110 protein-coding genes (1 of these 110 cut by a window edge) are annotated in these 112,048 nt (G+C 69.4%); 51 read left to right on the top strand and 59 right to left on the bottom strand.

The genetic code is table 11. The annotated features are described in order from the left end of the window. The 5 genes from OL599_RS08340 to OL599_RS08320 all read right to left on the bottom strand — a co-directional run. Nucleotides 1–329 carry the start of an amino acid ABC transporter permease gene (locus OL599_RS08340; protein WP_264713233.1) on the bottom strand. 334 nt of this gene lie to the left of the window's left edge, so the window shows 329 of its 663 coding nt (coding positions 1–329); the start codon lies at nt 327–329; the stop codon falls past the left edge of the window. A gap of 46 nt (nt 330–375) precedes the next feature. Further along, nucleotides 376–1,191: a transporter substrate-binding domain-containing protein gene (locus OL599_RS08335; RefSeq protein WP_264713232.1), complete on the bottom strand. Its 816-nt coding sequence runs from the start codon at nt 1,189–1,191 to the stop codon at nt 376–378. Between the two features lie 119 nt (nt 1,192–1,310). Beyond that, on the bottom strand, nt 1,311–2,270 hold the full coding sequence (locus OL599_RS08330) for a ribose-phosphate diphosphokinase (RefSeq protein WP_264713231.1): 960 nt from the start codon (nt 2,268–2,270) through the stop codon (nt 1,311–1,313). 9 nt (nt 2,271–2,279) lie between these two features. Beyond that, nucleotides 2,280–3,683: a phosphotransferase gene (locus OL599_RS08325; protein WP_264713230.1), complete on the bottom strand. Its 1,404-nt coding sequence runs from the start codon at nt 3,681–3,683 to the stop codon at nt 2,280–2,282. After that, nucleotides 3,680–5,026 carry a nicotinate phosphoribosyltransferase gene (locus OL599_RS08320; protein ID WP_264713229.1) on the bottom strand — a complete coding sequence of 449 codons (1,347 nt, stop codon included), beginning with the start codon at nt 5,024–5,026 and terminating at the stop codon, nt 3,680–3,682. The genes OL599_RS08325 and OL599_RS08320 overlap by 4 nt, the downstream gene beginning before the upstream one ends. 118 nt (nt 5,027–5,144) lie before the next feature. Between OL599_RS08320 and polX the strand changes: the two genes are divergently transcribed. After that, entirely contained in the window at nt 5,145–6,878 is a 1,734-nt protein-coding gene (gene polX / locus OL599_RS08315; protein WP_264713228.1) for a DNA polymerase/3'-5' exonuclease PolX, read from the top strand. Between the two features lie 63 nt (nt 6,879–6,941). Further along, nucleotides 6,942–7,493, top strand: coding sequence for an HPF/RaiA family ribosome-associated protein (locus OL599_RS08310; RefSeq protein ID WP_264713227.1), 552 nt, complete (start codon nt 6,942–6,944; stop codon nt 7,491–7,493). 28 nt (nt 7,494–7,521) lie between these two features. Here the strand turns inward: OL599_RS08310 and OL599_RS08305 are convergent, their stop codons facing one another. Together OL599_RS08305 and OL599_RS08300 are read right to left on the bottom strand one after the other, a co-directional pair. Beyond that, on the bottom strand, nt 7,522–7,962 hold the full coding sequence (locus OL599_RS08305; RefSeq protein WP_264713226.1) for a DUF2267 domain-containing protein: 441 nt from the start codon (nt 7,960–7,962) through the stop codon (nt 7,522–7,524). Further along, nucleotides 7,959–8,588: an HhH-GDP family DNA glycosylase gene (locus tag OL599_RS08300; protein WP_264713225.1), complete on the bottom strand. Its 630-nt coding sequence runs from the start codon at nt 8,586–8,588 to the stop codon at nt 7,959–7,961. The genes OL599_RS08305 and OL599_RS08300 overlap by 4 nt, the downstream gene beginning before the upstream one ends. Before the next feature lie 172 nt (nt 8,589–8,760). On the opposite strand from OL599_RS08300, the gene OL599_RS08295 reads away from it, so the two are divergent. After that, nucleotides 8,761–9,870 (top strand): CapA family protein, encoded by a 1,110-nt coding sequence (locus OL599_RS08295; RefSeq protein WP_264713224.1) that lies wholly within the window; start codon nt 8,761–8,763, stop codon nt 9,868–9,870. A gap of 2 nt (nt 9,871–9,872) precedes the next feature. Continuing rightward, on the top strand, nt 9,873–10,328 hold the full coding sequence (locus OL599_RS08290) for a YbhB/YbcL family Raf kinase inhibitor-like protein (RefSeq protein WP_264713223.1): 456 nt from the start codon (nt 9,873–9,875) through the stop codon (nt 10,326–10,328). A gap of 23 nt (nt 10,329–10,351) precedes the next feature. On the opposite strand, the gene OL599_RS08285 is transcribed toward OL599_RS08290, so the two are convergent. Further along, the gene (locus OL599_RS08285; protein ID WP_264713222.1) at nt 10,352–11,371 is read right to left on the bottom strand and encodes a ribonuclease Z; all 1,020 of its coding nucleotides are present in this window, start codon (nt 11,369–11,371) and stop codon (nt 10,352–10,354) included. Between the two features lie 309 nt (nt 11,372–11,680). Between OL599_RS08285 and OL599_RS08280 the strand changes: the two genes are divergently transcribed. Together OL599_RS08280 and OL599_RS08275 are read left to right on the top strand one after the other, a co-directional pair. Beyond that, nucleotides 11,681–12,562: an ABC transporter substrate-binding protein gene (locus tag OL599_RS08280; protein WP_264713221.1), complete on the top strand. Its 882-nt coding sequence runs from the start codon at nt 11,681–11,683 to the stop codon at nt 12,560–12,562. A gap of 120 nt (nt 12,563–12,682) precedes the next feature. Next, nucleotides 12,683–13,303 (top strand): amino acid ABC transporter permease, encoded by a 621-nt coding sequence (locus OL599_RS08275; protein WP_264713220.1) that lies wholly within the window; start codon nt 12,683–12,685, stop codon nt 13,301–13,303. Between the two features lie 6 nt (nt 13,304–13,309). Here the strand turns inward: OL599_RS08275 and OL599_RS08270 are convergent, their stop codons facing one another. The 7 genes from OL599_RS08270 to OL599_RS08240 are packed head-to-tail and all read right to left on the bottom strand — an operon-like array spanning nt 13,310 to nt 20,482. Beyond that, the gene (locus OL599_RS08270; RefSeq protein ID WP_264713219.1) at nt 13,310–14,479 is read right to left on the bottom strand and encodes a mandelate racemase/muconate lactonizing enzyme family protein; all 1,170 of its coding nucleotides are present in this window, start codon (nt 14,477–14,479) and stop codon (nt 13,310–13,312) included. Between the two features lie 51 nt (nt 14,480–14,530). Beyond that, nucleotides 14,531–15,481: an ABC transporter ATP-binding protein gene (locus OL599_RS08265; protein ID WP_264713218.1), complete on the bottom strand. Its 951-nt coding sequence runs from the start codon at nt 15,479–15,481 to the stop codon at nt 14,531–14,533. Next, nucleotides 15,478–16,431, bottom strand: coding sequence for an ABC transporter ATP-binding protein (locus tag OL599_RS08260; protein ID WP_264713217.1), 954 nt, complete (start codon nt 16,429–16,431; stop codon nt 15,478–15,480). Before OL599_RS08260 ends, OL599_RS08265 begins: the two co-directional genes overlap by 4 nt. Further along, the gene (locus OL599_RS08255; RefSeq protein WP_264713216.1) at nt 16,431–17,219 is read right to left on the bottom strand and encodes an SDR family NAD(P)-dependent oxidoreductase; all 789 of its coding nucleotides are present in this window, start codon (nt 17,217–17,219) and stop codon (nt 16,431–16,433) included. Before OL599_RS08255 ends, OL599_RS08260 begins: the two co-directional genes overlap by 1 nt. Nucleotides 17,220–17,230: 11 nt before the next feature. Then, the gene (locus OL599_RS08250; RefSeq protein WP_264713215.1) at nt 17,231–18,064 is read right to left on the bottom strand and encodes an ABC transporter permease; all 834 of its coding nucleotides are present in this window, start codon (nt 18,062–18,064) and stop codon (nt 17,231–17,233) included. Next, complete coding sequence (locus OL599_RS08245; protein ID WP_264713214.1) at nt 18,061–18,981, bottom strand: ABC transporter permease; 921 nt, start codon at nt 18,979–18,981, stop codon at nt 18,061–18,063. Before OL599_RS08245 ends, OL599_RS08250 begins: the two co-directional genes overlap by 4 nt. A 19-nt stretch (nt 18,982–19,000) precedes the next feature. Continuing rightward, on the bottom strand, nt 19,001–20,482 hold the full coding sequence (locus tag OL599_RS08240) for an ABC transporter substrate-binding protein (protein WP_264713213.1): 1,482 nt from the start codon (nt 20,480–20,482) through the stop codon (nt 19,001–19,003). 167 nt (nt 20,483–20,649) lie between these two features. Here OL599_RS08240 and OL599_RS08235 point away from each other — a divergent pair, with 167 nt between their 5' ends. From OL599_RS08235 to OL599_RS08210, 6 genes are all read left to right on the top strand, one after another. Next, complete coding sequence (locus OL599_RS08235) at nt 20,650–21,567, top strand: ABC transporter permease (protein WP_264713212.1); 918 nt, start codon at nt 20,650–20,652, stop codon at nt 21,565–21,567. After that, entirely contained in the window at nt 21,564–22,406 is an 843-nt protein-coding gene (locus OL599_RS08230) for an ABC transporter permease (protein WP_264713211.1), read from the top strand. Before OL599_RS08235 ends, OL599_RS08230 begins: the two co-directional genes overlap by 4 nt. Continuing rightward, nucleotides 22,403–23,386 carry an ABC transporter ATP-binding protein gene (locus OL599_RS08225; RefSeq protein WP_264713210.1) on the top strand — a complete coding sequence of 328 codons (984 nt, stop codon included), beginning with the start codon at nt 22,403–22,405 and terminating at the stop codon, nt 23,384–23,386. The genes OL599_RS08230 and OL599_RS08225 overlap by 4 nt, the downstream gene beginning before the upstream one ends. After that, nucleotides 23,383–24,333, top strand: a complete 951-nt coding sequence (locus OL599_RS08220; protein WP_264713209.1) for an ABC transporter ATP-binding protein — start codon at nt 23,383–23,385, stop codon at nt 24,331–24,333. Before OL599_RS08225 ends, OL599_RS08220 begins: the two co-directional genes overlap by 4 nt. Nucleotides 24,334–24,494: 161 nt before the next feature. Continuing rightward, a complete protein-coding gene (locus OL599_RS08215; protein WP_264713208.1) occupies nt 24,495–25,022 on the top strand; it encodes a hypothetical protein in 528 nt (175 codons plus the stop codon). A gap of 26 nt (nt 25,023–25,048) precedes the next feature. Then, a complete protein-coding gene (locus tag OL599_RS08210; protein ID WP_264713207.1) occupies nt 25,049–25,447 on the top strand; it encodes a c-type cytochrome in 399 nt (132 codons plus the stop codon). 8 nt (nt 25,448–25,455) lie between these two features. Here OL599_RS08210 and OL599_RS08205 read toward each other — a convergent pair whose 3' ends face one another. Together OL599_RS08205 and OL599_RS08200 are read right to left on the bottom strand one after the other, a co-directional pair. Beyond that, nucleotides 25,456–25,839 carry a hypothetical protein gene (locus OL599_RS08205; RefSeq protein WP_264713206.1) on the bottom strand — a complete coding sequence of 128 codons (384 nt, stop codon included), beginning with the start codon at nt 25,837–25,839 and terminating at the stop codon, nt 25,456–25,458. A 1-nt stretch (nt 25,840) separates the two neighbouring features. Beyond that, the gene (locus tag OL599_RS08200; RefSeq protein ID WP_264713205.1) at nt 25,841–26,365 is read right to left on the bottom strand and encodes a hypothetical protein; all 525 of its coding nucleotides are present in this window, start codon (nt 26,363–26,365) and stop codon (nt 25,841–25,843) included. A gap of 493 nt (nt 26,366–26,858) precedes the next feature. On the opposite strand from OL599_RS08200, the gene OL599_RS08195 reads away from it, so the two are divergent. Further along, nucleotides 26,859–27,236, top strand: a complete 378-nt coding sequence (locus OL599_RS08195) for a c-type cytochrome (RefSeq protein ID WP_264713204.1) — start codon at nt 26,859–26,861, stop codon at nt 27,234–27,236. Between the two features lie 15 nt (nt 27,237–27,251). Here the strand turns inward: OL599_RS08195 and OL599_RS08190 are convergent, their stop codons facing one another. Next, nucleotides 27,252–28,640 (bottom strand): hypothetical protein, encoded by a 1,389-nt coding sequence (locus tag OL599_RS08190; protein ID WP_264713203.1) that lies wholly within the window; start codon nt 28,638–28,640, stop codon nt 27,252–27,254. A 248-nt stretch (nt 28,641–28,888) separates the two neighbouring features. Here OL599_RS08190 and OL599_RS08185 point away from each other — a divergent pair, with 248 nt between their 5' ends. The 4 genes from OL599_RS08185 to OL599_RS08170 all read left to right on the top strand — a co-directional run bounded on the left by OL599_RS08185 (nt 28,889) and on the right by OL599_RS08170 (nt 32,998). Next, entirely contained in the window at nt 28,889–29,707 is an 819-nt protein-coding gene (locus tag OL599_RS08185; RefSeq protein ID WP_264713202.1) for a divergent polysaccharide deacetylase family protein, read from the top strand. 107 nt (nt 29,708–29,814) lie between these two features. Further along, nucleotides 29,815–31,341: an ABC transporter substrate-binding protein gene (locus OL599_RS08180; RefSeq protein WP_264713201.1), complete on the top strand. Its 1,527-nt coding sequence runs from the start codon at nt 29,815–29,817 to the stop codon at nt 31,339–31,341. A gap of 193 nt (nt 31,342–31,534) precedes the next feature. Further along, the gene (locus OL599_RS08175) at nt 31,535–32,038 is read left to right on the top strand and encodes a hypothetical protein (protein WP_264713200.1); all 504 of its coding nucleotides are present in this window, start codon (nt 31,535–31,537) and stop codon (nt 32,036–32,038) included. An 87-nt stretch (nt 32,039–32,125) separates the two neighbouring features. Beyond that, on the top strand, nt 32,126–32,998 hold the full coding sequence (locus OL599_RS08170) for a fumarylacetoacetate hydrolase family protein (RefSeq protein ID WP_264713199.1): 873 nt from the start codon (nt 32,126–32,128) through the stop codon (nt 32,996–32,998). Between the two features lie 12 nt (nt 32,999–33,010). Here the strand turns inward: OL599_RS08170 and OL599_RS08165 are convergent, their stop codons facing one another. The 7 genes from OL599_RS08165 to OL599_RS08135 form a co-directional block, all read right to left on the bottom strand. Further along, the gene (locus OL599_RS08165; RefSeq protein WP_264713198.1) at nt 33,011–33,970 is read right to left on the bottom strand and encodes an EAL domain-containing protein; all 960 of its coding nucleotides are present in this window, start codon (nt 33,968–33,970) and stop codon (nt 33,011–33,013) included. Between the two features lies 1 nt (nt 33,971). Next, the gene (locus tag OL599_RS08160; protein WP_264713197.1) at nt 33,972–34,832 is read right to left on the bottom strand and encodes a sensor histidine kinase; all 861 of its coding nucleotides are present in this window, start codon (nt 34,830–34,832) and stop codon (nt 33,972–33,974) included. 309 nt (nt 34,833–35,141) lie between these two features. Beyond that, nucleotides 35,142–36,026 (bottom strand): hemolysin family protein, encoded by an 885-nt coding sequence (locus OL599_RS08155; RefSeq protein ID WP_264713196.1) that lies wholly within the window; start codon nt 36,024–36,026, stop codon nt 35,142–35,144. Next, nucleotides 36,023–36,493: an rRNA maturation RNase YbeY gene (gene ybeY, locus OL599_RS08150; RefSeq protein ID WP_264713195.1), complete on the bottom strand. Its 471-nt coding sequence runs from the start codon at nt 36,491–36,493 to the stop codon at nt 36,023–36,025. The genes OL599_RS08155 and ybeY overlap by 4 nt, the downstream gene beginning before the upstream one ends. Further along, nucleotides 36,494–37,558 carry a PhoH family protein gene (locus OL599_RS08145; RefSeq protein ID WP_408886925.1) on the bottom strand — a complete coding sequence of 355 codons (1,065 nt, stop codon included), beginning with the start codon at nt 37,556–37,558 and terminating at the stop codon, nt 36,494–36,496. Between the two features lie 5 nt (nt 37,559–37,563). Further along, complete coding sequence (miaB, locus tag OL599_RS08140; protein ID WP_264713194.1) at nt 37,564–38,970, bottom strand: tRNA (N6-isopentenyl adenosine(37)-C2)-methylthiotransferase MiaB; 1,407 nt, start codon at nt 38,968–38,970, stop codon at nt 37,564–37,566. 207 nt (nt 38,971–39,177) lie between these two features. Then, nucleotides 39,178–40,149, bottom strand: coding sequence for a lysophospholipid acyltransferase family protein (locus tag OL599_RS08135; RefSeq protein ID WP_264713193.1), 972 nt, complete (start codon nt 40,147–40,149; stop codon nt 39,178–39,180). 140 nt (nt 40,150–40,289) lie between these two features. Between OL599_RS08135 and OL599_RS08130 the strand changes: the two genes are divergently transcribed. The 10 genes from OL599_RS08130 to OL599_RS08085 all read left to right on the top strand — a co-directional run bounded on the left by OL599_RS08130 (nt 40,290) and on the right by OL599_RS08085 (nt 52,694). Then, nucleotides 40,290–42,155 (top strand): autotransporter assembly complex protein TamA, encoded by a 1,866-nt coding sequence (locus OL599_RS08130; protein WP_264713192.1) that lies wholly within the window; start codon nt 40,290–40,292, stop codon nt 42,153–42,155. A 13-nt stretch (nt 42,156–42,168) separates the two neighbouring features. Then, nucleotides 42,169–46,011: a translocation/assembly module TamB domain-containing protein gene (locus OL599_RS08125; RefSeq protein ID WP_264713191.1), complete on the top strand. Its 3,843-nt coding sequence runs from the start codon at nt 42,169–42,171 to the stop codon at nt 46,009–46,011. A gap of 73 nt (nt 46,012–46,084) precedes the next feature. Then, complete coding sequence (locus OL599_RS08120; RefSeq protein WP_264713190.1) at nt 46,085–47,296, top strand: acyl-CoA dehydrogenase family protein; 1,212 nt, start codon at nt 46,085–46,087, stop codon at nt 47,294–47,296. A gap of 3 nt (nt 47,297–47,299) precedes the next feature. Then, nucleotides 47,300–48,298, top strand: a complete 999-nt coding sequence (locus OL599_RS08115) for a phosphotransferase family protein (protein ID WP_264713189.1) — start codon at nt 47,300–47,302, stop codon at nt 48,296–48,298. Continuing rightward, a complete protein-coding gene (locus OL599_RS08110) occupies nt 48,295–48,663 on the top strand; it encodes a DUF6285 domain-containing protein (RefSeq protein WP_264713188.1) in 369 nt (122 codons plus the stop codon). The genes OL599_RS08115 and OL599_RS08110 overlap by 4 nt, the downstream gene beginning before the upstream one ends. A 380-nt stretch (nt 48,664–49,043) precedes the next feature. Continuing rightward, nucleotides 49,044–49,517, top strand: a complete 474-nt coding sequence (locus OL599_RS08105) for a hypothetical protein (RefSeq protein WP_264713187.1) — start codon at nt 49,044–49,046, stop codon at nt 49,515–49,517. Continuing rightward, a complete protein-coding gene (locus OL599_RS08100) occupies nt 49,517–50,548 on the top strand; it encodes a serine/threonine-protein kinase (protein WP_264713186.1) in 1,032 nt (343 codons plus the stop codon). The genes OL599_RS08105 and OL599_RS08100 overlap by 1 nt, the downstream gene beginning before the upstream one ends. A 605-nt stretch (nt 50,549–51,153) precedes the next feature. Next, nucleotides 51,154–51,510, top strand: coding sequence for an NIPSNAP family protein (locus tag OL599_RS08095; RefSeq protein ID WP_264713185.1), 357 nt, complete (start codon nt 51,154–51,156; stop codon nt 51,508–51,510). 119 nt (nt 51,511–51,629) lie between these two features. Then, nucleotides 51,630–52,055, top strand: a complete 426-nt coding sequence (locus OL599_RS08090; RefSeq protein ID WP_264713184.1) for a cupin domain-containing protein — start codon at nt 51,630–51,632, stop codon at nt 52,053–52,055. Between the two features lie 90 nt (nt 52,056–52,145). Beyond that, nucleotides 52,146–52,694 (top strand): VOC family protein, encoded by a 549-nt coding sequence (locus OL599_RS08085; protein ID WP_264713183.1) that lies wholly within the window; start codon nt 52,146–52,148, stop codon nt 52,692–52,694. Between the two features lie 42 nt (nt 52,695–52,736). Here the strand turns inward: OL599_RS08085 and OL599_RS08080 are convergent, their stop codons facing one another. After that, a complete protein-coding gene (locus OL599_RS08080; protein WP_264713182.1) occupies nt 52,737–53,183 on the bottom strand; it encodes a MarR family winged helix-turn-helix transcriptional regulator in 447 nt (148 codons plus the stop codon). Nucleotides 53,184–53,279: 96 nt separating this feature from the next. On the opposite strand from OL599_RS08080, the gene OL599_RS08075 reads away from it, so the two are divergent. The 3 genes from OL599_RS08075 to OL599_RS08065 are packed head-to-tail and all read left to right on the top strand — an operon-like array spanning nt 53,280 to nt 55,456. Then, nucleotides 53,280–54,050: a VOC family protein gene (locus OL599_RS08075; protein ID WP_264713181.1), complete on the top strand. Its 771-nt coding sequence runs from the start codon at nt 53,280–53,282 to the stop codon at nt 54,048–54,050. Between the two features lie 20 nt (nt 54,051–54,070). After that, nucleotides 54,071–55,153: a WD40/YVTN/BNR-like repeat-containing protein gene (locus OL599_RS08070; RefSeq protein ID WP_264713180.1), complete on the top strand. Its 1,083-nt coding sequence runs from the start codon at nt 54,071–54,073 to the stop codon at nt 55,151–55,153. Between the two features lie 6 nt (nt 55,154–55,159). Continuing rightward, nucleotides 55,160–55,456, top strand: a complete 297-nt coding sequence (locus OL599_RS08065; protein WP_264713179.1) for a MoaD/ThiS family protein — start codon at nt 55,160–55,162, stop codon at nt 55,454–55,456. Between the two features lie 36 nt (nt 55,457–55,492). On the opposite strand, the gene OL599_RS08060 is transcribed toward OL599_RS08065, so the two are convergent. Further along, nucleotides 55,493–55,966, bottom strand: a complete 474-nt coding sequence (locus OL599_RS08060) for a VOC family protein (protein ID WP_264713178.1) — start codon at nt 55,964–55,966, stop codon at nt 55,493–55,495. A gap of 101 nt (nt 55,967–56,067) precedes the next feature. Between OL599_RS08060 and OL599_RS08055 the strand changes: the two genes are divergently transcribed. Continuing rightward, entirely contained in the window at nt 56,068–57,705 is a 1,638-nt protein-coding gene (locus OL599_RS08055) for an acyl-CoA synthetase (protein WP_264713177.1), read from the top strand. A 12-nt stretch (nt 57,706–57,717) separates the two neighbouring features. On the opposite strand, the gene OL599_RS08050 is transcribed toward OL599_RS08055, so the two are convergent. The 3 genes from OL599_RS08050 to OL599_RS08040 are packed head-to-tail and all read right to left on the bottom strand — an operon-like array spanning nt 57,718 to nt 60,153. Next, entirely contained in the window at nt 57,718–58,101 is a 384-nt protein-coding gene (locus OL599_RS08050) for a response regulator (protein WP_264713176.1), read from the bottom strand. After that, nucleotides 58,101–59,753, bottom strand: coding sequence for a copper resistance D family protein (locus OL599_RS08045; protein WP_264713175.1), 1,653 nt, complete (start codon nt 59,751–59,753; stop codon nt 58,101–58,103). The genes OL599_RS08050 and OL599_RS08045 overlap by 1 nt, the downstream gene beginning before the upstream one ends. Before the next feature lies 1 nt (nt 59,754). Next, nucleotides 59,755–60,153: a copper resistance CopC family protein gene (locus tag OL599_RS08040; RefSeq protein ID WP_264713174.1), complete on the bottom strand. Its 399-nt coding sequence runs from the start codon at nt 60,151–60,153 to the stop codon at nt 59,755–59,757. A gap of 132 nt (nt 60,154–60,285) precedes the next feature. Between OL599_RS08040 and OL599_RS08035 the strand changes: the two genes are divergently transcribed. The 6 genes from OL599_RS08035 to sigJ all read left to right on the top strand — a co-directional run bounded on the left by OL599_RS08035 (nt 60,286) and on the right by sigJ (nt 63,955). Next, on the top strand, nt 60,286–60,726 hold the full coding sequence (locus OL599_RS08035; protein ID WP_264713173.1) for an acyl-CoA thioesterase: 441 nt from the start codon (nt 60,286–60,288) through the stop codon (nt 60,724–60,726). A gap of 28 nt (nt 60,727–60,754) precedes the next feature. Further along, on the top strand, nt 60,755–61,537 hold the full coding sequence (locus tag OL599_RS08030) for an SDR family oxidoreductase (RefSeq protein ID WP_264713172.1): 783 nt from the start codon (nt 60,755–60,757) through the stop codon (nt 61,535–61,537). A gap of 59 nt (nt 61,538–61,596) precedes the next feature. Then, nucleotides 61,597–61,737 (top strand): hypothetical protein, encoded by a 141-nt coding sequence (locus tag OL599_RS08025; RefSeq protein ID WP_264713171.1) that lies wholly within the window; start codon nt 61,597–61,599, stop codon nt 61,735–61,737. Nucleotides 61,738–62,078: 341 nt separating this feature from the next. Then, a complete protein-coding gene (locus OL599_RS08020) occupies nt 62,079–62,561 on the top strand; it encodes a cupin domain-containing protein (protein ID WP_264713170.1) in 483 nt (160 codons plus the stop codon). A 15-nt stretch (nt 62,562–62,576) separates the two neighbouring features. Then, nucleotides 62,577–63,035, top strand: a complete 459-nt coding sequence (locus OL599_RS08015; RefSeq protein WP_264713169.1) for a carboxymuconolactone decarboxylase family protein — start codon at nt 62,577–62,579, stop codon at nt 63,033–63,035. Continuing rightward, on the top strand, nt 63,035–63,955 hold the full coding sequence (gene sigJ / locus OL599_RS08010) for an RNA polymerase sigma factor SigJ (RefSeq protein ID WP_264713168.1): 921 nt from the start codon (nt 63,035–63,037) through the stop codon (nt 63,953–63,955). Before OL599_RS08015 ends, sigJ begins: the two co-directional genes overlap by 1 nt. Before the next feature lie 162 nt (nt 63,956–64,117). Here sigJ and dps read toward each other — a convergent pair whose 3' ends face one another. Continuing rightward, nucleotides 64,118–64,684 (bottom strand): DNA protection during starvation protein, encoded by a 567-nt coding sequence (gene dps / locus OL599_RS08005; protein ID WP_264713167.1) that lies wholly within the window; start codon nt 64,682–64,684, stop codon nt 64,118–64,120. A gap of 241 nt (nt 64,685–64,925) precedes the next feature. On the opposite strand from dps, the gene OL599_RS08000 reads away from it, so the two are divergent. Further along, nucleotides 64,926–65,897 carry a hydrogen peroxide-inducible genes activator gene (locus OL599_RS08000; protein WP_264713166.1) on the top strand — a complete coding sequence of 324 codons (972 nt, stop codon included), beginning with the start codon at nt 64,926–64,928 and terminating at the stop codon, nt 65,895–65,897. Here OL599_RS08000 and OL599_RS07995 read toward each other — a convergent pair. Beyond that, on the bottom strand, nt 65,839–67,425 hold the full coding sequence (locus OL599_RS07995; RefSeq protein WP_264713165.1) for a bifunctional metallophosphatase/5'-nucleotidase: 1,587 nt from the start codon (nt 67,423–67,425) through the stop codon (nt 65,839–65,841). The two genes, OL599_RS08000 and OL599_RS07995, sit on opposite strands and share 59 nt — an antisense overlap. A 171-nt stretch (nt 67,426–67,596) precedes the next feature. Here OL599_RS07995 and OL599_RS07990 point away from each other — a divergent pair, with 171 nt between their 5' ends. Continuing rightward, nucleotides 67,597–68,160: a NifU family protein gene (locus tag OL599_RS07990; RefSeq protein WP_264713164.1), complete on the top strand. Its 564-nt coding sequence runs from the start codon at nt 67,597–67,599 to the stop codon at nt 68,158–68,160. A 138-nt stretch (nt 68,161–68,298) separates the two neighbouring features. Next, nucleotides 68,299–68,901: a malonic semialdehyde reductase gene (locus tag OL599_RS07985; protein WP_264713163.1), complete on the top strand. Its 603-nt coding sequence runs from the start codon at nt 68,299–68,301 to the stop codon at nt 68,899–68,901. Nucleotides 68,902–68,948: 47 nt separating this feature from the next. Here OL599_RS07985 and OL599_RS07980 read toward each other — a convergent pair whose 3' ends face one another. From OL599_RS07980 to OL599_RS07960, 5 genes are all read right to left on the bottom strand, one after another. Then, nucleotides 68,949–70,514: an ABC transporter substrate-binding protein gene (locus OL599_RS07980; RefSeq protein ID WP_264713162.1), complete on the bottom strand. Its 1,566-nt coding sequence runs from the start codon at nt 70,512–70,514 to the stop codon at nt 68,949–68,951. Between the two features lie 17 nt (nt 70,515–70,531). Continuing rightward, nucleotides 70,532–71,338 (bottom strand): MBL fold metallo-hydrolase, encoded by an 807-nt coding sequence (locus tag OL599_RS07975; RefSeq protein ID WP_264713161.1) that lies wholly within the window; start codon nt 71,336–71,338, stop codon nt 70,532–70,534. A 4-nt stretch (nt 71,339–71,342) separates the two neighbouring features. Then, complete coding sequence (locus OL599_RS07970; protein WP_264713160.1) at nt 71,343–72,686, bottom strand: C69 family dipeptidase; 1,344 nt, start codon at nt 72,684–72,686, stop codon at nt 71,343–71,345. A 73-nt stretch (nt 72,687–72,759) separates the two neighbouring features. Then, complete coding sequence (locus tag OL599_RS07965) at nt 72,760–74,598, bottom strand: transglycosylase domain-containing protein (protein WP_264713159.1); 1,839 nt, start codon at nt 74,596–74,598, stop codon at nt 72,760–72,762. 25 nt (nt 74,599–74,623) lie between these two features. After that, nucleotides 74,624–75,853 carry a UbiH/UbiF/VisC/COQ6 family ubiquinone biosynthesis hydroxylase gene (locus OL599_RS07960; protein ID WP_264713158.1) on the bottom strand — a complete coding sequence of 410 codons (1,230 nt, stop codon included), beginning with the start codon at nt 75,851–75,853 and terminating at the stop codon, nt 74,624–74,626. A gap of 174 nt (nt 75,854–76,027) precedes the next feature. Between OL599_RS07960 and OL599_RS07955 the strand changes: the two genes are divergently transcribed. Both OL599_RS07955 and OL599_RS07950 read left to right on the top strand, forming a co-directional pair. Next, the gene (locus tag OL599_RS07955) at nt 76,028–76,366 is read left to right on the top strand and encodes a P-II family nitrogen regulator (RefSeq protein ID WP_264713157.1); all 339 of its coding nucleotides are present in this window, start codon (nt 76,028–76,030) and stop codon (nt 76,364–76,366) included. 26 nt (nt 76,367–76,392) lie between these two features. Next, nucleotides 76,393–77,730, top strand: a complete 1,338-nt coding sequence (locus tag OL599_RS07950; protein ID WP_283949601.1) for an ammonium transporter — start codon at nt 76,393–76,395, stop codon at nt 77,728–77,730. Nucleotides 77,731–77,782: 52 nt separating this feature from the next. Here the strand turns inward: OL599_RS07950 and yddG are convergent, their stop codons facing one another. The 6 genes from yddG to pcaH all read right to left on the bottom strand — a co-directional run bounded on the left by yddG (nt 77,783) and on the right by pcaH (nt 82,980). Next, entirely contained in the window at nt 77,783–78,619 is an 837-nt protein-coding gene (gene yddG, locus OL599_RS26025; protein WP_264713156.1) for an aromatic amino acid exporter YddG, read from the bottom strand. An 18-nt stretch (nt 78,620–78,637) separates the two neighbouring features. Further along, nucleotides 78,638–79,360: an acetoacetyl-CoA reductase gene (gene phbB, locus OL599_RS07940; protein WP_264713155.1), complete on the bottom strand. Its 723-nt coding sequence runs from the start codon at nt 79,358–79,360 to the stop codon at nt 78,638–78,640. A 120-nt stretch (nt 79,361–79,480) separates the two neighbouring features. Continuing rightward, nucleotides 79,481–80,842, bottom strand: a complete 1,362-nt coding sequence (locus OL599_RS07935) for an NAD(P)/FAD-dependent oxidoreductase (RefSeq protein ID WP_264713154.1) — start codon at nt 80,840–80,842, stop codon at nt 79,481–79,483. Between the two features lie 50 nt (nt 80,843–80,892). Beyond that, nucleotides 80,893–81,726, bottom strand: coding sequence for a BKACE family enzyme (locus OL599_RS07930; RefSeq protein ID WP_264713153.1), 834 nt, complete (start codon nt 81,724–81,726; stop codon nt 80,893–80,895). A 2-nt stretch (nt 81,727–81,728) separates the two neighbouring features. Then, nucleotides 81,729–82,250 carry a protocatechuate 3,4-dioxygenase subunit alpha gene (pcaG, locus tag OL599_RS07925; RefSeq protein WP_264713152.1) on the bottom strand — a complete coding sequence of 174 codons (522 nt, stop codon included), beginning with the start codon at nt 82,248–82,250 and terminating at the stop codon, nt 81,729–81,731. Between the two features lie 4 nt (nt 82,251–82,254). After that, entirely contained in the window at nt 82,255–82,980 is a 726-nt protein-coding gene (gene pcaH / locus OL599_RS07920; RefSeq protein WP_264713151.1) for a protocatechuate 3,4-dioxygenase subunit beta, read from the bottom strand. Between the two features lie 193 nt (nt 82,981–83,173). Between pcaH and OL599_RS07915 the strand changes: the two genes are divergently transcribed. Next, on the top strand, nt 83,174–84,052 hold the full coding sequence (locus tag OL599_RS07915) for a shikimate dehydrogenase (RefSeq protein ID WP_264713150.1): 879 nt from the start codon (nt 83,174–83,176) through the stop codon (nt 84,050–84,052). A 27-nt stretch (nt 84,053–84,079) separates the two neighbouring features. Here OL599_RS07915 and OL599_RS07910 read toward each other — a convergent pair whose 3' ends face one another. From OL599_RS07910 to OL599_RS07855, 12 genes are all read right to left on the bottom strand, one after another. Then, complete coding sequence (locus tag OL599_RS07910; RefSeq protein WP_264713149.1) at nt 84,080–84,805, bottom strand: TetR family transcriptional regulator; 726 nt, start codon at nt 84,803–84,805, stop codon at nt 84,080–84,082. A 96-nt stretch (nt 84,806–84,901) separates the two neighbouring features. Next, the gene (locus OL599_RS07905) at nt 84,902–85,687 is read right to left on the bottom strand and encodes an anti-sigma factor family protein (RefSeq protein WP_264713148.1); all 786 of its coding nucleotides are present in this window, start codon (nt 85,685–85,687) and stop codon (nt 84,902–84,904) included. Next, the gene (locus OL599_RS07900; protein WP_264713147.1) at nt 85,684–86,208 is read right to left on the bottom strand and encodes a sigma-70 family RNA polymerase sigma factor; all 525 of its coding nucleotides are present in this window, start codon (nt 86,206–86,208) and stop codon (nt 85,684–85,686) included. The genes OL599_RS07905 and OL599_RS07900 overlap by 4 nt, the downstream gene beginning before the upstream one ends. A 46-nt stretch (nt 86,209–86,254) precedes the next feature. Next, entirely contained in the window at nt 86,255–86,584 is a 330-nt protein-coding gene (locus tag OL599_RS07895; RefSeq protein ID WP_264713146.1) for a cupredoxin domain-containing protein, read from the bottom strand. 11 nt (nt 86,585–86,595) lie between these two features. Next, entirely contained in the window at nt 86,596–87,540 is a 945-nt protein-coding gene (locus OL599_RS07890) for a metallophosphoesterase family protein (protein ID WP_264713145.1), read from the bottom strand. Nucleotides 87,541–87,638: 98 nt separating this feature from the next. Then, entirely contained in the window at nt 87,639–88,208 is a 570-nt protein-coding gene (locus OL599_RS07885; RefSeq protein ID WP_264713144.1) for a DUF899 domain-containing protein, read from the bottom strand. 188 nt (nt 88,209–88,396) lie between these two features. Next, complete coding sequence (locus tag OL599_RS07880) at nt 88,397–89,104, bottom strand: DUF899 domain-containing protein (protein WP_264713143.1); 708 nt, start codon at nt 89,102–89,104, stop codon at nt 88,397–88,399. A gap of 32 nt (nt 89,105–89,136) precedes the next feature. After that, nucleotides 89,137–89,577, bottom strand: coding sequence for an ArsR/SmtB family transcription factor (locus tag OL599_RS07875; RefSeq protein WP_264713142.1), 441 nt, complete (start codon nt 89,575–89,577; stop codon nt 89,137–89,139). A gap of 96 nt (nt 89,578–89,673) precedes the next feature. Next, nucleotides 89,674–90,396: an ABC transporter ATP-binding protein gene (locus OL599_RS07870; protein WP_264713141.1), complete on the bottom strand. Its 723-nt coding sequence runs from the start codon at nt 90,394–90,396 to the stop codon at nt 89,674–89,676. Beyond that, a complete protein-coding gene (locus OL599_RS07865) occupies nt 90,393–92,150 on the bottom strand; it encodes a branched-chain amino acid ABC transporter ATP-binding protein/permease (RefSeq protein ID WP_264713140.1) in 1,758 nt (585 codons plus the stop codon). The genes OL599_RS07870 and OL599_RS07865 overlap by 4 nt, the downstream gene beginning before the upstream one ends. Then, nucleotides 92,147–93,184 carry a branched-chain amino acid ABC transporter permease gene (locus OL599_RS07860; protein WP_264713139.1) on the bottom strand — a complete coding sequence of 346 codons (1,038 nt, stop codon included), beginning with the start codon at nt 93,182–93,184 and terminating at the stop codon, nt 92,147–92,149. Before OL599_RS07860 ends, OL599_RS07865 begins: the two co-directional genes overlap by 4 nt. Before the next feature lie 34 nt (nt 93,185–93,218). Next, the gene (locus OL599_RS07855) at nt 93,219–94,376 is read right to left on the bottom strand and encodes an ABC transporter substrate-binding protein (RefSeq protein WP_264713138.1); all 1,158 of its coding nucleotides are present in this window, start codon (nt 94,374–94,376) and stop codon (nt 93,219–93,221) included. Between the two features lie 135 nt (nt 94,377–94,511). Here OL599_RS07855 and OL599_RS07850 point away from each other — a divergent pair, with 135 nt between their 5' ends. From OL599_RS07850 to pobA, 6 genes are all read left to right on the top strand, one after another. Beyond that, the gene (locus OL599_RS07850; protein WP_264713137.1) at nt 94,512–96,161 is read left to right on the top strand and encodes a thiamine pyrophosphate-dependent enzyme; all 1,650 of its coding nucleotides are present in this window, start codon (nt 94,512–94,514) and stop codon (nt 96,159–96,161) included. Between the two features lie 13 nt (nt 96,162–96,174). Continuing rightward, nucleotides 96,175–96,558 carry a RidA family protein gene (locus OL599_RS07845; protein WP_264713136.1) on the top strand — a complete coding sequence of 128 codons (384 nt, stop codon included), beginning with the start codon at nt 96,175–96,177 and terminating at the stop codon, nt 96,556–96,558. A 158-nt stretch (nt 96,559–96,716) separates the two neighbouring features. Next, the gene (locus OL599_RS07840) at nt 96,717–97,274 is read left to right on the top strand and encodes a TRAP transporter small permease (RefSeq protein WP_264713135.1); all 558 of its coding nucleotides are present in this window, start codon (nt 96,717–96,719) and stop codon (nt 97,272–97,274) included. A gap of 3 nt (nt 97,275–97,277) precedes the next feature. Further along, nucleotides 97,278–98,558 carry a TRAP transporter large permease gene (locus OL599_RS07835; protein WP_264713134.1) on the top strand — a complete coding sequence of 427 codons (1,281 nt, stop codon included), beginning with the start codon at nt 97,278–97,280 and terminating at the stop codon, nt 98,556–98,558. A gap of 15 nt (nt 98,559–98,573) precedes the next feature. Continuing rightward, entirely contained in the window at nt 98,574–99,377 is an 804-nt protein-coding gene (hpaH, locus tag OL599_RS07830) for a 2-oxo-hept-4-ene-1,7-dioate hydratase (RefSeq protein ID WP_264713133.1), read from the top strand. Between the two features lie 274 nt (nt 99,378–99,651). Next, a complete protein-coding gene (gene pobA, locus OL599_RS07825; protein WP_264713132.1) occupies nt 99,652–100,827 on the top strand; it encodes a 4-hydroxybenzoate 3-monooxygenase in 1,176 nt (391 codons plus the stop codon). A 30-nt stretch (nt 100,828–100,857) separates the two neighbouring features. On the opposite strand, the gene OL599_RS07820 is transcribed toward pobA, so the two are convergent. Then, a complete protein-coding gene (locus OL599_RS07820) occupies nt 100,858–101,982 on the bottom strand; it encodes a 5-methyltetrahydropteroyltriglutamate--homocysteine S-methyltransferase (RefSeq protein ID WP_264713131.1) in 1,125 nt (374 codons plus the stop codon). A gap of 114 nt (nt 101,983–102,096) precedes the next feature. On the opposite strand from OL599_RS07820, the gene OL599_RS07815 reads away from it, so the two are divergent. Together OL599_RS07815 and OL599_RS07810 are read left to right on the top strand one after the other, a co-directional pair. After that, complete coding sequence (locus OL599_RS07815; RefSeq protein WP_264713130.1) at nt 102,097–104,682, top strand: MMPL family transporter; 2,586 nt, start codon at nt 102,097–102,099, stop codon at nt 104,680–104,682. A 35-nt stretch (nt 104,683–104,717) separates the two neighbouring features. Beyond that, the gene (locus tag OL599_RS07810; RefSeq protein ID WP_264713129.1) at nt 104,718–107,174 is read left to right on the top strand and encodes a beta-galactosidase; all 2,457 of its coding nucleotides are present in this window, start codon (nt 104,718–104,720) and stop codon (nt 107,172–107,174) included. Nucleotides 107,175–107,180: 6 nt separating this feature from the next. Here OL599_RS07810 and OL599_RS07805 read toward each other — a convergent pair whose 3' ends face one another. From OL599_RS07805 to mutS, 3 genes are all read right to left on the bottom strand, one after another. Next, on the bottom strand, nt 107,181–107,594 hold the full coding sequence (locus OL599_RS07805) for a hypothetical protein (RefSeq protein WP_264713128.1): 414 nt from the start codon (nt 107,592–107,594) through the stop codon (nt 107,181–107,183). 122 nt (nt 107,595–107,716) lie between these two features. Then, nucleotides 107,717–110,572, bottom strand: coding sequence for a [protein-PII] uridylyltransferase (locus tag OL599_RS07800; protein WP_264713127.1), 2,856 nt, complete (start codon nt 110,570–110,572; stop codon nt 107,717–107,719). Continuing rightward, a partial coding sequence (mutS, locus tag OL599_RS07795; RefSeq protein WP_264713126.1) for a DNA mismatch repair protein MutS occupies nt 110,572–112,048 on the bottom strand: 1,477 nt, incomplete at its 5' end. The genes mutS and OL599_RS07800, both read right to left, overlap by 1 nt.

Raw genomic sequence — 112,048 nt, 5'->3', positions numbered from 1 at the left:
GCGCGGATGATCTCCGAGCCATAGGCGGCGGCATTGGTCGTCAACGCCAGGATCGTCGCCCAGAAATTGGACAGATGCAGCCCGCTCTGCGCCAGGCCGAAATAGTAGACATACAGCAGCACCAGCAACGGGATGTTGCGGAACAGCTCGACATAGGCGCGCGCAAGCAGGGCAGCGACGCGGCTGCCCGACATCCGCGCCTTGGCGATCGGAAGCGCCAGCAGCGTGCTCGCGCCCAGCGCGATCAGCGTGATCTCAAGCGTGACCAGGATCGAGGACGGCAATTGGCCGAAATAGCCCAGGATCGCGTGCAGGTTGAACTGGTACAATACGGCCCACCCCGCTGCGCGATCCCGCCGGCGACAGTCCGCCCCGTCAGAGCGGCGGCATGTCGTAGCCGAAATACTTCCTGAACAGCCGCGCATCCTCGCCGGAGCCGATCAGCTGGCGCACGAAGGTATCGACGATGCGCAGCCAGTCCCCGTCGCCCGCCGGCAGGCCGATGCTGATCTCCTCATAGGACCAGTTGCCCGGCAGGTTGCGGAAACCGGCGCCTTCCTGCGACAGGAACGCCGCGTCCTGCAGGCTATCGAGGATCTGTGCGTCCACCTGGCCGGACTTGAGCGCCAGGAACGCATCGGTGACCGTGTTGACCTTGACCACCGTGGCGTTCGGCGTGACCCTGGCGGCGATGTCCTCGGCAGTGCCGCCGCGCGGCAGGCCGATCTTTATGTTCGCTTTGTTCGCCTGCTCCACGTTCTGCAGCGGCGAGTCCTTCTTCACCATGTAGTTGCTGCCGACGATGAGGTACGGCCGGGTGAAGGCGATCGCGGTGGAACGCTCGAGGGTCGCGGTGAAGTTCGCGATCGACACATCCGCCTTGCCCGTCTGCAATGCCGTGATGCGGCCAGGCGAGTCGACCACGATCCACTCCGGCTTGACCTTCAGCGCTGCGGCGAGCTGCTGGCCGATCTCGATGTCGTAGCCTTCGGGTGTGCCGTCGGGTTTGACGGAGCTATAGGGAGGATTGCCTGCGACGGTTGCCATCCGGATGGTGCCGCGCTTCTGGATATCGGCCAGGATCCTGCTCTGCTGGGTCTGGGCGCCGGCGGGCGACGGCGCCAGCCCGGCCCCGGCGGCCGCGGCCGCCAGCGCCATGCATCCAGTGATCACCGTTCGGCGATGGGTCATCAGACGACTCCTTGTGTTGCGAAGTCTCCGATCGGCTGGGCGCGCCTGCGGACAAACCATGTCAGACATTGCATTCCCGGCGCAAGCGTATCGTTGCAGCCGGTGCGGCGCCTGGTCGCTCAGCCGGCGTCGTGGCAGGCAGCAATCGTCCGGGCAATCATGTCGCTTGTGTCGACCACTTCAAGCTGGTGCGCCGCCGCCTCCGCGGGAACGCGAAACGGCGGCACCGTGTCGGTCACCACGATGCCGTCGAGTCCCGCCGCGAACAGCTCCGGGGCGCCGTCGATGAACAATCCATGCGCCGCGGCGGCGAATACGCGTGTCGCACCCGCTGCCCGGCATGCCTTGGCCGCGCGGACCAGCGTGCCGCCGGTGCTGATCAGGTCATCCACGATCACCGCCACCTTGCCCCGCACGTCACCGGCCAGTAGCTCGCCGCTCACCACGCCGCTGCTGCGGAATTTCTCCATGTAGGCACTGCCGACCTCCCGCGCGGTCAGTTGCCCGAGCGCCTGGCGGAACTGCTCGGCCCGCTTGGCGCCGCCGGCATCGGGCGAGACGGCTACGACCTGCGCCGGCCCGAGCAGCGGCGCGAAATGCCGCGCCAGCAGCGGCGCGCTCTCGATATGCCGGGTCGGACAGCGGAACGCGTTCTCGAAGGCGGCGACATTGTGAACTTCCATGACGATCACCCGGTCGATCCGCGCCGCTTCGAACATCGCCGCCACATAGCGGGTGATGATCGGATCGTTCGGCTTGGTCCGCCGGTCCTTGCGCGCGTAGCACAGATACGGGACGACGGCGGTCACATGCTCCGCACCCGAATCCTTCAGTGAGCCGCAGAAGAACAACAGGCGGCAGAGCTTGTCGTTGCCGCTCTGCTGGTCGTCGCCGTGCAGAGAGTGCAGCACGAATGCGTGGTGGCCGCGCACATCGTGCAGGGCGCGCGCCTTGTGCTCGCCATCCTCGAATTCGCGCTCCTCGTGCGCGGCGAGCGGAATCTCCAGCCGGCGGGCGACGCGTTCGGCAAGTTCGCGGCTGCCTTGCAGGCCGAAGAACGAGAGGGGACTGCGATCCATCTGTCTCTCCTACGAAGGCCACTCCAGGGCGGCGAACAAGGGTGCCGCGCGCGTGGCAGCGGCGAGGGCGCCGCGGCTTGCGTCCAGCACGTGCCATCGCGCCTGATCCAGGCGGGCTGGCGGCGTGGTGCACCAGAATCCGATCGACGCCGCCGCCAGGCGCGCCATGGCGGCGGCGGCCGCGCACCGCTCGCCATGCTCACGCAATTCACCTTCGACGAGCACCGAGCACCCCGCGGCCAGGACGGCGGCGGCCGCGTCCCACACCGCGTCGCCATCGCCGGCCAGGTGCAGCAACCGCGCCCCAGGCGCCGGCCGCGGCAGCGCCGCCAGCAGCGGCGCCAGTTCCGCCCGCGCGGCTGCGTCGCCTCCGAGCACCGCAAGCACCGGCCGCCGCGGCGCCAGGAAATCGAGGCCGGCATCGATATGCCGCCGCGCTAGGGCAAGCACCGCCGCCGCCCGATCCGCACTGGCCTGCCGCCTTGCGCTGCCCGCCAGGGCATAACTCCGCGTCGCCGCCCGCAGCGCCAGGAACAGTGGCAAGGCGCGCAACCCCTCTGTCTCCGGGGCGATGTCCGCATAGGCGTTGAACACGGCATTGCCGAGATCGCCGCGCCCGCGCAGCTCAAGGTCCATCAGCAGGAACGCAAGGTCGTGCAGCACGTCGATGCAGCCGATCTCGTCGCTGAACTCGATGCAGTCGAACAGCGTGGGGCGTCCGGCATGCAGGCAGATATTGGCGAGTCGCAGATCGCCATGGCAGCGGCGCACTTTCCCCTCTGCTCGCCGCCGCTCCAGCAGGTCCGCCAGGGTGTCGAGCCTGGCCGCCGAGTGGCTTCCCAGCGCGCCGACCGCGGCCCCGTCCAGCACCTCGGCGACGCGCGCCAACTCGCGTTCGTTTTCCGCGATCACCCGGCGGACGGCATCGCGGCCGCCGAAGCCGGGCGTGACCTGTGCGGCCAGGTGGAACCGCGCCACCTCCCTGCCGAGCGCCTCCATCAACACGCGCGTCAGCCGGCCGCCGTCGAGCATGTGGTCGAACAGGTCCGCCTGCTCGAAGCGCTGCATCACGACGACATGATCGAGCGCGGGACCGGCGCCGTCGAAAACCAGGTCGCCGCCGGTGCCGCGCGTGATCGATCGCACGCCGAGATACAGCGCGGGCGCGGTGCGCCGGTTCAGCACCAGTTCCGCCGCACACGCGGCCGCGCGCAATTCGCGCGTGGTGTAATCGAGCGAGGCATAGCGGATCGCCCGCTTCAGCTTGTAGGCCCGGTCGCCGACCAGGAACACGATCGAGCAATGCGTCTCGATCCGCTGCACGCCGGCATGCCCAGGCCCGTAGCTCGCCGCGCGCGACAGAAAGGCGATGACCTCCCCCTGCTCCTCGGCGGCGAGGGCGCGCGGTGTCACGGCACGGAGTCCGGCTGCGCCGCCAGGTCCATCCGGGCCACGAGGTCGCGAATTCCCTGGCTGATCGCCACCGGAACCGCGCCCGGCCCGAGCCGGCGCAAGACATCAGGCAAGCGCGTCAGCGCGGTTGCGGCACAAGCCCGGGCCTGCTCCAGCGTCGGCAGGCCGGCCACCCGCCTGCCGGCCCGCATGGCCGGCTGCAGCAGCGCCTCGCCATCCATCAGCTCGCCCGCGAGGGCGATGACATCGCCGGCGATCGTCCCGTCCGCAGCGTAGCGCCGGTAGACCTGCTTGCGGCCCGGCCAGGTGGCCTTGCCCTCGCTCTTCTTGCGCCGCGGACGCCCGGCATATTCCTGCAGCTTGTACGCGCAGTCGAGCGCCGGCGCGTCGGCCGACGTGGTCAGGCTGGTGCCGACGCCGAAGCCGTCGATCGGCGCGCCGTCAATGACCAGGCGTTGCAGGACGCCCTCGTCGAGCCCGCCGCTGGCGAAGATGCGGATGCCGTTCTGGCCCGCCGCGTCCAGGATGGCGCGGACACGCCGTGCGTGCGCGGCAAGGTCGCCGCTGTCCAGCCGCACCGCCGTTACGTGAATGCCCTCGGCCGCGAGGCGCGGCGCCAGCCGGGCCACGATCGCCGCGGCGCGCTCGGTGTCGTAGGTGTCGATCAGCAGCGTCAGCGCCTTGGGGCGCACCCGGGCGAAGCGTTCGAACGCCGTCGCTTCGTCGTCATGGGCCTGGATGAAGGAATGCGCCATCGTGCCGCTGACGGGAATGCCGAAATCGCGATGCGCGAGCACGGTCGCCGTGGCGGAAAACCCCGCAAGATAGCTGGCCCGCGCGGCAAGCAGCCCCGCCTCCGCGCCATGCGCCCGGCGCAGCCCGAAATCCACCAGCTGGCGGCCGGGTGCCGCCAGCACCATCCGCGCCGCCTTGGAGGCGATCACGGTCTGGAAATGCATGAGGTTGATCAGTCGCGTCTCGATCAGCTGCGCCTCCGGCAGCGGTGCGGTGACGCGCAGGATCGGCTCGTCGCCGAAGAACACCGTTCCCTCCGGCATCGCGTCGACATCGCCGGTGAAGCGCAGCGCCGCGAGGCCGTCGAGGAAGCCGGGCGAGAACATTCCGGACGCGCGCAGCCAGCCGATCTCCTCGTCCATGAACCGCATGGTCTCGAGGAAGCCGACGAGCTGCTCCAGCCCCGCGGCCATCAGGAAGCCGCGCGTGGGCGGCAACTTGCGGACAAACAGTTCGAAGCTCGCCGTCCCGGCCATGCCGTGCGCGGCATAGGCTTCGAGCATGGCAAGCTCATAGAGGTCGGTCAGCAACAGACTCTGCTCAAGCATCGGGACCACGATGCGCTGCCTGCGCGGGCGTTTCGTTGATATTGATCAACCCCGCCCCAATCGCGGATCTTGACGTAGATCAACGCGACCGCAATCCCCTTGGCACAGGCTGCACCGCATGCCGGTCGTCAATGCCGATATCGCGAGCGAGCTCGACAAGGTCGCCGATCTGCTGGAGATCGAGGGCGCCAACCCGTTCCGGGTGCGCGCCTACCGGCAGGCGGCGCGGCTCGTCGGCAGCCTGCCGCGCAGCGTCGCGGAGATGGTGGCGGCGGGCGACGATCTCGACGCCCTGCCCGGCATCGGCCAGGATCTCGCCGGCAAGATCGCCCTCATCGCCACCGGCAAGCATCTTCCGCTGCTCGACGAACTCGAACGCGAGGTGCCGCCCGGGATCACCGCCCTGCTCGCGCTGCCCGGCCTCGGCCCGAAGCGGGTGCATGCGCTGCACGAGGCGCTGGGGATCGACAGCATCGACAAGCTGGCCGCCGCCGCCAAGTCCGGGCAGCTGCACACGGTTGCGGGATTCGGCCCCGGCATCGAAGCCCGGCTCGTCCGGGCGCTCGCGGAAGGCGCGGGACAGGCGCAGCGGGTGAAGCTTGCGACGGCCGAACAGGTGGCCGAACCGCTGCTCCGCCATCTGCGCGGCGCGGACGGCGTGCTCCAGGTCGAGATCGCCGGCAGCTATCGCCGTCGGCGCGAGACGGTGGGCGATCTCGACATCGTGGCGTCCGCCGAACCGGGCAAGCCGGTCATGGACCGCTTCGCCGGCTACGAGGATGTCGCCGAGGTGACGGAGCGCGGCACCACCCGTTCCACCATCGTGCTGCGCAACGGCCTGCAGGTCGATCTGCGCGTGGTCGCGCCGGAGAGCTTCGGTGCCGCGCTGCTGTATTTCACCGGATCGAAGGCACACAACATCGCGCTGCGCCAGATCGCCATGGCGCGAAACCTGAAGCTCAACGAATACGGGCTGTTCAGCGGGGCGAAGCGCCTGGCCGGCGCGACCGAGCAGGACCTCTACGAGCGCCTGGGCCTCACCATGGTGCCGCCGGAGCTACGGGAGGACCAGGGCGAGATCGACGCGTCCCGGCAGAAGCGGCTGCCGCATCTGGTGACGCTGGACGACATCCGCGGCGACCTGCACATGCACACCACCGCGAGCGACGGCCACGACAGCATCCTCGCCATGGCGCGGGCGGCGCAGGCACTGGGCCGCGCCTACATCGCCATCACCGACCACAGCAAGCACGTCGCCGTGACGCATGGCCTCGATGCGGCCCGCCTCGCGCGGCAGATCGACGAGATCGACCGCCTCAACGCCGGCCTCAAGGATTTCACCGTGTTGAAGGCGATCGAGGTCGACATCCTCGAGGACGGGTCGCTCGATCTGCCGGATCGCATTCTGCGGCGGCTCGATCTCGTGGTCGGCGCCGTCCATTCCGCGTTCGACCTGCCGCGCGGACAGCAGACGGCGCGGCTGCTGAAGGCGATGGACAATCCCTTGCTGAACATCCTGGCACATCCCACGGGGCGGCTGATCAATGCCCGCCCCGGCTATGCCGTGGACATCGAGGCGGTCATGCGCGGCGCGCGCGAACGCGGCTGCCATCTGGAATTGAACGCACAGCCGGATCGCCTGGACCTGAACGACACGAGCTGCCGGCTGGCCAAGGAACTCGGCCTCAAGGTGGCGATCTCCACGGATGCGCACGCGACGACCCAGCTCGGCCATATGCGCTTCGGCATCGACCAGGCACGGCGCGGCTGGCTCGAACCCGGCGACGTGCTGAACGCCGCGTCCCTGGCCGACCTGCGCCGCATGCTGCGCCGGGACGTCCCGGCGGTTTGATCGAGGTCAAGGCCGCTGCCCTTGCAGGCGCGCTACACTTCATTTCCGCTCTGGGAGGCCGACATGCAGGAGCCGCTTCGGATCGCCTTTCGCAACATGGAGGCGCCGGCCGCCATCGAGGAAGAAATCCGCGACCATGTCGCCGAGCTTGAGACATTCTTCGATCGCATCACGAACTGCAGCGTGGTGGTGGAGGCGCGCCACCATCACCATCGCCAGGGCAGGCTGTTCCATGTCAGCATCCGCCTGACCGTCCCTGAACGTGAAATCTTCGTGCAGCGCGATCCGGCGGAAGATCACGCGCACGAGGATCTGCACGTGACGATCCGCGACGCTTTCGCCGCGGCCCGGCGCCAGCTTCAGGATCACGCCCGCGAAAAGCGTGGCGACGTGAAAGTGCACGAAGCCCCCGCCATCGGGCGGATCGTTCGCCTGTTCCCCGAACGCGGCTATGGCTTCCTCGCCACCGATACGGGCGACGAGGTCTATGTCCACCGCAACGCCGTGCTCGGCCGCGGCTTCGACGCGCTGCGCGTCGGCGACCGGGTGCGCTATGTCGTCAAGGAGGGCGAAGGCGAGCAGGGGCCGCAGGCAAGCACCGTGGTCCCGCTATAGGAGCATCCTGCCGCCTGGCAGTGCGCAGTCAGATGGCTTCGCCGGGGGCCGGCCACAATTCCCGGATGCGCTCGGGCAATGCCCGCTTCACCTTGTCCGCCTGCTCGAGCGTGACATGCTTGCCGACAACGGCGAAGACGCTGCGCGTGGCCTGCCGCACATTCAGCGGCCGGATGCCACCGAGATTGACGGCGACGCAGGCCAGGAATTCGTCCACCGTATGCGACCGCTCCGGCATGTGCCCCGGCCGGAACTGGTCGTAGTAGGTTCCGCGCACCAGAAGCGGCAACTGCGCACCCAGATGGGCGGCGAGTTCCAGCGGCAGGCGATCGCGCAACGCCCTCAGCACCGCGCCCAGCACATGCCAGGCCACGCTTCTGTCGGGCCCGACCGTGTCCATCACCTCGTCCAGCCAGATATGCGTCGTCTGCAGGGTCTTGTCGAATGCGTCGAGACCTGTGCTGCTCATTGCGATCCTCCAGGAATTGCGTGTCTCACCCAACGCCTATGCCGCACGAGGCCGGCTTCCAGCCGGGCGAAGTCAAGGCTCTTCCGGTCATATTTGCCGAGGTCGATCCCTAGTCGCCGCGCCAGCGCCTGCACGGGGGGCGACGGTGCGGGATCGGCTTTCGCCCAATAAGGGCGCAGTTCACGGAGAAAGATATTCACAGTGACTGGTCCAACGCCATGGAAGGCCAGAAGCCTTCCCTCCAGGTCGCGAGCGTCGCGCGCCGCTGCGTGCAACCTTGAAAGCCGACCGCCATAAAGCTCCAGCAGCATCTCGCACGCACGCAGTATCTTCCTGGATTTGCTTTCGTCGTAGCGCACATACCCGCCCTCGCGCATGACCGGGTTCACCAGATAATCCCAGCCGGCCGCGATGATCGCCTGCGGGCTCGTGAGGCCGTGGCGCACGAACGAGCGGTAGGTGTTGCGCGCGATCGTCTCGGAAATCCGCTGGCCGAACAGCAGGCTGGCAAGGAACCAGCAGAACAGGTCCTGCTCCCGGCCACGCGCGAGATCGAGCCCGAGTTCCTCGGAGTAGAGCTGCGCGTGCGCCAACTGGTCCAGTTCCGGCACGGCGCGTGTCGCCATGGATCGTGCCTTCGCCTCATGCGAGGCTGGCCATATAACATCCCGTGGCGCTCGATGATGATCGCGGCCTTGTGATCCTGCGCGGCGCCCGACAGCGCCCCCTGCGACGCATGATCCGCCGCAGGAGAGCCGCGATGCAGGCCGACATGCACCTCGTTCCCGCCGTGCGGACATGACGGAGGTCCGGCTGTTCCTTTGCGGCGACGTGATGCTCGGGCGGGGCATCGACCAGATCCTGCCGCATGCCAACCCGCCGGATCTCTATGAGCCGCATGTCCGTTCGGCCACCACCTATCTGAGCCTGGCGGAGGCCGCGAACGGCCCGATTCCGCGCCATGCCGGCCCGGCCTATGTCTGGGGCGACGCGCTGGCGGTGCTGCGCGCCGCGGCGCCGGACGCAAGGATCGTCAACCTTGAAACCGCCATCACCGCCAGCAGCCAGCCCTGGCCCAAAGGCATCAACTACAGGATGCATCCCGACAATGTCGGCTGCCTGACCGCGGCACGGATCGACTGCTGCATGCTGGCGAACAATCACGTGCTGGACTGGGGCGAAGCGGGCCTGCTGGACACCCTGTCCACGTTGCGGCGCGCCGGCATTGCCCGTGCCGGAGCAGGCCGCAACGCGGCCGAAGCCGCCGCGCCCGCCGTGCTGCCGCTCGCCGGCGGCGCGCGCGTGCTGGTCTTCGGCTACGCTTCGTCCACAAGCGGTGTTCCACAGGACTGGGCCGCCGGCGCCGGCACGCCCGGGGTCGATCTGCTGCCCGATCTGTCGGCCCGAACCGCGACGCGCATCGCCGAAGCGGCACAGGCGCAGCGGCAGGCGCGTGACCTGCTGATCGCCTCGGTACACTGGGGCGGCAACTGGGGCCACGACATCCCCGCGCCGCAGCGCACCTTTGCCCATGCCCTCGTGGATGGCGGGTTCGACGTTGTGCACGGCCATTCGTCGCACCATGCCAAAGGCATCGAGGCCTACCGGCAGAAGCTGGTGCTGTACGGCTGTGGCGACTTCATCAACGACTACGAGGGCATTTCGGGCTACGAGGAATTCCGCGCCGATCTCGTCGTGATCTATCTGCCGCGCCTCGATGGCGAGACCGGCCGGCTGCTGTCACTGGAGATGGTGCCGATGCAGATCCGCCGCTTCCGCTTGAACCGCCCGTCGGCCCAGGACGCCAAATGGCTGCATGATGTGCTCGCACGGGAAAGCGCCAGACTGGGCACCGTGATCGCCCTGCACGCCGATGACAGCTTCAGCATCATGAAAGGAGGGCTGTGAGCATGCGCCTGACCAGCACCGACCTTGCCCCCAACGCCCGGATCCCCACGCGCTTCACCTGCGACGGCGCCGATGTCTCGCCGCCGCTGGCCTGGTCGGACCCACCCGCGGCCACGAGAAGCTTCGCGCTGGTCTGTGCCGACCCCGATGCGCCCGGCGGCGTCTGGTACCACTGGGCGATCTATGACATTCCGCCGACCACGCTTGCCCTGCACGAGCACTGGCCGCCGGCAGGCGCCTCGCCGCCCCAGGCGACCAACGACTTCCGCCACCCCGGCTATGGCGGACCCTGTCCGCCGTCCGGGCATCGCCCGCATCACTATGAATTCCGACTGTACGCGCTGGACGTCGACCGGCTGGGCCTGAAGCCGCACCCGCATTGCCGCGATGTCGAAGCTGCGGCCCGCTCACACGCCATCGCCACGGCAGAGCTCATCGCCACATACGGGCGCAACTGAACCGCGCCGCCGCTGCCCGTGCGTCAGGCGGTGGGTCCGAGGCCCTGGAAGGCGCGTTGCGCTTCCTCCGACAGCACGTCGCCACGCTCGGCATAGCGGGTGGAGAAATGGCAGGGCGCCAGCCGCTTCACCTGCGCGTGACGGGCGATCAGGCCGGCGCGATGCGCGGTCAGATGGTTCTTGCGCATGGCATGCGCCGCATCCGCCAGGAGGAACGTGCATTCGATGAACAGCACGTCGGCGCGCCAGGCCAGGCGCTCGATCCGCGCCACATTCGCCACGTGATCGCGCGCATCCACCACATACGCGATCTTCTGGCCGGCGACGACCGTGGCAAGTGCGCGCAACGCGCCAAGCGGCAGCGTGACCGGCGTGACACCTTCGTCGCTCCGCCGCAGCGCACGGATGGGGGTGTCGTCCGGCGCGTCCTGCAGGAGGGCGCGCTTGAGCGCCCCGAGCCACGGCCCGACCTCCAGGCCGAGTTCATCGAGCCGGGTTTTCCAGATGTTCACATGCGCCCGCTCTTCCAGCGCGAAGCCCAGGCACGGGGTGGCATGATCGAGCACCGCGCAACGCACCTGCAACGCGCCGCATGACGCCAGCACGTCGCCTTCAATCCTGGCCTCCGGCATGGGTTCGCGCCGGAATGCGTGCCGGGACTGGAAGCGTGCGCTCCATACGATGCCGCCGTCGTGCACCTCGCTCACGTCGAAAATCAGGTTCCCGTCGTAGTTTCCGATCACGTTCCACGTGTAGGCGTGCAGCTTATGTTCGATCCGGTCGATGAAGTCGGCAGGGCCGTACATCGCGACCGTCTTCTCGCGCCCGAGCAGCACGCGCAGCAGGCGGTCGAACCCGGCAAAGTGGTCCATGTGCGCGTGGCTGACGAAGGCATGGCTCACCCGCAGCAGCTTGCGCGGCGACAGCGGCGAAAGGTCACCGAGGTCGAACAGCATCGCCCGGCGCTCGAACATGATCTCGGCGTACAGCGACGGATCGCCGAATGGGCCGTTCACCAGATGGCAATGGACGATCGGTCGCATGCGGCGGCTCTGCCCGGCGGTTGAACAGGGTCCCGCTTGCTACGCCCTGCGGGACGCCGGCGCCATACCGATCCGGGTCGGCGGCCAGGGCACGTGTTCGCTTGCGGGAACGCCGCATCCCGGCGATGCTGTTCCAGCTGGGCGGCCGTCGTGCCGTGGCAACCGCCGAACGCCGCCCTCGCCGCCCTGCTGTCGCTCCGGCCGCGTCAATGCCTCTCCTGGCGTCCGACACAGGTATCCGGGCTTTGCCGCCGCCGGCCGGTCCGCGCGTGCAACGCACGCAGACGACACAACGATCAGGAGAGGGACATGACAAGATATGACAAAGCCGCATGGCGATTCCCAGGCGCGATCGCCACGGTCGTCCTGCTGGCGGTCGCACTCGCCGGCGGCCCGGCCCAGGCGCAGGCCCGGAAATCCATGATGGACCAGGTGCTCGACCGCAAGGAACTGCGCGTCGGCGTCGAGCTGAAATATCCCCCGATCATGTATCGCGACGCCAGCGGTAACCCGCAGGGCTTCGAGGTCGAGCTGGCGCGCACGATGTGCAAGACGCTCAACGTGACCTGCAATTTCGTCGACGTCGAGTTCCCGGCGCTGATCCCGGCGCTGCAATCGGGCAAGATCGACATCATCGTGGCCCAGATGGCGCTGACGCCGGCCCGTGCCATGGTCGTCGATTTCTGCAAGCCGTTCGAGGCGACCGGCGACGTGGTGATCGTGTCTCCGAAATCGCCGCTCGCTGAAACCACGACGGCGAAGGACGTGGTCGACGCCCTCAACAAGCCCGACGTGAAGATCGCGGTGCAGCTCAGCACGGTCGAATCCCAGCTGCGCAGTGCGGTGTTCGCGAAGACGACGCCCGTGGACGTGAGCGGTCCGCTGGACGCCTTCCTGCAAGTGATCTCGGGGCGGGCCGACGCCACGCTTTCCGATGACGTGAGCGCGTTGAAATACGCGCAGGAGCATCCGGGGTCGATCAAGGTGCTGCTGGACGGTCGGCACCAGCCCTATCTGCGCAACTTCCCGTCCGGCGGCGGCGTGCTGCGCGGCAACGGCGATTTCTGCCGCTGGGTCGACGTCCAGGTGCAGGACTGGATCAATTCCGGCGCCTACCAGGCCGCCTATCTGAAAGAGGTGGGCTGGCCGCCGCCACTTGCGGAACTGCAGCTGCTTCGCGGCGGCTACTGAGCGGCGCTGCGCCGGCGGAGCCGTTCCGCCGGCGCGGCAGATCGTCATCAGTCGTAACGGGGGTGCGGATTGGACGGGGCATACACTTTCCGATGGAGCACCCTGATTCCGTATATCCCGATGTTCGGCGAAGGGTTGCTCGTCACCTTCGAGATCTCGGTCGTCGCGCAACTGGTCGGCATCGTCATCGGGCTGATCGCGGGCCTGGCGCGGCTGTCGCAACGCCGCGTCGTGCAATCCGTCGCCGTGGCATATATCGATTTCTTCCGCGGCGTTCCGCTGCTGGTCACGCTGGTGTGGATCTATTACGGCGTCGCGCTGCTGTTCGGGATCAACATATCCGCCTTCGTCGCCGGCGTGTCCGGGCTCGGCATCACGCTGGGCGCCTATCTGGCGGAGGTGTTCAGGGCCGGCGTGCAGGCGATCCCGCGCGGCCAGACGGAGGCGGCATACTCGCTCGGGCTCAACCGCCGCCAGACGATGTGGTGCGTGGTCCTGCCGCAAGCTCTGCGGATCGTGTTCCCGCCGCTGGCGAACAGCTTCATCGGCATGCTGAAGGACTCGTCGCTGGTGGCCATCCTGTCGGTGACGGACCTGATGCGCGTCGGCATGATCGTGGCCGCCGACACGTTCCGGGCGTTCGAGGCCTACACATTCGTGGCCGTGATCTACTACGTCGTCACCTTCATCACGGCACGCGCGGTGACACGGATCGAGAAGCTGTACGTGATCCCGCGCTGACGTCCGCTACGCCACCCGGTACCGGACCAAGGCGTCTTCGTTCAGCTCGGCGCCCAGGCCTGGCTTCCCGGGCTTGTGGATCAGGCCGTCCACGAAATCGAAGTCGTCCACCGCCAGCTCCCGCCGCAACGTCTCCGTGCACAACTCGGGCGGCAGGTATTCGATGAATTTGCAATGAGGGGTGTTGAAGGCCAGGTGCGCCGTTGCCGTGACGGACACGCCCGTCTTCCAGCAATGCGGCACGATCAGCCGGTCGCGCGCCGCAGCCATGTCGCAGACGGCCTTGGCCTCGCCGAACCCGCCGACGCGGCCGATATCGGGCTGGGCCACGTCGATCCTGCCGCGGTCCAGCAGGTCCTCGAATTCCCATCGCGTCGCCTGCCACTCGCCGGCGGCGATGCGCATCGGCGCCTCGTCATGCAGCCTGGCATATTCGTCGAGGCGGTCGATCCAGATTGGCGTCTCCAGGAAGAAGATGTCGAACGCCGCCCAGTCGCGCACCGTCCGCAGCGCCGTCGCCGCATCGGGCCACATGTACTGCACGTCGATCATCAGTGCGATGTCAGGACCGAGCGTCTTTCGCACCGCCTCGACGACGCGCGTGTGCTTGTCAGCCTCCTCGTGCATGCCGTCATGGGCGTAGGGGCCGCTCATGCTCACCTCCGCCTTCACGGCGCGGAAGCCAAGCTGCTTCGCGCGCTCCGCCCATTCGCACAGCGAATCCCGATACGCCTCCCATTGCCGCCCCGCCGGCTGCAGGGAGGCATAGGGAACCACGAAGTCCTGCCGCGCGCCGCCGAGCAGCTCGAAGATCGGCTTGCCCTCGGACTTGCCGCGAATGTCCCACAACGCCATGTCGATGGCGCCAAGGGCATGGATCACCGCGCCGCGCCGCCCGTTCATGCAGGTGCCGACATAGATGCGCTGCCACAGTTCCTCGATGCGCAGCGGATCCGCGCCAATCAGCAACTCGCGCATGCCCAACCCCATCGTGTGGGTGCCCGGAGCCTCGACGCAGGCCTTGGCGATCCAGGGATTCACATCGGACTCGCCGATGCCGGCGATGCCCTCGTCGGTGCGCACGATGACGATGAAGCTGTCCTGCGCGGAGGACGTGCTGCCGGTGCTCATGTTGGGCGCGAGCAGCACGTAGCACTCGACATCAACGATCTTCATGGGCGTTGTCCTCCGATGCAGAGGATGGAGGCGGTCCGTTCGTCCCCGGCCCTACTCCGCCAGGTGGCAAGCCACCATCGACTCGCCCACCTTGCGCCATTCCGGCACTTTCTGCCGGCAGATGTCCACTGCCATCGGGCAGCGCGTATGGAACCGGCATCCCGCCGGCGGCGCCGCCGGGCTCGGAATCTCGCCGCTCAGCGGCACGCGCGGCTTGGCGCGCTGCACGGCCGGATCGGGCTCCGGCACCGCGGCCAGCAGCGCGCGCGTATAGGGATGGCGCGGCGCGGCATAAAGCGCCTCGCGCGGCGCCAGCTCCGCGAGACAGCCGAGATACATCACCGCCACCCGGTCGCAGACATGCCTGACCACCGCGAGGTCGTGGGAGACGAACAGGCTGGACATGCCAAGCCGCGCCTGCAGCTCCACCAGCAGGTTCAGGATCTGCGCCCGTACCGACACATCCAGCGCCGAAACCGGCTCGTCACACACCAGCAGCGCCGGGCGCAGGGCCAGCGCGCGGGCAATGACGATGCGCTGCCGCTGACCGCCGCTGAACTGGTGCGGATAACGCCCGGCGTGATCCGGCCGCAACCCGACCTCCTCCAGCAGCGCCGCCACGCGATCGCGCAAGGCGGCGCCCCGGGCGACGCCGCGCACCAGCAGCGGCTCGCCGACAGCGGCGCCCACGGTCATGCGCGGATTGAGCGAGGTCACGGGGTCCTGGAACACCATCTGCACCCGCGCCCGCACAGCGCGCAACGTGCGGCGATTGGCGCCGGCGAGCTCGGTGCCCAATACGCGCACGCTGCCGCGCGTGGGTGCCAGCAACCCCACCACGGTGTTGGAGACGGTGGACTTGCCGCAACCGGATTCGCCGACCAGGCCCAGCGTCTCGCCCGGCGCGATATGGAACGACACACCGTCAACCGCACGGATCGGCGCGCCCCCGCGGCCGGGGAAATGCACGGCCAGATCGGTGATTTCCAGGACAGCGCTCATCGCACGCGCTCGGCATGGAAGCAGGCGGACAGCCTGCCATCGCCCACGCTGCGCAGCGGCGGCGTGGCTTCGGCGCAATGCGCATCGGCCAGCGGACAACGCCCGGCGAAGCGGCAGCCGGGGCCGAACTCCGCGGGCGTAGGCACCCGTCCCTCGATCACCGCCAGCTTCGATTTCGGCACATCCGACAGCCGCGGGATCGAGGCCAGCAGCAGCGCGGTATAGGGATGGCGCGGCGCCGCGAAGATCGCCTCGGTCGGCCCGGTCTCCGCGATACGCCCGGCATACATCACCGCCACGCGGTCGGCGATGTCGGCCACCACCCCCATGTCGTGCGTGATCAGCACCACCGCGGTCTGCCGCTCGGTGGCAAGGCGGCGCAGCAGGTCCAGGATCTGCGCCTGGATGGTCACGTCCAGCGCCGTCGTCGGCTCGTCGGCCAGCAGCACCGCGGGGCCAGAGATCAGCGCCGTCGCGATCATCACCCGCTGGCACATGCCTCCGGACAGCTCGAACGGATACTGGTCGATGCGCCGGTCCGGATCGGAGATGCCGACATCCTCCAGCATCTTGCGCACCTGCGGACGCGCCTGCGCCACGGAAAGGCGCAACGCTTCGGCCACCTGCGTCCCCACAGTGGCCAGCGGATCCAGCGCCGCCTGCGGTTCCTGGAAGATCATCGACAGCCGCCGCCCGCGCAGCTCCCGCATGCGGCGTTCCGGCAAGGCGGAGATCTCCTCCGCCCCCAGACGCACGCGGCCGCTCACCTGGCGGATGGCGGCGGGCAGCAGGCGCATCACCGCCTGCGCCGTCAGCGACTTGCCGCACCCGGACTCGCCCACCAGCGCCAGCACCTCGCCGGGGGCGACCGAGAAGCCCACGCCATCGACGACCTGCGCCGGACCGATGGCCAGCGACAGGTCCTCGACGACAAGCGCAGGCTGCGTCATCAGCTTTTGGCGGGCGCCGGCTGGTACGTGCCGATGGAGTTGCCGCCGTCGACGCTGATCATGGTGCCGGTGACGAACGCCGCCGCCTTCGAGCACAGATACAGCACCATGGCCGGCGTGTCGCCCGGCCCGCTGGTGCGCCCCATCGGAATGCGCGCGATCATGCGCTCCACATAGTCTTCCGGCAGCAGCGAGAAATCGCTGCCCGGCGCGAAGCCCGGCTCCACCACGTTCACGCGGATGCGGTGCGGCGCCAGTTCCAGCGCCTGGCCCTTGGACAGCCGCTCCAGCGCCGTCTTGGACATGCAGTACGTCACCGACCCCGTCGGCATCTGCCGCGCCGCGCCCGAGCCGATATTCACGAACGCACCCTGCACGTTGCGCGCGATCATCAGCCTGGCCATCTCCTTGGTCACGATGAACGGCGCACGCACGTTCACGTCCATGATGCGGTCGAACTCGGCCTCGTCCAGGTTCAGCAGGATGCCCGTGCGCGGGTACACGCCGGCATTGTTGATGACGATATCCGGCGCCTCCCATTCCCCCGCCACCGTCAGGGCAAGGTCGCGGATCGAGCTGGCATCGGTCAGGTCGGTGCCGTGCAGCAGCGTGGTCGCCGGGTCCAGGCCCAGGCGGGCCGCCACGTCATCGAGCTTGTCGCGCCGCAGGTCGGACAGGCACAGCACCGCGCCTTCCCGCGCGAACGCGGCCGCGATCCAGCCGCCATAGATGCCGGCCGCCCCCGTCACCACGACGCGCTTGCCCTTGAACTCGCCTTCATAGTTCATGTTCTGCTCCGTTATCGGCTTTGCGAACGGGGGTCCACGCGGTCGCGCAGCCAGTCCCCGAACAGGTTCACGCACAGCACCAGCACGAACAGGCACGCGCCGGGAAACACCGTCAGCCACCAGGCCCGCGCCACGTATTGCCGCCCGGCACTCATGATCGAGCCCCAGGACGGAAATGGCGGCTGGATGCCCAGGCCGAGGAAGGACAGCCCCGCCTCGAACAGGATCATCAGGCCGAACTCGGTGGTCGCCACCACCATCAGCGGCCCGGCGATGTTCGGCAGCACGTGGCGCAACAGGATGCGCAGCGCCGAGCTGCCGGCCATTTCGGCCGCGCGGATATAAGGCAGGTTCGCCACCTGCAGCGTCTGCGCATAGGCCACGCGGGTATAGCGCGGCCAGCGCGTGAGCCCGAGCACCAGCACCAGGTTGAGGAATCCCGGCCCCAGCACCGCCACCGTCAGCACCGCCAGCAAGATCGCGGGAATGGACAGCATGGTGTCCACCAGCCGCATGATCAGGATCGCCGGCCAACCCCGGAACCACCCGGCGAGCAGGCCCAGCAGCGTGCCGACAAGCAGCGATACCGACACCGACAGCGCCGCCACCGCCAGCGACGCCCGCGCCCCGTACAACACGCGCGACAACAGGTCCCGGCCTAGGTCATCGGTCCCCAGCAGGAACGTCCCGGCCGCGAGCGTGGTGCCCGGCGGCCGCAGCCGCAACAGCAGCGACTGCCGCAACGGATCGAACGGCGCCAGGATCGGCGCCGCCACCGCCGCCACCACGAAGGCAGCGAGCAGCGCCAGCAACAGGGCGACGCCCGGCGTGATGCGGCCGCTCACGCGCCCATCCGTATCCGCGGATCGATCGCGGCATAGGCCAGATCCGCCAGCAGGTTCGTGCCGACATAAACGACCGAGACGAACAGCACCACCGTCTGCACGACCAGGAAGTCCCGCGCCGCGATCGACTGGATCGCCAGCTGGCCGATGCCCGGCCAGGCGAACACCGTCTCCACGATCACCGCGCCCGCCAGCAGGTTGCCCACTTCCAGCGCCGTCACGGTCACCACGGGAATGGCGGCGTTGCGCAGCACGTGCCGCCCCACCGCCGCCGCCAGCGACAGCCCGCGCGCCCGCGCCGCCGCCACGTAGTCACGCGACAGCTCATCCAGCACGGCGATCCGGGTCATGCGCGCGAAGGTGGACATGGTCAGCGCGCCCAGCGCCACCGACGGCATCACCAGTGAGCCCAGGCTGTCGGCCCCCGAGGTCGGCAGCCAGCCCAGGTTCACCCCGAACAACAGGATCAGCAGGATGCCCGACCAGAAAGTGGGCAGGCTCTGCCCGGTCAGCACGAAGGCCGCCAGCGCGCGCTCCAGCACGCTGCCGCGCCACACCGCCATGGCGATGCCGGCGGGAATGCCGATGCCCAGCGCCACCACCAGCGAACCGGCGGCGAGCGCCATCGTATAGGGAATGCGCTCGCCCACGATCCCCGCCACCGGCGCCCGCTGCACCAGCGATTCCCCCAGATCCAGCCGCGCGAGATCCGCCAGGTACGCCCCGTACTGCACCACCAGCGGCCGGTCGAAGCCGAGCTGGTGGCGAAGCGCGGCGATCTGCTCGGCGGTGGCGCCCTCGGGCACCAGCAGCAGCGTCGGGTCGCCGGACAGGCGCATGACGAAGAACACCATCGTCAGCACCCCGAAGGTGGCGACGATCGCCTGCCCGACCCGCCCGGCGATGTGGCGCAGCATCAGCGCCCGCCGCGTCGGCTCAGGGCTGCCACTTCATGTCCATCACGAAGAAGGCCTCGTTCGCGGTCGGCGCCCATTTCAGCTCGCGCCGTGCGGCATAGATCGCCACGTCCTGGAACAGCCCGATCCCCGGCACCTCATCGCGCAGGATCTCGAAGGCGCGCCGGTAATGCTCCAGCCGCTTGCCGGGATCGAGGATCGTGCGGGCGGCGTCCACCTCGGCATCGAAGGCGGGATTGGCGAATTTCGACCAGATGCTGCCGCTGCGGAACAGCGGGAAAATGACCCCGTCCGCGTCCTGGCAGGCGCAGGACCAGCGCCCCTGCGACAGGCTGCCGGCCTCCTCCGGCGTGCCCTGGCGGCGGCGCAGATAGGTCGGCTGGTCCATCGTCACGATGTCCACCTTCAGCCCCACCTCGCCCAGCATCTGCTGCACCGCCTCGTTCAGCCGCCGGTCATAGGCGGGCGAGGTCAGGAACTGCAGCGTGGCGCCCTCGGCCCCGGCTTCCTTGATCAGCGCGCGCGCCTTCGCAGGGTCGTGCGGCCAGCCCTTCACATCCGGCACATAGCCGAAATTCGCCGGTGTCAGCACGATGTTCACCGGTTTGGCGTAGCCCTGCTGCAGGGCCGTGATGATGGTGTCGCGGTCCACCGCCATGGCGATCGCCTGGCGCACCCGCTTGTCCTTGGTGGGCCCGGCCTGGGCATTGACGAACATGTAGGCGATGCGCTCGGTCGGCACCGTCAGCAGCTGCAGGGCGCGCTCGCTCTTCAGCGCCTCGGCGTCGTCGGGCGAAAGCCCGCGGGTGATGTCCGCCCGCCCGGTGCGCAGATCGGCGATGCGGGTGGAGGCATCGGGCACGGCGCGGAAGGTCACGGAGCGGAACGCCGGCTTGCCGCGCCAATAGGCGTCGTTGGCATCGAGCACGGTCTGCACGCCACGCTGCCACGCGCGCAGCCGGAATGGGCCGCTGCCGACCACCTCCTGGTTGAAGCGCTGGTCGCCCAGCTTCTCCACGACGGCCTTCGGCACGATCGACAGCTTGACCAGCTGCGCCATCAGCGCCGGGTACGGCGTCTTGGTATGCAGCGTCACCTGCGCCGGACCGGTGACCTCGGCCGACACGATCTGGTCGAACTGCGACAGCTGCGGGCTGCGGAACGCCGGGTTGATGATGCGCTGCACGCTGAACACCACGTCCTCCGGCGTCAGCCGGCTGCCGTCGTGGAAGGTGATGTCGGTGCGCAGGTCGAACACGATGGTGCGGTCGTCGGCGTAGCGCCAGGCGGTGGCCACCTGTGGTGCGATCTTCCCGGTGGCGTCGCGGGTGACGAGGTTGTCGAAGATGTTGCGATACACCGTGTAACTGTCGGTATCCCACTGCAGATGCGGGTCCATGGTGGCCACGTCGCCGGGCAGGTCCACCACCAATCCGTCCTTCTGGGCGAATGCCGGTGTGGCCAGCATCAGGCCCAGGAACAGCAAGCCAAGCGCGCGCATCATCATGCCCCCTCGATTCAGGGCCGGGATGTTGGGGCAGGCGGCGCCGCGACGCAATTCGCTTTGATCGAAAGGGGCCGTGACGGCGCAGCCAGACAACCACGGATCAAACGCCGCCTGCGTGATCTCTTGCCCGCCCGTCCATTGCGGCCTTAGGCTCGACGGGAATGGTCACCTTCCTCGCCCGTCGCGCGCTGCTGGCCCTGCTCGTCACGCTGACCGTGCTGACGATCAGCTTCGCCCTGACCCGCCTGTCGGGCGACCTTGCCGTGTCCATCGCCGGGCCGCAGGCCACCGCGCAGGACGTGGAGATCATCCGCAAGGCCTATGGCCTCGACCGCCCGCTGCTCGCACAGTTCTTCGACTGGGTGGGCTCGGCGGCATCCGGCGATCTCGGCCGCTCCTATCTGTATCACGAGCCGGCGGCGAAGCTCATCCGCGAGCGCCTGCCGGTCACCCTCACCCTCGGCCTGACCGGGCTGTGCATCGCGCTTCTCACCGCCATCCCGCTGGGCATCCTGGCGGCGATGCGCGAAGGCTCGCTGCTCGACCGCGCGATCATGCTGATCGCCGTGATCGGACAGGCCATGCCAAGCTTCTGGCTCGGCCTGCTGCTGATCATCTGGGTCGGGCTGAAGCTGCAGCTGCTGCCGATCTCCGGCGTCGATACCTGGGACGGCTACATCCTGCCCGGAATCGTGCTGGCGTTCTCGGCCATCCCCGCGCTGATGCGGCTCACCCGCAGCGGCATGGTCGACGCGCTGGCCTCCGACTACATCCGCACCGCCCGCGCCAAGGGCCTCAGCCGTGCCTCGATCGTGCTCAAGCACGCGCTGCGCAACGCGGCAATGCCCGTCGTCGCGGTCGCCGCCGTGCAGCTCGGCTTCATGCTCAGCGGCTCGATCGTCATCGAATCGGTCTTCTCCCTGCACGGCGTGGGCTATCTGGGCTGGGAGTCGATCAGCAAGAACGACTTCCCGGTGGTCCAGGCCGTCGTGCTGTTCCTGGCCATCGTCTATATCTGCCTCACCCTGCTGGCCGACCTGCTGAACGCCGTTCTCGACCCTCGGCTGCGTGCCGCATGAGCGGCTTTCCGCCGCTGCGCAGGATCGCCGCCGGCCTCGGCGCGGTCATCGTCCTGGGCGTCGCCTTTGCCGCGATATTCGCCCCGTTGCTGGTTCCGCATGACCCGTTCCTGCAGGACCTCAATCAGCGCATGGTCCCGCCCTCCTGGATGGAGGGCGGGATGCCCGCGCACCTGTTCGGCACCGACCAGCTCGGCCGCGACTATCTCTCGCGCCTGATCTACGGCGCGCGCATCTCCATGCTGATCGGGGTGATGACGGTCATCACCTCCGGCCTCATCGGCATCACGCTCGGCGTGCTGGGCGGCTTCTTCGGCGGTCGGGTGGACGACGTGGTGATGTTCGCCATCACCTGCCGCCTGTCGATCCCGCTGATCCTGGTGGCGCTGTCCGTGGTCTCGCTGATCGGCAGCTCGCTGACCGTGGTGGTGTTCACGCTCGGCCTGCTGCTGTGGGACCGCTTCGCCGTGGTCGCGCGCACCACCACCATGCAGGTGCGCACGCTCGACTATGTCAGCGCCGCCTGGGCCGCCGGCTGCTCGCGCAGCTACATCCTGCTGCGCGAGGTGCTGCCCAACATCGTCCACCATCTCATCGTCGTTGCCACGCTGGAAATGGCGCTCGCCATCCTGCTGGAGGCAGCGCTCTCCTTCCTCGGCCTGGGCGTGCCGCCGCCGCTGCCAAGCTGGGGCCTGATGATCAGCGAAGCCAAGGACTACATGTTCTTCAGCCCCTGGGTGATCATGGTCCCCGGCATCGCCCTGTTCGTTCTGGTGCTCGGCATCAACTTCCTCGGCGACGGGTTGCGCGACCTGCTCGGCGCGACGCGCGACGCATGAGCGAAACGCTGCTGGACGTGCAGGGCCTGCGCGTGCGCTTCGGTGGCGGCACCGAGGCCGTGCGCGGCGTCTCGCTCGCCGTGGACCGCGGCGAAACGCATTGCCTGGTCGGCGAGTCCGGTTGCGGCAAGTCGGTCTCCGCCCTGGCGGTGATGACCCTGCTGGCCCGCGGCGCCACCCGCAGCGCCGAGCGCATGGCATTCGCCGGCACCGACCTGTTGGGCCTGGACGAACGCGGCATGGCGAAGCTGCGCGGCAACCGGATGGCGATGATCTTCCAGGAGCCGATGACCAGTCTGAACCCCGCCTACACCGTCGGCTCGCAGATGGCCGAGGTGATGCGGCGCCACCGCGGCGCCAGCCGGCGCGCGGCGCTGGACCGCGCGGCGGCGCTGCTGGGCCGGGTCGGCATCACCGCGCCGGGCATGCGCCTCGCCCAGTATCCGCACCAGCTCTCCGGCGGGCTGCGCCAGCGCGTCATGATCGCCATGGCGCTGATGTGCGACCCCGAGCTGCTGATCGCCGACGAACCCACCACGGCGCTCGACGTCACCGTGCAGGCACAGATCCTGCGCCTGCTGCTGGAACTGCAGCGCGAGCTGGGCCTGGCGATCCTGCTGATCACCCACGACCTCGGCATCGTCGCGCGCATGGCCCACCGCGTCAGCGTCATGTATGCGGGCCAGGTGGTCGAGAGCGCGCCGGCCGCCGATCTGTTCGCCGCCCCCACGCATCCCTACACGCGTGGCCTGCTGGACTGCGTGCCGGCGCCCGGCAAGGTCGCGCGCGGCGCCCAGCTCGGCAGCATCCCCGGCACCGTGCCGCGCATTCCCCTGGGCTTCACCGGCTGCGCCTTCCGCGACCGCTGCGCCCAGGCCATGCCGGAATGCTCCGGCGACATCCCCGCCCAGACGCGCATTCCCGGCCACCGCTATCTGTGCCGGCTGCCGGCCGGCTGGCCGCGGGACGCCGCGGCATGACCGCCGCCCCCGCCATCGAGGCGCGCGACGTCGCCAAGATCTTCCGCCAGGGCACCGGCATGTTCTCGGCCGCCCGCCACGTGCGCGCGGTGGACGGCGTGTCCTTCGCCGTTCCCGCCGGCGGCTGCTTCGGCATCGTCGGCGAATCCGGCTGCGGCAAGTCCACGCTGGCCCGCCTCATCCTGGGGCTGTACCCCGCCACCTCCGGCGACATCCTGGTCGACGGCCGCCGCCTCGCGGACATGGGCCGGCGGGAGCGGGCGCGGCTGATCCAGCCGGTGTTCCAGGACCCGTTCTCCTCCCTCAATCCGCGCCGACGCATCCGCGACATCGTCGGCCTGCCGCTCGCCGCCCAGGGCGTCGGCGGCGCCGAGATCACCAGCCGCGTCGCCGCGATGCTCGAACGCGTCGGGCTGTCGGCCGAGATGGCCGGGCGCCTGCCCGCCCAGCTCTCCGGCGGCCAACGCCAGCGCGTCGCCATCGCCCGCGCGCTGATCCTGCGGCCGCGCATCGTCGTGTGCGACGAGCCGACCTCGGCGTTGGACGTGTCGGTGCAGGCGCAGATCCTCAACCTGCTGGCCGAGCTGCGCCGCGACCTCGGCCTCACCCTGCTGTTCATCAGCCACAACCTCGCGGTGGTCGAGCATATCTGCGACGAGGTGGCGGTGATGTATCTCGGCCGCGTCGTCGAGCACGCGGAAACCGACGCGCTGTTCCGCGCCCCCGCGCATCCCTACACGCGCGCGCTGCTTGCCTCGGTGCTGACGCCAGAGCCCGGCCGCGGCATTCCCGATGTCGGCCTGGGCGATACCTATCCCGATCCCGCCAACATCCCGCCGGGCTGCCGCTTCCATCCGCGCTGCCCGATCGCCGTCGATGCCTGCCGCACCCAGGTTCCGCAGCCGCGCGTGCTGTCCGGCCGGACGGTGGAGTGCCTGCTGGCCTGACCGGCCATGGCCGCACCAAGGCCAAAGGCGGACCAGCCACCGCTCCAATGAAACGCGGTTGACACAATTCGAGATAAAGCGCGAGATAATCGCGGTGGGATTGACGACATCTGCCCGGAGGGAGATCGATGCGTCCAACCTTGCCGGCGGCCGCTGCACTGGTGGCCTTCACCGTCGCGGCCTGGGTTTGTCCATCTGGCATCGCCCTGGCCCAGGCGCCGCAGCCCTCGGCGTCAGCGCACGAGATTCCGCAGTCGCTGCGCGTTGAGCACGAAGAAACCCTGCAGCGCCTCTCCGCCCTCGCCCGGCGCCGGGGACCGGTCGGCGACGCGGCGCGCAAGGCACTCGTTCTGTTCAAGCGTCACATCGCCCGCGAGGAGGAATATATCCTGCCGCCGCTGACGTTGTTGCCGGTGCTGGCGGATGGCAAGGTGACGCCGGACATGAAATGGGCGTTGGCCATGACCGATCGGGTCAAGGCCGAACGCGAGCAGATCTTCCAGGAGCACACGCAGCTGACGGATGCGCTCAACGCCATCGTCACCGCTGCGCAACGCGCGCACGACAACGACGCCGTCGAATTCGCCCGCGCGGCCGCTGCCGATTCACTCAACGATATCGAGCTGCTGGAGCCGATGGTGGTGGTGATCGGCGACTATTTGCACAGCAAGCTGCCGGCCGGCCAATAGCCGCGTGCCCAGCAGGAGTTCGAAGCATGCATGAGCGTCCTTCGCGTGCCACGCTCACTTGGCTGACGACCGCGGTCAGCGCCACATTGTTGCTGGCCGTGATCGATCCCGCGGCCGCCGCAGACCCCGCGGCCGGCCGAAGCGTCTTCCAGTCGCAATGCAGCATCTGTCACGCCGTCCAGGCGGGGCGGAACATGACCGGCCCGACCCTGTTCGGGATCGTCGGCCGCAAGACCGGGACGGTGCCCGGTTACACCTACTCGGAAGGCAACAAGAACGCCAATGCCACGTGGGACCAGGCCACGCTGGACAAGTATCTCACCGCGCCACGGGCGGCGATGCCCGGTACGAAAATGACATACGGCGGCTTGAAGGACGACACCAAGCGCGCCGACCTGATCGCGTATCTCGCAACGCTGCACTGACACCAGGGCTATTTGCCCTGCAGCAGGTCCATGAACGGCGGAAAGGTCAGCAGCAGCCCGGCGATCAGCATCGCAAAAGCGGCGACATTGACGAGAACGAGACTGACGCTGCGCCCCGCCCAGCTCCTGGCGAGCCAGTACCAGGCCACGAGCCAGACAAACACGGCCGTCGAGGTGACACCTGACAGCGGCCCGGTCGCACTCCAGAAATTGAAGGCACGCAGGATCGCCGGCGAGGCGTCGCCGGCGAACGCGAAGATGCCGAGCGCCAGCGAGCCGATACCGGCCGCCAATATTGCTGCCGCGCCAGGGCCGTTCGGCAACACGTCAGGCTGAGCGGTGCCGAATGCGTCCCCTGCACCGGCAGGGATGTCGGATTGCTGCGTGCTCATGTCACTTGCCCCGCAGAAGTACGATGTCGGCGCCGCCGCGCACCGGCGCATACTTGTTGAGGAACGCGCCGAAAGCGCCCGCCACTCCGGTGGCGATGAAGGCGACAACCGTGAACGCCAGTACGGCACTGCGCAACTGCCGGGATCGGGCAAGCTGGGGGCCGTATTTGATGAAGACATAGGCCACCATGGTCATCGCGATCGGTGCGAACCACGCGACATGTTCCTTCCACTCCATTCCCAGATCGTGCCAGCCGGCGGTCAACGGGTTCGAGAGCAGAAGCCGCTGCGGGTAGCCTGCGAGGTCAGTGGTGCCAGGGGGCGGAACGGCACGATACCACGGATAGACGACATAGGACCCCGAGATCACGGTCAGCCACGCGAGCGCGGCCATGCTCACCAGATAGAAGCGGAACATCCCGCTATCTCGCGAACCGGGCTGCCAGCGCGCGCCGGTGACAGTGGTCGCATAGATCACGCCGATGGCGCCGGAGAATGCGAGCATGAACAGCGCACCGAAGCCCATGCCATGCACCACGGTCATGAGGTCACGGAATGTTATTTCCACTGCGTCGCTCTCCCTGGGGTTGCCGCCGCCACGTCGTCACTGACGCGTAACATGCGGCCGGAAGGGGAAAATGAAATCGGCCCGAAGTATTGGCACGATCGCGGCCACGGTGCGACGTTTCATTTATTTGAGGCGGCGGAGCCCCCCTGAGAACACCGCGCGGCACGCCGGCTTCGTCGCGTATGTCCGGGCGGTGAAATAGCCCCGGCTCATTCTCCGCGCCCTGCGGGAATTTTGGCGGCCCTGGCGCGTCCGTTGTGGTGGTTCGGGTGCGCCCGGGTTCATGGGCCTTCACACGAACCGAACGTCATTCTTCGCGGCGCCCATGCAGGCGCGTCGCGCTGTTGGAACGCTGTGGCCCGCCACCGCGCGATGCGTGGCGTGCTGTCCGAATGTCGCGCCGGCGCCTGCGATTCCGCCCAGCGGCGCCGGGTCCGGGAGAACATGAACGATGTTTCGGCTGTTTATCGGTGCCATCGCCTGTGTTGCCACCTGCCAGCTTCTGACGCTCCCTGCGCATGCACAGAATGCCGAAGCCGGCCGCCGGGTCTTCACGCAGATCTGCAGCAACTGTCACGAAGTGGCACCCGGCAGGAACCGCATCGGCCCATCGCTGTTCGGCGTCGTAGGCCGCAAGACCGGCACGCTGACGGACTTCCGTTACTCGGACGCGAACCGGCGGGCCAACATCGTATGGGACCAGGCAACGCTCGATCGCTACCTCGCGAACCCGCGCGGCATCATTCCCGGCACCGCCATGACCTATAACGGATTGAAGGACGACCCGAAGCGCCATGACCTGATCGCCTATCTCGCGACACTGCACTGATGCCAGCGGCGCCGCTCAGAACGCCAGCCAGGCAAAGGCATATAGCGTGTTGTTCCCCGCGGCGTTCCGCCCGAAGCCATCGTAGTTGTTGCCGGCGCCGTTGAACTGCGTATAGACGATGTACTGCAGCCCAAGCTTGAGGTTCGCCAGCGGCGACTTCCACGAGTCCGCTTTTCCGAACGGAACCCAGTCCGCCTCGAAGATGAACGAGTTACTGTTCGGCTTGCTGTTGTTGCTGCCGGTCAGCTCGCCCGGCGAAAACAGAACCGGATTGGCCGGACCCCACGTCTTCTGCCAGCCGGCGGTGAAGCCGTAGGTGTTCTGGAACCAGTAGGACGCGTTCAGGCGGATCTGGTTCAGGCTGTAATGGTTGCCGAAATCCGTGCCGTTCGCCGCGTTTGCAGACGAACTCGACCCTGTCAGGTCCTGGTTTTCGTGCGTGTAGATGCCTTGCACCGTCACGATATGGGTGCCGGTGCCGAGATACTCGTAGCTGGCGTCGAACGCGTAATCCCTGTAGTGGTCGCGACCGAACGATCCGTCGGTTATGCGGCCCGCTGTGGCGGGATTGACGTTGGACTGAAGATACAGTGCACCGACATGCGCGGATTGCTGGCTCCAGTTCCATTCATAGGCCGCGCGGATATACGGCATCATTCCCTGAGAGCTTCCCACGGTGAAGAAATTGCCTGTCCTCGCCAGCAGGTATGGGCTCATCGTGTTGTAGGCGCCGATCTCCAAATAGAGCTTCTTGTCGTACCAGCCATAGACCGAGTACCCCAACGTACTTCCGGCGAACGCCCCGGCCAGCACCGGCTGCGCCGCGGGCGTCGGGGCAAGGCCGGAGGCGATATACGGAAATCCCCAGGCAAAGGTCGTGTTGTAGGGGTCCTGAACCGTCGGCGTGTTGTTGAGCGATATGCCCACCCGCAGCTCGCGGTCGCCGAGGTCGAAGGTCGTCGTGTACGGCCGCAGGTCGGTGTTATCCAGGTGCGACGCGTTCGGGATGTTGGAATACGTGAACTGGACAAATCCGCCGGCGAAGTCCGTGACCCGGCCAGCCACGAAGCCGCTGATTTGATCGAGGGCGAAGTTGCCGTTCGATCCGTAATGATGCGTCCTCTGGTCCGGCGGAACCCCTTCCTGCGTATTCGTGTAGGAGCCGAAGATCATCGCCGACAACGGGATCTGCGACCGCACGCCGGAACCGCCCGACTGCGTGTAGCCGCCGATCTTGAAGGCGCGGCCAAGCGGGGTGAGCTGCGGCCCGTATCCGCCGATATGGCAGGCCGTGCAGGGTTGCCCGGTCTGCGCCGCAAAGGAGGGAATTGCTTGCGCGGAACGTTCTGATGCCAACAGAACAACCACAGCCAGGAACGCGATGGTCCACCCAGTGCCACGCATGAGGTCACCTCTCGCTGACGTTGCGACATTAGCGTCATCGACACCGCCCGTCGTTGATCTACCTCAATAACGATGGCTCGAAATGCGATGATCGGCCTCCCAGGGCCGCGGCCGCCGGTCATCGGCATCACGACCATGTGATGGCAGCCGCCCGGAACGTGGTGGCCTGCGGAACCCCCTTGTATTGCTCACGATTTTCGGCCAACCAGGGGCGCTGACGAACTCGTTCCCTCCGGTGAAGAAGGCCAATGGTCATCAACCGCCGCGTCGTCCTCACCGGTGCCCTGAGCCTGCCGCTGGCGGCGCGCCCGGCCCGGTCCGCCATCCTCCCGCGCTGGCAGCGCTTCGCCGTCACCGCCGGCGATCCCGCCGGCCGCCCGGTCATCTCCATCGTCATCGACGACATGGGCGTGATCCATCCCGGCACCCGCCGCGCCGTGGCGCTGCCCGCCCCGCTCACCCTGTCCTGGTTCCCGTTCGCCCGGAACCTGCCGGACCAGGTGGGCACGGCCACCGAGCGCGGCCACGAGGCGCTGCTCCACATGCCCATGCAGGCCTCCGGCACCTCCATCGCCTGGACCGGTCCGGACCCGCTGCGCATCGACCTGCCCGCCGAGGAGAACCTGCGGCGCCTGCTGACGGCGATCGACTCCGTGCCCGACACGGTCGGCCTGAACAATCACATGGGCAGCGTCGCCACGCGCGACCCGGCGCTGATGGCCCTGGTGGCGCGCGAGACGCGCAAGCGCGACATGCTGTTCCTCGACAGCCTCACGATCACCCACAGCGTGGGCTACCAGCAGGCCGCGCTCGCCGGCGTGCCCGCTGCCTCCCGCGATGTGTTCATCGACAACGCCGCCGACACGGCGCAGATCCTCGCCCAGCTCGAACGCACCGAGCAGATCGCCCGCCGCCAGGGCCATGTCATCGCCATCGGCCATCCCCGCCCGCACACGCTCGACGCACTGGAAGCATGGCTCCCCGGCCTTGCGGCAAAGGGGTTCATGCTGTGGCCGCTGTCGGCCACCGTGGCGTGGCGCAACGAGATCGCCTTTCCGGCCGGCTGAGCCCGCCCCGCACCGCCGGGCTCTCGCGGCCTGGTTACGCGTCGTTGCTTGCTCGTTCCGCCGCCGGCTCCTAGCTTTATGCCCTGGGAACCGAGGGGGAACGTGCGATGCGTGGGACGAGATGGCTGGCTGGATGCCTGCTGGCGGCTGCGGTCGCCGTGCTGCCGGGAACGCCGGCGCATGCGCAGAAAGCGGCGGACACCCTGCGGGTCACCTGGCGTGACGGCATCCCGGACCTGAACCCCTACTACAACTCGCTGCGCATCGGCCTCATCGTCGCGCATCAGGCCTGGGACGGGCTGGTCTACCGCGACCCCGACAGCTTCACCATCAAGCCGCTGCTGGCGACCTCGTGGAAATACATCGACGACACCACGCTGGAGTTCGAGCTACGGCGCGGGGTGAAGTTCCATGACGGCAGCCCGTTCAGCGCCGACGACGTGGTCTACACCATCAATACCATCCTGACCGACAAGAAGGTGGCGGTCCCCAGCAACTACGCCTGGATCGCCGGGGCCGAGAAGATCGACGACTACAAGGTGCGGGTGAAGCTGAAGCGCATCTTCCCGGCGGCGCTGGAATACCTGTCCATGGTGGTGCCGATCTGGCCCAAGGCCTATCGCGAGCGCGTCGGCGAGGAAGCCTATTCCAAGGCCCCGGTCGGCGCCGGGCCCTACCGGATCACCAAGGTGGACGGGGTGAGCCAGATCGATTTCGAGCGGTTCGCCGACTATTACCCCGACAGCCCCAAGGGCAAGCCGGCGATCAACAAGCTCGTGATCCGCAGCGTCACCGATTCCAGCGGCGAGCTGAATGCGCTGCTGGGCAACAAGGCCGACTGGATCTGGAACTTCCCGGCCGACAATTTCGACAACATCAACCGCGTGCCCACCCTGCAGGCCCTGCGCGCCGAGAGCATGCGGGTCGGCTACCTGTCGATCGACGCCGCCGGGCGCACCGGGGCCGGAAACCCGCTGACCAACGTGAAGGTCCGCCAGGCGATCTACCACGCCATCGACCGGGTCGCGATCGCCAAGAACCTGGTGCAGGGCGGATCGCGCGTGCCGGACGCGCCGTGCTACCCGACCCAGTTCGGCTGCGACGCCGCCGCCGCCATGCGCTACGACTACAACCCCGCCAAGGCGAAGGCGCTGCTGGCCGAAGCCGGCTACCCCGAGGGCTTCGAGACCGAGCTGGTGACCTACATCCTGCCGCAATGGGGCGGCGCGGTGCAGAACTACCTCAAGGCGGTGGGCATCAACGCGCGCATCAGCCAGTTGCAGGCGTCGGCGGCCCTGCAGCGGTCGCTCGAAGGCAAGAACCCGCTGTATCTGGCCAGCTGGGGCAGCTATTCCATCAACGACGTCTCGGCGATCCTGCCGTTCTTCTTCACCGGCGGCGGCGACGACTATGTCCGCGACCCCGAGCTGAAGGCGCTGGTCGAGAAGGGCGGTGCCACCACCGACCCGGACGAGCGGCGCAAGTTCTACAGCGCCGCGATCAAGCGGATCACCGAGAACGCCTACTGGCTGCCGCTGCACACCTATGTCACGACCTACGGCATCTCGCGGCAACTGAACTTCAAGCCGTACCCGGACGAGCTGCCGCGCTTCTACCTCAGCTCCTGGAAGTAGCCGGCGGCAGATGCCCCGGAGCCCGCGCACGATCACGCGGGCTCCGAGCCCTTCCAGGAAAGTGAAGCCGGCCCCGGCCCCGAAGCCCCGCTTTGCGGCGCGCTGAGGCGTAATCTCCCGCCGGCGGCGAACCAACGCCGCCAGGTCGGGAGGGAACGTCATGCGTATCATCCTTGCCACGACGTGCGCCGTGATGAGTCTGACGGGAATGGTCTGCGCGCAGCAGCCGCCCGCTGCCCCCATGTCGGACCAGGACTACATGAAGCGGGTAATGATGGCGGCGCCGCCGCAGGTGGTCGAGCAGGCGACGGTTGTCCGCATGAAGGACGGCGCCATGCAGACGATGAAGCAGGGAACCAACGAATGGACCTGCATGGAAGCGAACGGCGTGCCGATGTGCCTGGACCCGAACGCGATGGACTGGGCGCATGCCTGGCAGAGCCATGGGCCCGCAACGGAGAAGACCGGGTTCATCTACATGCTGGCGGGCGACACCGGCGCGAGCAACACGGACCCCTATGCGACCGAGAAGAAGGCCGACAATCACTGGATCGAGACCGGCTCGCACGTGATGATCGTGGGCGCCGCCGCGAAGACGATGCCCGGCTATCCGAAGACCGCCGACCCGGATCCCACGAAGCCCTACGTAATGTGGCCGGGCACGCCGTATGAGCACCTGATGATCCCCGTGAAGTAGCGGCCGACCCGCGCGGGGGTTGCCTGGGCGAGCAGATCGGGCAGAATTCATCGGATACGCGCTCGTCACGTACCGGGAGACTGCCTGATGTTCTCGCTCGTCACCGTCCGCCAGGACGGCCTGCCCGTGGGCTGCCTGGAACGTGACGGGCAGATCTACCGTCTTGCCGATCTCGGCGCGCCGGGCGACGTGGCCGCGCTGTTCGCGGACTGGCCGCGCTGGTCGGCACATCTGGCACAGGCGCGCCTGGCCGCCGCGCCGCTGCCGGCCGGGCTGCCGGTGCTGGCGCCGCTACAGTATCCCGGCAAGATTTTGTGCGCCGGCGCCAACTACTACGACCACTGCGCGGAAATGGGCGTCACCGACCTGCGCAAGGAGGCGCAGCGCCTGTTCTTCTTCTTCAAGCCGCCACGCAACGCAGTGGTCGGCCCGGGCGCCACCGTGCGCAAGCCGATCGGCACCCAGGCGATGGACTGGGAGATCGAGCTCGCTGCCGTGATCGGCACCCGCGCGCGCAACGTCAGCGTGGCCGACGCGCTCGCGCATGTCGCCGCCTACACCGTGGCGATCGACTTTTCCGCCCGCGACTTCAACCGTGCGCCGGAGACCTTCTACAAGCTCGACTGGGTGGCCGGGAAAGCGCACGACACCTGCTGCCCCATGGGCCCGCGCCTGGTGCCGGCCGCGGCGATCGGCGACCCGCAGGATCTCGGCCTGACGCTCTCGGTGAACGGGGTGACGAAACAGGACGCGCGCAGCTCGGGCATGATCTTCTCGGTCGCCGAGCAGATCGCGACCGCCTCGCGCATCATGACGCTGGACCCCGGCGACGTGATCCTGACAGGCACGCCCGCGGGCGTCGGCGCGCCGAAGCAGACCTTCCTGTCGGTGGGCGACACCGTCGCGGCCAGCATCGAGAAGATCGGCACGCTGTCCGTGGTGATCCAGCCCGAGGGCTGAACCCCGCCGCGCTCAGTCCAGGGGCTCGTCCGCAGCCGCAGACGGCGCCGGCGGCGCCTCGATCCGGGCGAGCAGGTCGGCGGCCGGCATCGGCCGGCCGACGAGATACCCCTGCGCCTCATCGCAGTGCCATTCCGTGAGCTGGCCGAGAACGGCCTCGGTCTCGATCCCCTCGGCGACGACACGCAGGCCCAGCTCGTGCGCCAGCCCGATCAGCCAGCGGACGATGACGCCGCTGGCGTGGTCGGCGTCGATGCCGCTGACCAGCGAGCGGTCGATCTTGATGACGTCGGCCGGAATGTCCTTCAAATAGCCGAGATTGCTGAAGCCCGCGCCGAAATCGTCGATGGCGACGCTGATGCCGATGCGGCGGATCTGGTTGAGCTGCTGGCGCGTGCGCCGGTCGTCGCCGATCAGCGCCCCTTCCGTGAACTCCAGCTCCAGCGATTCGGCGCCCAGGCTATGGGCGCGCAGCAACTCCACGAGGCGGCCGACGAAATAGCCCACGGTCAGGTTGGTGGGCGAGACATTGGCGGAAATCCGCACGGGATGGCCATCGGCCGCAAGCCGGGCCGCGAAGGTCATGGCGCTGTCCAGCACCCAGTCGGTAAGCTGGCCGATCAGCGGATCACGCTCCACCACCGGGATGAACTGGCCGGGGTTCATCGGCCCGAGCACGGGGTGGCGCCAACGCAGCAACGCCTCGGCGGCGATGCAACGCCCGGTTCGCAGGTCGATCCGCGGCTGATAGACGAGGCTGAGCTGGTCGGCGGCCTTCAGCGCCCGCCGCAGATCGTCGCACAGGGCGGTGGGCGAAAGCTCTTGCGGCGGCACATCGGACAATGTGGGCACGACCACTTGTTGCGACCGGGGCGAAAGATAGCGCTGCACCGTCCGGACGGCCACAAGACCGTTGCGGTCGTCCGGCGCCGCCGGGAACAAGTCCGTGCCATCGGCATCGCCTTCCTGCATGTCAGGCCGCGGTGGCGGTGATGGCCCGCAAGCGAGCCGGCGTCGGCCGCGAGGCATGCTGATGGTCGATCGGCGCCTCCAGCACCCGGGCGCGGGGGAACGCCAGGCTGATATAGGTGCCCGCCTCCTCGGCTGCCGCCGTCTCCACGCCGCCGCCATGCGCCTCCATCAGCGCCCGGACCAAAGTGAGCCGCAGGCCGATCCCCCGGCTGTCATGGGTCGGGACCGGCCCGGCAGCGGCGGCCGGCGGCCGCGGCGCACGGAACCCGTCCTCGATCACCACGGCAACCCCGTCGGTCGTCGGGCGGAGGCTGATGTCGATGCTGTCGTCATGGCCGGTATTGCGCACGGCCACCGTCAGCGCCCGCCGCAGCACGTGCCGCAGCGCGCGGCGATCGGCGCTCAGCCGCGTGGCCCGCACATCGGGCGCGATGCGCCATTGCCGCCGACCCGGCCCGATCCCGGTGCCGACATTCGTCACCGCCTCGTCGATGGCGACGCCGAGATGGATCTCCTCGTCGTGCAGCACGCGGGTGGAACCGGCCTGCATGGTGTACTCGTGCAGGTCGTCCGCCATCTCGAACACGTCGGTGGCGGCCGTCGCGATGCCCGCGGCGTGCGGCAGGCCGTTTGCCGCCAGATGACCGGCATTGCCATGCAGCGTCATGCCGATGGAACGCAGGTCGTGCGCGGCGATGCGCATCCGCCGCAGCGCGGCCTGCTCGGCCTCCTGCGCCCCCGGCAGCGGCGCGTCGCCGGCCTGCAGGTCCCGCCGCAGGCGCCTGTTCTGCACCGCCAGCAGCACGCCGATGATCAGGCTGGCCGCCAGGTTCAGCAGGGTCGCGGACGCGGCAATGCTCACGGGCCATTCCCGGCGTCACGCAGCCAGCCATCACGACCGGTCGGCGACGCGGAAAGGGGGTCGGACCACCGGCTTGCTACTGACATCCGTCTCGGCTCGGTTTCAAAGGACAAAGACCATCCTGCGCGCCGAAGTTTCAGTTTTTTGTTAAGAAAACCGGCCCGCCAAGATCTTTGCGCTTACTTGACGAAGAATTACTGCCGGGCATGGCACCGTACGCATTAAAGCAACGTCGCGAAATCGCAATAAAGAAGCCGGTAGTTCCTTTCAGTTTCTTGCCCCCGCCCTGCCGTCACCCCGAATCCGGCTCTATTCGGCAGCCGCCTGCTGCGCCGGCGTCCGGCGCACGCGCAACCGGCGGATACGCCTTGCATCGGCGTCGAGCACCCGGAACTCGATGCCCGACGGATGCCCGATCACCTCGCCGCGCGCCGGCACCCGTCCAGCCAGCGTGAACACAAGCCCGCCGACCGTGTCGATGTCGGCGTCGCGTTCGGCCTCGGACAGGATCGGGCCCATCCGCGCCTCGAACGCCTCGACCGGCAGGCGACCATCGATGTCCAGCGAGCCGTCGCCGCGCTCGGTGACCATCGGGCCCGGCACCTCGTCATGCTCGTCGGCGATGTCGCCGGTGATGGTCTCCACCAGATCCTCGATCGTCACCAGGCCGTCGATGCCGCCATACTCGTCCACCACCAGCGCCAGATGCATGCGCGCCTGGCGCATCTGCAGCAGCAGATCGAGCACCGGGATCTGCGGGGCGACGAACAGCGGCCGGCGCAGGATGGCCTCGAGCTTGAACTCTTCGGGCCGGCCGACATAGGCGAACACGTCCTTCAGATGGACCATGCCGACGATGTCGTCGAGCTGCTCGCGGAACACCGGCAGGCGCGAATGGCCCTCGCGCCGGAACTGCGCCACCGCCTCGTCCAGCGTCGCGTCCACGCGCATGGCCACGATATCCGCGCGCGGCACCATCACGTCGTCGGCGGTGGTGCCGCGCAGCCGCAGGACATTGGCGATCAGCGCGCGTTCCTGGCGGTCCAGCTCGGGCGCCTGGCCGGGGATAGGGGTCGCATCGGCGGCCTCCTGCACCAGTTCGGCGATGGAATCGCGCACGCTGTGCTCGATGCTGCGACGCCACAGCCGGCCGCGCAGCCGGGTCAGCAGGCCGGCACGGGTCACGCCGCTCATCCCCGCTTCCACGGGTTGGGCAGGCCCAGCCGGCCGAGGATGCGCGCCTCCGCCATCTCCATCCGCCGCGCCTCGCCGGCATGGTGGTGGTCGTGGCCCTGCAAATGCAGTGCGCCGTGCACCACCAGATGCGCGAGGTGATGGGCGGGCCGGCGCCCGGCCTCCTGCGCCTCGCGCCGGACGGTGGCCAGGGCGAGCACGATCTCGCCGGGCAGGCCCGCGGCGGCGGGATCGAAGGTCAGCACGTTGGTGGGCTTGTTGCGGTCGCGGTGGCGCGCATTCAGCCGCTTCACCGCGGTGTCGGACGACAGCACCACCGTGACCGGTCCGCCGCTGCTGCCCTGGGCCGCGGAAGCGGCCCGGCTGACCACCAATTCGGGATTACGCACCACGCGGCGCCATGCCGGATCGGCGACGATGACCTGGACCCCCGCCGCGGCGGGGCCCCTACTGATGCCGGGATCCATCTACGTGCCAGACGCCTCCGGGCCACGGCCCTCGCGGGCGCGGCGGGCGCTGGTCTCCTGCTCGGCGGCGGCGCGCTGCTCGTAGGCGTCGACGATGCGCGCCACCAGCGGATGGCGCACCACATCGCGCTTGTCGAACCGGCACACGCCGATCCCGGGCACGCCCTCCAGCGTGTCCAGCGCGTCGCGCACGCCGGAACGGGTGCCGGCGGGCAGGTCGATCTGCGACAGGTCGCCGGTGATCACCATGCGCGTCCCCTCGCCCATGCGGGTCAGGAACATCTTCATCTGCACCGCGGTCGTGTTCTGCGCCTCGTCGAGGATGACGAACGAATGCGCCAGCGTACGGCCGCGCATGAACGCCAGCGGCGCGACCTCGATCTCGCCGGTGCCCATGCGGCGCACCACCTGCTCGCCCGGCATCATGTCGTGCAGCGCGTCATACAGCGGGCGCAGATAGGGATCGACCTTGTCCTTCAGGTCGCCGGGCAGGAAGCCCAGGCGCTCGCCGGCCTCCACCGCCGGGCGCGAGAGCACGATCCGGTCCACCCGGCCGGCCTGCAGCATGGCCACGGCCTGGGCAACGGCGAGATAGGTCTTGCCGGTGCCGGCGGGGCCGATGCCGAACACCATCTCGTTGCGGCTCAGCATGTCCATGTAAGTGGCCTGGCCCGGGCTGCGCGGGCCGACCGCGCCGCGGCGGGTGCGGATCGCCGGCAGGTCGGACAGCGGCAGGCGGGGATCGTCGATCTCGCTGAGCCGGATCGCGGCGTCGACGTCGCTCGTGCTCACGCCCTCGCCGCGCTCCAGCCGCCGGTACAGCCCGGTCAGCGCCGACTGCGCGGCCTCGACTCGCGCCGGGTCGCCGGCGATGGCCATCCGGTTGCCCCGGCACGACACGCGCACGCCCAGCCCCTGTTCGATCCGAACCAGATGGCGGTCGTGATCGCCCAGCAGCAGGGACAGCAGCGCGTTGTCCGGGAAATGCAGGGTCGCGGCCTTGCCGGCCGGAGCGGCGGAAGCAGTGCGGTCAGCCGGAGAAGCGACCCCGGGGGCCGCTGCGATGTGGGTCAAGCGCAGGCTCTCTCCTGGTTGAGGGTTCCACTCAATGAATTGGTGTGGGCACTGGCAATCGTCACCTGGACTTCGGTGCCGATCAGCTCCGCGGGGCCGGTGACGTGTACCGGCTGCAGCCAGGGCGAGCGACCCGCGATCTGGCCGGGATGGCGGCCGGGGCCGGTGAACAGCACCGGGATGGTCAGGCCGGCGCAGGCGGCGTTGAACGCGGCCTGCTGCTCGCGCAGCAACGCCTGCAGCGCCTGCAACCGGCGATCCTTCTCCGCTTCCGGCACCTGGTTCGGCGCGCCGGCGGCCGGCGTGCCTGGGCGCGGCGAATACTTGAAGCTGAACGCCTGGGCGAAGCCGATGTCGCGGATCAGCTGCATCGTCGCCTCGAAATCCGCCTCGGTCTCGCCGGGATGGCCGACGATGAAGTCCGACGACAGGGCGATGTCCGGGCGGGCGGCGCGCAGCTGGCCGATGATCTCCCGGTACGCGTCGGCGGTGTGGCGCCGGTTCATCGCCGCCAGCATGCGGTCCGAGCCCGACTGCACCGGCAGATGCAGGAACGGCATCAGCGCCGGCACCTCGGCATGCGCCGCGATCAGCTCATCATCCATGTCGCGCGGGTGCGAGGTGGTGTAGCGGATGCGCGACAGCCCAGGGATCTCGGCCAGCCAGCGAACCAGCCGGCCCAGCGTCGCCGGCTGCCCGTCCGGGCCGGCGCCGTGCCAGGCGTTCACGTTCTGGCCGAGCAGCGTGATCTCGCGCGCACCCTGCGCCACCAGCCGGCGCGCCTCGGCCAGCACCGCGGCGGCGGGCCGGCTCGCCTCGGCGCCGCGGGTATAGGGCACCACGCAGAAGCTGCAGAACTTGTCGCAGCCCTCCTGGATGGTCAGGAACGCGGTAAGTCCCTGCGGGGCGGCGGCATCGGGCAGGTGATCGAACTTGTCCTCGGCCGGGAAGTCGGTCTCGATCACCGCGCCGGCGGCGCGGCTGGCGCGCGCCACCATCTCCGGCAGGCGGTGATAGGTCTGCGGCCCCAGCACGATGTCCACATAAGGGGCGCGGGCCAGGATCTCCGCGCCCTCGGCCTGGGCGACGCAGCCGGCCACGGCCAGGATCATGCGCCCGCCCGCGGCCTCGCGCGCCTGCTTCAGCAGCCGCAGCCGCCCAAGCTCGGAGAACACCTTCTCCGCCGCGCGGTCGCGGATATGGCAGGTATTGAGGATGACCATGTCGGCGCCCTCGGGCACCGGGGTCGGCGCATAGCCCAGCGGCGCCAGCACGTCGGCCATCCGGCCGCTGTCGTACACGTTCATCTGGCAGCCCCAGGTGATCACGTGCAGCTGCCTGGTCGGGGGCTGGCGGGTCACGGCGCTGGTCTGTGCGGGCTGTTCGCCGGCGGACCGGGTCATCGGCAAGGCTCCACTCCATCCCGCCGGACCAATCCGGCCGGAAAGAGGGGAGAAATCGTCGTCCGCTGCTGGCAGGTCAAGCGCAAGGGCGCGTAACAGCCTCCTTCATACCGGTGGAGTGTCGCAGCAAGCGCGGTGGGCGTGTCAAGCACCGCCGGCATTGCGCCGCAAAATCGTTACCAGATCGCGGGTCATGCCACCCCCGAATCACGCATAGGCCGGCGCCGTCTCGGGCGCGGCCGCACCCCCGGCCGCCACCGTGATCGGGCTCGCCGGCCGGTTCTGGCGCATCGTCGACGCCCCGTCCGCCACCGCCGTGAAGGTCGCCTGCGCCAGCGCCTTGCGGCTGGGGAACGCCGCCGGGTCCAGCGGCGTGTGCAGCAGCACGGTGGCGCGCAGCCCGCGATGCTGCGCCAGCCGCCAGAAATGCGAGCCGATGTCCATGTCGCCGTACCACGCGAACAGCGGGCGGCTGGCCCGGCCCGTGGGCAGCCCTGCCAGCCGGTCATAGACCACCGACACCGGCTGCACGAGCGGCGGCTTGCCGTCCGCGGTCGCCGGCAGCTCGGCCACCGACAGGAAGGCGGAGCGGAACGGCAGCACCCGCGACCCGTCCGAGGTGGTGCCCTCGGGGAACAGGATCAGGTTGTCGCCGCCGGCCAGCCGGGCGCGCATCTCGTCGCGCTCGCGCCCCGTGCTGGTACGGGCGCGGCGGACATAGACGGTGCGGCCCAGCTTCGCGATGGTGCCGATCAGCGGCCAGCGCGCCACCTCCTCCTTGGCGATGAAGCAGGCATCGAGCCGGCCGCCCAGCACCAGGATATCGAGCCAGGAGGAGTGGTTGGAGACGAACACGACTGGCCTTCCATCCGCCGTCCGGTGCGCCGGCGCGCCGATCACGCGCACGCGCATCCCGATCAGCCAGCACATCACCGCCCAGTAGCTGCGCGCGAAGACCACCTTGGCGCGGCCCGGCAGGGCGATCAGCACCGCCTGCAGCGGCACGGCGATAATGGTCCAGAGCAGCACGGCAATGCCGCGGCGGAATACGCGCAGCCGCCGCAGCACATGGCCGCGCGACGGGACGATGGCGCCCCAGGAGCCGTCGTCGCCGCCCTGCTGCGTGTTGCGCAGCAAGGGAATCCGCTTTGGCGTCAGCCGGCTGGGTGCTGCTTGCATGTCGCCCGTCGCATACTCCCGGCCGCGATGGCGGACAATGACCCGGCGATGATCTTTGCTTGAAGCCTTTGTTGCAGCCTGGTTCCGGACTCCCGCCGCGTTTGCGTCGCGCCGCGCCGGCAGGCACCTTGCCCGCCACCTTGATCGCGCTCCCGACCTCTCTGGCCCGGTTCCGGCGCGGGTTGATCCGGCTTCTGCTGGCGCTCGTGCCGATGCTCACCGTGGCGCCGCAGCGTGGCGGCGCGGCGGATCCGCTCGCCTACACCGTCACCATCGCCCCCACCGGGGAAGCGGAGATGGACACGGCCCTGGGCGACGCCGCCACCCTGGTCGCGCTGCGCGAGAGCGCGCCGGTGGGTGCCTTCGCCCTGCTCTCCCGCGCCCGCGGCGACGCCGGGCGCCTTGCCACCGTGCTGCACAGCTTCGGCTACTACCAGGGCCGCGTCGCCATCACGATCGCCGGCCGGCCGCTCGACGACCCCGGGCTGGCCGACGCGCTGGAGGCCATGCCCGACAAGGCCGAGGTGCCGGTCGCCGTCGCGATCACGCCGGGCAAGCTGTTCCACCTGCGCCGGATCGCGCTCACCGGCGACGTGCCGCCGGGGATGCGCGGCAGCCTCGGCTTGGCGGAGGGCGCCCCGGCCCGCGCCGCCGACGTGCTGGCGGCGCGCGACCGCCTGCTCGCCGCCTTGCGCGCCGACAGCTACGCGCTTGCAACCGCCGATCCGCCGCAGGCGACGCTGGACGAGGCCACGGGCAGCCTGGATGTCGTCTTCCCCGTGCAGGCCGGGCCGCGCGTCGATCTCGGCGACATCAGCATCTCCGGACTGCAGCGGCTGAACGAATCCTATGTCCGCCGCCGTCTGCCGCTGCAGCCGGGCGAACGCTACGACCCCGCGCGCATCGAGGCGGCCCGGCAGGAGCTGGCCGACACCCCCGCCCTTGCGGCGGTGCGCATCGACACGGCAGGCAGCCTCGACGCCCAGGGCCGGCTGCCGGTGCGCGTGGACGTGACCGAGCGGAAGCTGCGCGCCGTGAACCTGTCCGCCGCCTGGTCCACCGACCAGGGCGGCCGCCTGTCCGCGTCCTGGACCCATCGCAACCTGTTCGGCAACGCCGAGCAGCTCACGCTGAGCGCCGAGACCACCGGCCTGGGCGGCACGGCCACCCGTCAGCCCGGCTACAACCTGGGGGCGCTGCTCACCATTCCCGACTGGCAGCGGCGCGACCAGTCGCTGACCTTCCGGATGCTGGGGGTGAACGAATACCTCCAGGCCTATGACCGCACCGCGGCCATCGGCGGCGTCGCCGTGCAGCGCAAGCTGTCGCGCGAGCTGACCGCGAGCCTGGGCGTCACCGGCGAACTCGCGCGCATCAAGCAGGAGGGGCTGACCAACGACTACAAGCTGCTGGAACTGCCGGCCGGGCTGACGTGGGACAGCACACGCAATCCGTTCGATCCCACCGGCGGCGTGAAGGCCAGCGTCGCGCTGACCCCCATCGCCAGCTTCGGCCCGACGGGGACCACGGCCTTCGTGATCGCGCAGGCCTCGGCCTCGACCTATATCGACTTCGGCAGCAAGGGACGCACCGTGCTGGCGCTGCGCGCGCTGGTGGGCGGAATGGAGGGCGCGTCGGTGGAAGACGTGCCGCCGGACCAGCGCTTCTACGCCGGCGGCGGCGGCACCGTGCGTGGCTACCGGTTCCAATCCGTGGGGCCGAAATTCCCCAGCGGTCGCCCCACCGGCGGCACCAGCATCGATACCGGCACGATCGAACTGCGCCAGCGCTTCGGCGAGAGCTGGGGCGCGGTGGCATTCGTTGATGCCGGGCAGGTCGGCACCACCGGCGTGCCGTTCAGCGGCAACATCGCGGTGGGGGCGGGGGTGGGCGCGCGCTACTATACCTCCATCGGGCCGATCCGGCTGGACGTGGCGGTGCCCGTCGTGCGCGGCCCGAAAACCGACACGCTGCAGGTCTATATCGGCATCGGCCAGGCCTTCTGATGCGGGCATTCTGATGCGTGTTTTCGCCGTGATCCTGGCGCTGCTGGCGGCGCTGGTGTTCGGTCTGCCGAACACCGATGCCGGCCGGCGGCTGATCGAGCGCGAGGCAGCGTCCGCCACCGGCGGGCAGGTGGTGCTGCTCGGCCTGTCCGGGCGGTTCCCGGACCGGCTCCGGCTGGAGCGGCTGGAGCTGCGCGATGCCGCGGGCCTTTGGCTCGAAATCGACGCCACCGAACTCGACTGGTCGCCGCTGCGCCTGCTGGCGCGCGAGCTGCGCATCGACCGGCTCGCCGCCGCGCGGGTGGCGATAACGCGGCTGCCCTCCGCGTCAGGCGGCGGCGGGGGCGGCAGCGCCGAATTGCCGGTGTCCGTCGTGGTCTCCGCGCTGCAGGTCCGGCGGCTGGAGCTGGGGGCCGCGCTCGCCGGGGTGCCGGCGGCGCTGGGCTTGGAGGGCAGCGGCCGGATGCCCGATGCCGCCACCGGCGAGGGCACGCTGACGCTGACCCGGCTCGACGGCGAGGGCCGCTACCACCTGGAAGGCCGGGTCGATGCCGCGGCGCTGCAGCTTCGGCTGGCGGCGCAGGAGCCGGCGCAGGGCCTGGCGGCGCGGCTCGCAAGCCTGCCCGACCTGGGCGCGCTCGACGTGACCGTCGAGGCCGCCGGCCCGTGGTCGGGCGTCACCGCGCGGCTGTCGGTCGCGGCCGGCCCGCTGCGGGCCACCGCCGACGGCCAGGTCGACCTCACCGGTCGAACGGCAACGCTCGATCTCTCCGCCCAGGCCCCTGCCATGACCCCACGGCCGGACCTGTCCTGGCATAGCGTGGACCTGCGGGCGCATGTCTCCGGCCCTTTCGCCAGCCCCAAGGCCGCCGGCACCCTGCGCATCGACGCGCTGCAAGCCGCCGGTGCCGCGCTGCGGCAGGTCACCGCCCACCTGTCCGGCGATTCCGGCCACGTCGCGCTGCAGGCGACGCTCGACGGGTTGGCGCTGCCCGGGCCCCGGCCCGACCTGTTCGCGCCGGCGCCCGTGCAACTCCGCGCCGACGCCGACCTCACGGCCGCCGGGCGCCCGGTCCGGCTGGACCTGTCGCACCCCGTGCTTGGCATCACCGGCACCGTCACGACTGAGGCCAACCCGACCGCCGATCTGTCTTTGACCCTGCCGCAGCTCGCCGCCCTGGTGCCTCAGCTGCAAGGCCACGCCGCCCTGCAGGTGAAGGCCGCGCTGCAAGGCGACACCACGCGCCTCGATCTGACCGGACGCCTGGGACTGACCGGTGGCATGGCGCCGGTACCGGCGCTGCTGGGGCCGGACGCGGCGCTGGCGCTGTCCGCCAGCCTGCGCGGCGCCGACATCACGCTGACCCGGCTGCGGCTGGACGGGAAGGCGCTGACCGTCGCCGCCGCCGGCACCATGGCCGGCGGCGTCATCGATCTGGCGCCGGAGGTGACGCTGACCGACGCCACGGCGCTGGACCCGGTGCTGAGCGGCACTTTGCAGGCCAAGGGCCGCGTCCACGGCACGCCCGAAGACCTCTCCGCCGAAACCACGCTGACCGGTGCGCTTGCCACCCAGGGCTTCCCGTCCGCCCCGGTCAACGCCGCGCTGCAGCTGCGCGGCCTGCCTGCGGCACCCACCGGCCACGTCACCGCGGACGCCACCCTCGACGGCGCCAAACTCACGCTGGCGGCCGTCCTCGACCGCAGCGCCGACGGCACGCTGAAGCTGGCCATCGACCGCGCCGACTGGAAAAGCGCCCATGCCGAGGGCACGCTGACCCTGCCGCCCGGCGCCGTCCTGCCGCATGGGCGGATCGTCGCGCGCATGACGAAGCTGCAGGATCTGCAGAAGCTGCTGGGCCGCCCCATCGCCGGCGCCTTCTCCGCTACCGCCGAGCTGGACGAGGCCGGGCGGGCGCGCCTGCTCGCCGAAGCCAGTGGCATCGGCCCCGCCGACACGTTGAAGCTGGAGGCCGACGGCAAGCAGGATGCGCTGGCGCTGCGGCTGGCCGCATCCGGCGCCGGCGTCCAGGCCAGCGTCGCGGGCACGCTGGACGCGCCCGGCCGCAAGCTGGCGCTGTCGGCGTTGCAGGCGACGTGGCAGGGCGAACGCGTGGCACTGCTGGCCCCGGCCCGCATCGCCTTCGCCGACGGCGTCACTGTGGACCGGTTGCGCCTCGGCCTCCGCCAGGCAGTGCTCGACATCGCCGGGCGCGTCACGCCGGCCCTGGACGCGACGGCCTCCCTGCGCAACCTGCCCGCCGACCTCGCCGCCGTGCTGGTCCCCGGCCTGCAGGCCGACGGCAGCGTGAACGCCGACGCCCGCCTGACCGGCCCGCTCGCCCGTCCCGCCGGCACCGTGACCCTCTCCGCCACCGGCCTGCGCCTGCGCGACGGCCTCGCCGCCAGCTTCCCGCCCGCAACCCTCTCCGCCACCGCCACCCTGGCCGGCGCCGCCGCGCGCCTCGACGCCCAGGCGACCCTCGGCACCGCCCGCGCCAGCCTGTCCGGCACCGCGCCGCTCGACCCCGCCGGCGCGCTGAACCTGCAGGCGCGCGGCAATCTGGACCTCGCGCTGCTCGACCCCGTGCTGGCCGTGGAAGGCCGGCGCGCCCGAGGCCGGATCGCGCTGGACGGCACCGTCACCGGCACCATCACGGCGCCGCAACCGGACGGCACGCTGCGCCTCTCCGGCGGCGACTTCCAGGACGTCACCCAGGGCGCGCGCCTGCGCGACATCGAGGCCGTGCTGCGCGCCGGGGCCGACACCGTCCGTATCGAACGCCTCACCGCCAAGGCCGGCAACGGCACCATCTCCGCCACCGGCAGCGTGGGCCTGTCCGCGCCCATGCCGGTCGATCTGCGCCTGACTGCCCGCGACGCCACGCCGCTCGCCTCCGACCGCCTCACCGCCGTGGTCGACGCCGACCTGTCGCTGGGCGGCGCAATGCTGGGCCAGATGACCGCCGCCGGCGACATCCACATCCAGCGCGCCGACATCCGCGTCCCCGAGCGCCTGCCCACGAGCGTCGCCGTTCTCGACGTGCGCCTCCCCGGCCAACGCCCGCCGCCGGAACCCGGCCCTGGCATCACCGACCGTATCGGCCTGGACCTGACGGTGGATGCCCCGAGCCGCGTGTTCGTGCGCGGCCGCGGCCTGGATGCGGAACTGGCGGGCAAGGTGCATGTCGGCGGCACCGCGGCGGCGCCGCGCATGGATGGCGGGCTGACCCTGCGCCGCGGCCAGTTCAACCTCGTCGGGCAGACGCTGACCTTCACGTCCGGAAGCATCGGCCTCGACGGCAGCCGGCGCATCGACCCGACGCTGGATTTCGTCGCCAGCAACACCAATGCCGGCGTCACCGCCACGCTGCAGGTCGCCGGCTACGCCAGCGCGCCGAAGATCATCCTGAAATCCGTCCCCGACCTGCCGCAGGACGAGATCCTGGCGCATCTGCTGTTCGGCCAGAAAACGTCCAGCCTCGGCCCGCTGCAGATCGCCCAGATCGCCGCCGGCCTGGCCCAGATCACCGGCGTCGGCAACGGCATCAATCCGCTGGAACGCCTGCGCGAGGGCCTCGGCCTGGACCGCCTGTCGGTCGGCGGCGGCCAGAACGGCCAGAGTGCGAAAGTGGAAGCCGGCCGCTACGTCGCCCAGGGCGTGTACCTGGGCGCCAAGCAAAGCACCGCCGGCGCCGGCACCCAGGCCACGGTGCAGGTCGATCTGTGGCGGGGGCTGAAACTGGAAGCCGATGTCGGCACGTCCAGCGGCCACGCCGCCGCGCCCGCCACCGGCACGGGCACCACCGACAGCAGCGGCTCCAGCGTGGGGCTCACCTGGCAGTTCGACTACTGAGGCGCCTACGCTTTCGCCCGTGCCCCATCCGGTGAATGATGCCGCGAACAGGCCCAACCCCGAGGAACGCCGTATGGACTTCTCGCTCCCCCCCGAGATCGACCAGCTGCGCGGCCGGATCCGCGCCTTCGTCAACGACCGGCTCATCCCGCTGGAGGCCGACCGCGCCAGCTACGACGCGCACGAGAGCATCGACACCGGACTGCTGCAGACGCTGCGGGCGGAGGCGCGAGCGCAAGGGCTGTGGGCGCTGAACATGCCGAAACAGCGCGGCGGCGGCGGCCTGAAGCTGACCGCCCTCGCCGCCTGCTACGAGGAGATGAACCGCTCGATCTTCGGCCCCGTCGTCTTCCACGGCGCCGCACCCGACGACGGCAACATGCGCGTGCTGAACCAGGTGGCCACCGAAGCCCAGAAAACCCGCTGGCTGCAGCCGATCATCGACGGCGCGGTGCAGAGCGCCTTCGTGATGACCGAGCCGATGGACGAGGACGGCGCCGGCTGCGGCTCCGACCCTTCGCTGACCTACACCACGGCCACGCGCACCAATGCCGGCTGGGTGGTGAAGGGCCGCAAATGGTTCATCACCGGCGCCGGCGCCGCCCAGCACTTCATCCTGATCGCCCGCACATCGGACGACCCGCGCCGCGGCCTCAGCGCGTTCCTGTTCCACGCCGACCAGCCCGGCTGGCGCATCGTCCGCCGCATCCCGATCATGGGCCCGGAGGAACACGGCGGGCATTGCGAACTGGAGTTCGACGGCCTCGAGATCCCCGAGGAGAACCTGCTGATGCAGGAGGGCGACGGCCTGAAGCTGACCCAGATCCGCCTCGGCCCGGCGCGGCTGACGCATTGCATGCGCTGGCTGGGCCTCGCCCGCCGCTCGCTGGAAGTGGCGATGGCCTATGTGGAGAAGCGACGCTCTTTCGGCGGCCGCCTGATCGACAAGGAGAGCGTGCAGGGCCAGATCGGCCAGGCGGCGATGGAAATCCAGATCGGCCGGCTGCTGACCATGAACGCCGCCTGGAAGCTCGACCAGGGCGACTTCGCGCGCAAGGAAGTCTCCATGGCGAAGGTCGTCGTCGCCGACGCCCTGCACAAGGCCGCCGATACGGCGCTGCAACTGCTCGGCGGGCGCGGCTATTCCAAGGACACGCCGGTGGAGTGGATCTACCGCTACGCCCGCCAGGCCCGGCTGGTCGACGGCGCCAGCGAGGTGCACCGCATGGTGCTCGCGAACTTCATGCGCAAGGAAGGCACGGATTTCTTCAAGTGGGGCGTCTGACCCATGGATGAGACGCGCCGCGCCTCCCTGGCCGCCTGGCTCGGCGCGCGCGCGGGCAGTGTCGCGATCCGGGACATGGCGCTGATGTCCGGCGGCGCCATCCAGCAGAACTGGAAGCTGGATGTCACCGTGGGCGGCACGCCCCAGGCCTGGGTGCTGCGCACCGACGCGCCCGCGACACTCTCGGTCAGCCGCTCGCGGGCCGAGGAATTCCATCTGCTGAAGGCCGCGCACGAAGCCGGCGCCACGGTGCCGGAGCCGCTGTTCCTCTGCACCGATGAGTCGGTCGTGGGCAAGCCGTTCTTCATCATGCGCCGCGTGGCCGGCATCGCCGCCGGGCACCGCGTGGTGAAAAGCGAAACCCTGGGCGGCGGCCGCGTCGCCCTGGTGACCGCCCTGGGCCGCGAGCTCGCCCGCATCCACGCCATCCGCCCGCCCCGCCCGGACCTGGCCTTCCTGGCGCTGCCCGACCGCCCGCCCTGCACGCGCTTCGTCGCCGCCATGCGCGCCCATCTCGACCGCGGCCGCCTGCCGCGCCCGATGCTGGAATGGGGGCTGCGTCACCTGGAGCGCAGCGCCGCCCCGGCCGGCGACATCGTGCTGTGCCACAACGATTTCCGCACCGGCAACTACATGGCCGACGACACCGGGATCACCGGCATCCTCGACTGGGAATTCGCCGCCTGGGGCGACCCGCACGAAGACCTCGGCTGGCTCTGCGCCCGCTGCTGGCGCTTCGGCGGCCCCGGCGAGGTCGGCGGCGTCGGCCCCCGCGCGCCGTTCTACGCCGCCTACGAAGCCGCATCGGGCCGCAAGATCGACCCCGCGAAAGTCCGCTGGTGGGAAATCGCCGCCGCCATCCGCTGGGCCGTGGTCGCGATCGACCAGGCGGAGCGCCACGTCTCCGGCCGCGAACCCAGCCTGGAACTCGCGCTCACCGGCCATATCGTGCCCGAACTGGAACTCGACGTGATGCGCGCGACCCTGGAGCAACCGGCATGACCGCCTGGACCGGCACCGAAATCCCCGGCGGACCCGACCTGCTGGAAATCGCTCGCCAGACCCTGCTGGACACCGTGCTGCCGAAACTGGACGGCGACGCCCGCTTCAAGGCCCTGATGATCGCCAACGCCATGGCCATCGCCCTGCGCGAAACCCGGCTCGGCCAGGACGAGATCGCGCAGGCCATGCAGGCATTGGCGCAAGCCGCCGGCCCCGACACATGGGCCGTGTGCCACGACATCCGCACCGGCCGGCACGATCCCGGAACGGCGGCGCACCAGAAGATCGGCGCCGCGCTGCTGGCGCTGGCACAGGCGCGGTGCCGGATCAGTGCGCCGAAGGCGCTTGAAGGTGATCGGAAATGAAGGCCAGGGGCTTTGCCCCTGGACCCCAGCAAAGGCGGAGCCTTTGCAATCCGCTACTCTCTTGGCTGGATCAGCGACCTTCACTTGACATCGTTCGAGCGGACCCATCGGATGACCGCTCTCGACCCGGCTCGGATCTTCGACGAGGATCGCACACACGACTTCTGAGTGCCCATCTCTGCCGTTGTTGAGCCAGATCGGTGTGCTCCAAAGCGGGCGTCCGGTCGCGAATGAAAAGAGGATGAAGCGCGGTCCTCTACGCCTGCGCCCCTCTCGGTAGCTCAGAGGCTACCACTCATAGGACGTCGAAGAGAGTTTTGCCGCTTCCCACAGCTCCAATCGTACTGTAACGAGATCATCTCGATAACAGGGTGGTCTGAATGGCTGACCGTTGTGTGGGCATCGTCGTAGTCGGCGAGGCCGTGACCATTGTCGATGCGGAGATACCGGACGACGTTGACAAGCCCATTACGATCATCGCGGACAATTCTTGGAAGCTGCAAACTGGAGAGAGGGCAGTGGCCTACGCCGTCCTTCACCAGCGTTGCGCCGACTACATTCGCGAGAACAAAGTCGGCTCAGCCGTCGTCAAGGCGAGCGCCATACCGACCGGGGCGGCTAAGCTCGCCCTTCTCACCAGCGCGGAGGTCCGCGGTGTGATCATTGCGGCGGCGGCTTCGGTCTGCAAGGTAAAGGTCCTCTCTAAAGCTGTGATCAGCCGCACCTATGGAAATCGGAAGGTAGACGAATACCTGCAAGACGATGCCTTCTGGGATGAAAACACTGAGGGAGGCAAGCTGAGGAAGACGAGCCGCGAGGCCGCCATGCTCGTTGTTGCCGCGAGAAACACCTAATGGTTGGCGTTGTCCCTGAATTGCAGATCGGCCGACGACTCGGGAGTGGTCATTTCGGCGTCGTCTTCCTCGGTCAAGACGTCGTACACGGCCAAGTTGCGGTCAAGGTTCTGGCGAGGAAGCCGACACAGTCCGACGCGGAGTGGCAAGTCTTCAAGACCGGCTTTCTTGCCGAAGCGCAGAACCTTTCCAAGGCCACTCACCGAAACGTCGTGCAGGTCTATCACATCGAGGAATTGCCCGACGGCAACAGTATCCGGTTCTGCATGGCCTACTGCCCGGGTGGATCGCTCCAGAGCGCCTTCGAGACCGGCCCAAAGACCCTCCCGACCGTGCGGAAGGCCGGTACGGAGGTGTTGATGGGGCTCGCCGCCCTACACGCCCGTCAGATGCTCCACCGCGACATCAAACCAGGCAATATCCTGATCGACGCGGCCGGCGTCGCACAGATCGGCGACTTTGGCCTCGTGACCGACGACTTGATGTTCGGGTACGGCTCGCAGGCAGGCTATTCCGACCACATCGCTTATGAGGTCTGGCAGGGCGGGGGTACCAGCGCCAAGTCCGACATATGGGCGTTGGGTATGACCCTCTTTCGCCTAATACACGGAAAGCAGTGGTACGAGGAGGCACCTGATCCTCAGACCATTATTCCCAATGGTGGCTTTGCTGGCACACTCAAGTGGCTGCCCCACGTGCCCAAGAGTTGGCGGCGTTGCATCCGCAAGATGATGAACGATGACCCGGCGTCGCGGTACCAGACGGCAAGTCAGGCGCTCGAAGCCTTGTCGCGACTGCCCATTACGCCAGTCTGGTCGGCCGCTGTCGCGGCCGATCTCGTTCGTTGGGAGCAGACAACTCAGACGCGCCGAATTATGGTGGAGTGGAAGCGACTCTCGCCGCGCAAGCATAAGTGGATGGCCTGGAGCGAGCCGCTAGGCAGGGGCCGCAAGATGACGCTCGCGGGGTCCGGCGGCATCGTCGGCAGCCGGCAAGCGGTCACCGAGCTTAAGGCATATTTTGGCGACTAGCTCACTCGAAAACGGCGCGGCAGCAAGTAAGACCCCTGCAAGTCGGTGCTGGTGATTGGCTTGAGGTCGAAGCGCGATGCTGCGGCAGCGCGACGCTCCTTTGCGCAGCGGCCACAGTACGCGCTGGATGCGACGACGCCCTCGCCGGGTCTCCAGTATCGGTTGCACTTCTGGCATTTGGGCATATTCAGCGTCAGAGTTGGCGACTTACGGCTCATTGGCTCCCTCGTCACCTTACTCGCGTACAAGCTCCGAACAAAACGTGAATCGCGTCTCGCCGAATGTCAAGAGTCAGCACCGGATGAGCAAACGGTCCGCTATCGGCCCGAAGCAGGCTTGGCGCTGCTTTCCCCTAAGTCCGCTCACCATCCGAAGCGGATAGTCGCGGAGTCTGCCCCGGCGCGTCAACCACCTGCGGCGCGCGTGGTGTCGCCGACCATGGCCGCGGTCTAGGCGAACGCGGCCATACTCAGCATTCCCCTTCGTTCCGCGATGGCACCAGACATCGGGGCGCCCGACGACAAGATGCTACGGCCTCAACCGAACCATCGCCCCGTCACGATCGGCCACACTCGTCTGGTCAATCGGCCAGGGGGCAACAACCGATGATCACCTGCTTCATCCGCTACGAGATCGACCCATTCAAGGCGCCGGCCTTCGAGGAATACGCGCGCAACTGGGGTCAGGCCATCCCGCGCTGCGGGGCCGATCTGATCGGCTACTTCGCCCCGCACGAGGGATCGAGCACGACGGCCTACGGTGTCTACAACATCGAGAGTCTCGCAGCCTACGAAGCCTACCGCGCCCGGCTGCGCGGCGATCCGTTGGGCCGGCAGAACTACGAGTTCGCCAGGCGGGAGCAATTCATCCGCAAGGAGGATCGCATCTTCCTGCGCCTGGTCTCCACACCGCATGCGGCGCTGATCCACCCGCCCTCGCCAGCAATCTCCGGCGGACCGTGAACCGGAGCCGATGTCACCCGGCCTGCTTGAGATCCGCACATCCGCTTGCGTCGGGTGGGCCTTCGGCTAGGCTGGTTCGACGGAAAACCGGAACGGTCAGCGGAAAGGGAGATGGCGGCATGCCCGAAACCATACGCATTGGTGGCCTGGAACTGCGGTTTCTGCACAGCAAGGAAGACACCGGGGGCAGCCTGGATGTGTTCGAGATGACGGTGCAGCCGAACGCCCGGATGCCGGTGCCCCACTACCACGAAAGCTGGGATGAAACGGTGTACGGCCTGGCCGGGGTGACGACCTGGCGGATCGACGGCCAGGACGTCGCGGTGGGACCCGGCCAGACCGTCTTCATCAAGCGGGGGGTCGTCCACGGCTTCCGCAACGGCACGCAGGAACCGGGGACGTGCCTCTGTATCCTCAGCCCCGGCGCGCTCGGTCCCGCCTATTTCCGGGACATGGCGGCGCTGCTTGCCGCAGGCGCCCCCGATCTTGCGAAGATGAAGGAAACGATGCTGCGGTACGGGCTGGTGCCGGTCCCGACGGCTTAGGTCGGCGCGCCACGGATCGTTCTGTCCCGGCGCGTCCGCCACCTGCGGCACGCGATTTCCCGCTCCGGGCCTCCATCCCAAGAAATTCGCTTGATCCTGTCGGAACGCCCGCCACTTCATCGTCCTTTGGGGGAACCCGCTCGGCACGATCCCCCGAAGGGCGATGACATGCACAAGATCACCCCGTTCCTGTGGTTCGACACCCAGGCCGAAGAGGCGATGCATTTCTATGTCTCCATCTTCAGGAATGCGAAGGTCGGAACCATCACGCGCTATGGCGATGCCGGTCCTGGGCCGAAAGGCAGCGTGATGACGGCCTCGTTCGAGCTCGACGGCCAGCCCTTCACCGCCTTGAACGGCGGACCGCAGTTCACGTTCACCGAGGCCATCTCGTTCCTGGTGAACTGCGCGGATCAGGCTGAAGTGGACGATCTGTGGGACAAGCTGTCCGAAGGCGGCACCAAGGGGCCATGCGGCTGGCTCAAGGATAGGTTCGGCGTCTCCTGGCAGATCGTGCCGTCCGTGCTGATGGAGCTGCTCAACGATCCAGACCCTGAAAAATCGCGGCGGGTCATGGAAGCGATGCTCCAGATGACCAGGATCGAGATCACGAAATTAAGGGCGGCATACGACGGCTAGCACAGCCCCGGCGGCCGCCCGCCCCCATCAGGCCCGCCCCCATCAGGAAAGTGCGCGCAGCTCCCCGCACAGGCGCTTCAGCTCCGTCTGCCCGAGACGGCGTTGCGTGTCCTCCTGCGCCGCGTGCCAGGCCGGCATGGCGGCGGCCAGCGCGGCCCGGCCCAACTGGGTCAATGCCAGCTTGCGGCTGCGCCTGTCGGCCGGATCGACCGTCACCTCCACCAGCCCGCGCCGTTCCAGCGGCTTGAGGTTGGCGGTGAGCGTCGTGCGGTCCATCGCCAGCAAGGCGGAAACCGCGCCCATGCGCGGCGGCTCGGGGCGGTTGAGCGACATCAGCAGGGAGAACTGCCCGCTGGTCAGCCCGGCCGGGCGCAACGCCTCGTCATAGTGCCGCGCCAGCGCCCGCGCCGCCCGCTGCAGATGCAGGCACAGGCAGCTGTCGCGGACCTCGATCGTGACGGCGAAAGGAAGCTCATCGTGCTTTGACACGGCCCATTAATGTTGATATCAACCTAACTGTCAAGCCCGCCGCGGCATGCACCCGTAACCGACACACCAGCAAACAAACCGATAGGAGCCTCCGAGATGTCCGTCTCTTCCGGCCGCTTCGTCTGGTACGAGCTGATGACCACCGACACCAAGGCCGCACAGGCCTTCTACGGAAGCGTCGTCGGCTGGGGCACGCAGCCATCCCCGGGCGACATGCCCTACACCCTGTTCACCGCCGGTGAGGTGCCGGTGGGCGGCCTGATGGCGCAGCCGGAGCAGGCCCGCCAGAGCGGCGCGCCGCCGGCATGGATCGCCTATGTCGCGGTGGCGGACGTGGACCAGGCGGCGGACCAGGTGAAGCGCCTCGGCGGCAACATATACGTGCCGCCCACCGATATTCCGGATATCGGCCGCTTCTCCGTGGTGACCGATCCGCAGGCGGCGGCCTTCAATCTGTTCGCCCCCTCCCGCCCCGGCCCGAACGAGCCGCTCGCGCCGGGCACGCCGGGCCATGTCGGCTGGCACGAGCTGCATGCCGCCGACTGGCAGAAGGCGTTCGACTTCTATGCGGAGATGTTCGGCTGGCAGAAGGCCGAGCCGATGGACATGGGCCCGATGGGCACCTACCAGTTGTTCTCCGCCGGCGAACACCCGATCGGCGGCATGTTCAACAAGCCGCCGGCGGAGCCCAGGCCATACTGGCTCTACTACTTCAACGTCGCCGATATCGACGCGGCGGCCGGGCGCGTCACTGCCGGCGGCGGAAAAATCCTCAACGGTCCCCAGGAAGTGCCGGGGGGCGCCTGGATCATCCAGGGCATGGACCCGCAGGGCGCGATGTTCGCCCTGGTCGGCAAGCGCGGCTGAGTGGCCCGAGGGAGGCGCAGATGGCACAGAAAATCCTCGTGCTGCTCGGCACCAGGAAGGGCACGTTCATCGCCGAGACCGACACCAACAGGCAGTCCTGGACGCTGCGCGGCCCGTTCTGCGAAGCCTGGCCGATCAACCACGTGATCGCCGATCCCGCCACCGGCACGATCTATGCGGGCGGCGGCAATGCGTGGTTCGGCCCGGCCGTGTGGAAATCCACCGATCTCGGCGCAAGCTGGACGCATTCCAGCGAAGGGCTCGCCTATCCGGAAGGAACGGAGCCGGTGAAATCCGTCTGGAGCATCGCATCGGGCAACGGCGCGCTCTACGCCGGCGTCGAGCCCGCCGGGCTGTTTCGCAGCGACGATGGCGGCCAGTCCTGGCGGCACGTCGCCGGGCTGCAGGAGCATCCGTCGCGGCCGCATTGGCAGCCGGGCGGCGGCGGGCTGATCCTGCATTCGCTGGTTCCCCACCCCAGCGACGACAAGCAGCTCTGGGTCGGGATTTCCTCCGCCGGCGTGTTCCACACGGCGGATGGCGGGGCGACGTGGGAGGCGCGCAACCGCGGCACCCGGGCCGACTACATGCCGGAGGATCAGAGATACCCGGAATACGGCCAATGCGTGCACAGCCTGGTGATGGCGCCCGGCATGCCCGATCGCCTGTACCAGCAGAACCATTGCGGCATGTACCGCAGCGACGATGGCGGACAGCACTGGGACAGCATCGAGGCCGGCCTGCCCTCCACCTTCGGCTTCCCCGCCGTCACGCATCCGCGCGATCCCGCGACGCTGTATCTGCTGCCGCTGAACGGCGACACGGCCGGCCGCTACGTGCCCGACGCCCGTGCCGCCGTCTGGCGCACGCGCGACGCCGGCGCAAGCTGGCAGGCGCTGCGCGACGGCCTGCCGCAGGACAACGTCTTCTTCGGCGTGCTGCGCCAGGCCATGGCCACCGACAAGCTGGCGCCGGCGGGCATCTATTTCGGCACGAACACCGGCGAGCTGTACGCCAGCGCCGACGAGGGCGAGAGCTGGAACTGCGTCGCACAGCACCTGCCCACGATCTCCTCGGTGGAGACGCTTGTCGTCGCGGGGTAGCTGGATATGCCGGAAAACGCAGTTCCGCTTGCCGCATCCTCGGTCCTGGTCGTGCTGCCCGCGGCACTCGTCGCTCTGTTCCCGGGTTGCCCGCGGCAGGCAACGCTGTCCGCCGCGACCGTCAGCGAGGTCATCGCCGCGCTCAACACCCGCTGGCCGGGGATGCGCGACCGCATCTGCGATTCCCGCCCGGCCATCCGGCGCCACATCCACATCTTCGTAGACGGCGAGCGCGCGACCCTGCAAACACGACTGGCACAAGGCGCGGAGGTGCTGGTGATGACGGCGATCAGCGGCGGCTGAGGCGCCGGGCCGGCCGCGGCCCTTCAGATTGCCCCTTCACCCTACCGCCGCCTGCGCCGCGCGCCACATGGACAGCGGCACCGTGCCTAGGTCCGGGCGCGGGTCGTCCGGCAGCATGCAGATGAATTCCAGCGAGTGCCCGTCCGGGTCGTCGAAATACACGCTCGCCGCTGGCATCCAGGCCAGTACCACCGGCTCCTCGATGCGCGCGCCGCCGATCTCGCGCGGCTCGATCCCGGCCGCCCGCAGCCGCTCTACGGCGGCGACCATGTCCTTCAGATCGACCCGGAACGCGGTATGCAGGCGCTGGCGCATCGGCGAGGAGTGGATGCACCACAGGCCAAGCATCGCCTGGCCCGGCCCGCCGATCCACAGGAACGCCGCGTGCCGGGCGGGAATGACATGCGCAAGCTCCAGCCCGAGCACGTCGCGGTAGAAGGCGATGGAGCGGTCCAGGTCCGCCACCGTCAGGTGGGTCTCGAACAGACCGCGAATGGGCGCGATCGGCATGGTTCCCCCTGTCGTTCCGCGGAAATGGCCGCCATTCTAGGCAGGAGGGGCCGGCGCCGCGCAAGCTCGCGCCTGCCGCACCAAGAACGGAGTATGCGTCCATGCCGTCCAGCATCTACGACCGGGACCTCGACAAGACTCCCGCGAACTACGTGCCGCTGTCGCCGATCTCGTTCCTCGTGCGCGCGGCCCGCGTCTATCCGCAGCGCGTGGCGGCCATTCACGGCGAGCGGCGCATCACCTACGCCCAGATGCTCGAACGCTGCCGCCGCATGGCCTCGGCCCTGGTGCGCCACGGCGTCGGGCGCGGCGACACGGTGGCGGTGCTGGCGCCCAACATCCCGGCGCTGCTGGAGGCGCATTACGGCGTGCCGATGAGCGGCGGCGTGCTGTGCGCCATCAACACGCGCCTCGATGCGCCGGTCATCGCCTTCATCCTCCAGCACTCCGAGGCGAAGGTCTTCATGGTGGACCGCGAACTGTCGGCTGTTGCTGCCCAGGCGCTGGCCGGGATGGAGAACAAGCCGCTGGTGGTGGACATCGACGATGTGCTCGCCACCGGCGGCGAGCTGATCGGCGCCGTCGAATACGAGGCGTTCCTGGCCTCCGGCGATCCCGGCCATCCCGTGCGCATGCCCGACGACGAGTGGGACGCGATCTCCCTCGGCTACACGTCCGGCACCACCGGCGACCCGAAGGGCGTGGTGTCCCACCACCGCGGCGCCTACCTCAACGCCTGCGGCAACGCGCTCGCCCTCGAGCTGTCGCCGCGCAGCGTCTATCTGTGGACGCTGCCGATGTTCCACTGCAACGGCTGGACCTATACCTGGGCCGTCACCATGGTCGGCGGCACGCATGTCTGCCTGCGCCGCATCGACCCCGCCCTGATCTACCCGCTGATCGCCGAGCACCAGGTGACGCATATGTGCGCCGCCCCGGTGGTGCTGACCATGCTGATCCATGCGCCCGAGACTGTGCGCCGCCGCTTCGGCCACAAGGTCACCATCGCCACCGGCGGCGCGGCACCGCCAACCCCGGTGATCGCGGCGATGGAGAATCTCGGCTTCACCGTGAACCACGTCTACGGCCTGACCGAAGTCTACGGCCCGTTCACCTTCTGCATGTGGCAGCCCGGGCTGGAGCAGATGCAGCTGGAAGACCGCGCCCGTTTCCTCTCACGCCAGGGCGTGCCGCACCCGACGGCGGAGGACGCGCAGGTGCTCGACGGTCAGCTGCAATCCGTCCCCCACGACGCCGCCACCATCGGCGAGCTGATGCTCCGCGGCAACACGGTGATGAAGGGCTACCTGAAAAACCCCACGGCCACGCAGGCCGCCTTCGTCGGCGGCTGGTTCCACAGCGGCGACCTCGGCGTGACGCACCCGGACGGGTATATCGAGGTGAAAGACCGCTCCAAGGACATCATCATCTCCGGCGGCGAGAACATCTCGTCCCTGGAAGTGGAAGAGGTGCTCTACAAGCATCCCGACATCATGGAAGCCGCCGTGGTGGCGCAACCGGACGAGAAATGGGGCGAGGTGCCGCACGCCTTCGTCACCGCGAAGCCGGGATCGGAAGGCACGCTGGCCGCCGCCGACGTGATCGCCTTCTGCCGCGCCCACCTCGCGCATTTCAAATGCCCGCGCCACGTCACCTTCGTGCAACTGCCGAAGACATCCACCGGCAAGATCCAGAAATACGAACTGCGCCGCAGGCTGCAGGCAAGCCTGCGGAGCTGAGCGAAGGCCGGCTCAGAAGCCGCCGGGGGATTCCCCCGGCCGTGCCTCGATCAGCGCCTGCACCGTTCCCGACAGCTCCGCGGCGCGGTAGGGCTTGCGCAGCACGTGGACGCCGGCGGCGGTTTCCCCGGCGTCGCCATAGCCGGTGACCAGCAGGCAGGGCATGCCCGGAGCGATCTTGTTCGCCTGGCTCACCAGGTCGTCGCCGGGCAGGCCGGGCATGGCGTGATCGGTGACAAGCGCCGCGAACCGTTCGCCCGACTGCAACTTCTCCAGCGCCGCCATGCCATTGCTGGCGGTCGTCACGTCGAAGCCCGCGCCATCCAGCACTTCCGCGGCCAGCTCGAGCACCGCAGGATCGTCGTCGACCAGCAGGATTCGCGGGCGTGCATTCATCACGCTTCCCGATAACCCAGTAGCATCAGCGCCACCAGCAGGAAACAGACCGGCCATATCCAGCCTGCGATTCTGTTACCCGGCGGGTCGAGCCGAAGCTCCAGCCACCGCGCCCAGCCGGCGGCGATGCCGGCCAGGGCCAGCGGCGTGTGGGTCAGCTCGATCAGCAACTGGTCCTTGATGTTGGCGATGGCATGGCTGTGCGTCAGCAGCGCCGCGCCGCCGATCGCGGTGACCAGGGGGAACACCAGGGCCGCGCCACGATTTTTCCAGCCGCCGGCGCGCACCCGCCACTCGAACAAGCCGAAGATCACGATCAGCAGCACGAAGAACCGGTGCTGCACCACCTCCACGTCGCGCAGGCTGTCGAAGAACCCGATCTCGCCGAGCGGCCACACTTCCGGGTCGGAACGCACGAACAGGAACGCGGCCAGCCCCAGGAACACCAGCGGCCAGTGTCGCGCGATGCGCAGCCCGGCCTGGTTCAGCAGCGCCAGCAGGCCGATGAGCATGACGAAGATGCCAGCCCAGTGGTGGTTGTATTCCGACCAGGCGATGTCGGCGGCGTTGCGTGCGGGCAGCTCGCCGGAGCCGGGCACGAAGGCCGGCGGCGGCTTCTTCGCCTGCTGCGCCGCTTCGGCATCCAGCTGCGCCTGCAACGCCGGCAGCGCCAGCACATCGCGGTCGGGCGAGGCGAAACGTGGCCAGACCGGCCGGTTGCGCTCGACGATTTCATGGAAAGTCACGCGGTCCTGCGTCAGGTCGATCGCCGGCGGCACCGACGTCAGCGACGCGGCGGCGAAGAACAGGCTGAAGCCGACACCGATCTCCACCTCGGCGAACCGCTTCATGCGCGTGACCGACATGCCCCGATCGGTGCGCAACCGCTCGACGCTGCGGAAATTCCCGAAGCCCAGGCCCAGCAGGGCCAGGAACATGGCCACCTTGGCGCCGACCATCACGCCATAGGCGGTGCCGTAGATGCCGTCCCAGCTGCCGATATACAGCACGCTCATCACCACGCCCGAGACCAGGATGCAGGCGACCCCGATCATGGACATGCGCGAGAACCGGGCGCCGATGACCCGCCAGCCCGGTGCGTCGTGCACGCGCGCCAGGGCCGAGACGAAGGCGGGGATGCCGCCGATCCAGATGGCGGCGCCGAGCTGGTGCAGCGCGGCCACGGCCAGCAGCGGCAGGCGGTCGTCCAGCCGTGCCGCGGCATGGGTGGTCATGGTGGCGGCCGCCAGCGCGACGGCGGCGGCGGCCAGCAATGGCGGCCACGGCGCACGCGGGCCGAACGTGAACAGCAGCACGGCCAGCACCGCGGCCGCGCCGATCTTCACCAGGCCGGCCAGGGCGAACTGCGCCTGCAGCACATCGAGCGGCGACAGATCGATGGTGCCGATCAGCACCGCGCCTTCCAGCGCGATCGTGGCGGCCTCGCACAGCACGAATGCCACGGCGCTCCATGCGGCGATGCGGGCGGTGTCGCGCTCGATGGCGGCCCCCGCATCGCCGACCAGCCAGGCCCGCGGCCGCGCCAGGAACACCAGGAAGATCACGCCGCCCAACGTCATCGACTGGGCAACGATGGTCAGCCCGTGAATGATGATCGACAGGTAGCCGAACAGATCGACGAGCAGCGCCATGTCAGGGCGCGACCGTGGCCGCGCCAGGCGGCGCGACCGTGAATGGCACGTCGCCGCGCGTGATATGGCCGTCCACCGCCAGCACCTGCCAGCGCAGCACATAGGCCCCGGGTGAGAGCTCGGCGCGCGTCGTCAGCACGTCGTCCGGCCCGTCGGTGCCGATCGGCAGCACCGCCTGGGTCTTGTCCGGCCGGTTCAGCGTCAGGCGCGAGCGCGCGCGGTCGATCCGGCTGTTGTAGCGCAGGCTCACGGCCACCGGCCCCGCCTGGACGGCCCCGCCGATGGCGGGCTGGCTCTCCACCAGGATGGCATGGGCCCGCGCCGCCGCGGGAAGGCCCAAGGCGACCGGCACAGCGACGGCAGCCGGAAGGACCAGCGCGCGAATCCAGGAAAACGTCATAAATGCTGTCCCTGTTGTCTGGGCTGCGGCGGTTTACCCCGCCCTCGCCCACCCTGTCCAACGCGGCGCCGGGTGGACGATGCGGCGCAAACCTTGTGTAGTCCGCCCAACGCCATGCAACCCCGGACCGCCATGAGCCGCCCCGCACCGCCTTCCCGCGCCGAGTTCCGGTATTTCCTACCGATCACCACGCGCTGGATGGACAACGACGCCTACGGCCACGTCAACAACGTGGTCTATTATTCCTGGATCGACACGGCAGTGAACCGCTTCCTGCTGGATCACCGCCTGCTGGAGATCGGCACCAGCCCGACCGTGGGGATCGTGGCCGAGACCGGCTGCCGCTACCTGTCGCAGATCGCCTATCCCGACGAGGTGACGGTGGGTCTCGCCGTGGCGAAGCTGGGCCGCAGCTCGGTGCGCTACGCCGTCGCGATCTTCCGCGCCGACGACGAGCAGGCCTCGGCCGAGGGCCATTTCGTGCACGTCTATGTGGACCGCGCCACCATGCGGCCGGTGCCGATTCCGGACCATGTCCGGGCGGAAATGGAAAAGATTCACGCCTCCGGCTGAGCCGGACGCAACGAGAGGAAACACCGACATGGACACTGGTCTGAAGGGCAAGCGCGCGCTGGTCTGCGCGGCGAGCAAGGGGCTGGGCCGCGCCTGCGCGCTCGGCCTCGCGCAGGAGGGCGTTGAGGTCACGATCACGGCCCGCACCGCCGAGACGCTGGAAGCAACCGCCGCCGAGATCCGCAGCCTGACCGGCAGCAAGGTCACCACCGTCGCCGGCGACATCACCACCGAAGCGGGGCGTGCCGCGGCCCTCGCCGCCTGCCCGGACCCCGACATCCTGGTGAACAACGCCGGCGGCCCCCCGCCCGGCGACTTCCGCGACTGGGACCGCGACACCTGGCTGCGCGCCATCGACGCCAACATGCTGACGCCGATCTTCCTCATCAAGGCGGTGGTGGACGGCATGATCGCGCGCAAGTTCGGCCGCATCGTCAACATCACCTCGGCCTCGGTGAAATCACCGATCCCGACCCTGGGCATGAGCAACGGCGCCCGCGCCGGCCTCACCGGTTTCGTCGCCGGCCTCGCCCGCCAGGTGGCGCGCCACAACGTCACCATCAACGGCCTGCTGCCCGGCCCGTTCCTCACCGACCGGCTGAAGACCACCACCGCCGGCCTGGCGGCGCAGAGCGGCCGGACCATCGAGGAGGAGATCGCCTTGCGCGCCGTTTCCTCGCCGGCCCGGCGGGTGGGCGACCCGGCCGAGTTCGGGGCCGCCTGCGTGTTCCTGTGCGCGGCCCAGTCCGGGTTCATCGTCGGGCAGAACCTCGTGCTGGATGGCGGGCTGTTCAATTCCACCATGGGCTGAAAGGGCGGCCGCCATGACCGAACCGGCTTTCCTGCCGGCCCGGAAACTGGCGGCCCGCCATGGCGCACCGGCACGACGCCGCCACCCACGCGCTGCGCGTCGCCGCGAACGGGCACGAGGTCCCCTGGAACGACCTGCTGTTCTGGCCCGGCATCACCTTTGCCTTCCACCTGCCGGCCACCGCCGCGCCCTGCGCCTGACGAAATCGGGCCTGCCGTTGGGCGTGCAGATCGTCGGCCCCATATACGGCGTCCTGACCAGCCTCACGACTGCGGCACGGGTCCGCAGGCCATTGAAAACAAAGGGCTAGGCCGCGCGCGCTGCGCCCGGCCGCACCTGCGGCACCCCGGCAGAGGGTCGGGGCGGACAAGGCGAGCCGCGGGACTCTGCCCGCAGGACGCGACGGGCGCATGCTTGCGTGCCGCCACCCCTGATCCTAGCTTTCGTTTCGCGACAGCGTCGCCCGATGCTACACATCGCCGCGCTGAATCGTCTTGATTGCATGCGGGCTGGATCGCCTGCGTCGAGATGGGGACGCATGATGAGCAACGACACCAAACGTGAACCACGCCGTCGCCCGGGCCGCGGCGCCAGACTGGCCTGGGCCCTGGCGGGCGCCGTCGCCGTCGCCCCGATTCCCGGCCAGCCGGGTTCCGCCCAGACCGCGCCGGGCACGGCGCCACAGAGCGCGCGGCCGCTCGCGACCGCCCAGCCGGTCACGTCGGAGCGCCTGCCGAATGTTCCGGGGAAGACGATCACGCTGGTGCGCGTCACGATTCCGCCCGGCGGCTCCTCGCCCGAGCACCACCATGCCGGGTCGGTGACCGCTTTCATTCTCTCAGGTGCGGTCCGTTCGCAGATAACGGGCGGCCCGGCCAAGGTCTACACCGCCGGCCAGAGCTTCTTCGAGCCGCCCGGCGTGGTCCACATGCTTTCCGAAAACGCCAGCACCACGGAACCCGCCGAACTGCTGGCCATCTTTGTCGCCGATGACGGGGCGACCCTGACCATCCCTGGCAAGTGATACTGGAGGTACCGAATGACGCCGCGCCTTGATCCCTACAAGACTGCTCCGACCGCAATGAAGGCGATGCTGGCGATGGAAGCCTCGATCAAGGCGTCCGGCCTGGAACATAGCCTGATCGAGCTGGTGAAGACCCGCGCCTCGCAGATCAACGGCTGCGCCTTCTGCCTGCACATGCACACGAGCGATGCCCGTGCCGCCGGGGAAACCGAGGAACGGCTGTACATGCTCAGCGCCTGGCCGGAATCGTCCCTCTACAGCGCGCGCGAACGTGCCGCGCTGGCCTGGACGGAAGCGCTCACGCTGGTCGCCGAAAGCCGGGCGCCCGATGCGGCCTATGACGGCCTGAAGGGTTCGTTTTCGGACGAAGAGATCGTCAAGCTCACACTCCTCATCACCACGATAAATGCCTGGAACCGGATCGCGATCGGGTTCAGGCTCGCTCCCAGGGAAGCGAAGGACAAAGCAGCCTGATGCCAAGACCCGGAGGCGGCGCCGAGATCGCGACCCACTCCGCCGACCCGTTCGAGGAGCGGCGCCGCCCGCTTCTCCGACTGGCCTACCGGCTGCTGGGCTCGCTCGCGCACGCCGAGGATATCGTCCAGGACGCCTATCTGCACTGGCATTCGGCCGACAGGGCGGCGATCGACAATCCCCCTGCGTTCCTCACCACCGTGGTCACGCGGCTTTGCCTCGATCACCTGCAATCCGCGCGCGTGCAGCAGGACGACGATGCCGGCGCCTGGCCGCCGGAACCGCTGCTCGACGCGCGCGCCCCCGGAGATGATGACGACGGCGTTGCGGGCGCTCTCTCCGTTGCCTTGATGACGACCCTGGAACGGCTGTCGCCGCCCGAGCGCGCGGCGTTTCTGCTCCGCGATGCCTTCGACCTGGAGTTCGATACCGTCGCGAAGGTTCTGGGACGCAGCAACGCCGAGTGCCGCCGGCTGGCGTCGCGCGCCCGGGAGGAGGTTCGCGCCTCGCCGTCCCGCCTGCAGAGGTCGGCCGACGCCGGCATCGCGCTGATCCGGGACTTCATGCAGGCATCGCGCAGCGGCGACGCCGGCGCCCTGCGGAAATTGCTGACGAAGGATGCCGTCCTGGTCAGCGATGGCGGGGGCAGGACGCTATCACCCCTCAACCCCGTCCGTGGCCCGGAACGGATCTCGCGGTTCTTCGCCGACCTGGTCCGGAAATACGGCCACGAGCCGCTGGTTCCGCTGGAGATCGTGCGCATCAACGGCCTTCCGGGCTACCTCACCAACGAACCGGGCGGCGTGCTGCAAACCACCGCCCTTGAGATCGACGGCGAGTCGATTTCCGCGATCTATATCGTGCGCAACCCGGAAGACCTGGCCCACATCCAGGGCTTGGTCAGCAGCGGGCGCGCATGACGTCCTGACGCGCGGCGAAGGGTCGGTGCCGCAGGCTCATACCAGCGGCCATGAAGAATGACCGCTGGTACGATTCGTTATTTTGCGCGCCGCCGCCCACCAACCCGGCGCGATACCGACGGCCCTTGACGATGGAAGGGTCATCGTCAAGGGCCGTCGGTATCAGCCCTGGCCCGCCGTGAGGAACTTGCCGACATACGGCGAGTTCGGCCGCCCTTCGCGGCTGTAGTGGCCGCTCGGCCCGTTGCCGAGGAATTCCGAGAACCAGGCTTCGTGCTCGATCTCCTCGTGCAGGATGGCCAGCGCCAGATCGTAGGTCCGGTGGTCCTTGCCGAACGTCAGGTTGCAGACCTGCGTATAGCCGCGCACGGCGCATTGCTCGGCCGCCAGCAGCACCTGCAGCATCGCCTTCATGTCCGTCGGGTCCGCCGGCAAGGCGGCGGGCGGGCACGCCGAGATGTTGTGGAAATCGACCATGCTTGCCGGCAGCTTGCCGCCCAGTTCGTAGATCCGCGGCACCAGGGCCTCGAAATGATTGCGGTCCTCGATCCGCGCGTCCTCGGCGATCTGCTTGAGCCCCTCGCCCTCCATGCCGATCAGGTTCACGCGCAGGATCGTGTAGTAATAATATGTCGTGAGTTCGGCCGCCGCGTTGCGGACAAGCAGGTCGAGCAGCTGGGCGACGTTCACGCCGGCTTTCTCGACCATTTCGATCGCCACCGTCTTCATGATTTCGCTCCTTCCGGATTGCCGTGGGCCTCGACACGGCAGCGCACTGCATCAGAGCGGTTCGGTGCGGCCTTCCGCCGGCAGATACGACCCGACGCGGGAGGCTCCGCAGGCCGCCTCACCTCGCCCCCGGAGTACGCCACCACGACAGTTTGATGCGGCCGAGCCTCGCGATGGCCTACCTATCTGTCAAATCTAAAGGCTCTATCGCGTTCATAGACGGCGTCTATGGGAGGGAGCGATGACCCTGGCGGAGCTGCGCTACCTGGTGGCGGCCGCCGACCTGCAGCATTTCAGCCGCGCGGCGGAGCGTTGCCGCATCAGCCAGCCCACGTTCAGCAGCCAGCTGCGCAAACTCGAGGACTATCTGGGCGTCCGCCTTTTCGAGCGCACGACGAAGGCCGTGACCATCACGCCGATCGGCGAACGCGTCGTCGCCCACGCCCGGCGCATCTTCGAGGAGGTGGACCAGATCTGCGAACTGGCGCGCCATGAGCAGGGCACGCTCACCGGCGTGCTGCGCCTCGGCATCATCCCGACCCTCGGCCCCTATTTGCTGCCGCTGTTCCTGCAGCACCTCCACCAGGCCTTCCCGGAGCTGCGGCTGATCCTGCGGGAGGGCCTCACCGGCAACCTGCTGGCGGCCCTCGAAACCTACGAGCTGGATGTCCTGGTGATCGCCTTGCCCGACCGCGCCGGCGACCTCCCCTCCCTGCCGCTGTTCCAGGAGCCGTTCTGGTTCGTCTGTCCCGCCACCCATCCCCTGGCCGCCAAACGGGTCGTGGCCGAGCGCGACCTCGCCCGGCATCGCCTGCTGCTGCTCGACGAAGGCCATTGCCTGCGCGCGCAGGCGCTCGCCGTCTGCGGCGAGCAGTTCCGCGAGCGCGAGCCTGTGCCTGACGATTTCCGCGCCACCAGCCTGGAAACCATCTGCGAGATGGTGGCGGCCGGGCTCGGCTGCACGCTGCTGCCGGCGCTGGCCGTCCCGCCGCTCACCGCACGCAATCCACGGCTGCAGGTGCGGCCGTTCGAGGCGGCGCAGGCGCACCGGACGGTCGGGCTGCTGTGGCGCGCGAGCTTTCCGCGCAGCGCGGACCTGCCGGCGCTCGGCACCCTCATCCAGCAGCGGCTTCCCGCCAGCGTGAACCTGATTCTCAGGGGCGAACGGCAATCCGCCCATCGGTCCGTGGCCGCAACGGCGACGCCGCGGTGATCGCGTCGGCCACCGTCACATCCAGCCCGGGCCCGGCGTCGTACGGGTCGATCGCCCGCTGGCGCAGCACCGCGTAGCCGTCGCCCCCGCCACGCATGAAGTCGTTGGTCACCACCGTGTAGACCCGCGCCGGATCGAGCGGCGCGAAGCCGCCGTCGGCCTGGCGGATGGCAAGGCTCACCAGGGATTTCGTCAGCGGATTCCAGGTCAGCCGCGCGCCGGCGATCTGCGGGAAAGCGCCCCTCCCGGCACCCGCCAGGCCGTTGGCGACGGCGTCCCGCAGGTCCGCGCCCGTCAGCTTCAGTGTCGCGACCGTGTTGCCGAACGGCAGCGCCGTCAGCACGTCGCCCAGCGTGATGTCGCCCGCCGGCAGGCCGGTGCGCAGGCCGCCGGCATTGGTGATGGCGACCTCCGCGCCATGCACGCTGGCCAGCATCGCCTCGGCCACCAGATCGCCCAGCGCGCATTCGCCGATGCGGCAGCCGGTGTTGCCGATCGCCTCCGGCGCGTGCCCGACCACGCGGCTGCGCACCGCGCCGAGCTGCGCCGCATAGCCCGCCACGATCGCGGCCACGCGTGGCTCCTCCGGCAGGTCCAGCCCGACATGGCGGCAATCCCCGCCATAGGCGACCGGGGTGAAATCCGCCGCGAGATCGAGGTCCAGCCGGCCGAGATAGCGCCCATAGCACGCCGCCTGCACCACCACGGCCTGCCCGGCAGACCCGTCCACCGCCTGATGCGCCGGCCCGGCGGCGCCGGCCTCGCTGTCCGACAGCAGGGTGTGCGAATGCCCGCCCACGAACACGTCCACGCCCGGCACGGCCCCGGCCAGACCCAGATCGGCACCGACGCCCAGATGTGACAGCGCCACCACCAGCCGCGCCCCCTCCGCCCGCAACGCCGCCGCCGATGCCGCCAGCGTCGGGCCTGGCTCGGCGAAGCGTACATGCGGCCCGGGCGAGGACCCCACCGCCGTCTCCGGCGTGGTGAGGCCCACCACGCCGATCCGCAGCCCGGCCTTCTCCAGCACCACATGCGGCCGGATCAGCCCGGCCAGGTCGGGGTCGGCGGCGGCGTCGACATTGGCCGACAGCACCGGGAAGCGCGCCGCCCGGATGAACCGCGACAGCACGGCCGGCCCGTTGTCGAACTCGTGGTTGCCCACCGCCATGGCCTCGGTGCCCAGCGCGTGCATCACCGCCAGTTCCGCCTCGCCGTGCCACGCCGTGTAGAACAGGCTGCCCTGGAACTGGTCGCCCGCGTCCAGCAGCAGCACCGTCCGCCCCGCCGCCTCCGCCGCCGCCCGCTCCGCCGCGATGGCCGAGGCCAGCCGCGCCGCGCCGCCGAAGCAGCCCATCCGCTCGCCATCGGGCGCGCAGGTCAGCGCCGCCGCATCGACCGGCTCGTGGCGGGAATGGAAGTCGTTCATGTGCAGGATCGTCAGCCGGTGCGCGGTGGCGCCGCGCGCCAGCCGCACCATCGGCAGCGCGCCCAGCGCGCCCAGGAACAGCCGTCGGGACAGGGTCATGGCCGCAGGATACCGCCGGCCGGCGGCCCGTTTTGTGAATTTTCATGACAGCAACCGCCCTGGCGCGGTGCCGGGCTCTTGCCTTCCAGCCCGACTCGGCCGATGTAGCATCAGGACCGCGACAGTCCGCTTTCCCGTTCGGCCGCTTTCTCCACTGCCAGGGTGCAACAGATGTTCATCGAGACCGAAGGCACGCCCAACCCCGCCAGCCTCAAGTTCCTGCCGGGCCGCGACGTCATGGGGTCCGGCACTGCCGATTTCGCCGCCCCTGACGCGGCCAGCCGCAGCCCGCTCGCCGCCGCCATCTTCGCCCTGCCCGGCGTCGCCCGCGTCTTCCTGGGCGGCGACTTCATCACGGTGACGAAGACTGGCGACACGGAATGGCAGAGCCTCAAGCCGCAGGTGCTCGGCACCATCATGGAACATTTCGTCGCCGGCCGCCCGGTCATCGAGGGCCAGCACGACGACGATGACGAGGACGAGGACGTCCAGCCCGAAGACGCCGAGATCGTCGCCCAGATCAAGGAGCTGCTGGACACCCGCGTGCGCCCGGCCGTGGCCGGCGACGGCGGCGACATCGTTTTCCGCGGCTACCGCGACGGCATCGTCCGCTTGCACATGCAGGGCGCGTGCGGCGGCTGCCCGTCTTCCTCCGCCACGCTGAAGCACGGCATCGAGAACATGCTGCGCCACTACGTGCCGGAAGTGCAGCGCGTGGAGCAGGTCGAGCTCTAGTGCCCTGCCCCCGAAGTTCGCCGCATCCTGCGGCGGACGCGGGGGCCGGCCGGCCACTCAAGATACCAGGGCACTTGCACGGCGTCCGATCGTCAGGTTACATTGCATTACCATTCGATATCGAACGAAAGGCCGCCCATGCCCCTGGATACGCCAAAGCCCCTGGATGACCTGGCCCTCGACGTGCTGTTTCGCGAAGCGCGGACGCACAACAAGTGGCTCGAGCAGCCCGTCACCGACGACGAGCTGAAGGCCGTGTTCGATCTGGCGAAGATGGGCCCCACCTCGGCCAATGCCTCCCCGGCGCGCTTCGTGTTCGTGCGCACCCAGTACGGCAAGGATAGGCTGAAGCCCGCTTTGTCGGCCGGCAACACGGAAAAGACGATGGCCGCCCCGGTCACCGCCATCGTCGCCTACGACCCGCATTTCTACGACCACCTGCCGAAGCTGTTCCCGCACGCCGATGCGAAGTCCTGGTTCAGCGGCAACCCGGCTTTGGCCGAGACCACGGCCTTCCGCAACGGCACGCTGCAGGGCGCCTATTTCATCATCGCCGCCCGCGCCCTCGGCCTGGATTGCGGCCCGATGTCAGGCTTCGACAACGCCAAGGTGGATGAGGCGTTCCTGGCCGATCGCGGCTGGAAGTCCAACTTCCTGATCAATATCGGCCACGGCGACCCCGCAGGCCTGTTCCCCCGCTCGCCGCGCTTCAGCTTCGACGAAGCCTGCGTGCTGTCCTGACGCCAGCGCCGGAGCCGTGCCCGGTCGGGCACGGCTCCGGCCTTGCCTCACTTCTTGCTGACGTTCCAGAACGACAGCGTCAGCCCGTGCTGCAACCCGGATAGCGCCTTGCGATAGGCGATCGGCTGGCGGTACTGGCCCAGCAGCAGCGTCGGCAGTTCCGCCCACAGCGCGCGGCTATAGGCTTCGTATTTCGCGGCGTCCGGCGTGTCGATCACGTCGGTGCGCATCGCTTCCAGCTTGTCCGAGCACGGCCAGCCGACATAGTTGTTCCCGTCGCAGCGTGCATCCACCAGGATGTTGGTCGCGGGCTCGGCGAGCACGGCGACGTCGATGCCGGACTGGAAGATGCTCCAGCCGCCCTTGTCCGGCGCGTCCTTGCGGGCGCGGCGCACCACCAGCGTGCCCCAGTCGCTGGTCTGCATGTCCACGTTCGCGCCGATCGAGCGCAACGCATCGCCGGTCACTTCGGCCAGCGCGCCGATCAGCGGAATTTCCTGGCTGGAAAGGACGACGATCTTCTCGCCCTTGTAGCCGGCTTCGGCCAGAAGCTGCTTCGCGCGTGCCGGATCGGGCTTGCGATAAGGCTCGCTGCCCGCCTCGGTGCCGTTGGGCGTGGCGCAGCCGAAGAACGAGAAGCACTCCTGCCACCAGGTGGAATCGGTGGTGAAGGCGGCGGCCAGATAGTCCTTCTGGTTGATCAGCAGCGCCAGCGCCTGGCGCGCCCGCACGTCGTTGAACGGCGGCTGCAGCGTGTTCACACGCATGAACGCCATGTTGCCCAACGGCGAGCTCTGCTCGACCACGATGTCCGCCCGGCCCTTGAGCGATTGCAGGCCGTCATGCGGCAACTGGTCCAGCAGATCGACCTCGCCCTTGATCAACGCGGACACGCGGGTCTGCAGGTCGGGGATGATCACCCATTCCACCTTGTCCACCAGCACCCGCTTGCCGCCGGCATTGCCGTTCGCGGGCTCGGCGCGGGGCACGTAGTCGGGGTTGCGGTCGAAGGTGATCCGGGCGCCCGGCGTATAGCCCGATGCGACGAAGCGGAACGGGCCCGAGCCGATGGTGGTGGTCGCAGGCTTGTCGCCGGCGGCGGCCAGGTCCTCGGCGCGCATGATCATCGCACCGGGGGCGGCCAGCGCCGATTCGACATAGGCGAAGGGTTTCGGGAACACCAGGCGCACGGTGCGGGCGTCCACCGCCTCGAACCGCGACTGGCGCTTCATCATCAGCTGCAGCAGCGGGTCCTGCTTGGCCGCGCGGGTGATGGAGGCGATCACGTCGGCACTGGTGACCGGCTGGCCGTTGCTGAACTTCAGCCCGTCGCGCAGCGTCAATTCATAGGTGAGCTTGTCGGCGGAGACACGGGTGTCGCCGACCATCTGCGGATGCGGCCGCATCGCCTCGTCGAACGAATAGAGCTGGTCGTAGATCATCAGCCCGAAAATGCGGGTGACCGTGGCGGCGGTGACATGCGGGTCGAGCACGCGCAGATCGGCCTGCGGCACGACACGCAGCACCGTCTCGGCGCGCGCGGGGAGGCAGGCAAGGCCGAGCCCGCAGGCAGCAAGCAGCAGCGTGCGAGCACGGTCGAGAGTTTTCGGCATGACGTCGATCCCTTTTGTCAATCGGCGATCCAGCGTAGATAGCGATCGACCGACCGCGCAACACGCGCTTTCGCGTCACGGTCGATGACGCGATCCCACCACGCCCCGTAGATGCGCTCATACGGATAGGGCTCCATCACCGCCGCCATGCGGCGCACGCTGCGCGCGGGCAGCGGCACCAGGTTCGGATAGCTGCGCATGAAGCTGACGTAGCGACGATCCGGCACCACCTGGAAGATGTCGCCCGACAGCAGCGCGCCGCGCCCGTCGGCCCCCGCCGCCCAGTGCAGCATCGTGGCGCCGTCGAAATGGCCGGGCGCGTTCACCAGCGTGATGCCGTCCGCCAGCGCCTGCGTCTCGCCCGCCCAGAACCGGATCGACGGGTCGGGGTGCATGACGTGCGCACGGTCGGCCTCATGCAGCCAGATGGTGGCGCCGAACGCCTGCGCCCACTCGATCATGCTGCTGTAGTAGTGGGGGTGGGAGATGGCGATGCTGCCGATCCCGCCGAGCGCCTTCACCAGCGCGACGGTCGCGTCGTCGAGCAGGGTGATGCAGTCCCACAATATGTTGCCGGCAGGCGTGCGCAGCAGCAGCGCGCGCTGGCCGATGGCGAAGGCCGGCATGGTGCCGATGCCGACCAGGTCCGGCTCGTACTGGCGCCAGGCGTTCATGTGGGTGCGGCGCAGTGCCTCCAGCGTGGTCCAGCGCTGGCCGCCGGCGCCGATATATTGCCGCTCGTCCTGGCAGATCGGGCAGGCGGACGGCGCCGTGCCGGAGGGCGCGAATTGCGTGCCGCAGGTCACGCAGATGAAGGCGGTCATGCCGTCATTCCGCCGCCAGCGCGTGCGGCGCCGGGGTGCAGGTCAGCGCCGCGCCGGCCAGCCGGTCGTGGCGTGCCCAGCTGGCGCGATAGGCCGGGCGCAGGCGAGCGCGGGACCGGACATGGCGCAGCCAGCGCGCTTCCGCCTCCGTCGCCTCGCGCCAGCATTGCTCGACGGCGGCGCGGCGCGCCGGACCGGGCCGGCCCAGCAACGGTTCCACGCGCTCCGCGAAGCGCGCTTCCAGAGCATCACGCTCGGCGCCGATCGCGGCGTCGGCACCGTCCGTCAGCATGGCGCGATGCAGCGCCTCGTGGCGCCACCACAGGGTTTCTGGATCGTACAGGTCCCCCGGCTGCGGCCCGTGGTCGGGCAGGCCATCTTCCAGAAACACCGGCTTGAACACGCCGGTGCAGGGCGCCGAGGTGCCGGTCACCCAGTGCACCGCGCCCGCCGCCCGGAGGTCGCTGACGAAGGACCCCACGCTCTGGCCCCGCCGCGTACCGTCGGCCGCATGCATGCAAATGGACCCCCTGGTCGCGTCCTGCGGATGCCAGCCGGCTCCCGCCTCCGCGCCATGATCGCGCAGGAACGCCATCATGTGCGCCGCCGTCAGCCGTCCGGCATCGCGGCCCAGCAGTTCGGTCGCGCGGGTGCAGCGTGTGCGTGCGACCGGCAGGCCGGGATTGCCGGGATCGGTCACCGCCGCCGCGAAATCGAATGTCTCCCCGCGCCACCACCCTTGCGCGCGTGCGAATGCTTCCAGATCGGCGCTGGCGCGGGTGATGTCGGTGCCGATGGTGTAGGTGTTGGAGATGGCGCGCACCGCCGGGGCCCGCTCCACCGCCCAGCGCCGGCCGACCGTCTCCAGCACATAGACCTCGTTGCGGTCGGCGACGATGAAGGAATTGTCGTAGTAGCGCCGCGCCAGATGGCTGCAATTGCCGCCCTGGCCGTACTGCTCCAGCAGCGCGGTGATCACCTCGACCGCCGCGGCCGCCGTCGCGCCGCGCTCCAGCCCCAGGCGCAACAGGTCCATCCCCAGCAGGGCCGGCTGGCGCTGCGGCAGCGCGCGCGGATGCACCGCCTCGTTGCCGATCACCACGCCATGCTCGTTGGCGCCCATCTCCGCCCCCCAGATCCAGAACGGGCGGCTGAGCAGCACGGCATGGGTGCGCGCGGCCTGCGGAACGGTGATGTAGGTGGCGCGCAGCACCGCGCCGCTGCCATAGCGCCGGGCCGGGTTCAGTTCGAGGAACTGCGCCTCGTTGCGTTCACGGTCGCTGTTCTTCGCGAACAGGGTGCCGCCGGTCGCCGTCGCCGCGGCGCGCGCCGCCATCGTGTCGCACATGCTCGGTCCCTCCCACGCGGATTGGGCGGCAGAACCGCTCCTCCGTCCAGGGCGAATCGTCAGCGCCCGGCCGTCACCGCACGATCTCCTGGGCGATGTCGTGGAACAGCCGCGCCGGCAGGCTGCCGCCGACCACGTCCTTCATCGGCTTGTTGTCGTCGTTGCCCATCCACACCCCGATCACCAGCCCGCCGGTCGACCCGACGAACCAGGCATCGCGGTAGTCCTGGGTGGTGCCGGTCTTGCCGGCGACGAGCCGCCCCGGCAGGGCGGCCGCGGTGCCGCTGCCGCGCGACACCACCGCCGCCATCATGCGCACCATCATCGCCGCCAGATCGGGGTCCACCACGCGGGTCGGCGCCGGCCGCGGCAACGGCAGCGGCTTGCCCTCGACCTGGACGGCCTCCAGCCCGGTCGGCTTCACCAGCATCCCGCCATTGAAGAAGCTGGCATAGGCGCCGGCCAGCTCCAGCAGTCCTACCTCGCCGGTACCCAGCGCCAGGGAGGCGTTGGCCGGCAACTGGTCGGTGATGCCCAGCCGCCGCGCCACCTCGGCCACCACGCGCGGCCCGCCCACCTGCAGCAGCAGCCGCACCGAGGCGGTGTTGACGGAGTGCGCCAGCGCCTCCTCCAGCGTGATCTCGCCGCGGAACCGGCCTTCGAAATTGGACGGGCTCCAGGTGCCGATGCGGATCGGCGCGTCCAGCACGATGTCGTCCGGCCGCGCGCCTTTCTCCAGCGCCGCGAGCCAGACGAAGGGCTTGAAGCTCGACCCCGGCTGCCGGCGCGCCAGCACGGCGCGGTTGAACGGGCTGGCGCGGTAGTCGCGGCCCCCGGCCATGGCCCGCACCGCGCCGGTGGCGGCCTCCAGCACCACCACCGCTGCCTGCCCCGCGTTCACCGCCGCCCCCGGCCCGTCCAGGATCGCCGCCAGCTTCGTCTCCACCACCGTCTGCATGCGCAGATCGAGCGTGGTGCGCAGCACCGCATCGGCGCCGGGAGTCATCAGCGCCTCGGCCTTCTCCGAGGCCCAGTCGGAGAACCAGCCCGCCGCCGTGCCCGGGCGCGTGGGGAAGGCGATCTGCGCCGACGCCGCCTGCGCCTGCTCCTGCGTGATCGCGCCGGTCTCGGCCATCGCCGCCAGCACCTCGCGCCCCCGCGCCGCAGCGGCGGCCGGGTCGACGCGCGGCGAGAACCGGCTGGGTGCGCGCGGCAGGCCGGCGATCACCGCTGCCTGCCACAGCGTCACGCGCCGGGCCGACACGCCGAAATACAGCTTCGCCGCCGCATCGACCCCCCAGGCGCCGGAGCCCAGATAGACGCGGTTCAGCCAGATCTCCAGGATCTCCTGCTTGGTGAAATGCCGCTCCAGCCACAGCGTCAACAACACTTCCTGGACCTTGCGGCGGAAGGTGCGCGCATTGGTCAGGAACAGGTTCTTGGCCACCTGCTGGGTGATGGTGGACCCGCCCTGCACCACCCGCCCGGCCCGCAGGTTCACGAAGCCGGCCCGCGCGATGCCGATCAGGTCGAGCCCGGCATGCGACCAGAAGCGCCGGTCCTCCACCGAGACGGCGGCCGCCGGCAGATAGGGCGGCAGGTCGGACAGCCGCAGCGGATCGCCCACGACATCGCCGAACGTGGCGAAGATCTGGCCGGATCGGTCCTCCAGCGTCAGGCTGGGCCGGCGCGCCGCGTCCAGCGCCGCCTCCGGCCGCGGCAGGTCCCAGGCGAACCACAACAGCCCCAGCCCGCCGGCGATCGCACCCCAGACGGTGAGGATGATCGTCCATTTCAGCAGCCACCACCGCCGCCGCGAACGTGCGGGCGCCGGACGCGCCGGCGGGCGCGGCCGCACGGGCGCCGTGATCCGGCGCCGCTCGTCCGGATCGATTCGCGGGGCGCGGTACATTGCGGCTTCAATAGCCGAACGGCGGCTAGGCCGTCAGGGCCCCCATGGCCTGGCGCATGAACAGGCGCTTCAGCGGCGGGATCCGGTGCACGCCGGCGATGCCGAGGTCGCGGACCAGGCGCAGGGCGGGGTTGTCGCTGCTGAACAGGCGATCCAGCGCGTCGGTGGCCGCCAGCATCATCATGTTGTCCGGCCGCCGCTGCGCCTGGTAGCGGCGCAGCAGCTCGGGCGCGCCGGGATCGTCCCCCGCCGCCACCGCCGCGATCACCAGTCCGGACAGGCAGCCGATATCGCGGAACCCCAGGTTCAGGCCCTGGCCGGCGATCGGGTGGATGCCGTGCGCGGCGTCGCCCACCAGCGCCAGCCGCGTGTCGGTGTAGCGATGCACCACCATCGCCGACAGCGGATAGCTCCAGCGCCGCCCCAGCAGGCGGATCGCGCCAAGATGATCGCCCAGGCGGCGGCCGAGCTCGCGGGTGAAGGCCGCCTCGTCCAGCCGCATGATCCGCTCGGCCTGGGCGGTGCGCTCGGTCCAGACGATGGCGGACAGGTTCGGCGCCCCTTCGGTTCCCGCCATCGGCAGCAGGGCGAACGGCCCGGCCGGCAGGAAATGCTCCACCGCGGTGCCGTGATGCGGGAGGGCATGGGCGATGGCGCAGACGATGCCGGTCTGGCGGTATGGCAAGTGGGTCACGGGGATGCCGGCCTCGGCGCGCAGCCTGCTGTTGCGGCCCTCCGCGGCCACCACCAGCCGGGCCTTGATGGCGGGGCCCCCGGCGATCTGCACGATGGCGCCCTCGGCATGACGCTCCACCCGCGCCTCGGCCGGCGCGTGCACGGACAGCGCCTGCAAATCGTTCAGCCGCGCATTCAGCGCCATGCGCAGGCTGCGCGCCTCCACCATCCATCCGAACGGCGCATCGCCGGCGTCGCGGCTGTCGAAATGCAGGAACAGCGGCGAGGCGGGGCGGCCCAGCTTCCCGTCCGACACCCGGATGTCCAGGATCGGGCCCGGCGTGAACGGCAGGCGGTCCCACAGCCCAGCCGCCTCGATCACCCCGCGCGAGCCGGCGGCGATGGCGTAGGCACGGCCGTCGAAATCCGGATGCTCCATCGGCGGCAGGGCGGCACGGTCGACGATGGCGGTGGCCACCCCGGCCGCCGCCAGCCGGCAGGCCAGGGTGCCGCCCACCGGCCCGGCGCCCACCACGCACACATCCACACTGATCGTCGTGCCGCCTGCCGTTCCGGACATGCTCATTCCTGTTTCGTGCCACCCATTGCTCACGCTTTGGGCAGATTTGCCAGCAGGACCCGGCCCTGCATAGCCCCCGGGCAGCCGAATCCGCCGCGGCACGGTTCTTGTTAGGGGTAACCCGACGCATGGGCGGCCGGACCGCACAGAGCCAACCGGGAGCAGGGCAGCGACATGAAGCTGATCATGGCCATCATCAAGCCCTTCAAGCTCGACGACGTTCGCGAGGCGTTGACGCCGCTGGGCGTGCAGGGCCTCACCGTGTCCGAGGTGAAGGGATTCGGCCGCCAGAAAGGGCAGACCGAGATCTATCGCGGGGCGGAATACCACGTGAGCTTCCTGCCCAAGGTGAAGATCGAGGTCGTTGTCGCCACCGATCTCGCCGAGCAGGTCGTCGAGGCGATCGTGAAATCGGCGCACACCGGCAAGATCGGCGACGGCAAGATCTTCGTCATCGACATCGAACGTGCGGTGCGCATCCGCACCGGCGAGCTGGACGCCGAAGCGCTGTGACCCGGGCAACGAGGAATCCCACACCCATGACGACGATCCTGCGGCGCGCCCTGGCGGCGCTGCTTCCCCTGCTGGTTGCCGTCCCCGCCTGGGCAAACGAGGCGCCCAAGGTCGATTCCGGCGACACCGCCTGGATGCTCACCAGCACCGCGCTGGTGCTGATGATGACCGTTCCGGGCCTGGCGCTGTTCTATGCCGGCATGGTGCGCAAGAAGAACGTGCTCGCGACCATGATGCAGTCCTTCATCATCTGCTGCCTGGTCACGGTGGTCTGGATGATCGCCGGCTACAGCCTCGCCTTCACCAACGGCGGCGCCTATGTCGGTGACCTCTCCCGGTTCTTCCTCAATGGGCTCGGCGAGACCTGGGACAAGCCCTTCGTCATCGGCGCGGGCACCGATGCAGCGGTGACGAACACGATCCCCGAGACCGTGTTCATGATGTTCCAGATGACGTTCGCCATCATCACCCCGGCCCTGATCGCCGGCGCGTTCGCCGACCGGATGAAGTTCCCGGCCCTGGTCGTCTTCATGATTCTCTGGTCGCTGCTGGTCTACAGCCCGATCGCGCACTGGGTCTGGGCCCCCACCGGCTGGCTGAACGGGCTGGGCGCCGCGGACTTCGCGGGCGGCACCGTGGTGCACATCAACGCCGGCGTCGCGGGCCTCGTCTGCGCGCTGGTGATGGGCAAGCGCCTGGGCTACGGCCACGACAACATGGCGCCGTACAACCTGGGGCTGGCCGTGGTCGGCGCCTCGCTGCTGTGGGTGGGCTGGTTCGGGTTCAACGCCGGCTCCGCCCTGTCGGCCGGCGGGCGGGCCGGCATGGCCATGGCCGCGACGCAGATCGCCACCGCCGCGGCGGCCCTGGCCTGGACGTTCGCGGAGTGGGCAGCGAAGGGCAAGCCAAGCGTGCTGGGCGCCATTTCCGGCGCCGTCGCGGGCCTGGTCGCGATCACCCCCGCGTCCGGCTTCGTGCTGCCCGGCCCGGCGCTGATCATCGGCATCGTCGCCGGCGTGCTGTGCTTCTGGGCGGCCACCGGCCTGAAGCACATGCTCGGCTATGACGACAGCCTGGACGCCTTCGGCGTGCACGGCGTGGGCGGCATGATCGGCGCGCTGCTGACCGGCGTGTTCGCCTATGGCCCGCTGTCGGCCGACAAGGACCACCCTGACGGCATCTATGTCGGCGGCCTCACCCAGCTCGGCCACCAGGCCGTGGCGGTGGTGGCCACGCTGGTGTGGTCGGGTGCCGTCACCTTCATCATTCTCAAGGTCGTCGACGTCGTGGTGGGGCTGCGCGTCACCGAGGAAGAGGAGCGCGAAGGCCTGGACGTGGTACTGCACGGCGAGCGGCTGGGCTGATTATCCCGGCCGTCGCGGCGAAGGAGCGTCCCGCGTGGGGCGCCCTTTTGTTTCAGGCCCGTGCCGCCACAAGGCCGCCGGCTGCCACCAGCGCCGCGGCCGCCAGGGTGACACCTGTCAGCGGCGCGAAGCCGGCGGCGCACAGCAGCAGCGTGGACGCAACGGGGGTGACATAGGCGAGCGTGCCCAGCAGGCGCGGGTCGCCGCGCTTCATGCCGATGTCCCACAGGAAGAAGGCGGCCCCCGTCGGCCCGATGCCAAGCGCGACCGCCGCCGCCAGCGCGCCGGCATCCGGCCATATCGTTGCCTCGACGGTGAAATGGGCGGCGGCGGCCAGGACGGCCGTCACGGCGCAGAAACCCGCCACCGTATCGGTCGGCACGCCCTGGAAGCGGCGCGCCAGCACAGAATACAGCGCCCAGACCAGCGCGGCCCCGAGCGCGAACGCGTATCCGGGAGCGGCCGCGGCGGAGAGGCCGGCGCCGCCGCCCAGCAGCAGCACGCAGCCGCCCACGCCGAGCAGCGCCCCGAACAGATGCCGCAACGACAGCCGCATCCCCAGCAGCAGGCCGGAGAACAGCACGATCAGCAACGGCCACAGGTAGTTCAGCAGGTTCGCCTCGGCCGGCGGCGCCCAGGCCAGAGCCGCGAAATACAACGCATGGTACCCGAACAGCCCGCTCACGCCATGCACCCAGGCACGCCGCGACTGGCGCAACGCCGCCAGCCGGCCGCGCCAGGCCACCACCGAAAGCCCGAGCACCGCCGAGACCGTGAAGGCCATGGCGGTAAGCTGCAGCGGCGGGATGGCGGCGGCGGCGCGGGACAACAGGGCGAGGAAGGCCCATAGCGCAATGGCGCCGCAACCGGCGATCGTTGCGTAATTCACCGGATGCGGCGCCGTCCGTCAGTACATATGTTGCCCGCCGTTGATCGATACGGTCGATCCGGTGATGAAGTCGGCATCATCGGCGGTCAGGAACACCACGCCGCGCGCGATGTCGTCGGCATGGCCCAGGCGGCCCATCGGGATGCGCGCGATGATCTTCTGCAGCACGTCGGCCGGCACGGCGCGGACCATTTCCGTGTCGACATAGCCTGGCGCGATCGCGTTCACCGTGATGCCATAACGGGCACCCTCCTGCGCCAGCGCCTTGGTGAACCCGTGAATCCCGGATTTGGCCGCGGCATAGTTCACCTGGCCGTACTGCCCGGCCTGGCCGTTGATGCTGCCGATATTGACGATGCGGCCGAACTTGGCCTCGCGCATGTCGTCGAATGTCAGTTTGCACAGGTTGAAGCAGGAGCCGAGGTTGGTGTCGATCACCGCGTCCCACATATCCCGGGTCAGGCGGGTCAAGGTGGCGTCGCGGGTGATGCCGGCGTTGTTCACCAGGATCTCGATCTTGCCGACCTCGTTATGGATCTGGTCGATCGCCGCCTTGCACGCCTCGAAATCGCCGGCATCGAACTTCATTGCCTTGATGCCGGTTTCGGCGTTGAACGCCCGCGCAGCCTCGTCATTGCCGGCATAGCTGGCGATTACGGTGCGGCCGGCCTCTTTGAGCGCCCGGCTGATCTCCGCGCCGATGCCGCGCGTGCCGCCGGTGACGAGGGCTACCCTGCTCATATCGTTCCTCCCTGGGTTTGTCTGGCGTGCAGCATAGCATCCACCCTAGCCCAGGTCGGACACATAAGGCACGGGTTTTGCTCGCTTTACGGTGATCTCACGCGGGCAATGCGATGGCGGTCAATGCAGCTTCACCTGCGGCCCGCCGCGGCGCGACAGGCCGCGTGCCAGGGTGCTGGAAACGGTCCTGCGGCCGCCGTGCAGCGCCAGCTCGTGCATCTTGTAAAGCGACTCGTACATCAGCCGCGCGAACATGCCCTCGATGAACATGCTCCGCCCGACCAGGAACCCCATCAGGCTGCCGACCGTGCTGTATTCGCCCAGCGAAACCAGCGAGCCGAAGTCACGGTAGCGGAACGGCTCAAGCGGCCCGCCCTGCAGGCGGCGCCGGAACTGGCGGAGCAGATGGCTGGCCTGCTGGTGCGCTGCCTGGGCGCGCGGCGGCACTGGGGTCGTGTGGCCCTCGCGCGGGCAGGCGGCGCAGTCGCCGATGGCGAAGATGTCGGGATCGCGGGTGCATTGCAGGGTCGGCGTCACCACCAGCTGGTTGAGGCGATTGGTCTCCAGCCCGTCCAGATCCTGCAGGAACGCCGGCGCCTTCACCCCGGCCGACCACACCACCAGCTCGGAGGGAATGAACGCCCCGTCGACCAGGCACACGCCGTCGGCGCGAACTTCGCTGACCCGCGCCCTGGTGCGCACCTCCACGCCGAGATCCTTGAGCAGCACGCCCGTGGCATCCGCGATGCGCTCGGGCAGCGCGGGCAGGATGCGGTCGGCCGCTTCGATCAGGATGATGCGGATGTCCCGCTCCGGGTCCACCCGGTCGAGCCCGTGCGCCACCACCTGCCGCGCGGTCCGGTGCAACTCGGCGGCAAGCTCGGTTCCGGTCGCGCCGGCGCCGATGATCGCGACATGAAGCTGCCCCGGCCGCACCGCACCGGGCTGGGAATGGGCGCGGATGCAGGCGTTGACCAGGCGATGGTTGAACCGCACCGCCTGCTCCGGCGTCTCCAGCGGCACCGCGTGTTCGATGGCGCCCTTGGTGCCGAAGTCGTTGGTCACGCTGCCGACCGCGATCACCAGCGTGTCGTAGGGGATGCTGCGGGCCGGGGTGATCTCGCGCCCTTCTTCGTCGTGGCTGGCCGCCACCCACACTTCCTTGCGGCGCCGGTCCAGTCCGATCATTTCGCCCAGGCGGTACCGGAAATGATGCCAGTGCGCCTGGGCGAGGTAGTTCAGCTCGTGCTCGCCGGGGTCCATGCTGCCGGCGGCCACGGAATGCAGCAGCGGCTTCCACAGATGGGTCCGGGCCCGCTCGACCAGGGTGATCTGGGCACGGCCGCGCCTGCCCAGGGTGTCGCCGAGCCGGGTCACAAGCTCCAGCCCCGCCGCACCGCCACCGACCACCACGATCTGGTGCAGGGAGGCGGGAGCGGTGGTGGTGGCGGCGCTGCTCGCCGGCGTGGACGCTTCGGGCATCAGGCTCTCCCTGCACGATCACGGTTGGGCCAAGGCTTCACGCCGACGGCTCAAGCCGCCGGCCGGAGCTTCAGCATCGCGCGCGCCTGGGCCGCGGTGGCGACCGGCCGGCCATACTGCGCGCAGAGCCCGGCGACACGGCCAACCAGCTGGGCATTGCTCTGCGCCAGGGTCGCCTTGTCCCAGCGGATGTTATCCTCCAGCCCGGTGCGGCAGTGTCCCCCCATTTCCAGCGCCCAGTGGTTCACCTCCAGTTGATGCCGCCCGATGCCGGCTGCGGTCCATGTCGCGTCCGGCAGCACCTGGCGCAGCTGCTCGACCTCGAACTGCAGGATCTCGCGCCGCGCCGGCAGGGCATTCTTCACGCCGAGGACGAATTGCAGATGCGGCGCCGGCGCCAGCAGGCCCTGCGCGACGAGGTCGGCGGTGTTGTAGAGCATCGCAAGGTCGAACACCTCGATCTCCGGCTTGATGGCGTTGTCCAGCATCGTCTTCGCCAGAGCGCGGACGAAATCCGGCGGGTTCTCGTAGACGATCGTCGGGAAGTTCACCGACCCCGTGGCCAGGGACGCCATGTCCGGCCGCAGGTGCAGCATGCTGCCCCGCTGCTCCAGGGCGCGGCCGCGGCCGCCGGTGGAGAACTGGATGATGATGTCGGGGCAATGCTTGCGGATCCCCTCCTGCAGCCGCGCGAACCGTTCGGGGTCCGAGGAGGGGTTCTCGTTCTCGTCGCGCACATGGACATGCACCAGCGCCGCGCCGGCCGCGTAGGCCGCGTGCGTACTCTCGACCTGCTCGGGGATCGAGATGGGCACGGCAGGGTTGTCCTTCTTGCGCGGCACCGAGCCGGTGATCGCGACCGAGATGATGCACGGATCGGCCATTGTCAGAACTCCATGAACACGGTCTCGCTTTCGCCTTGCAGGCGGATGTCGATGCGCCACGCGCCGGGACCGTCCGGCCGTGCGATCAGGGTGGCGCGGCGGGCGGGATCCTCGACCAGGCCCAGGATGGGATCGGCGTCGTTGAGCGGCTCGCCGTCGAAATAGGCGCGGGTGACGAGCCGGGTGAGGATGCCGCGGGCGAAGATCGTGAGCGCGACATGCGGCGCCTGCTGCGCGTTCCCCGGCCCCGGCAGCGGCCCGGGCTTGAGCGTGGTGAAGCGGAACCGGCCATCGCGGTCGCAGGCGCAGCGGCCCCAGCCGGGGAAGGTTTCGGACGCAGCCGGGCTCGCCTGCCAGAGCTCGATGGCCGCGTCCGCCACCGGCGCACCGTCGCCGTCGGTCATGCGCCCCGACAGCACGACGTTCTCGCCCGCCGCCCCGAACCGGGTCAGGTCGGCCATCTCCGGGTGCTCGATCAGCGCCCAGTAGGGGCCGATGGTCTGGAAGCTGGTTGCGATCGGCATCGCCTCACTCCTGCACGATGGTGGTGTCGCGGCCGCGCAGCACGAAGTCGAACCGGTAGCCCAGTGCCCATTCGGGCCGCGTGACCTCGATGTCGAACTTCGCGATCAGGCGCGCGCGGGCATGCTCGTCGGCGACGGTATTGAAGATCGGGTCCAGCGCCAGCAGCGGATCGCCGGGGAAATACATCTGGGTGATCAGCCGCGTCGCGAAGCCGGGCCCGAACAGCGAGTAGTGGATGTGGTTGGGCCGCCAGGCGTTGAAGTGGTTGCGCCAGGGATAGGCGCCCGGCTTGATCGTGGTGAACTGGTACCAGCCGCCGGCATCGGTGAAGACGCGGCCCTCGCCCTTGAAATGCGGATCGAGCGGCGCGTCGTGCACGTCGTTCGGATGGTTGTAGCGGCCGGCCGCGTTGGCCTGCCAGATCTCGACCATCGTGTCCGGCACCGGGCGGCCGTCCTCGTCCAGCACCCGGCCGTGAACGACGATCCGCTCGCCCATGGCCTCGTGCCCACCGGACCGGGAGAGGTCGATCACCGCCGGGTAGTGCGACGGCGAGAAGCGCGGCCCGGCGATCTCGGTGACGGTCTGCGGGGTGCGCAGGCCGGGTTGCTTCGGGTGCCGCTTGTGCGTGCTGCCGTATTCCGGCGCGTTGTTGTCGGGCTGGGTGTTCGGGACCAGATCCCGGAACGGCGTGTGCTCGTCGGCCACGCGGCGATAGGTTTCGCTCACTGACGCGCCTCCCTCTCCCTCGGGTTTCCGTGCCGATCCGGATCGCGCCGTTGGCCGAGAGGATGAGAGCGATTGGCGGCGATGCGGAGCAGCAGCCGGGCAATTGCGTATTGACGTGAAGTAACCAGATAGTTCATAAACGATCCCGCCGGACGGCGCAAGCCGAAATCCAGCTCCGTGGGAGCCACAGCCAATGCGATACAGCGATCGCCCCGCCGTCCTGACTGGCCTGATCGGCGCCGGCATCCAGGCCTCCCGCACGCCGCCGATGCATGAGCGCGAAGGCGACGCGCAGGGGCTGCGCTACATCTACAAGCTGATCGACCTGGAAACGCTCGGCGTCGGCGCCGAGGTGCTGCCGGCGTTGCTGCTTGCGGCCCAGCGCATGGGCTTCGCCGGCGTGAACGTCACCCATCCCTGCAAGCAGGCCGTCATCGCGTTGCTCGACGATCTGTCGGACGATGCGCGCGCACTCGGCGCGGTCAACACGGTCGTGCTGCGCGACGGCAAGCGGATCGGCCACAACACGGACTGGTTCGGCTTCGCGGAAGGCTTCCGCCGCGGGCTGCCCGACGCGCGGCTGGACCGCGTGGTGCAGCTTGGCGCCGGCGGCGCCGGCTCCGCGGTGGCGCATGCGCTGCTGACCCTCGGCGCCCGCCAGCTCACTATCGTGGACGTGGAGCCGGGCCGCGCTCGATCCGTGGCCGACGGATTATGCGCCCGCTTCGGCGACGGCCGGGCCGTGGTCGGCACCGACCTGGCCGCCGCAGTGGCGCAGGCGGATGGCCTCGTCAACACCACACCCGTGGGCATGGCGAAATACCCCGGCCTGCCGCTGCCGGCGGAATTGCTGCGCCCGGCGCTATGGGTGGCGGAGATCGTGTATTTCCCGATGGAAACCGAGCTGCTTCGCACCGCACGCGCGCTCGGCTGCCGCACATTGGACGGCGGCGGCATGGCAGTGTTCCAGGCCGTCGAAGCGTTTCGCCTGTTCACCGGCATCAAACCCGACGCCGAACGCATGCTCCGCCATTTCGTGGAGCTTGGCACGATGGCCGGGAACGCCGCCTGACCGGCGCCCCGCATGCCGTGGCCCGCTTCACGGGCCAGGCGATGCGGCGGAGCGGGATCGGCGCATTGGTGCGCGGGCGGTCGGCCCGGCTTCCGGCCCCGCCGGGTCCGGCGCCAGCAGGCGGATGACCGCATCGGCGATCATCCGCTTGTGCCGCGCGCGCAACGCCGCAGATGACAGGTCGCGCCCGAACAGCAAGCCGAACGTGTAGCGGTTGGACACCCGGAAGAAGCAGAACGCGCTGATCAGCATGTGCACGTCCACCGGGTCCACCTCGGCGCAGAAGACGCCCTCGCGCTTGCCCCTGTCGAGGATCTCCGTCACCACCTCGATGACGGCCTCGTTGAGCTGGCGGATGCTGTCGGAGCGGGCGAGATGCTTGCCGTGATGGATGTTCTCGATGCTCACGAGACGGATGAAGTCGGGATGCGACTCCTGGTAGTCGAACGTGAACTCGACCATGCGGCGGATCGCCTGGGCGGGAGGCAGGCTCTTGAGGTCGAGTGTCTGCTCGATCGCGCGGATGTCGGCGTAGGCCTGCTCCAGCACGGCGAGGTAGAGGCCCTCCTTGCTGCCGAAATAGTAGTAGATCATCCGCTTCGTGGTGCGCGTGCGCGCCGCGATCGCGTCCACGCGCGCCCCGCTCAGCCCGTGCTCGACGAACTCCGCGCGCGCCACCGCCAGGATGTCCTGCTTCGTGCGCTCCGGGTCGGGCTTGCGCGCCGGCTTCTCCGCATCGGCCCTCGTGGTCAACGGCAATGTCCCGCCATCCTTCAATGAGGTGCATGGGGGCACGATCCTAATGGACGAACGAGTTAGCTACCAGTACGCTCGCCCCGGCCAACGCCCCTAGGATGCGCCCTGCCACAGCCGGGCGAAATCCGCCAGCTCCTTGGCGTTGAGGTCGGACACCGCGCGGAACGCCATTCCGTCCCGGGCCCAGCGCAGGACGTTGTAGCCGTTGCGTGTGTCCATCACCGGCTCGGCGCTGCCTTGTGACGGCCACACGAACAGGTCGATCGGATGCTTGTCGCGCCGGTACACGAGTGCCGCCACCGGCCGCCCGCCGATATAGTCCAGCCGTCCCCCCACCAGCGGGAATCCCTGGGCCACGAAATCCATGACCGGCGGCGCATAGTCGATCCGCCCGTCGAACCACGGCTTCACCGTATGCTGGTCGGACGAGGCGACGTCGGTCAAATGGCCAGGTTGCAAGGCGCGGATATGGCCGGCGACCAGCTCGCCATCCGGGTCGGCCCCGGTCCGCGGCAGCATCAGCGCCAGCGACGCGGCGATGGCGGCACCGGCGCCGAAGGACAGCAGCGGCGCCAGCCGGCGGCGGAAGCCGCCGGGCGCGGGCGGCGCCGCAGCGGCGGGTGCGAGCCGCGCCTCCAGCGCACGCCGCAGCGAAGCCGGCGCGGCCTCGGGGCGCAGTTCCGCGTGCAACCGGCCGGACAGGTTCGCCAGCTCGCGCTGGAGGGCCGCGCAACCGGCGCAGTCGCGAAGATGGGCCGCGAGCACCGCGGTAGCCGCCGCATCCAGTTCGCCGTCCAGGTCGGCCTGGATCAGCAGTTGCATCTCCTCGCACGCGGGCGGCACGCCGGCAGGCGGGAAGGAAGCGGTGGCGTCGGTCATGCCGTTCTCTCCTTCGCGCCGGCATCCCGGCCGATGCGCAACAGCATCTGCCGGGCCCGGAACAGGCGCGACATCACCGTCCCGGCGGGCACGCCGGTCACCCGGGCGATGTCGCGGTACGACATCTCCTCAAGCTCGCGCAGCACCACGCATTCGCGCAGTTCCGCCGGCAGCGCGGCCAGCGCGCGGTGCAAGGCGGAAACCACCTCCGCGCCTTGCAGCGCCGCCTCCGGGTCACCGCCGGGATCGGCCAAATGCTCGTGCTTGCCGTCGGGGTCCAGCGGTTCCTCCTGCACGCCGCGGCGCTGCGCCATGCGGGCATAGGCGGTGTTGCGCACGATCTGCAGCAGCCACGCCCGCGCATTGGTGCCGCGAAACCCCGCGAAATAGGTCAGCGCCCGCAGCATGGCGTCCTGCACGACATCCTCGGCCGCCACGGGATCGCGCAACAGCCAGCGCGCGAGCGTATAGGCGGCGTCCAGATGCGGCAGGGCGACACGCGCGAATTCCGCCTCGTTCATCGCCCGCTGCGCGCACGGCTTGCGTGCGCGCGCGCCATGTCGGGCCTCATGTCACCACGACCATTCCCTGCATGTGCGGATGCAATCCGCAGAAATAGCTGTAGGTACCGGGGGTGTCGAAGACCATCGCAAAGGCGTCGTCGGTATCCAGCACCTTCGACTTGAACGCGGGCGGGCGCAAGGCGCTCACCACCATGTGCGGAATGTCGTCGCGGTTGGTCCAGATGAGGCGGGTGCCCGCCGACACCGTCACCAGCGCCGGGGAGAAGGTGAAGTTGTCGATGGTGACCTCCGTATCCGCCGCGCGAGCGGCGCGCGGGAGCGACAAAGCGGCGACGGGCACGAGAGCCGACAGAAGCAGGGCGCGGCGCTGCATCGGGGGTCTCCTCACGCGCCCAGCGGCGAGTCGACGATGGCCAGGTCCGACCGGCCGGGCACATAGGCGATGCTGGCCACGCCCAGCACCGAACGCAGGCGGCCGGCCTCGACCTTCATCGGCCCCGGGCCCGGTGCGGTTCCGGGCGCGGGCTGTGGAAACGCGGTGGAGCGGGCGGTGTGGAAGGCCACGTTGCCCTCAACTTTCTGCATCACCTGATGGATATGCCCGTTCAGCACCGTGACGGAGCCGAAGCGTTTCAGCAGCGCCAATGCGCGCGCGCCGTCGTCGGTGCCCCAGCCCCAATCCGCGTAGACGGTCCACAGCGGGATATGCGCGAACACCACGATCGGCGTGCTGTCCGACCGCTGCTTCAGGTCGCGCTCCAGCCACGCCAGTTGCGCCTCGCCGAGATTGCCCAGGCCCCCGGCCTTCAGATCGGTCACGTTGTTGAGCCCGACGAAGTGAATGCCCTGCTGGTCGAAGCTGTAGAAGGCGCCGCCTGGCTGTCCCGGCGTGTGGCGCTTCTGGAAGCGTTCGATGAACGGCGTGCCGCCGTCCTCCAGCATGTCGTGCTCGCCGGGCACGTAATGCGTCTCGATGCCGCTGGCGCCAAGGATCTTCTCGGCGGTGTCGAACTCGGCGGGCCTGGACAGATGGCTCACGTCGCCGGTGTGCAAGATCAGCGCCGGCGCCATCGCCTTCACCTGCGCGACTGCGGCCGCCAGGGTGGCAGGCGTGTCGGTGTTGGGATCGCGCGCGAAGCCGATATGGCTGTCGCTGATCTGCGCGAACGAAAATCCGCCGGACGGCGTTGCCGCCTGGGCGCTGCCCAGCAGGCCGGAGCGGGGAATGCCGCCCGCTACGGTCCAGATGACGCCGGTGCCCGCCCACAGCATGCATGTCAGCAGGCCTCGGCGGTCCGTGCCATTGGTCGTGCGCGTGGTGTCGTCCATGTCCGATCCCCTTGCAATGCGTGTGTCGATGCAAGGAAGACCGGCAGGCCCCGCGTTTTATTCGCGGCCGCAGGACATTTTTCTGCCGGCGGCGGCGATCACGCCTGGTTGAGCTGCGGCTTCCAGCCGGCCGCTCCGCCCGGCAGCAGGTCGAAGACGTGCCAGAGGATGCAGAAATCATCGCCCGGGCTGAACCTTGCGTTGGAGACCCGAACGATCCGCCCCTGCTCGCGCCGGAACACCGAAACGCCGGGCAGCCAGCCGCCGTTCTCCGCGCGGTATCCCATGTCTTCGGCGAAGCTGCTGCCGGCGTGGCTCACCATGGGAAAGCGCCAGCCCCGGCCGGCAGCGAACCGCGCCTGCACGGCCGGCGCATCGGGGCTGGAGACGACGAATGCCGCACGGCTGGCAAGGTGGTGATAGACGCCGTTGAAGCCGTCGGCCCACAACGTGCAGTAGGCGCAGCCCACGCCCATGTTGTGGATCACGATCAGGTCGTCCCTGGCGCCGAACAGGGCGGACAGGCGCACCGGGCCGTCCCCGGTCGCGAAGCCGTAATCCTGCACCTCCTCGGGGCCGGCGGCCGCCTGCACGGCGCGAATCTTCGTGTGCAGCTCTGCGAGCTCGCGGCGATAAGCGGCCAGCGTCGAGGCCGTGTCCTTGTCCATCATTGCTCCGATCCTCGGCCGGTCTCATACCAGCGGCCATGAAGAATGACCGCTGGTACGAGTCGTTATTTTGCACGCCGCCGCCCACCAAGCCCGCGACAGGCACGCGCTTGCGTGCCGCAAGCGGATCGGCGCGCGATACCAACGGTCCTTGACGATGGAAGGGTCATCGTCAAGGGCCATCGGTATCAGTCGGCGTATTCGTCATGGCGGCGCAGCCAGTCCGAATGGAATTTCAGCGCCGCCTCGTCCCGTCCCTTCGGCACCAGATCGAGATAGTGATAGGCGCCGTTCAGCATATCGAGCCCGCGCTCGTAGCAGGAATAGGTGTGGAACACCCCGCCGTCGTCGTCGCGGTAGAACACGCTGATGCCGGGGGCTTCCGAAGGGAATGGCTGGCGCTTGCGGTAATTGTAGGTGATCTGCCCGCTCGCGCGCTCTTCCGGCGTGAACGACACGTGGTAGTCGCAGTTGAAGTCGCTGCCGGCGGAGGAGACCCACTTGAAGCTCCATCCCATGCGCCGGCGATACGCCTCGAGCTGGGCGAACGGCGCCAGCGACACCGCCACCATCGACACGTCGCGGTGATTGAGGTGCACGACGATGCCGTTGAAGTTGTCGGCCCAGAACGAGCAGCTCTTGCAGCCTGCGTCCCATGTGGGATCGAACATGAAGTGATAGACAATAAGCTGGTGCCGCCCCGCGAACAGCTCCGGCAGGCTTAGCCTGCCCTCCGGCCCCTCGAACTCATAGGGCTTTTCCACCCGCACCCAGGGCAGGTCGCGTCGCTGCTGGCTGAGCTGGTCGCGCAGGCGCGTGAACTCCTTTTCCCTGGCAAGCAACTCCTTGCGGGCGTCGATCCAGTCGTCGCGCGACACGATATCGTGGTTCTGCATTGCATGGTCTCCTCTCAGGCATTGGCCGCTTCTCAACCGGCTCCTTTCGGCTTCCCCCCGGGGCGCTTGCGCGGCCTGGCCGGCGCCGCCGGGGCGGATCGCCGTTCCTCGATCTGCGTCAGTGCCGCCGCCAGCATGTCGAACTGCTCCTGCCAGTACTTGCTGTAGCGGTTGATCCAGACCGCCGCGGCGAACACCGGCCCGGCATCGAGGCTGCACCGGCTGATGCGGCCGGTTCGTTCCTGGCGCACCAGGCCCGCACGCACGAGCACCTGGATATGCCGCGACACCGCCTGCAACGAGATGTCGAACGGCGCGGCAAGTTCCGAGACAAGCTGCGGCCCCGCGTCGAGCCGCACCAGGATGTCGCGCCGCACCGGATCGGACAGGGCGAAGAACACGCGGTCGAGCAGCGCGCTTTGCGGATCCTGCGGCGCATCGACCGGCTGAACCAATGCGAGGCTTCCTGACATGCGGCTTATTATCAACTCTTCAGTTGATAATCAACTCACAAGTTGAGTGATCGCCCGCGCCGCATGGCACGGCTGAGCTGCGCCGCATGGCGCGGCTCAGCCGCGCACCTGCCCCAGATACATCTCGACGATGCGATGATCAGCGGCGAGCGTGGCGCTGTCCCCTTCCAGGGTGACGCGCCCGGTTTCCAGCACATAGCCGCGATCGGCCACTTGCAGGGCGGCGCGGGCGTTCTGTTCCACCAGCAGGATGGCGACGCCGGTGCCGCGCAATTCGGTGATGGTGTGGAAGATGTCGCGCACGATCAACGGGGCCAGGCCCAGGCTCGGCTCGTCGAGCATGAGCAGGCGCGGGCGGGCCATCAGCGCGCGGCCCATGGCGAGCATCTGCCGCTCGCCGCCCGACAGGGTGCCGGCCTCCTGGCGGCGGCGTTCCTTCAGGCGCGGGAACAGGCTGAAGATGCGCTCCAGCTCGCGCGCTGCCGCGGCGTGGCCGTCGGCGCGGAAGCGGAAACCGCCGAGGCGCAGATTGTCCTCCACGCTCATGGTCGCGAACAGCTCGCGCCTTTCCGGAACCAGGGACATGCCGGCCTGCACGCGCGCTTCGATGTTGGTGCCGCCGATCGGCTGGCCCTGGAAGCGGATGACGCCGCCGGCCGGCAGCACGCCCATGATGGCGTTCAACAGCGTCGACTTGCCGGCGCCGTTGGGGCCGATGACGGTGACGATGCTGCCCGCCTCCACCGACAGGGAGATGCCGGTGACGGCGGGAATGCCGCCATAGGCGACGGAGACGGCGTCGATCTCCAGGATCTTCACGCCACACTCCCGAGATACGCCTCGATCACCGCGGGATCGTTGCGCACGGTCTCGGCGGGGCCTTCGGCCAGCTTGGTGCCGAAATCCATCACCACCAGCCGGTCGGTGAGGTTCATCACGAAATCCATGTCGTGCTCGACGAGCAGGATCGCCACCCCCTCCTCCCGCAGCCGGCGCAGCAGCGTGGCGAGCTCGGCCTTCTCGTTGTGGCGCAGCCCGGCGGCCGGTTCGTCCAGCAGCAGCAGCACGGGATCGAGGCAGAGCGCGCGGGCGATCTCGACGATGCGCTGCTGGCCCAGGGCGAGGCTGGTCGCCGGCCGGTCAGCGGCGTCGGCCAGGCCAACGCGGGCAAGCTGGCGGGCGGCTTCGGCGAACAGGCGGGCTTCCTCCGCGCGATCCAGGCGCAGCAGCCCGTCGAGCGCGCTCGCATGGCCGCGCAGATGCGCGCCGATGGCAACATTCTCGATCACCGACATGGACGCCACCAGCTTCACATGCTGGAAGGTACGGGCGATGCCGAGTCTGGCGATGGTGCGGGCCGGCAGGCCGATCAGAGGCTGGCCGGCAAAGCGCACGCTGCCGGCCGAGGGCGCGGTCACGCCGGTGAGCAGGTTAAAGGTGGTGCTCTTGCCCGCGCCGTTCGGCCCGATCAGCCCCACGATCTCGCCGGCGGCAACCGAGAAGGCGATGTTGTTCACCGCGGTCAAACCGCCGAAGGTCTTGTGCAGCCCGGCAACTTCCAGGATCGGCGTGCCGCGGGGCGCGGGCGCTCGCACGGGCAGGGGCGGCGCATCGGGGCGGACACGGTGGCGTTGCAGGCGGATGCGCGCGAGATGCGGCCAGACGCCTTCGGGTGCGGCCTGCAGCACCGCGACCAGGATGGCCCCGAACACGATCGTCTCGAAACTGCCCTGGGCGCCGAACAGCTTCGGCAGGATGTCCTGCAAGCGGTCGTTGACGATGGTGACGAGCCCGGCGCCCAGCAACGCCCCCGGGACATGTGCCGCGCCGCCGACCACGGCCATGAACAGGTATTCGATGCTGGCATTGAGGCCGAACGGCGTGGGGTTCACGCTGCGCTGCATATGCGCGTACAGCCAGCCGGCGAACGCCGCCAGCATGGCGGCATAGACGAACGCCAGCATGCGGGCGCGCAACGTGTCGACGCCGAAGCTGGCGGCCGCGAGCGCGCCGCCGCGCAGCGCGCGAATGGCCCGGCCGGCGCGGCTGTCCAGCAGGTTCCCGGTGGCGAGGCAGGCCAGCACCACGCCGACCCAGATGACCGTGAAATACAGCCGGCCGTCGATCAGCTTCGTGCCGAAGACGTCGAGCGGCGGGATGCGGGAAATGCCGTCGTTGCGGCCGAAGAAATCGAGATTGGCGAAGGTGTAGTAGAGGCTGACGCCCCAGGCCAGCGTGCCGAGCGCGAGGTAATGTCCCGAAAGGCGCAGTGTGATTGCGCCGATCAGCAAGGCAGCAACGGCGGAAACGGCGATCGCCGCCGCCAGCGCCAGCCAGGGCGAGACCGCATACTGCGTGCTGAGGATCGCCGTGGTGTAGGCGCCGAAACCGACGAAGCTCGCCTGGCCGAACGAGGTCATGCCGCCGATGCCGGTGAGCACCACGAGACCGATGACGACGATGGCGGAGATGCCGATGTAGTTCAGCAGGGTGACCCAGAACACCGGCACGCCGGGAACCCATGGCAGGACCACGCACAAGGCGAGCGCCGGCAGGGGCCACAGGACTCTCATTCGTCCTCCTCCACCGCCGTGCTGCGCAGCGAGCGCCACAGCAGCACCGGGATGATGACGGTGAAGACGATGACCTCCTTGAACGCGCTCGCCCAGAACGACGAGAAGCTCTCGACGATGCCGACCAGGATGGCGGCCAGCGCCGCCGCGGGATAGCTGGCGAGGCCGCCGATGATGGCCGCCGTGAAGCCCTTCAGCCCGACCAGGAAGCCGGTGTCGTAATAGACCGTGGTGAGCGGGGCGATCAGCACGCCGGACAAGGCGCCGATGGCGCCGGCCAGCGTGAACGCGATGACCCCGGACTGCGCCGTGGCGATGCCCACCAGCCGCGCACCCAGGCGATTGACCGCCGTGGCACGCAGCGCCTTGCCGAACAAGGTGAATTCGAAGAAGCCGTACAGCGCGCCCATGAGGACCACGGTGAGGCCGACGATCCACAGCGCCTGGCCCTGCACGGTGAGAGCGCCGAACGACAGCACGGCATCGGAAAAGCCGGTGGCGCGCGAGCCTTCCGGGCCGAAGAACACGAGGCCCAGCCCGACCATCGCGAGATGCACGCCGACCGCGGCGATCAGCAGCACCAGGACGGACGCCTCGGCCAACGCCTGGAAGGCGACGCGATAGAGATACGGCGCCATCGGCGTCACGATGGCCAGCGCCAGCAGCGCCTCGATCAGCACGCCCGGCTTGCGCGGGGCAACGAAGGCAGCCAGCGCCGTGATCGCGGCCGGCAGCACCACGGTCTGCAGCACCAGCCGGGTCGTGGCGCCGGCGGTGAGCGTGCGCCGCTGCTGCCACAGGCCGCAGACGCAGGCGGCCAGCCCCAGGCCGCACAGCAGCCAGACGCTGCCGGGAAGCTGGCCGGTGTCGAGTGCGGCGTAAGTCAGCGCGCCGTAGGCGACGAACTCGCCCTGCGGGATGAAGATGACGCGGGTGACCGCGAACACCAGCACCAGCGACAGCGCCAGCAAGGCATAGATGGCGCCGTTGACGACGCCATCCTGCACCAGGATCAGCAGGATCGTCGCATCCATCAGGCGACGATCCCTGTGGCGAAGCCGGAACCGCTCAGGGCAGCAGCTTCCACGCGCCGCCCTGGATGGTGACCATGACGCGGGCGCGCTGGTCGAACCCGTTATGGTCCTGCGGCGTCATGTTGGCGATGCCGTGCGTCAGCACCAGGTTCTGCTGCGCCTCCATCGCGTCGCGCAGCGCGGCGTGGAAGGCGGCGGTGCCGGGCTTGGCCTTCTGCACGGCGGCGGGAACCGCTGCGCTCAGAAGGATGGCGGCGTCGTAGGCGTGCGCGCCGAAGGTGGCGACGGAGCCGGGGCCGTTCGCGGCCTCGTAGCGGGTGATGTATTCCAGCGCCTGTTTCTTGATCGGGTTGCTGTCCGGCAGCTGGGCAGCGACCAGGATCGGGCCGGCGGGCAGGATGGTCCCTTCCACGTCCTTGCCGCCCACGCGCAGGAAGTCGTTATTGGCGATACCGTGGGTCTGGTAGATCGTGCCGGCGTAGCCGCGCTCCTTCAGCGTCTTCTGCGGCAGCGCCGCCGGCGTGCCGGAGGCGGCGATCAGCACCACATCCGGCTTGGCCGCCATGAGCTTCAGCACCTGGCCGGTGACACTGGTATCGGTGCGGGCATAGCGCTCCAGGCCCACGATGGTCAGGTTGCGCTCCTTGGCCGCACGGGTGAACTCGCCCACCCAGCCGTCGCCATAGGCGTCGTTGAAGCCGATGAATCCAACCGTCTTCACGCCGTTCTTCTGCATGTGGTCGGCGATGGCGTCGGCCATCAGGCTGTCGTTCTGCGGGGTCTTGAACACCCAGCGGCGGGCGGCGTCCATCGGCGCGATCAGGCGCGACGAGGCGGCGAGCGAGATCATCGGGATCTGCTTCTCGGCCGCCACGTCGATCATCGCCATCGAGGCGGGCGTGGTGGAGGAGCCGATGATCACGTCCACCTTTTCCTCGTCGATCAGCTTGCGGGTGTTGGCGACCGCCTTGGTGGTGTCGGCGCCATCGTCCAGCACGACGTATTCGACGGCCTGGCCGGCAATCTCCTTCGGCAGCAGGGCGATGGAGTTGCGCTGCGGAATGCCCAGCGAGGCGGCGGGCCCGGTGGTGGAAATGGTGACGCCGACGCGGATGGTGTCGGCCATTGCGGGCGCGGCGGCCAGCCCGGCCGCCAGCGCCGACATGATGAGGGTTGCGCGGAACCTGGACATGCCTCTCTCCCCTTTTTACGTGCCGGTGCCTGGCCCGGCTGGGTGCGGGGCCGACGCAGCGTGCTTGACGGATGTGTAGTGTTGGGTCCGAAACTCTGTCAATCAGTTGCAAGTGATACCAATACGGACACGCACATGACCCGCAAGACCACGGCCGAAGCCACCGTCGACAGCCTCGTGCAGCACGGCATCGACACCCTGTACGCCTTGCCCGGCGTGCACAACGACCATCTGTTCGACGCCGTGCACCAGTCCGGGGGCCGGATGCGGGTGCTGCATCCACGCCACGAGCAGACCGCCGGCTACATGGCCCTGGGTGCGGCGCTGGCGACGGGGCGGCCGCAGGCTTGCGCCATGGTGCCGGGCCCGGGCGTGCTGAACGCAGCGGCGGCGCTGCTGACCGCCTTCGGCACTGGCGCGCCGGTCATTGCTCTGGCGGGACAGATCCCGTCGGACGCGATCGACCGCGGCTGGGGCCATCTGCACGAGCTGCACGACCAGCTCGGGCTGCTCGGCCATTTCACCAAATACGCCGCCCGCATCGGCGCGGCGGCGGAGGCGCCGGGGCTGGTGGCCGAGGCGGTGCGCCAGGCGACCAGCGGACGCACCCGGCCGGTGGCGCTGGAATGCGCCATCGACACCTGGGGCCGCGAGGGCGCGGTGCCCGACGTAGCGCCACTGCCCGTGCAGCGCCCGCCGGTGGACGAGGCGGCCATCGCGCAGGCCGCGAAGCTGCTGGGGGCAGCACAGCGGCCGATCATCATCGCCGGTGGCGGCGCGCTGGACGCGGGACCGGAGCTGTTGGCGGTGGCCGAGCTGCTGCAGGCGCCGGTGCTGACCTATCGCCGCGGCCGCGGGGTGATTCCCACCACGCATCCGCTGGCCGTATCGCTGCCGGTCGGCCACCGGCTGTGGCAGGACGCCGATGCGGTCCTGGCCGTCGGCACGCGCCTGCATTTCGCCCAGTCGAACTGGGGCACGGATCCCGCGCTGAAGATCGTACGGCTGGACATCGACCCCGAGGAGCAGGTCCGCCTCCGCCGGCCGGACTGCGCCATCCTGGCCGATGCCGCCGACGGGCTGCGCGCGCTGGCGGCGGCGCTGCCCGGGCACAATCCGCCACGCGGCCGGCGCGAAGACGTGGCCGCGCACCAGGCCTGGTTCGCCGAGCGGCTGGCGCGGCAGGAGCCGCAGATGGGCTATCTGCGCGCCATCCGCGCCGCCCTGCCGGCCGACGGGGTGGTGGTGGAGGACGTCACGCAGGTGGGGTTCGTGGGGCGGCTGGCGTTCCCCGTGGACGCGCCGCGGCGCTACATCTCGCCGGGCTACCAGGACAATCTCGGCTGGGGCTACGGCACCGCGCTGGGGGTACAGGCGGCGCTGCCGGACCGGGCGGTGGTGGCGATCTGCGGCGATGGCGGGTTCATGTACCAGGCCGCCGAACTGGCCACGGCCATGCGCCACACCCTGCCGGTGGTGGCGATCGTGTTCGACGACGGCACCTTCGGCAACGTGAAACGCATTCAGGAACAGCAGTTCGGCAACCGGCTGATCGCGCACGACCTCGCCAACCCCGACTTCTTCCAGTTCGCGCGCAGCTTCGGCATGGCGGCATTCCGGGCGCGAACCGAGGACGAGCTGCGCGGCACGCTCACCGAGGCGCTCGCCGCGCGGGCCCCGGCGCTGATCCACGTGAAGGTGGGCGACATGCCCAGTCCGTGGGATATGCTGGCGCTGCCGCGGGTGCGCGGCTTCGAGGAAGCCTGGCGCCCCGCGTTACCGTGAGAGGGAAACGAGCATGCAACGCCGCGACATCAACGCCCCCGACGCCCCCGCGCCGGCCAGCCCGTACACCCAGGCCGTGGAGATCACCGGCGCCACCCGCACGCTGTATGTCAGCGGACAGATCCCGGCCGATCGCAACGGCACGGTGCCGGACGACATCACCGCGCAATGCCGGCTGGCCTGGGCCAATGTCGAGGCGCAGCTGCGTGCCGCCGGCATGTCGCTGGACAATATCGTGAAGGTAACGACGATCATGCCGGATCACGCCAATCTCGGCGCCAGCCGCGCCGTGCGCGCGGAGGTGCTGGGCGACCGGCGGCCCGGCAGCACGCTGATCGTCGGCGGCCTGGCAAACCCGGCATGGAAGATCGAGATCGAGGTGATCGCCTGCGTCTGAGGATCGAACCGGACGCCAGGATCGGGGTTCTGGCCTGACCCGCCCGCTTGACGACGGGCCGGGGCTTCATCACTGTCGCGGATGAAACGACCAAGAAACCGGGAGGCGCTCGTGCCGAGAGGCATTGCTCGCCACACGAACCGTCCGGCCGCGAACGCATGATGCGGCTGTGGGACCGCATCGAGCAGACCCTGGTCGGCCTGCTCGGGCTGGCCGCACTCGTCGTGGGGATGTTCCAGGTCTTCGGGCGCTATTTCGAAAGCACATTGAGCTCCGGCTGGGGCGACGAGGTGATCGTCTACCTGGTGATCTGGGCGATCATGATCGTCTCCAGCCAACTGGTTCGTTACGACGGGCATGTACGGCCCGACGTGGTGCTGCGGCTGCTCGGCCCCGGCGCGCAACGCGTGCTGGAATCGTTCAACTGCGTCGTCGCCCTGGTCTTCTGCGGCGGCATGGTGTGGTACGGCTGGCAGATCGTGGATAGCGCCTGGCTGCTGGACGAGCGCAGCTTCACCGGGCTGTCGTTTCCCATGTACATCTACTACGCGGCGCTGCCGGCCGGCTCGGCGCTGATGTTCCTGCGCTACGCCATCCGGCTCGCGCGCTATCTGTTCTACTTCGATCCGGCAACGATGGGCGTGGGCCACACCATCCATGAGGCCCCGACCGACATGCAGTTGCCCCGGCCCGGCCAGACGCCGGGCAGGCACTAGGCCATGTGGACGATCCTGTTCCTGGTCGCCTTCTTCGGCCTGCTGTCCTGCGGCATGCCGATCTTCCTGGTGCTGGGCGTGCTGTCCGCCGTTCTCTACTGGGTGTCCGGCCAGCCTCTGATCGGGGTGGCGCAGGTGGTGATCGACCACCTGAACTCGTCCACCCTGATGTCGCTGCCGTTGTTCGTGATGGCCGCCGCGTTCATGCGCCAGGGCGGCATCGCCCGCGCTTTGGTGGACCTCGCCGCGGCCTGGCTGGGCGGCGTGCGCGGGTCGCTCGGCCTCGTCACCGTGGTGTCCTGCACGCTGTTCGCGGCGATCTGCGGATCGTCGGTGGCGACCGCGCTGGCAATGGGCACGATCCTGCTGCCGGCGATGATCGAGCGCGGCTATCCGCGATCCTTCGCGCTGGGGGTGATCGGCGCCTCCGGCACCATCGGCATCGTGATCCCGCCGAGCCTCGCGCTCATTCTCTACGGCATCGTCACCGAGCAGTCGGTGCCGCGGCTGTTCCTGGCCGGCGTGATGCCCGGCCTGCTGCAGGCGGCGGCGTTCTTCGCGTGGGTCTGGTACGATTCGCGGCGTCGCAACTTCCCCGTCGAGCCGCCGATGCCGATGCCGCAGCGCCTGCGCCTGACCCTGCACGCGCTGCCGGCCATGATCGTGCCGACCGTCGTGCTGGTCGGCATCTATGGCGGCCTGGTGACGGTGACGGAAGCCGCGGCCCTGTCGGCCGTGGTGGCGTTGCTGGTGAGCCTGCTGTTCTATCGCGGCTTCCCGCTGTCGCAGACGCTGAAGGTGGTTTCCGACGCGATCCGCAGCGCCGGCACCATCATGCTGATCGTGGCGAGCGCGCTGGCGTTCGGCCACTGGATGACGGAATCCGGCATTCCCGCGCAGCTCGTGCAATTCACCGTGGACAACGGCTTCACCACCTGGGAATTCCTGCTCGCCATCAACGTGCTGCTGCTGGTGATGGGCTGCTTCCTGGAAGTGATCGCGACCCTGCTGGTGGTGATGCCCATCCTGGCGCCGGCGTTGGCGCCGCTGGGCGTCGATCCCGTACATTTCTCCATCATCTTCACGCACAACATGGAGATCGGGCTGGTGCACCCGCCGGTGGGCCTGAACCTGTTCGTGCTGTCGACGATTTCGGCGGCGCCGATCGGCGAGGTCATCCGCGGCATCTTCCCGTTCCTGGTGCTGCTGTTGATGGTGCTGGGGATCATCACCTATGTGCCCGCCCTGACCCTGTGGCTGCCGGAGCTGGTATTCGGCGGCTGAAAGGCGAAAGCGACGATGCTGAACGATGCCACCATCACCGAACTCGCGCGCCGGCTGGACCAGGCGGAGAAGACGCGTACGCAGATCGGCCACTTCTCCCGCGAATTCCCGGACATGACCATCGAGGACGGATACGCGATCCAGCGCGCCTGGGTGGCCATGAAGCTCGCCGAGGGGCGCACGCTGAAGGGCCACAAGATCGGCCTCACCTCGCGGGCGATGCAGCAGGCCTCGAACATCGACGAGCCCGATTACGGCGCGCTGCTGGACGACATGTTCTTCGCGGATGGCGGCGACCTGCCGTTCGACCGCTTCATCGTGCCGCGAGTGGAGGTGGAGCTGGCGTTCATCCTCGGCCGCACCTTGCGCGGCCCCGGCTGCACCATCTTCGACGTGCTGGCGGCGACCGACTACGTGACGCCGGCGGTCGAGATCATCGATGCGCGCATCCGCCAGATCGATCCCGAGACGAAGCAGATGCGCCGGGTCTTCGACACCATCAGCGACAACGCCGCCAATGCCGGCATCGTGACGGGCGGCCGCCCGGTGCGGCCGACCGACGTGGATCTCCGCTGGGTGTCCGCGCTGCTCTACAAGAACGGCGTGATCGAGGAGTCAGGCGTCGCCGCCGCGGTGCTGAACCATCCCGCCAACGGGGTCGCCTGGCTGGCGAACCGGCTTGCCGCCTATGACGTGGCGCTGCTGCCGGGCCAGGTGATCCTCGGCGGCTCGTTCACCCGGCCAACCTTCGCCCAGCCGGGCGACACGTTCCACGTGGATTACGGGCGGCTCGGCGCCATCGCATTTCGTTTTGCCTGATGTCCCGGCTGCGAACTTCGCCGCACCTTGCGGCGGCTGCAGGGGAAAGCAGGGACCTTGCAACAACCCGGGGAGTGTCCTGGGTGGATTCACCCGGGGCGTGAATCGCCGGCACAGGCAAAGCCGGATCTGTCTGGCCACGCGGCCGATCGCCGAAGCATGGCGGCGGCTTCCGGCCCCCCGCCCGGACGTGCAAGAATCCCGGCGGGTCGTGCATGGTCCACAGCAATGGGCGCGGTCCATCGTCCGCGCGCCGTGACAGCAGGGGGGGAACATGCGCACGCAAGTCGGAATCGTGGGAGCCGGGCCCGCGGGGCTGCTGCTGTCGCATCTGCTGCACCTGCAGGGCATCGACAGCGTCATCCTGGAAGCGCGCACCCGGGACTACGTGCAGCACCGCATCCGCGCCGGCCTCATGGAGCACGATTCCGCCGCCCTGCTGCGCGACGCCGGCGTGGGCGCGCGCATGGACCGCGAGGGCCTGGTGCACGAAGGCATCGTCCTGCGCTTCGGCGGCCGCAGCCACCGCATCCCGCTCGCCGAGCTGTCCGGCGGCAAGACGGTGATGATCTACGGCCAGCACGAAGTGGTGAAGGACCTGATCGCGGCCCGGCTCGCCGCCGGCACCCCGATCCTGTTCGAGGCGTCCGACGTCTCCGTGCATGATGTCGCCACCGCCACGCCCAGCATCCGCTTCCGCCACGACGGCCGCGACCATACGCTTGCATGCGACATCATCGCCGGCTGCGACGGCTTCCACGGCATCTGCCGCCCCTCGCTGCCGGCAGGCCACCTGTCGGTGTTCGACCGCGGCTATCCGTTCGGCTGGCTGGGCATCCTGGCCGAGGTCGCGCCTTCCAACGACGAGCTGGTCTATGCCAGCCACGACAACGGCTTCGCGCTGCTGACCATGCGCTCACCCACCGTCAGCCGGCTCTACCTGCAATGCGCGCCAGATGAGGACGTGGGCGCCTGGTCGGACGACCGCATATGGGCGGAGCTGCAAACCCGCCTCGCCGACCGCGACGGCTTCGTGCTGAAGGAAGGCCCGATCACCCAGAAGGGCGTCACCGCCATGCGCAGCTTCGTGGTCGAGCCGATGCGCGCCGGCCGGCTGTTCCTGCTGGGCGACGCCGCCCATATCGTGCCGCCAACCGGCGCCAAGGGCATGAATCTCGCTTTCTCCGACGTGGCGATCCTCGCGCGCGCCCTGACCGCCTGGTACCGCACCGGCAACAGCGACGGCCTGGAAGCCTATTCCGAGACGGCGCTGCGCCGCGCCTGGAAGGCCGAGCGCTTCTCGTGGTGGATGACCAGCCTGCTGCACAAGTTCGACCGCCACACGCCGTTCGAGCGCCGCCTGCAACAAGCCGAGCTGGACTACGTCACCACCTCCCGCGCCGCCGCCACCACCTTGGCCGAGAACTACGTGGGCCTGCCGCTCATCTGAACGGCGGGCTGGCGGCGGGCGCGCCGCGGCTCACACGCTGCCCCAGACCTCGCGGGCGACGTCGACGCACAGCTCCAGCTTCTTCCATTGCTGATCTTCGCTCAGCAGGTTGCCTTCCTCGGTGCTGGCGAAGCCGCATTGCGGGCTCAGCGCCAGCTGTTCCAGGGGCAGGTACTTGCTGGCCGCGTCCAGGCGGCGCTTCAGGTCGTCCTTGCTTTCCAGTTCGCCGGTCTTGCTGGTCACCAGGCCGAGCACGACGATCTTGTTGCCGCGCGGCACCAGGCGCAGCGGCTCGAAGCCGCCGGCGCGGTCGCTGTCGTATTCCATGAAATAGGCGTCGACGCCGATCTTGTTGAACAGCACGTCGGCTACCGGCTCGTAGCCGCCCGTGGCGACGAAGGTGGAGCGGAAATTGCCCCGGCACAGATGCATCGACACGGTCATGCCGGGCGGTCGTCCCTCGATCGCGCGGTTGATCAGGTCGGCGTAGATGTCCAGCAGCCCCTCCACATGCTCGCCGCGCGCCTTCAGGGCGGCAATCTGCTCGGGATCGCAGAGATAGGCGATGTTCACCTCGTCGAGCTGCAGATAGCGGCAGCCGGCGGCGGCGAAGGCCTGCACGGCATCGTGATAGGCGGTGCCGAGGTCGGCGAAGAACCCGTCCAGGTCCGGATAGATCTTCGGATCGATCGCCTGCCGCCCGCCACGGAAGTGCAGCACGCTGGGCGAGGGGATGGTCTGCTTGGCGGTCGCGGTGGCGACGCTGGCGGCCACGAACCTGTAATCGTCGACGAACACGGGCTCGCGCCAGGCGATCCTGCCGTTCACCCGCAGCTTGTGCGGCAGCTGCACGCCGCCCTTGAACTCGACCTTCTGCTCCGGGACATAGAGCTCCGCACCCTCCAGCCGGGAGACGAAATCGTAGTGCCAGTAGGCGCGGCGATACTCGCCGTCGGTGGCGGCGCGAAGGCCGATCGCCTCCTGCTTGCGGATCGCGGCCTTGATCAGCCGGTCCTCGACGGCGCGCAATTCGGCGGCCGGCAATGTGCCGGCGGCATGGGCGGCACGGGCCTCACGCAAGGCAGGCGGACGCAGCAGGCTGCCGACATGGTCGGCGCGGAAGGGTGGGCGGGTGCGCGGGGCGACGGCAGGCATGCTGGTTTCCCTCCAAACCTGTTGCAGTTTTGCCGCCGCGGACGGAATTCGTCAAAGCAGCCCCTCCGCCCCTTGTGATGGACCGTTTCCGGCGGAGCGACTATCCCATTGCCCATGACCCTCTCACGTCTTCTGGCCGCCCTGGCCGAGCATTGCCGCCGCCGCGCCGGGCTCGTCGTTCTCGCCGGCGTTGTGCTCGCCTCATTGTCCGCCTGGGTCGCCGCCCATCGCCTGGGCGTCTCCACCGACACCGACAAGCTGTTCGCCAGCGAGCTGCCCTGGCGCCAGCGCGACGTCGCGTTCAACCGCGACTTCCCGCAGTACCAGGACCTGCTGGTGGCGGTGGTGGACGGCGCGACGCCCGAGGAGGCCGACCAGACCGCGGCCGCCCTCGCTGCCGCCCTGACCAAGGACACGACCCATTTCCGCAGCGTCCGCCGGCCCGATGCGTCACCCTACCTGGAGGCGCACGGGCTGCTGTTCCTGGAAAAGGACACGCTGCAGGACGTGCTCGACCGCACCATCGACGCGCAGCCCTTCCTCGGTCAGCTCGTGGCCGACCCCAGCGCGCGCGGCCTGTTCGCGGCGCTGACGCTGGTGGCGATCGGCGCCGAGCAGGGGCAGGCCAACCTCGCCCCGTTCGGGCCGTCGCTGCAAGCCTTCCACGCCTCGCTCTCCGCCGCCGCCGCCGGCCGTTCCACGCCGCTGTCCTGGCAACGCCTGCTGGGCGGCAAGGTGGCGGAGCAAGGCGGGCCGTATCGTTTCGTCCTGGCGCAGCCGCATCTCGACTACGGCCAGCTGGAGCCGGGCAGTGCCGCCACCAACGCCTTGCGCGCGGCGGCGAGCCAGCTGGAATTCGTGCAGGCCGGCCGGGCGCATGTCCGCGTCACCGGCTCGGTGGCGCTGGCGGACGAGGAATTCGCGACCGTCGCCCACGGGGCGGTGGCCGGCACCATCGGCAGCGCCGTGCTGGTCACGCTGTGGCTGCTGCTGGCGGTGCGAAGCTGGCGGCTGATCGTGCCGATCGTGTTCACCCTGTGGCTGGGCCTGATGCTGACCACGGGGTTCGCCGCCCTGGCGGTGGGCACGCTGAACCTGATCTCGATCGCCTTCGCCATCCTGTTCGTGGGCATCGCCGTCGATTTCGGCATCCAGTTCAGCGTGCGCTATCGCGAGATGCGCCTGCAGCATGGCGGGACCGTCGAGGCGATGGCGGCGACAGCGGGGATGGTGGGGCCGCAGATCCTGGTGGCCGCCACCGCCGCGGCCGCGGGATTCCTGGCCTTCGTGCCCACCGATTTCCGCGGCGTGGCCGAGCTGGGCCTGATCGCCGGCATGGGCATGCTCATCGCCTTCGCGTGCACCATGACCTTCCTGCCGGCGGCGCTGACCCTGTGCCGCCCGCATGCCGAGACCCACGAGGTGGGGTTTGCAATTGGCGACGTCGTGGAACAGCGCCTGCACCGCCTGCGCGTGCCCGTCCTGGTGGGCTTCGCGGCGGTCGCCGTGCTGGGGGCGGTGCTGCTGCCGTTCCTGACCTTCGACAGCGATCCGCTGCACACCAAGGACCCCAGCACCGAGGCCATGCGGACCCTGGCCGACCTGATGGATTCGCCGCTGACCAACCCCTACAACGCCGATGTGATGGTGCCGACGCTGGAGGCCGCGGAGGCGCTGGCGCCCCGGCTCGCTAAGCTGCCGCTCGCCAACCAGGTGCTGACGCTGTCGAGCTTCGTGCCCGAGGACCAGCCGGACAAGCTGGCGCTGGTGGCCGATGCCGCCAACATCCTCGAGGCCACGCTGGCCGAGCGCGCGCCGGCGGCGCCGGTCACGCCCGCCGATCTGCGCATGGCCGCGGCCACCGCGCTGAAGCAGATCGACCACGCCTTGCCCAAGCTCGCGCCGGGCGATCCGCTGATCGATATCGGCGACGACCTGCGGCAGCTGGTGGAGGCGCCGGACGCGACGCTGATGGCGGCGAACACGGCGCTCACGCGCTTCCTGCCGTTGCAGCTCAACCGGCTGCGCGTGGCGCTGCAGGCCGCGCCCGTGACGGTTGCCGACATCCCGCCGGAGATCGCGCGCGACTGGCGGCTGCCCGACGGCCGCGTGCGGCTGCAGGTGCTGGCCAAGCCGCAGGCGCGCGGCAGCGCCGGGCTCGAAGCATTCGTCGCCGAAGTGCGCACCGTGGCGCCGGACGCGGGCGGCACGGCGGTCACCATCGTCGAGACGGCGCAGACCATCATCGGCGCCTTCCGCAAGGCTGCCATCGGCGCCATCCTGGCGATCGCGGTCATCCTGGCGCTGGTGCTGCGGCGGGTGATCGACGTGGGCCTGGTCATGACGCCGCTGCTGATGTCGGGGCTGCTGACCGTGGTCATCGTGGTCGCGTTGCACATGCCGCTGAACTTCGCCAACATCATTGCGCTGCCGTTGCTGCTGGGTGTGGGCGTGTCGTTCAACATCTACTTCGTCATGAACTGGCGCGCGGGCCATTCGCGGTTCCTGGGAACCGCCACGGCGCGCGCCATCCTGTTCTCGGCGCTGACCACCAGCACCGCCTTCGGCTCGCTGGCGCTCAGCCGCCACCCCGGCACGGCCAGCATGGGCGAGTTGCTGCTGCTCAGCCTGGGCAGCACGCTGGTGGTGACGCTGTTCCTGATGCCGACGCTGCTGCGGGCGCTGATGCGGCCCGGCTGACCGCAACCGGACTCACCGGAAACAAGGGGCGAACGATGGTCCGGACGGGTCTGTTGGCAGCACTGGGGTTCGTCGCCGCCCTCGCCGGGGCCGGACCGGCATCCGCCGACACGCTGAAGCTGCCCGCGCAGGCGCTGGAGCGCAGCGGCCTGGTGCTCATGACCTACAGTTTCGACCGCCCTGTGACCGGCACCGGCAGCCTCGACGTCGAGTGGACCGATACCTACGGGCGCGTCGTTCTCCGCCGCAGCCTGACGCTGGATACGCCGGGCCAGACCGCGGTCACGTACCCGATCGACCTGGGCCGCGCCGTGGCCATGCAGAACCACTTGCGCGCCCGCCTGACACTGGACGGCCAGCAGAGCAGCGCCACCCTGACCTTCGTGGCGAAGCCGCCGGCGGAAAGCTGGGACGACTACCGGATCATGATGTGGCACGAGGCCGGGCCGCCCCGCGCCGCCGCGCTGCGGTCGCTGAGCATTGCCGCGGGCAAGGTGTTCGGCATCCGCGACAGCTTCACCCAGGCCGACGTGGACGCGCGGATCGCCCCGCTGCTGCAGGGCGAGCTGCGCTGGTTCGTCGAGAACATCGCCACCGATTTCTACGCTCCCTATCACCGCTGGACGCCGGAGCATCCCGAGGACGTGAACTGGCTGTTCACCGAAGCGCAGCGCCGGCACCGGCTGGATCCGTCCAACCTATCCGTGTTCCGGCGCGAGCCCAGCCTGTCCGATCCCGCCTGGATCGCCCGCATCCAGGCGAGGCTCGCCGACACGGTGCGGGCGCATGCGCCGTACCGGCCCTATTACTACGACCTGGGCGACGAGACCGGCATCGCCGACCTGACCGCGGCATGGGACTTCGACCTCTCGGCGCCATCGCTCGCGGCCTTCCGCGCCTGGCTGCGCCTGCACTACGGCATGCTCGGCGCGCTGAACCGGCAATGGGGCACCGCCTTCGCCAACTGGGATGCCGTGGTCCCGCTCGGCACCACCGCCGCGATGCTGCGTGCCGACGACAATTTCTCGGCCTGGGCCGATTTCAAGGTGTTCATGGACGACGCCTTCGCCCGCGCCCTGCGCGCCGGCACCGAGGCGGTGCACGCCGCCGACCCCACCGCCCTGGCGGCGATCGAGGGGGCCCAGATGCCGGGCTGGGGCGGCTACGACTATTCCCGGCTGGCCGGGGCGGTGGACGTGATGGAGATGTTCGATGGCGGGCAGAACATCGCGATCGCGCAGTCCCTGAACCCGAAGCTGGTGGTGATCAGCACCGCTTCCGGCGGCGGTGCCCAGGAGCAGCACCGCATCTGGCAGGCCCTGCTGCATGGGCAGCGCGGCTTGGTGCTGTGGGACGACGGCGGCGAGATCGTCGGCGCCGACGGGCAGCCGGGACCGCGCGGCCGGGCGGACGCCGCCCTCTTCGCCGAGCTGCGCTCCGGCCTCGGCGCCCAGGTCATCGCCGGCCGGCCGCATGTCGACCCGGTGGCGATCCTGTACTCGCCCGCCAGCTTCCGCACCCAATGGCTGCTGGACCAGCGGCCGAAGGGCGACGCCTGGACCGGGCGCAGCGCCGAAATCGAGAACGAGGACAACGCCGTGCGGGCCGCCATGCGCCGCGCCGCCCTCGGCCTGTCGCGCCTTGGCCTGCAGCCGCGCTGGCTGTCCTCCGATCAGGTGGAGCGCGGCGGGCTGCGGGAGGCCGGCGTGCGCGCCCTGGTGCTGCCGCACGCGATTGCCCTCTCGCCGGCGGAAACACTCGAAATCCGCACCTTCGCGGAGTCCGGCGGCGTGGTGCTGGCCGATGGCGCGCCCGGCCTGTTCGACGCGCACAGCCGGCGGCTCGCGGCACCGCTGCTGCAAGGCGCCCCGCTGGTGCCGCTGCCGGCATCGGCCACGCCGGCCGAACTGGCGCGCCTGCTGGCCCCGGCCGATCTCGCCGCCGGCTTCACCATTGCCACACCCGGCGGCGAGCCGGTCGGCGATGTCGACACCAGGGTGCTCACCAACGGCGCCGTCACCCTCCTGGGGCTGCAGCGCGCCTATGGCGGCGGCACCAGGGAGGTCGTGCTGACCCTGCCGCAGCCGGTCTACGCGCACGACCTGCGCCGCGGCACCAACTGGCAGCACACGGACCGGATCCGCCTTGCGCTCGATCCCGTCGCCCCCACGCTCCTGGCGCTGTCGCCCCGGAAGCTGCCCGCCCCCGTCATCGACGGCCCCTCTGCCATCCGTGCCGGAGAGACGGCGGAACTGCGGATCGGCCTGTCCGACGCCTCGCCCGCTGCGTCCCACGTCCTGCGTGTCGACGCGATCGACCCCTCTGGGCAGGCGGTCGCGCACTACTCCGGCAACGTCATCCTGCGCGGCGCCGGCACAGCATGGCGCCTGCCGCTGGCCGTGAATGACATGCCGGGCGCCTGGACCATCCGCGTGCGCGACGTGCTGGGGGGCGAGGTCGCCAGCCTCCCCTTGGCCGTAGCCGCCCCATAGCGGCGGTCAGCCGGCGGGCGGCGGGGGCGTGAGCTCGACCTTCAGGGTCAGATCCGGCTCCAGCTTGCGCTGGAACACCAGGCTGCGATCGGTGTTCATCAGCTGCGTCCGTTCCTGGTCGGACTCCGCCATGGCGCTGCCCGTCAACGTGAAGCGCAGCGTCTGGGCGACGGTGTTCGCGTCGCGCACCAGCACGAAGATGGGGCCCTCGAACCCCTTCTCGAACTCGACGACCTGCCGCAGCTCGGGCGTCATCGACTGCACGGCGATGTAGGCGCCTTTCGGCACGAAGGTGAAGGCCGCCAGGAACCGGCGCGCCTTGCCCGCCACGTAAAAGTCCAGGAACTCCTGGCAACCGCTCCTGGGACAGGCAAACGCCCACGGCGTGCCGAGCAGGGTGCCGGTCTTGTCGAGCTGCATCAGTTTCACCTGCCAGGCCGCCGGCGGCTTGTCCGCGGCGCGGGCCGGGCCGACGAGGAGGGCATAGGCAAGGCAGGCCAGAGCAAGTGCCCCTCGCCTGCCTTGCCTATGCCCTCGCCGCCTCACGAGGCACCCACCGCGCGGCGGCGTTTGGCGGGGGTGGGGACCGGCGTGGGGGCGGCTTCGTCGGGGCTGGCCAGGGCCGCCAGCAGGGCCTCGCGGAGCTGCGCCAGCTTGCGCTCGTTCTCCACCTTCAGGCCGAACACGTCCTTGACGTAGAACACATCCACGGCACGCACCCCATAGGTGGTGACGTGGGCCGAGGCGATCTGTAGCCCCTGGTCGCTGATCGCGGCGGTGACGTCGTGCAGCAGGCCGGGGCGATCGCGGCCGTTCACTTCCAGCACCGTGTAGGTGTTGGAGGCGTGGTTATCGATCACCACGCGCGGCGGCACATGGATCGCGCGCATGCGCCGGCCCAGCAGCGCCCGCGAGACCTTGCGGATCTCGGACGCGAGCCGGATGCGGCCGGAAAGCGCCTGTTCGATCAGCACGTACAGGCGCGCCAGACGGTGCGGTGCGTCGAACGCGCCGCCGGCGGCGTCCTGGATCCAGAACGTATCCAGCGCCATGCCGTTGGTCAGCGTGTGGATGCGCGCATCCACGATCGACGCGCCGGCGACAGCCAGCGCCCCGGCGATGCGGCTGAACAGCCCGGCGTGGTCGGCGGCGTAGACCGTCACCTCCGTCACCGCGCGGGCCGGCAGCGGCTGGGTTTCCACCGTCAGCGGCGCGTGCCGGGCTTCCGCGTCGCGGATCATGCGGGCATGGCGGACATGGGTTTCCGGGTCGAAGGACAGCCAGTAGCCGGGATAGCCCAGCGCCAGGAAGTGATCGATATCCTCCTTCGGCCACTCCGCCAGCAACATGGCGACGGCCTCGCGGGCGCGGGCGACGCGCACGTCGCGTTCCGTGGTGGACAGGCCGCCGGCCAGCACCTCGGCCACGCGGGCATACAGCTCGCGCAGCAGCGTCGCCTTCCAGCCGTTCCACACCTTGGAGGACACGGCGCGCATGTCGGCGACCGTCAGCACCAGCAGCAGGCGCAGCCGTTCGGGCGACTGGATCACCTCGGCAAGGTCGAGGATGGTCTTCGGGTCGTCGATGTCGCGCTTGAACGCGGTCTGGTTCAGCAGCAGGTGGTGCAGCACCAGCCAGGAGACCATCTCGGTCTCCTCGGCCGACAAGCCCAGCGCCGGGCCCACGTCCAGTGCCAGCTCGGCCCCGAGCTCGGAGTGATCGCCGCCGCGGCCCTTGGCGATGTCGTGCAGCAGCATGGCCACATACAAGGCGCGGCGGGATTGCAGATGGTCCACCAGGCCGGACGCGACCGGCGCGATCTCGGCGAGATCGCCGCGCTCCAGCGTATTGAGGATGCGCACCGCCTCGATCGTGTGCTCGTCCACGGTGAACACGTGGTAGGTGTCGAACTGCATCTGGCCGACGATGCGGGCCCAGTCCGGCAGCAGGCGGCCGAGCAGGCCGGTTTCGTTCAGGATGGTCAGCCAGCGCGCGCCGTCGGCGCGGTTGTGCTCGGCGTCGCGCCCGCACAGCAGATCCAGGAACAAGGCGGCCGCTTCGGGGTTGTCGCGCAACAGCACGGCGCGGCGCTCGTTGCGGATCAGCGCGCGCATCGCCAGCGGATGCAGCTTCAGGTTGCGGTCGCGCGCCACTTGCAGCAGGCGCAGCATGCGGATCGGCTCGTCATGGAACAGCTGCGCGGTGGCCGGCATCAGCTGGCCGTCCGCCAGCACGAAGCCGGCCTTGGCCAGCGCCGCGTCGGTTTCCGATGCCTTGGCCGGCGGGCCGAGGGCAGCGCGCTCCAGCGCCGGCTCCAGCACATGGCTCAGCCGCGTCACCTCGCGCGCCGTCAGGAAATAATGGCGCATGAAGCGCTCCACCCCGTCCTGGCGGCCATGCCGGGTGTAGCCCATGCGGGCGCCCACCACCGGCTGCAGGTCGAAGGTCAGGCGTTCCTCGGCGCGGCCGGCGACGTAGTGCAGATGGAAGCGCAGCGACCACAGGAAATCCCAGGACCGGCGGGCCAGGCGGGCCTCGGTCTCGGTGATGATGCCGCCGGCAGGGCCGTGCGGGTCGGCCAGCTCCGCCATGGTGCGGGTGCCGAACACGTAGCGGGCCATCCAGTACAGCGTCTGCAGGTCGCGCAGGCCGCCGCGGCCCTCCTTGATGTTCGGCTCCACCACATACGGGCTGTCGCCATACCGGCGATGGCGGGTGTCGCGTTCGGCCTGCTTGGCGGCGATGTAGCCGGCGGCGCCGGCCTCGGTGCAGGCCTGGCGGAAGCGGGTCGCGAAATCGCCGAACAGCGAGGCGTCGCCGGCGACGTGGCGGGCGTCGAGCATCGAGGTGCGTACGGTCGCGTCGCCGTTCGCCTCGGTCAGGCAGTCGGCCACCGAGCGGGTGGCGTGGCCCACTTTCAGGCCCAGATCCCACAGGAAATACAGCGTGAACTCCACCACCCGCAGGGCGATGGGCGTGGGCTGGGCGGCGGTGAGGAACAGCAGGTCGATGTCGCTGAACGGCGCCAGCACGCCCCGGCCATAGCCGCCCGTGGCGGCGACGGTCAGCCGGCCCAACGCGGCCGGGGTGGCGCCGGAGGCGTCGGGAACGACGCCGTGCACCGCCGACGCGTAGATGTGCAGTTCCTGGATCAGCCCGTCGGTCAGGCTGGCCAGCAGCCGCGCCGCCTGCAGCCCGGACAGGCCGCCCTGCTCGAAAGTGTCGCGCACATGGCTCTGGATGCGGGCCAGGTGGCGCCGGAACACCGCCAGTGCCGCGTCCCGCGGAATCGGGCCATCGTCGCCGGAGGTTGGGCCACAAACCAGCGTGCCCAGCGCATCGCGCAGCAGGGCCGTTGCATCGGCAGGGATCGCCGGAAGGGGTGCGGGCGGTAGCATCAATCCGATGTTATCGGTTCGTCGCCTGCTGCGACAGGGCGCAGAGATTTCAATCTGTATAGGGTGTCCAGCGCCTCGCGCGGGGTCAGGCGGTCGGGGTCGACCGCATCCAGGGCTTCGGCCAGCGGGTCTGGCGGCAGATCGGGGGACGGGTCGGCTTCTGCCGCAGACGCGGCCGCGGCGAACAGCGGCAGGGCGGCCGCTTCGGTCAGGCGGCCCGCGCGCTTCTCCAGTGCGTCCAGCAGCCCGCCGGCGCGCTTGACCACCGCGGCCGGCACCCCCGCCAGCCGGGCCACATGGACGCCCCAGCTGCGTCCGCCGGCGCCTTCGGCCACTTCGTGGAGGAACACCACGTCCTGCTTCCATTCCTTCACCCGCATGGTGTGCGGGCGCAGCCGCGGCATCTCGGCGGTCAGCTGCGCCAGCTCATGGAAATGCGTGGCGAAGATGGTGCGGCAGCGCGTGGCGTTGTGCAGCGCCTCCAGCACCGCCCAGGCGATGGCGAGCCCGTCCAGGGTCGCGGTGCCGCGGCCGATCTCGTCCACCACCACCAGGCTGCGCGGCCCGGCCTGATGCAGGATCGAGGCGGTTTCGGTCATCTCCACCATGAAGGTGCTGCGCCCGCGCGCCAGGTCGTCGGCGGCGCCGACGCGAGAGAACAGGCGATCCACCACGCCGAGGCGGGCGCTGGCGGCGGGCACCGGCAGCCCGGCCTGCGCCAGGATGACGATCAGCGCGTTCTGCCGCAGATAAGTGGACTTGCCGGCCATGTTCGGCCCGGTCAGCAGCAGCAGGCGGCGATCGGGCGACAGGTCGCAGTCGTTCGGCACGAAGGCGGCCGTGCCGGACAGGGCGGCTTCCACCACCGGATGGCGGCCGTCGCGGACCAGGAAATCGGCGCCCTCGACCACCTCGGGCCGGCACCAGGTGCCCGGCTCGGCCAGCCGCGCCGCCGATTGCATCACATCGAGGGCCGCGAGTGCGGCGGCACAGCCGGCAAGCTGATCGGCGCGCCCCAGGGCGGATGCGACCAGGTGGGCGAACACAACGCGCTCGCGCGCGGAGGCGCGCTCGGCGGCCTCGCTGATGCGCCGGTCCAGCTCCGCGAGTTCCGGGCAGGCGAAGCGGGCGCCGTTGGCCATGCCCTGGCGCAGGGTCAGCTCGGGGAAGGCGCGCAGCTTCTCCACCGCCACCGCCGGCGCCTCGATGACGTAGCCGAGCTGGCTGTGATGGCGGATCTTCAGGCTGGCGACGCCGTATTTCTGGGCGTAGTCGAGCTGCAGCGTCGCGATCACCCGGCGGCTGTCGTCGCGCAGCGACCGCTCGCTGTCCAGCTCGGCGTCGTAGCCGGCGGCGATCGCGCCCTCGTCGAGCCGCGCCGGCGCCGGGTCGGCCAGCGCGGTGGCCAGCAGCGCCTGCAGATCCGGCGCGACATCCAGCCCGGCCCTGATCCCGGCCAGGAATCCCGGCAACGGG

Origin of the sequence: Limobrevibacterium gyesilva (assembly GCF_025989185.1) — a bacterium.
Classification (GTDB): Bacteria; Pseudomonadota; Alphaproteobacteria; order Acetobacterales; family Acetobacteraceae; genus Limobrevibacterium; species Limobrevibacterium gyesilva.
Note: the sequence above shows the minus strand (reverse complement) of the source record. Positions and strands in the feature narration are given on the sequence as shown.

Excerpts from the sequence above, each read along its gene's own strand:
- OL599_RS07865 (WP_264713140.1), bottom strand. The coding sequence starts at position 92,150 with ATGAGAGTCCTGTGGCCCCTGCCGGCGCTCGCCTTGTGCGTGGTCCTG.
- OL599_RS08195 (WP_264713204.1), top strand. The coding sequence starts at position 26,859 with ATGTTTCGGCTGTTTATCGGTGCCATCGCCTGTGTTGCCACCTGCCAG.
- OL599_RS08040 (WP_264713174.1), bottom strand. The coding sequence starts at position 60,153 with ATGACGTTTTCCTGGATTCGCGCGCTGGTCCTTCCGGCTGCCGTCGCT.
- OL599_RS08235 (WP_264713212.1), top strand. The coding sequence starts at position 20,650 with ATGGTCACCTTCCTCGCCCGTCGCGCGCTGCTGGCCCTGCTCGTCACG.
- OL599_RS07850 (WP_264713137.1), top strand. The coding sequence starts at position 94,512 with ATGACCCGCAAGACCACGGCCGAAGCCACCGTCGACAGCCTCGTGCAG.
- dps (WP_264713167.1), bottom strand. The coding sequence starts at position 64,684 with ATGAAGACGGTGGCGATCGAAATGGTCGAGAAAGCCGGCGTGAACGTC.
- OL599_RS07955 (WP_264713157.1), top strand. The coding sequence starts at position 76,028 with ATGAAGCTGATCATGGCCATCATCAAGCCCTTCAAGCTCGACGACGTT.
- OL599_RS07895 (WP_264713146.1), bottom strand. The coding sequence starts at position 86,584 with ATGCAGCGCCGCGCCCTGCTTCTGTCGGCTCTCGTGCCCGTCGCCGCT.
- phbB (WP_264713155.1), bottom strand. The coding sequence starts at position 79,360 with ATGAGCAGGGTAGCCCTCGTCACCGGCGGCACGCGCGGCATCGGCGCG.
- OL599_RS07915 (WP_264713150.1), top strand. The coding sequence starts at position 83,174 with ATGCGATACAGCGATCGCCCCGCCGTCCTGACTGGCCTGATCGGCGCC.
- miaB (WP_264713194.1), bottom strand. The coding sequence starts at position 38,970 with ATGACCCGGTCCGCCGGCGAACAGCCCGCACAGACCAGCGCCGTGACC.
- OL599_RS08070 (WP_264713180.1), top strand. The coding sequence starts at position 54,071 with ATGGCACAGAAAATCCTCGTGCTGCTCGGCACCAGGAAGGGCACGTTC.
- OL599_RS08100 (WP_264713186.1), top strand. The coding sequence starts at position 49,517 with ATGGTTGGCGTTGTCCCTGAATTGCAGATCGGCCGACGACTCGGGAGT.
- OL599_RS08175 (WP_264713200.1), top strand. The coding sequence starts at position 31,535 with ATGAGTCTGACGGGAATGGTCTGCGCGCAGCAGCCGCCCGCTGCCCCC.
- OL599_RS08240 (WP_264713213.1), bottom strand. The coding sequence starts at position 20,482 with ATGCGCGCGCTTGGCTTGCTGTTCCTGGGCCTGATGCTGGCCACACCG.
- OL599_RS08050 (WP_264713176.1), bottom strand. The coding sequence starts at position 58,101 with ATGAATGCACGCCCGCGAATCCTGCTGGTCGACGACGATCCTGCGGTG.
- OL599_RS08220 (WP_264713209.1), top strand. The coding sequence starts at position 23,383 with ATGACCGCCGCCCCCGCCATCGAGGCGCGCGACGTCGCCAAGATCTTC.
- OL599_RS08280 (WP_264713221.1), top strand. The coding sequence starts at position 11,681 with ATGACAAGATATGACAAAGCCGCATGGCGATTCCCAGGCGCGATCGCC.
- OL599_RS07820 (WP_264713131.1), bottom strand. The coding sequence starts at position 101,982 with ATGCCTGCCGTCGCCCCGCGCACCCGCCCACCCTTCCGCGCCGACCAT.
- OL599_RS08265 (WP_264713218.1), bottom strand. The coding sequence starts at position 15,481 with ATGAGCGCTGTCCTGGAAATCACCGATCTGGCCGTGCATTTCCCCGGC.
- OL599_RS08060 (WP_264713178.1), bottom strand. The coding sequence starts at position 55,966 with ATGCCGATCGCGCCCATTCGCGGTCTGTTCGAGACCCACCTGACGGTG.
- OL599_RS08105 (WP_264713187.1), top strand. The coding sequence starts at position 49,044 with ATGGCTGACCGTTGTGTGGGCATCGTCGTAGTCGGCGAGGCCGTGACC.
- OL599_RS08000 (WP_264713166.1), top strand. The coding sequence starts at position 64,926 with ATGACCCTGGCGGAGCTGCGCTACCTGGTGGCGGCCGCCGACCTGCAG.
- OL599_RS08335 (WP_264713232.1), bottom strand. The coding sequence starts at position 1,191 with ATGACCCATCGCCGAACGGTGATCACTGGATGCATGGCGCTGGCGGCC.
- OL599_RS08310 (WP_264713227.1), top strand. The coding sequence starts at position 6,942 with ATGCAGGAGCCGCTTCGGATCGCCTTTCGCAACATGGAGGCGCCGGCC.
- OL599_RS07950 (WP_283949601.1), top strand. The coding sequence starts at position 76,393 with ATGACGACGATCCTGCGGCGCGCCCTGGCGGCGCTGCTTCCCCTGCTG.
- OL599_RS08285 (WP_264713222.1), bottom strand. The coding sequence starts at position 11,371 with ATGCGACCGATCGTCCATTGCCATCTGGTGAACGGCCCATTCGGCGAT.
- OL599_RS07890 (WP_264713145.1), bottom strand. The coding sequence starts at position 87,540 with ATGGACGACACCACGCGCACGACCAATGGCACGGACCGCCGAGGCCTG.
- OL599_RS07815 (WP_264713130.1), top strand. The coding sequence starts at position 102,097 with ATGACCCTCTCACGTCTTCTGGCCGCCCTGGCCGAGCATTGCCGCCGC.
- OL599_RS08125 (WP_264713191.1), top strand. The coding sequence starts at position 42,169 with ATGCGTGTTTTCGCCGTGATCCTGGCGCTGCTGGCGGCGCTGGTGTTC.
- OL599_RS08210 (WP_264713207.1), top strand. The coding sequence starts at position 25,049 with ATGCATGAGCGTCCTTCGCGTGCCACGCTCACTTGGCTGACGACCGCG.
- pcaG (WP_264713152.1), bottom strand. The coding sequence starts at position 82,250 with ATGCCGATCGCAACCAGCTTCCAGACCATCGGCCCCTACTGGGCGCTG.
- OL599_RS07970 (WP_264713160.1), bottom strand. The coding sequence starts at position 72,686 with ATGTGCGACACGATGGCGGCGCGCGCCGCGGCGACGGCGACCGGCGGC.
- OL599_RS08030 (WP_264713172.1), top strand. The coding sequence starts at position 60,755 with ATGGACACTGGTCTGAAGGGCAAGCGCGCGCTGGTCTGCGCGGCGAGC.
- OL599_RS08260 (WP_264713217.1), bottom strand. The coding sequence starts at position 16,431 with ATGACGCAGCCTGCGCTTGTCGTCGAGGACCTGTCGCTGGCCATCGGT.
- OL599_RS07835 (WP_264713134.1), top strand. The coding sequence starts at position 97,278 with ATGTGGACGATCCTGTTCCTGGTCGCCTTCTTCGGCCTGCTGTCCTGC.
- OL599_RS08025 (WP_264713171.1), top strand. The coding sequence starts at position 61,597 with ATGGCGCACCGGCACGACGCCGCCACCCACGCGCTGCGCGTCGCCGCG.
- OL599_RS07885 (WP_264713144.1), bottom strand. The coding sequence starts at position 88,208 with ATGGACAAGGACACGGCCTCGACGCTGGCCGCTTATCGCCGCGAGCTC.
- OL599_RS07900 (WP_264713147.1), bottom strand. The coding sequence starts at position 86,208 with ATGAACGAGGCGGAATTCGCGCGTGTCGCCCTGCCGCATCTGGACGCC.
- OL599_RS08295 (WP_264713224.1), top strand. The coding sequence starts at position 8,761 with ATGACGGAGGTCCGGCTGTTCCTTTGCGGCGACGTGATGCTCGGGCGG.
- OL599_RS08035 (WP_264713173.1), top strand. The coding sequence starts at position 60,286 with ATGAGCCGCCCCGCACCGCCTTCCCGCGCCGAGTTCCGGTATTTCCTA.
- ybeY (WP_264713195.1), bottom strand. The coding sequence starts at position 36,493 with ATGGATCCCGGCATCAGTAGGGGCCCCGCCGCGGCGGGGGTCCAGGTC.
- OL599_RS07810 (WP_264713129.1), top strand. The coding sequence starts at position 104,718 with ATGGTCCGGACGGGTCTGTTGGCAGCACTGGGGTTCGTCGCCGCCCTC.
- OL599_RS08245 (WP_264713214.1), bottom strand. The coding sequence starts at position 18,981 with ATGCTGCGCCACATCGCCGGGCGGGTCGGGCAGGCGATCGTCGCCACC.
- OL599_RS08180 (WP_264713201.1), top strand. The coding sequence starts at position 29,815 with ATGCGTGGGACGAGATGGCTGGCTGGATGCCTGCTGGCGGCTGCGGTC.
- OL599_RS07840 (WP_264713135.1), top strand. The coding sequence starts at position 96,717 with ATGATGCGGCTGTGGGACCGCATCGAGCAGACCCTGGTCGGCCTGCTC.
- OL599_RS08170 (WP_264713199.1), top strand. The coding sequence starts at position 32,126 with ATGTTCTCGCTCGTCACCGTCCGCCAGGACGGCCTGCCCGTGGGCTGC.
- OL599_RS07880 (WP_264713143.1), bottom strand. The coding sequence starts at position 89,104 with ATGCAGAACCACGATATCGTGTCGCGCGACGACTGGATCGACGCCCGC.
- OL599_RS08045 (WP_264713175.1), bottom strand. The coding sequence starts at position 59,753 with ATGGCGCTGCTCGTCGATCTGTTCGGCTACCTGTCGATCATCATTCAC.
- OL599_RS07805 (WP_264713128.1), bottom strand. The coding sequence starts at position 107,594 with ATGCAGCTCGACAAGACCGGCACCCTGCTCGGCACGCCGTGGGCGTTT.
- OL599_RS08255 (WP_264713216.1), bottom strand. The coding sequence starts at position 17,219 with ATGAACTATGAAGGCGAGTTCAAGGGCAAGCGCGTCGTGGTGACGGGG.
- OL599_RS08225 (WP_264713210.1), top strand. The coding sequence starts at position 22,403 with ATGAGCGAAACGCTGCTGGACGTGCAGGGCCTGCGCGTGCGCTTCGGT.
- OL599_RS08190 (WP_264713203.1), bottom strand. The coding sequence starts at position 28,640 with ATGCGTGGCACTGGGTGGACCATCGCGTTCCTGGCTGTGGTTGTTCTG.
- OL599_RS08230 (WP_264713211.1), top strand. The coding sequence starts at position 21,564 with ATGAGCGGCTTTCCGCCGCTGCGCAGGATCGCCGCCGGCCTCGGCGCG.
- OL599_RS07995 (WP_264713165.1), bottom strand. The coding sequence starts at position 67,425 with ATGACCCTGTCCCGACGGCTGTTCCTGGGCGCGCTGGGCGCGCTGCCG.
- OL599_RS08205 (WP_264713206.1), bottom strand. The coding sequence starts at position 25,839 with ATGAGCACGCAGCAATCCGACATCCCTGCCGGTGCAGGGGACGCATTC.
- OL599_RS07855 (WP_264713138.1), bottom strand. The coding sequence starts at position 94,376 with ATGTCCAGGTTCCGCGCAACCCTCATCATGTCGGCGCTGGCGGCCGGG.
- OL599_RS08165 (WP_264713198.1), bottom strand. The coding sequence starts at position 33,970 with ATGCAGGAAGGCGATGCCGATGGCACGGACTTGTTCCCGGCGGCGCCG.
- OL599_RS08015 (WP_264713169.1), top strand. The coding sequence starts at position 62,577 with ATGACGCCGCGCCTTGATCCCTACAAGACTGCTCCGACCGCAATGAAG.
- OL599_RS08090 (WP_264713184.1), top strand. The coding sequence starts at position 51,630 with ATGCCCGAAACCATACGCATTGGTGGCCTGGAACTGCGGTTTCTGCAC.
- OL599_RS08320 (WP_264713229.1), bottom strand. The coding sequence starts at position 5,026 with ATGCTTGAGCAGAGTCTGTTGCTGACCGACCTCTATGAGCTTGCCATG.
- OL599_RS08110 (WP_264713188.1), top strand. The coding sequence starts at position 48,295 with ATGACCGCCTGGACCGGCACCGAAATCCCCGGCGGACCCGACCTGCTG.
- hpaH (WP_264713133.1), top strand. The coding sequence starts at position 98,574 with ATGCTGAACGATGCCACCATCACCGAACTCGCGCGCCGGCTGGACCAG.
- OL599_RS08055 (WP_264713177.1), top strand. The coding sequence starts at position 56,068 with ATGCCGTCCAGCATCTACGACCGGGACCTCGACAAGACTCCCGCGAAC.
- OL599_RS08155 (WP_264713196.1), bottom strand. The coding sequence starts at position 36,026 with ATGAGCGGCGTGACCCGTGCCGGCCTGCTGACCCGGCTGCGCGGCCGG.
- OL599_RS07860 (WP_264713139.1), bottom strand. The coding sequence starts at position 93,184 with ATGGATGCGACGATCCTGCTGATCCTGGTGCAGGATGGCGTCGTCAAC.
- OL599_RS07875 (WP_264713142.1), bottom strand. The coding sequence starts at position 89,577 with ATGTCAGGAAGCCTCGCATTGGTTCAGCCGGTCGATGCGCCGCAGGAT.
- OL599_RS08120 (WP_264713190.1), top strand. The coding sequence starts at position 46,085 with ATGGACTTCTCGCTCCCCCCCGAGATCGACCAGCTGCGCGGCCGGATC.
- OL599_RS07930 (WP_264713153.1), bottom strand. The coding sequence starts at position 81,726 with ATGGCCGATCCGTGCATCATCTCGGTCGCGATCACCGGCTCGGTGCCG.
- OL599_RS07845 (WP_264713136.1), top strand. The coding sequence starts at position 96,175 with ATGCAACGCCGCGACATCAACGCCCCCGACGCCCCCGCGCCGGCCAGC.
- OL599_RS07985 (WP_264713163.1), top strand. The coding sequence starts at position 68,299 with ATGCCCCTGGATACGCCAAAGCCCCTGGATGACCTGGCCCTCGACGTG.
- OL599_RS07980 (WP_264713162.1), bottom strand. The coding sequence starts at position 70,514 with ATGCCGAAAACTCTCGACCGTGCTCGCACGCTGCTGCTTGCTGCCTGC.
- OL599_RS08290 (WP_264713223.1), top strand. The coding sequence starts at position 9,873 with ATGCGCCTGACCAGCACCGACCTTGCCCCCAACGCCCGGATCCCCACG.
- OL599_RS08095 (WP_264713185.1), top strand. The coding sequence starts at position 51,154 with ATGATCACCTGCTTCATCCGCTACGAGATCGACCCATTCAAGGCGCCG.
- OL599_RS08200 (WP_264713205.1), bottom strand. The coding sequence starts at position 26,365 with ATGGGCTTCGGTGCGCTGTTCATGCTCGCATTCTCCGGCGCCATCGGC.
- OL599_RS08135 (WP_264713193.1), bottom strand. The coding sequence starts at position 40,149 with ATGCAAGCAGCACCCAGCCGGCTGACGCCAAAGCGGATTCCCTTGCTG.
- OL599_RS08115 (WP_264713189.1), top strand. The coding sequence starts at position 47,300 with ATGGATGAGACGCGCCGCGCCTCCCTGGCCGCCTGGCTCGGCGCGCGC.
- OL599_RS08275 (WP_264713220.1), top strand. The coding sequence starts at position 12,683 with ATGTTCGGCGAAGGGTTGCTCGTCACCTTCGAGATCTCGGTCGTCGCG.
- OL599_RS07965 (WP_264713159.1), bottom strand. The coding sequence starts at position 74,598 with ATGTACCGCGCCCCGCGAATCGATCCGGACGAGCGGCGCCGGATCACG.
- OL599_RS07935 (WP_264713154.1), bottom strand. The coding sequence starts at position 80,842 with ATGCCCGAAGCGTCCACGCCGGCGAGCAGCGCCGCCACCACCACCGCT.
- OL599_RS08270 (WP_264713219.1), bottom strand. The coding sequence starts at position 14,479 with ATGAAGATCGTTGATGTCGAGTGCTACGTGCTGCTCGCGCCCAACATG.
- OL599_RS08185 (WP_264713202.1), top strand. The coding sequence starts at position 28,889 with ATGGTCATCAACCGCCGCGTCGTCCTCACCGGTGCCCTGAGCCTGCCG.
- pobA (WP_264713132.1), top strand. The coding sequence starts at position 99,652 with ATGCGCACGCAAGTCGGAATCGTGGGAGCCGGGCCCGCGGGGCTGCTG.
- OL599_RS08300 (WP_264713225.1), bottom strand. The coding sequence starts at position 8,588 with ATGGCGACACGCGCCGTGCCGGAACTGGACCAGTTGGCGCACGCGCAG.
- OL599_RS07975 (WP_264713161.1), bottom strand. The coding sequence starts at position 71,338 with ATGACCGCCTTCATCTGCGTGACCTGCGGCACGCAATTCGCGCCCTCC.
- OL599_RS07960 (WP_264713158.1), bottom strand. The coding sequence starts at position 75,853 with ATGTCCGGAACGGCAGGCGGCACGACGATCAGTGTGGATGTGTGCGTG.
- OL599_RS07905 (WP_264713148.1), bottom strand. The coding sequence starts at position 85,687 with ATGACCGACGCCACCGCTTCCTTCCCGCCTGCCGGCGTGCCGCCCGCG.
- OL599_RS08305 (WP_264713226.1), bottom strand. The coding sequence starts at position 7,962 with ATGAGCAGCACAGGTCTCGACGCATTCGACAAGACCCTGCAGACGACG.
- polX (WP_264713228.1), top strand. The coding sequence starts at position 5,145 with ATGCCGGTCGTCAATGCCGATATCGCGAGCGAGCTCGACAAGGTCGCC.
- OL599_RS08075 (WP_264713181.1), top strand. The coding sequence starts at position 53,280 with ATGTCCGTCTCTTCCGGCCGCTTCGTCTGGTACGAGCTGATGACCACC.
- OL599_RS08020 (WP_264713170.1), top strand. The coding sequence starts at position 62,079 with ATGAGCAACGACACCAAACGTGAACCACGCCGTCGCCCGGGCCGCGGC.
- OL599_RS08330 (WP_264713231.1), bottom strand. The coding sequence starts at position 2,270 with ATGGATCGCAGTCCCCTCTCGTTCTTCGGCCTGCAAGGCAGCCGCGAA.
- OL599_RS07800 (WP_264713127.1), bottom strand. The coding sequence starts at position 110,572 with ATGCTACCGCCCGCACCCCTTCCGGCGATCCCTGCCGATGCAACGGCC.
- OL599_RS08065 (WP_264713179.1), top strand. The coding sequence starts at position 55,160 with ATGCCGGAAAACGCAGTTCCGCTTGCCGCATCCTCGGTCCTGGTCGTG.
- OL599_RS07990 (WP_264713164.1), top strand. The coding sequence starts at position 67,597 with ATGTTCATCGAGACCGAAGGCACGCCCAACCCCGCCAGCCTCAAGTTC.
- sigJ (WP_264713168.1), top strand. The coding sequence starts at position 63,035 with ATGCCAAGACCCGGAGGCGGCGCCGAGATCGCGACCCACTCCGCCGAC.